Annotated in this window: 103 protein-coding genes and 2 pseudogenes (1 of these 105 running past the window's edge); 30 read left to right on the forward strand and 75 right to left on the reverse strand. The window is 68.0% G+C overall.

The window, feature by feature from the left end:
- Positions 1-48 precede the first annotated feature (48 nt).
- From B7K20_RS09070 to B7K20_RS09110, 9 genes are all read right to left on the reverse strand, one after another.
- Entirely contained in the window at positions 49-936 is an 888-nt protein-coding gene (locus tag B7K20_RS09070; protein ID WP_084102216.1) for a glycosyltransferase family 2 protein, read from the reverse strand.
- 51 nt (positions 937-987) lie between these two features.
- The gene (locus tag B7K20_RS09075; RefSeq protein ID WP_084102217.1) at positions 988-1,863 is read right to left on the reverse strand and encodes an N-acetylglucosamine-6-phosphate deacetylase; all 876 of its coding nucleotides are present in this window, start codon (positions 1,861-1,863) and stop codon (positions 988-990) included.
- A gap of 9 nt (positions 1,864-1,872) precedes the next feature.
- Positions 1,873-2,655 carry a glucosamine-6-phosphate deaminase gene (gene nagB / locus B7K20_RS09080; RefSeq protein WP_084102218.1) on the reverse strand — a complete coding sequence of 261 codons (783 nt, stop codon included), beginning with the start codon at positions 2,653-2,655 and terminating at the stop codon, positions 1,873-1,875.
- Positions 2,648-3,553 (reverse strand): ROK family protein, encoded by a 906-nt coding sequence (locus B7K20_RS09085; protein ID WP_159449375.1) that lies wholly within the window; start codon positions 3,551-3,553, stop codon positions 2,648-2,650. The genes nagB and B7K20_RS09085 overlap by 8 nt, the downstream gene beginning before the upstream one ends.
- Positions 3,550-4,986, reverse strand: a complete 1,437-nt coding sequence (gene nagZ / locus B7K20_RS09090) for a beta-N-acetylhexosaminidase (protein ID WP_084102220.1) — start codon at positions 4,984-4,986, stop codon at positions 3,550-3,552. Before nagZ ends, B7K20_RS09085 begins: the two co-directional genes overlap by 4 nt.
- Positions 4,983-5,828, reverse strand: a complete 846-nt coding sequence (locus B7K20_RS09095; protein WP_084102221.1) for a carbohydrate ABC transporter permease — start codon at positions 5,826-5,828, stop codon at positions 4,983-4,985. Before B7K20_RS09095 ends, nagZ begins: the two co-directional genes overlap by 4 nt.
- A gap of 1 nt (position 5,829) precedes the next feature.
- Positions 5,830-6,792 carry a carbohydrate ABC transporter permease gene (locus tag B7K20_RS09100; RefSeq protein WP_084102222.1) on the reverse strand — a complete coding sequence of 321 codons (963 nt, stop codon included), beginning with the start codon at positions 6,790-6,792 and terminating at the stop codon, positions 5,830-5,832.
- A 122-nt stretch (positions 6,793-6,914) separates the two neighbouring features.
- Positions 6,915-8,252 (reverse strand): extracellular solute-binding protein, encoded by a 1,338-nt coding sequence (locus B7K20_RS09105; protein WP_084102223.1) that lies wholly within the window; start codon positions 8,250-8,252, stop codon positions 6,915-6,917.
- A gap of 71 nt (positions 8,253-8,323) precedes the next feature.
- Positions 8,324-9,499, reverse strand: coding sequence for an ROK family protein (locus B7K20_RS09110; protein WP_084102224.1), 1,176 nt, complete (start codon positions 9,497-9,499; stop codon positions 8,324-8,326).
- 200 nt (positions 9,500-9,699) lie between these two features.
- Between B7K20_RS09110 and B7K20_RS09115 the strand changes: the two genes are divergently transcribed.
- Positions 9,700-11,190, forward strand: coding sequence for a polysaccharide pyruvyl transferase family protein (locus B7K20_RS09115; protein ID WP_084102225.1), 1,491 nt, complete (start codon positions 9,700-9,702; stop codon positions 11,188-11,190).
- Between the two features lie 61 nt (positions 11,191-11,251).
- Complete coding sequence (locus B7K20_RS09120; protein WP_084102226.1) at positions 11,252-11,896, forward strand: sulfotransferase family 2 domain-containing protein; 645 nt, start codon at positions 11,252-11,254, stop codon at positions 11,894-11,896.
- 9 nt (positions 11,897-11,905) lie between these two features.
- Here B7K20_RS09120 and B7K20_RS09125 read toward each other — a convergent pair whose 3' ends face one another.
- The gene (locus B7K20_RS09125; protein ID WP_084102227.1) at positions 11,906-12,304 is read right to left on the reverse strand and encodes an adenylyltransferase/cytidyltransferase family protein; all 399 of its coding nucleotides are present in this window, start codon (positions 12,302-12,304) and stop codon (positions 11,906-11,908) included.
- A gap of 124 nt (positions 12,305-12,428) precedes the next feature.
- Here B7K20_RS09125 and B7K20_RS09130 point away from each other — a divergent pair, with 124 nt between their 5' ends.
- Positions 12,429-13,898 (forward strand): polysaccharide pyruvyl transferase family protein, encoded by a 1,470-nt coding sequence (locus tag B7K20_RS09130; RefSeq protein ID WP_084102228.1) that lies wholly within the window; start codon positions 12,429-12,431, stop codon positions 13,896-13,898.
- Between the two features lie 24 nt (positions 13,899-13,922).
- Here the strand turns inward: B7K20_RS09130 and B7K20_RS09135 are convergent, their stop codons facing one another.
- The 5 genes from B7K20_RS09135 to rfbD form a co-directional block, all read right to left on the reverse strand.
- A complete protein-coding gene (locus tag B7K20_RS09135) occupies positions 13,923-16,136 on the reverse strand; it encodes a bifunctional glycosyltransferase family 2 protein/CDP-glycerol:glycerophosphate glycerophosphotransferase (protein ID WP_084102229.1) in 2,214 nt (737 codons plus the stop codon).
- A 101-nt stretch (positions 16,137-16,237) separates the two neighbouring features.
- The gene (locus B7K20_RS09140) at positions 16,238-18,514 is read right to left on the reverse strand and encodes a stealth conserved region 3 domain-containing protein (RefSeq protein ID WP_159449376.1); all 2,277 of its coding nucleotides are present in this window, start codon (positions 18,512-18,514) and stop codon (positions 16,238-16,240) included.
- A 56-nt stretch (positions 18,515-18,570) separates the two neighbouring features.
- Positions 18,571-19,257 carry a hypothetical protein gene (locus B7K20_RS09145; RefSeq protein ID WP_084102231.1) on the reverse strand — a complete coding sequence of 229 codons (687 nt, stop codon included), beginning with the start codon at positions 19,255-19,257 and terminating at the stop codon, positions 18,571-18,573.
- A 155-nt stretch (positions 19,258-19,412) separates the two neighbouring features.
- On the reverse strand, positions 19,413-22,610 hold the full coding sequence (locus tag B7K20_RS09150; RefSeq protein ID WP_084102232.1) for a CDP-glycerol glycerophosphotransferase family protein: 3,198 nt from the start codon (positions 22,608-22,610) through the stop codon (positions 19,413-19,415).
- A gap of 106 nt (positions 22,611-22,716) precedes the next feature.
- A complete protein-coding gene (gene rfbD, locus B7K20_RS09155) occupies positions 22,717-23,568 on the reverse strand; it encodes a dTDP-4-dehydrorhamnose reductase (RefSeq protein ID WP_371327883.1) in 852 nt (283 codons plus the stop codon).
- A gap of 68 nt (positions 23,569-23,636) precedes the next feature.
- On the opposite strand from rfbD, the gene B7K20_RS09160 reads away from it, so the two are divergent.
- From B7K20_RS09160 to B7K20_RS09175, 4 genes and pseudogenes are all read left to right on the forward strand, one after another.
- Positions 23,637-24,248 carry a dTDP-4-dehydrorhamnose 3,5-epimerase family protein gene (locus B7K20_RS09160; protein WP_084102234.1) on the forward strand — a complete coding sequence of 204 codons (612 nt, stop codon included), beginning with the start codon at positions 23,637-23,639 and terminating at the stop codon, positions 24,246-24,248.
- Positions 24,245-25,237 carry a dTDP-glucose 4,6-dehydratase gene (gene rfbB / locus B7K20_RS09165; protein WP_084102235.1) on the forward strand — a complete coding sequence of 331 codons (993 nt, stop codon included), beginning with the start codon at positions 24,245-24,247 and terminating at the stop codon, positions 25,235-25,237. The genes B7K20_RS09160 and rfbB overlap by 4 nt, the downstream gene beginning before the upstream one ends.
- Positions 25,238-25,246: 9 nt before the next feature.
- Positions 25,247-26,116: a glucose-1-phosphate thymidylyltransferase RfbA gene (rfbA, locus tag B7K20_RS09170; protein ID WP_084102236.1), complete on the forward strand. Its 870-nt coding sequence runs from the start codon at positions 25,247-25,249 to the stop codon at positions 26,114-26,116.
- 784 nt (positions 26,117-26,900) lie between these two features.
- Positions 26,901-28,075: pseudogene (locus B7K20_RS09175) on the forward strand (IS3 family transposase).
- A 499-nt stretch (positions 28,076-28,574) separates the two neighbouring features.
- Here B7K20_RS09175 and B7K20_RS09180 read toward each other — a convergent pair.
- The 5 genes from B7K20_RS09180 to B7K20_RS09200 all read right to left on the reverse strand — a co-directional run bounded on the left by B7K20_RS09180 (position 28,575) and on the right by B7K20_RS09200 (position 37,946).
- Complete coding sequence (locus B7K20_RS09180) at positions 28,575-31,469, reverse strand: rhamnan synthesis F family protein (protein WP_144018621.1); 2,895 nt, start codon at positions 31,467-31,469, stop codon at positions 28,575-28,577.
- A complete protein-coding gene (locus B7K20_RS09185) occupies positions 31,414-34,647 on the reverse strand; it encodes a CDP-glycerol glycerophosphotransferase family protein (RefSeq protein ID WP_159449377.1) in 3,234 nt (1,077 codons plus the stop codon). Before B7K20_RS09185 ends, B7K20_RS09180 begins: the two co-directional genes overlap by 56 nt.
- A 236-nt stretch (positions 34,648-34,883) precedes the next feature.
- Positions 34,884-35,873: a malate dehydrogenase gene (locus B7K20_RS09190; protein WP_084102239.1), complete on the reverse strand. Its 990-nt coding sequence runs from the start codon at positions 35,871-35,873 to the stop codon at positions 34,884-34,886.
- 86 nt (positions 35,874-35,959) lie between these two features.
- Positions 35,960-37,177, reverse strand: coding sequence for an NADP-dependent isocitrate dehydrogenase (locus B7K20_RS09195; protein WP_084102240.1), 1,218 nt, complete (start codon positions 37,175-37,177; stop codon positions 35,960-35,962).
- 112 nt (positions 37,178-37,289) lie between these two features.
- Positions 37,290-37,946 carry a sulfotransferase family 2 domain-containing protein gene (locus B7K20_RS09200; protein ID WP_084102241.1) on the reverse strand — a complete coding sequence of 219 codons (657 nt, stop codon included), beginning with the start codon at positions 37,944-37,946 and terminating at the stop codon, positions 37,290-37,292.
- Positions 37,947-38,040: 94 nt separating this feature from the next.
- Here B7K20_RS09200 and B7K20_RS09205 point away from each other — a divergent pair, with 94 nt between their 5' ends.
- Together B7K20_RS09205 and B7K20_RS09210 are read left to right on the forward strand one after the other, a co-directional pair.
- Entirely contained in the window at positions 38,041-39,138 is a 1,098-nt protein-coding gene (locus B7K20_RS09205; RefSeq protein ID WP_084102242.1) for an acyltransferase, read from the forward strand.
- Between the two features lie 117 nt (positions 39,139-39,255).
- Complete coding sequence (locus tag B7K20_RS09210; RefSeq protein WP_084102243.1) at positions 39,256-40,122, forward strand: aquaporin; 867 nt, start codon at positions 39,256-39,258, stop codon at positions 40,120-40,122.
- Between the two features lie 88 nt (positions 40,123-40,210).
- On the opposite strand, the gene B7K20_RS09215 is transcribed toward B7K20_RS09210, so the two are convergent.
- The 3 genes from B7K20_RS09215 to purN are packed head-to-tail and all read right to left on the reverse strand — an operon-like array spanning position 40,211 to position 42,744.
- On the reverse strand, positions 40,211-40,534 hold the full coding sequence (locus B7K20_RS09215; protein ID WP_084102244.1) for a DUF3017 domain-containing protein: 324 nt from the start codon (positions 40,532-40,534) through the stop codon (positions 40,211-40,213).
- 6 nt (positions 40,535-40,540) lie between these two features.
- Entirely contained in the window at positions 40,541-42,097 is a 1,557-nt protein-coding gene (gene purH / locus B7K20_RS09220; protein WP_084102245.1) for a bifunctional phosphoribosylaminoimidazolecarboxamide formyltransferase/IMP cyclohydrolase, read from the reverse strand.
- Between the two features lie 23 nt (positions 42,098-42,120).
- Positions 42,121-42,744 carry a phosphoribosylglycinamide formyltransferase gene (purN, locus tag B7K20_RS09225; protein ID WP_255372764.1) on the reverse strand — a complete coding sequence of 208 codons (624 nt, stop codon included), beginning with the start codon at positions 42,742-42,744 and terminating at the stop codon, positions 42,121-42,123.
- Between the two features lie 49 nt (positions 42,745-42,793).
- Here purN and B7K20_RS09230 point away from each other — a divergent pair, with 49 nt between their 5' ends.
- On the forward strand, positions 42,794-43,222 hold the full coding sequence (locus tag B7K20_RS09230) for a hypothetical protein (RefSeq protein ID WP_084102246.1): 429 nt from the start codon (positions 42,794-42,796) through the stop codon (positions 43,220-43,222).
- Here the strand turns inward: B7K20_RS09230 and B7K20_RS09235 are convergent.
- From B7K20_RS09235 to B7K20_RS09255, 5 genes are all read right to left on the reverse strand, one after another.
- Complete coding sequence (locus B7K20_RS09235) at positions 43,206-44,516, reverse strand: DUF6350 family protein (RefSeq protein WP_084102247.1); 1,311 nt, start codon at positions 44,514-44,516, stop codon at positions 43,206-43,208. The two genes, B7K20_RS09230 and B7K20_RS09235, sit on opposite strands and share 17 nt — an antisense overlap.
- 126 nt (positions 44,517-44,642) lie before the next feature.
- A complete protein-coding gene (gene sucD, locus B7K20_RS09240) occupies positions 44,643-45,521 on the reverse strand; it encodes a succinate--CoA ligase subunit alpha (protein ID WP_084102248.1) in 879 nt (292 codons plus the stop codon).
- 11 nt (positions 45,522-45,532) lie between these two features.
- On the reverse strand, positions 45,533-46,699 hold the full coding sequence (gene sucC / locus B7K20_RS09245) for an ADP-forming succinate--CoA ligase subunit beta (RefSeq protein ID WP_084102249.1): 1,167 nt from the start codon (positions 46,697-46,699) through the stop codon (positions 45,533-45,535).
- Between the two features lie 282 nt (positions 46,700-46,981).
- Entirely contained in the window at positions 46,982-47,629 is a 648-nt protein-coding gene (locus tag B7K20_RS09250; protein WP_084102250.1) for a response regulator transcription factor, read from the reverse strand.
- Positions 47,626-48,993: a sensor histidine kinase gene (locus B7K20_RS09255; protein WP_159449379.1), complete on the reverse strand. Its 1,368-nt coding sequence runs from the start codon at positions 48,991-48,993 to the stop codon at positions 47,626-47,628. The genes B7K20_RS09250 and B7K20_RS09255 overlap by 4 nt, the downstream gene beginning before the upstream one ends.
- A 210-nt stretch (positions 48,994-49,203) precedes the next feature.
- Between B7K20_RS09255 and B7K20_RS09260 the strand changes: the two genes are divergently transcribed.
- Positions 49,204-51,405: an MMPL family transporter gene (locus B7K20_RS09260; RefSeq protein WP_084102252.1), complete on the forward strand. Its 2,202-nt coding sequence runs from the start codon at positions 49,204-49,206 to the stop codon at positions 51,403-51,405.
- Positions 51,406-51,408: 3 nt separating this feature from the next.
- On the opposite strand, the gene B7K20_RS09265 is transcribed toward B7K20_RS09260, so the two are convergent.
- The 7 genes from B7K20_RS09265 to B7K20_RS09295 form a co-directional block, all read right to left on the reverse strand.
- On the reverse strand, positions 51,409-52,362 hold the full coding sequence (locus B7K20_RS09265; protein WP_084102253.1) for an L-lactate dehydrogenase: 954 nt from the start codon (positions 52,360-52,362) through the stop codon (positions 51,409-51,411).
- Positions 52,363-52,536: 174 nt separating this feature from the next.
- Positions 52,537-53,181: a hypothetical protein gene (locus tag B7K20_RS09270; protein ID WP_084102254.1), complete on the reverse strand. Its 645-nt coding sequence runs from the start codon at positions 53,179-53,181 to the stop codon at positions 52,537-52,539.
- Between the two features lie 116 nt (positions 53,182-53,297).
- Positions 53,298-54,341: an isopenicillin N synthase family oxygenase gene (locus B7K20_RS09275; RefSeq protein ID WP_084102255.1), complete on the reverse strand. Its 1,044-nt coding sequence runs from the start codon at positions 54,339-54,341 to the stop codon at positions 53,298-53,300.
- A 125-nt stretch (positions 54,342-54,466) separates the two neighbouring features.
- Positions 54,467-57,100, reverse strand: coding sequence for a DNA helicase PcrA (gene pcrA, locus B7K20_RS09280; RefSeq protein WP_084102256.1), 2,634 nt, complete (start codon positions 57,098-57,100; stop codon positions 54,467-54,469).
- 74 nt (positions 57,101-57,174) lie between these two features.
- Positions 57,175-58,281, reverse strand: a complete 1,107-nt coding sequence (locus B7K20_RS09285) for a GGDEF domain-containing protein (RefSeq protein ID WP_144018622.1) — start codon at positions 58,279-58,281, stop codon at positions 57,175-57,177.
- Positions 58,282-58,360: 79 nt separating this feature from the next.
- A complete protein-coding gene (locus B7K20_RS09290; protein WP_084102258.1) occupies positions 58,361-59,011 on the reverse strand; it encodes a response regulator transcription factor in 651 nt (216 codons plus the stop codon).
- The gene (locus B7K20_RS09295; protein ID WP_084102259.1) at positions 59,011-60,030 is read right to left on the reverse strand and encodes a sensor histidine kinase; all 1,020 of its coding nucleotides are present in this window, start codon (positions 60,028-60,030) and stop codon (positions 59,011-59,013) included. The genes B7K20_RS09290 and B7K20_RS09295 overlap by 1 nt, the downstream gene beginning before the upstream one ends.
- Before the next feature lie 190 nt (positions 60,031-60,220).
- Between B7K20_RS09295 and B7K20_RS09300 the strand changes: the two genes are divergently transcribed.
- A complete protein-coding gene (locus tag B7K20_RS09300) occupies positions 60,221-61,918 on the forward strand; it encodes a PspC domain-containing protein (RefSeq protein WP_084102260.1) in 1,698 nt (565 codons plus the stop codon).
- The gene (locus tag B7K20_RS09305; RefSeq protein WP_084102261.1) at positions 61,915-62,373 is read left to right on the forward strand and encodes a hypothetical protein; all 459 of its coding nucleotides are present in this window, start codon (positions 61,915-61,917) and stop codon (positions 62,371-62,373) included. Before B7K20_RS09300 ends, B7K20_RS09305 begins: the two co-directional genes overlap by 4 nt.
- 129 nt (positions 62,374-62,502) lie before the next feature.
- Here the strand turns inward: B7K20_RS09305 and guaA are convergent, their stop codons facing one another.
- From guaA to B7K20_RS09325, 4 genes are read right to left on the reverse strand one after another with little or no spacing between them, the layout of a single operon-like run.
- Positions 62,503-64,104 (reverse strand): glutamine-hydrolyzing GMP synthase, encoded by a 1,602-nt coding sequence (gene guaA / locus B7K20_RS09310; protein WP_084102262.1) that lies wholly within the window; start codon positions 64,102-64,104, stop codon positions 62,503-62,505.
- Positions 64,101-64,451, reverse strand: coding sequence for a DUF3817 domain-containing protein (locus B7K20_RS09315; RefSeq protein WP_084102263.1), 351 nt, complete (start codon positions 64,449-64,451; stop codon positions 64,101-64,103). The genes guaA and B7K20_RS09315 overlap by 4 nt, the downstream gene beginning before the upstream one ends.
- Positions 64,448-65,260, reverse strand: a complete 813-nt coding sequence (locus B7K20_RS09320; RefSeq protein ID WP_084102264.1) for an SURF1 family protein — start codon at positions 65,258-65,260, stop codon at positions 64,448-64,450. Before B7K20_RS09320 ends, B7K20_RS09315 begins: the two co-directional genes overlap by 4 nt.
- The gene (locus B7K20_RS09325) at positions 65,257-66,423 is read right to left on the reverse strand and encodes a diguanylate cyclase (protein WP_159449380.1); all 1,167 of its coding nucleotides are present in this window, start codon (positions 66,421-66,423) and stop codon (positions 65,257-65,259) included. Before B7K20_RS09325 ends, B7K20_RS09320 begins: the two co-directional genes overlap by 4 nt.
- A 185-nt stretch (positions 66,424-66,608) precedes the next feature.
- Here B7K20_RS09325 and pta point away from each other — a divergent pair, with 185 nt between their 5' ends.
- The 3 genes from pta to B7K20_RS09340 all read left to right on the forward strand — a co-directional run bounded on the left by pta (position 66,609) and on the right by B7K20_RS09340 (position 70,760).
- On the forward strand, positions 66,609-68,687 hold the full coding sequence (pta, locus tag B7K20_RS09330) for a phosphate acetyltransferase (protein ID WP_084102266.1): 2,079 nt from the start codon (positions 66,609-66,611) through the stop codon (positions 68,685-68,687).
- Positions 68,684-69,820: an acetate kinase gene (locus B7K20_RS09335; protein WP_084102267.1), complete on the forward strand. Its 1,137-nt coding sequence runs from the start codon at positions 68,684-68,686 to the stop codon at positions 69,818-69,820. Before pta ends, B7K20_RS09335 begins: the two co-directional genes overlap by 4 nt.
- Before the next feature lie 142 nt (positions 69,821-69,962).
- Positions 69,963-70,760, forward strand: coding sequence for a hypothetical protein (locus B7K20_RS09340; protein ID WP_084102268.1), 798 nt, complete (start codon positions 69,963-69,965; stop codon positions 70,758-70,760).
- A 19-nt stretch (positions 70,761-70,779) separates the two neighbouring features.
- Here the strand turns inward: B7K20_RS09340 and B7K20_RS09345 are convergent, their stop codons facing one another.
- Together B7K20_RS09345 and B7K20_RS09350 are read right to left on the reverse strand one after the other, a co-directional pair.
- Entirely contained in the window at positions 70,780-71,460 is a 681-nt protein-coding gene (locus B7K20_RS09345) for a glutamine amidotransferase (protein ID WP_084102269.1), read from the reverse strand.
- Complete coding sequence (locus B7K20_RS09350; protein WP_084102270.1) at positions 71,457-71,843, reverse strand: DUF3054 domain-containing protein; 387 nt, start codon at positions 71,841-71,843, stop codon at positions 71,457-71,459. The genes B7K20_RS09345 and B7K20_RS09350 overlap by 4 nt, the downstream gene beginning before the upstream one ends.
- Before the next feature lie 39 nt (positions 71,844-71,882).
- Here B7K20_RS09350 and B7K20_RS09355 point away from each other — a divergent pair, with 39 nt between their 5' ends.
- Positions 71,883-73,778, forward strand: coding sequence for an ABC-F family ATP-binding cassette domain-containing protein (locus B7K20_RS09355; RefSeq protein WP_084102271.1), 1,896 nt, complete (start codon positions 71,883-71,885; stop codon positions 73,776-73,778).
- Here the strand turns inward: B7K20_RS09355 and B7K20_RS09360 are convergent.
- The gene (locus B7K20_RS09360; protein ID WP_084102272.1) at positions 73,775-74,716 is read right to left on the reverse strand and encodes a LysR family transcriptional regulator; all 942 of its coding nucleotides are present in this window, start codon (positions 74,714-74,716) and stop codon (positions 73,775-73,777) included. The two genes, B7K20_RS09355 and B7K20_RS09360, sit on opposite strands and share 4 nt — an antisense overlap.
- 122 nt (positions 74,717-74,838) lie before the next feature.
- Here B7K20_RS09360 and B7K20_RS09365 point away from each other — a divergent pair, with 122 nt between their 5' ends.
- From B7K20_RS09365 to B7K20_RS09375, 3 genes are read left to right on the forward strand one after another with little or no spacing between them, the layout of a single operon-like run.
- Positions 74,839-75,843, forward strand: a complete 1,005-nt coding sequence (locus tag B7K20_RS09365; protein ID WP_084102273.1) for a putative oxygenase MesX — start codon at positions 74,839-74,841, stop codon at positions 75,841-75,843.
- 15 nt (positions 75,844-75,858) lie between these two features.
- On the forward strand, positions 75,859-76,932 hold the full coding sequence (locus B7K20_RS09370) for a methionine synthase (protein WP_084102274.1): 1,074 nt from the start codon (positions 75,859-75,861) through the stop codon (positions 76,930-76,932).
- A gap of 10 nt (positions 76,933-76,942) precedes the next feature.
- Complete coding sequence (locus B7K20_RS09375) at positions 76,943-77,506, forward strand: flavin reductase family protein (protein ID WP_084102275.1); 564 nt, start codon at positions 76,943-76,945, stop codon at positions 77,504-77,506.
- Between the two features lie 99 nt (positions 77,507-77,605).
- Here B7K20_RS09375 and B7K20_RS09380 read toward each other — a convergent pair whose 3' ends face one another.
- Positions 77,606-78,025 carry a DoxX family membrane protein gene (locus tag B7K20_RS09380; protein ID WP_084102276.1) on the reverse strand — a complete coding sequence of 140 codons (420 nt, stop codon included), beginning with the start codon at positions 78,023-78,025 and terminating at the stop codon, positions 77,606-77,608.
- Between the two features lie 198 nt (positions 78,026-78,223).
- On the opposite strand from B7K20_RS09380, the gene B7K20_RS09385 reads away from it, so the two are divergent.
- A complete protein-coding gene (locus B7K20_RS09385; RefSeq protein ID WP_084102277.1) occupies positions 78,224-80,680 on the forward strand; it encodes a phosphoketolase in 2,457 nt (818 codons plus the stop codon).
- Positions 80,681-80,819: 139 nt separating this feature from the next.
- Here the strand turns inward: B7K20_RS09385 and B7K20_RS09390 are convergent, their stop codons facing one another.
- The 4 genes from B7K20_RS09390 to B7K20_RS09405 all read right to left on the reverse strand — a co-directional run bounded on the left by B7K20_RS09390 (position 80,820) and on the right by B7K20_RS09405 (position 85,468).
- Entirely contained in the window at positions 80,820-81,869 is a 1,050-nt protein-coding gene (locus tag B7K20_RS09390; RefSeq protein ID WP_084102278.1) for an NAD(P)-dependent alcohol dehydrogenase, read from the reverse strand.
- A gap of 165 nt (positions 81,870-82,034) precedes the next feature.
- Entirely contained in the window at positions 82,035-83,210 is a 1,176-nt protein-coding gene (locus B7K20_RS09395) for an ABC transporter permease (RefSeq protein WP_084102279.1), read from the reverse strand.
- Positions 83,207-84,106 carry an ABC transporter ATP-binding protein gene (locus B7K20_RS09400; protein ID WP_084102280.1) on the reverse strand — a complete coding sequence of 300 codons (900 nt, stop codon included), beginning with the start codon at positions 84,104-84,106 and terminating at the stop codon, positions 83,207-83,209. Before B7K20_RS09400 ends, B7K20_RS09395 begins: the two co-directional genes overlap by 4 nt.
- Before the next feature lie 237 nt (positions 84,107-84,343).
- Positions 84,344-85,468, reverse strand: a complete 1,125-nt coding sequence (locus B7K20_RS09405; protein WP_084102281.1) for a GuaB3 family IMP dehydrogenase-related protein — start codon at positions 85,466-85,468, stop codon at positions 84,344-84,346.
- Between the two features lie 98 nt (positions 85,469-85,566).
- Between B7K20_RS09405 and B7K20_RS09410 the strand changes: the two genes are divergently transcribed.
- Both B7K20_RS09410 and B7K20_RS09415 read left to right on the forward strand, forming a co-directional pair.
- Positions 85,567-86,319, forward strand: a complete 753-nt coding sequence (locus B7K20_RS09410) for an exonuclease domain-containing protein (RefSeq protein ID WP_084102282.1) — start codon at positions 85,567-85,569, stop codon at positions 86,317-86,319.
- A 73-nt stretch (positions 86,320-86,392) separates the two neighbouring features.
- A complete protein-coding gene (locus tag B7K20_RS09415) occupies positions 86,393-87,667 on the forward strand; it encodes a Glu/Leu/Phe/Val dehydrogenase (RefSeq protein WP_084102283.1) in 1,275 nt (424 codons plus the stop codon).
- Between the two features lie 135 nt (positions 87,668-87,802).
- On the opposite strand, the gene B7K20_RS09420 is transcribed toward B7K20_RS09415, so the two are convergent.
- Both B7K20_RS09420 and guaB read right to left on the reverse strand, forming a co-directional pair.
- Complete coding sequence (locus tag B7K20_RS09420) at positions 87,803-88,552, reverse strand: TSUP family transporter (RefSeq protein WP_200809065.1); 750 nt, start codon at positions 88,550-88,552, stop codon at positions 87,803-87,805.
- Between the two features lie 6 nt (positions 88,553-88,558).
- Positions 88,559-90,067, reverse strand: coding sequence for an IMP dehydrogenase (gene guaB, locus B7K20_RS09425; protein WP_084102284.1), 1,509 nt, complete (start codon positions 90,065-90,067; stop codon positions 88,559-88,561).
- Positions 90,068-90,393: 326 nt separating this feature from the next.
- On the opposite strand from guaB, the gene B7K20_RS09430 reads away from it, so the two are divergent.
- Positions 90,394-90,684 carry a WhiB family transcriptional regulator gene (locus B7K20_RS09430; protein WP_084102285.1) on the forward strand — a complete coding sequence of 97 codons (291 nt, stop codon included), beginning with the start codon at positions 90,394-90,396 and terminating at the stop codon, positions 90,682-90,684.
- Between the two features lie 99 nt (positions 90,685-90,783).
- Here B7K20_RS09430 and groES read toward each other — a convergent pair whose 3' ends face one another.
- Positions 90,784-91,077, reverse strand: a complete 294-nt coding sequence (gene groES, locus B7K20_RS09435; RefSeq protein ID WP_084102286.1) for a co-chaperone GroES — start codon at positions 91,075-91,077, stop codon at positions 90,784-90,786.
- A 202-nt stretch (positions 91,078-91,279) separates the two neighbouring features.
- On the opposite strand from groES, the gene B7K20_RS09440 reads away from it, so the two are divergent.
- Positions 91,280-92,455 (forward strand): class I SAM-dependent methyltransferase, encoded by a 1,176-nt coding sequence (locus B7K20_RS09440; RefSeq protein ID WP_084102287.1) that lies wholly within the window; start codon positions 91,280-91,282, stop codon positions 92,453-92,455.
- An 8-nt stretch (positions 92,456-92,463) separates the two neighbouring features.
- Here the strand turns inward: B7K20_RS09440 and B7K20_RS09445 are convergent, their stop codons facing one another.
- Together B7K20_RS09445 and B7K20_RS09450 are read right to left on the reverse strand one after the other, a co-directional pair.
- Positions 92,464-92,967: a hypothetical protein gene (locus B7K20_RS09445; protein ID WP_084102288.1), complete on the reverse strand. Its 504-nt coding sequence runs from the start codon at positions 92,965-92,967 to the stop codon at positions 92,464-92,466.
- A gap of 9 nt (positions 92,968-92,976) precedes the next feature.
- Positions 92,977-93,585, reverse strand: a complete 609-nt coding sequence (locus tag B7K20_RS09450; protein ID WP_084102289.1) for a LysE/ArgO family amino acid transporter — start codon at positions 93,583-93,585, stop codon at positions 92,977-92,979.
- Positions 93,586-93,654: 69 nt separating this feature from the next.
- On the opposite strand from B7K20_RS09450, the gene B7K20_RS09455 reads away from it, so the two are divergent.
- On the forward strand, positions 93,655-94,584 hold the full coding sequence (locus tag B7K20_RS09455) for an ArgP/LysG family DNA-binding transcriptional regulator (protein WP_084102290.1): 930 nt from the start codon (positions 93,655-93,657) through the stop codon (positions 94,582-94,584).
- Here the strand turns inward: B7K20_RS09455 and tsaD are convergent.
- Positions 94,565-95,605, reverse strand: a complete 1,041-nt coding sequence (tsaD, locus tag B7K20_RS09460; protein ID WP_084102291.1) for a tRNA (adenosine(37)-N6)-threonylcarbamoyltransferase complex transferase subunit TsaD — start codon at positions 95,603-95,605, stop codon at positions 94,565-94,567. The genes B7K20_RS09455 and tsaD overlap by 20 nt on opposite strands.
- Positions 95,606-95,698: 93 nt before the next feature.
- Between tsaD and B7K20_RS09465 the strand changes: the two genes are divergently transcribed.
- Positions 95,699-96,298, forward strand: coding sequence for a malonic semialdehyde reductase (locus B7K20_RS09465; protein WP_159449381.1), 600 nt, complete (start codon positions 95,699-95,701; stop codon positions 96,296-96,298).
- 10 nt (positions 96,299-96,308) lie between these two features.
- Here the strand turns inward: B7K20_RS09465 and B7K20_RS09470 are convergent, their stop codons facing one another.
- On the reverse strand, positions 96,309-97,850 hold the full coding sequence (locus B7K20_RS09470; RefSeq protein ID WP_371327882.1) for a SulP family inorganic anion transporter: 1,542 nt from the start codon (positions 97,848-97,850) through the stop codon (positions 96,309-96,311).
- 150 nt (positions 97,851-98,000) lie between these two features.
- On the opposite strand from B7K20_RS09470, the gene B7K20_RS09475 reads away from it, so the two are divergent.
- The gene (locus tag B7K20_RS09475; protein ID WP_084102293.1) at positions 98,001-98,396 is read left to right on the forward strand and encodes a MerR family transcriptional regulator; all 396 of its coding nucleotides are present in this window, start codon (positions 98,001-98,003) and stop codon (positions 98,394-98,396) included.
- Here B7K20_RS09475 and rimI read toward each other — a convergent pair whose 3' ends face one another.
- Genes rimI through glmS form a run of 6 tightly spaced genes read right to left on the reverse strand, consistent with a single transcriptional unit; the run spans position 98,397 to position 103,321 of the window.
- Positions 98,397-98,891: a ribosomal protein S18-alanine N-acetyltransferase gene (gene rimI, locus B7K20_RS09480; RefSeq protein WP_084102294.1), complete on the reverse strand. Its 495-nt coding sequence runs from the start codon at positions 98,889-98,891 to the stop codon at positions 98,397-98,399.
- Complete coding sequence (gene tsaB, locus B7K20_RS09485; RefSeq protein WP_084102295.1) at positions 98,875-99,486, reverse strand: tRNA (adenosine(37)-N6)-threonylcarbamoyltransferase complex dimerization subunit type 1 TsaB; 612 nt, start codon at positions 99,484-99,486, stop codon at positions 98,875-98,877. Before tsaB ends, rimI begins: the two co-directional genes overlap by 17 nt.
- Positions 99,487-99,496: 10 nt before the next feature.
- Positions 99,497-99,994: a tRNA (adenosine(37)-N6)-threonylcarbamoyltransferase complex ATPase subunit type 1 TsaE gene (tsaE, locus tag B7K20_RS09490; RefSeq protein ID WP_084102296.1), complete on the reverse strand. Its 498-nt coding sequence runs from the start codon at positions 99,992-99,994 to the stop codon at positions 99,497-99,499.
- On the reverse strand, positions 99,991-101,100 hold the full coding sequence (alr, locus tag B7K20_RS09495; protein WP_084102297.1) for an alanine racemase: 1,110 nt from the start codon (positions 101,098-101,100) through the stop codon (positions 99,991-99,993). The genes tsaE and alr overlap by 4 nt, the downstream gene beginning before the upstream one ends.
- Positions 101,100-101,456: a holo-ACP synthase gene (locus tag B7K20_RS09500; RefSeq protein ID WP_084102298.1), complete on the reverse strand. Its 357-nt coding sequence runs from the start codon at positions 101,454-101,456 to the stop codon at positions 101,100-101,102. The genes alr and B7K20_RS09500 overlap by 1 nt, the downstream gene beginning before the upstream one ends.
- Complete coding sequence (glmS, locus tag B7K20_RS09505) at positions 101,456-103,321, reverse strand: glutamine--fructose-6-phosphate transaminase (isomerizing) (protein ID WP_084102299.1); 1,866 nt, start codon at positions 103,319-103,321, stop codon at positions 101,456-101,458. The genes B7K20_RS09500 and glmS overlap by 1 nt, the downstream gene beginning before the upstream one ends.
- 58 nt (positions 103,322-103,379) lie before the next feature.
- On the opposite strand from glmS, the gene coaA reads away from it, so the two are divergent.
- A complete protein-coding gene (gene coaA / locus B7K20_RS09510) occupies positions 103,380-104,345 on the forward strand; it encodes a type I pantothenate kinase (protein ID WP_084102300.1) in 966 nt (321 codons plus the stop codon).
- 13 nt (positions 104,346-104,358) lie between these two features.
- On the opposite strand, the pseudogene B7K20_RS09515 reads toward coaA, so the two are convergent.
- The 6 genes and pseudogenes from B7K20_RS09515 to rplM form a co-directional block, all read right to left on the reverse strand.
- Positions 104,359-105,333 (reverse strand): annotated as a pseudogene (locus B7K20_RS09515) (IS481 family transposase).
- Positions 105,334-105,461: 128 nt separating this feature from the next.
- A complete protein-coding gene (locus tag B7K20_RS09520; protein WP_084102301.1) occupies positions 105,462-106,322 on the reverse strand; it encodes a bifunctional 2-polyprenyl-6-hydroxyphenol methylase/3-demethylubiquinol 3-O-methyltransferase UbiG in 861 nt (286 codons plus the stop codon).
- A 9-nt stretch (positions 106,323-106,331) separates the two neighbouring features.
- Positions 106,332-107,198: a DedA family protein gene (locus B7K20_RS09525; RefSeq protein WP_084102302.1), complete on the reverse strand. Its 867-nt coding sequence runs from the start codon at positions 107,196-107,198 to the stop codon at positions 106,332-106,334.
- A 94-nt stretch (positions 107,199-107,292) separates the two neighbouring features.
- Positions 107,293-108,657, reverse strand: coding sequence for a phosphoglucosamine mutase (glmM, locus tag B7K20_RS09530; RefSeq protein WP_084102303.1), 1,365 nt, complete (start codon positions 108,655-108,657; stop codon positions 107,293-107,295).
- A gap of 13 nt (positions 108,658-108,670) precedes the next feature.
- Positions 108,671-109,150 (reverse strand): 30S ribosomal protein S9, encoded by a 480-nt coding sequence (rpsI, locus tag B7K20_RS09535; protein WP_304441531.1) that lies wholly within the window; start codon positions 109,148-109,150, stop codon positions 108,671-108,673.
- A gap of 29 nt (positions 109,151-109,179) precedes the next feature.
- Positions 109,180-109,623 carry a 50S ribosomal protein L13 gene (gene rplM / locus B7K20_RS09540; protein ID WP_084102305.1) on the reverse strand — a complete coding sequence of 148 codons (444 nt, stop codon included), beginning with the start codon at positions 109,621-109,623 and terminating at the stop codon, positions 109,180-109,182.
- 211 nt (positions 109,624-109,834) lie between these two features.
- Between rplM and B7K20_RS09545 the strand changes: the two genes are divergently transcribed.
- Entirely contained in the window at positions 109,835-110,527 is a 693-nt protein-coding gene (locus tag B7K20_RS09545) for a gamma-glutamyl-gamma-aminobutyrate hydrolase family protein (protein ID WP_084102306.1), read from the forward strand.
- On the opposite strand, the gene truA is transcribed toward B7K20_RS09545, so the two are convergent.
- From truA to B7K20_RS13085, 9 genes are all read right to left on the reverse strand, one after another.
- Positions 110,524-111,411, reverse strand: a complete 888-nt coding sequence (gene truA, locus B7K20_RS09550; RefSeq protein WP_084102307.1) for a tRNA pseudouridine(38-40) synthase TruA — start codon at positions 111,409-111,411, stop codon at positions 110,524-110,526. The genes B7K20_RS09545 and truA overlap by 4 nt on opposite strands.
- Positions 111,412-111,470: 59 nt before the next feature.
- On the reverse strand, positions 111,471-112,004 hold the full coding sequence (rplQ, locus tag B7K20_RS09555; RefSeq protein ID WP_084102308.1) for a 50S ribosomal protein L17: 534 nt from the start codon (positions 112,002-112,004) through the stop codon (positions 111,471-111,473).
- Between the two features lie 18 nt (positions 112,005-112,022).
- Positions 112,023-113,012, reverse strand: a complete 990-nt coding sequence (locus B7K20_RS09560) for a DNA-directed RNA polymerase subunit alpha (RefSeq protein WP_084102309.1) — start codon at positions 113,010-113,012, stop codon at positions 112,023-112,025.
- Positions 113,013-113,195: 183 nt separating this feature from the next.
- Positions 113,196-113,585 carry a 30S ribosomal protein S11 gene (rpsK, locus tag B7K20_RS09565; RefSeq protein WP_061963598.1) on the reverse strand — a complete coding sequence of 130 codons (390 nt, stop codon included), beginning with the start codon at positions 113,583-113,585 and terminating at the stop codon, positions 113,196-113,198.
- Positions 113,586-113,588: 3 nt separating this feature from the next.
- A complete protein-coding gene (gene rpsM / locus B7K20_RS09570; RefSeq protein WP_084102310.1) occupies positions 113,589-113,957 on the reverse strand; it encodes a 30S ribosomal protein S13 in 369 nt (122 codons plus the stop codon).
- A gap of 135 nt (positions 113,958-114,092) precedes the next feature.
- Entirely contained in the window at positions 114,093-114,206 is a 114-nt protein-coding gene (gene rpmJ / locus B7K20_RS09575) for a 50S ribosomal protein L36 (protein WP_061960951.1), read from the reverse strand.
- 51 nt (positions 114,207-114,257) lie between these two features.
- A complete protein-coding gene (infA, locus tag B7K20_RS09580) occupies positions 114,258-114,479 on the reverse strand; it encodes a translation initiation factor IF-1 (protein WP_061960952.1) in 222 nt (73 codons plus the stop codon).
- A gap of 101 nt (positions 114,480-114,580) precedes the next feature.
- Positions 114,581-114,874 carry a hypothetical protein gene (locus tag B7K20_RS13080; protein WP_159449382.1) on the reverse strand — a complete coding sequence of 98 codons (294 nt, stop codon included), beginning with the start codon at positions 114,872-114,874 and terminating at the stop codon, positions 114,581-114,583.
- A 139-nt stretch (positions 114,875-115,013) separates the two neighbouring features.
- Positions 115,014-115,343: the 3' portion of a hypothetical protein gene (locus B7K20_RS13085; RefSeq protein WP_159449383.1), read on the reverse strand. It continues 225 nt past the right edge of the window; 330 of the gene's 555 nt are visible here — the last part of the coding sequence; the start codon falls outside the window, past its right edge; it ends in the stop codon at positions 115,014-115,016.

The raw sequence follows: 115,343 nt of genomic DNA on the forward strand, positions 1-115,343 counted from the left end.
ACAGGGCTCGGCGAGACGGGCACAGCGAAAGTCCTGCTAAGAGCAGTACTACACCACCAACAACCGACCCTTGCGAGCGATGTAGAAAACAGTCCGCCACGACATCTTGCGCTGGTCCCGCGGGCACGAGCGCCAGCCTTCGCGGAAGCCTCCGAACCACGGCCCTAGGCCGTGGAACCGCGGCGCCGAGCGCGCCACCTGCGCCAGTGCCCACACCGACGCATACACAACCGACAAGGGAGCCGGCAGGTTGCGCCGCGCCACCCACACCCGGTTGCGCGCGGACAAGCGGTAGTAGTCCGCGTGCCGCGTGGGCTTCTTCACCGGGTGGTAGATGCGCAGCTCGGGATCGTAGATGACCTTCTTGCGCTGCTCCCAGACGCGCCACGCGAGCTCGATGCCCTCGTGCGCATAGAAGAAATCACCTGGCCACAGACCCGCCGCGACCAGCACGTCGCGCCTGATCGCCACCGCCCCCTCCCACAGCGAGAAGGCAGCAAACGGAGCGTCGGCGGGGCGCGATCCCAGGCGCGGCACCCACCGCGACGGCGAGCCCTTGCCCTTGGGGTCGAACACCCGCCCCTGCAGGGCGCCCAGCCCGCGATCGTCCTCGAAACGGGAGAGCACCTCGGACAGGAAGTCGTCGTCGACCACCTCGGCATCGTCGTCGAGGAAGAAGATCAGCTCCCCGTCCACGTGCGACACGCCAGCGTTACGACCAGCAGGGATCCCGACGTTCTCCGGCAGGGCCAGCGTGCGCACCACCGGGGGCAGTTTCTCGAACGACGCGGGGTCCCAGCCGTTCCCGACCACCAGGATGTCCGTCGTCACGTCGCGCTGCTTGAGCACGGATTCGATGGCCCGCACCAGCCTCTTGCGACGCTTGCCCATCGTGAGAATCACGACGCCAAAGTCGGGCGCGACGGGTTGAGGCATAAGGAGAAGTGTACGTGCGGCCGATGCCGTGGCCGGCTTCGTACCCGGCCGTCAGTTCAGGCCGAGCAGGGCGCGGGGGACGGCCGATGCCGCGGCCTCGGCTTCCGTACGCGCCACGCCCGCCGCGACGCACACCTCCACTGCGCGCGCGAGGGTGAGCGTCGACCCCGCGATCGTGTCCGTCCCGGCGAGCACCGCCTTTCCTTCGCGGACCTCGACGTCGAGTGACCCCAGCACATATGAGCCGTCGGCCGCGCAGGCGGCAGCCATCGCATCGGTCACCAACACCACGCGGCCGGGTGCGGCCCGGAATACCGCCGCGATCAGGGCGGGATCGACATGGATGCCGTCCGCGATGAGCTCGATGAACACGCGCTCATCGTCCAGCGCGGCCCCCACCGGACCGATCTCGCGGCCCACGATCCCCCGCATCGCGTTGAACCCATGCGTCAGGAGCGTCGCGCCCTGGTCGAAGGCCGCCCGGGTGAGTGCTGCATCGGCCTCCGTGTGCCCCACCGCGACGATGACCCCGGCCTCGACAAAGCGGCCGATGGCGTCGAGCGCGCCGGGGAGCTCGGGCGCCATGGTGATCTGGCGGATGATCCCGTCGCCGTCCTCGAGGAGCCGCGAGACGGCGTCGGGCGACGGATCGATGAGGTTCTTTGGAGCATGCGCGCCCTTGCGCGCGGGTGACAGGAACGGCCCCTCGAGGTGGACGCCAAGGATGGAGGAATCAGCCTCCATGGCCGCACGCACCACGCCCATCGCGTGCGCCGCGACGTCGAGCGGCAGCGACACGAGGGATGCCACCATCGCCGAGGTCCCCGCCGCGCGGTGAGCGGCGGCGGCCGCAAGGGTGCCCTCGACCGTCTCGCCGAACGCGTGCCCCCCACCGCCGTGGCCGTGCAGATCCGTCAGCATCACCATGAGACGACCCTAGAGGTGCTGCCAGGCCGGCTTGTGGGCCTGCGCGTACCGGTAGTAGTCGGCGTGGGCCAGCGCGGACGCCGCGGCCTCGTCGACCACCACCGTCACGTGCGGGTGGAGCTGGATCGCGGAGCCCGGCATCCCCGCACTCACGGGGCCCTCCACCGACGCCGCGAGCGCCTCGGCCTTCCCCGAACCAAACGCGAGCAGCACCAGGTGTCGCGCGCGCAGAATGGTCCCCAGCCCCTGGGTCACGCAGTGGATGGGCACCTCGTCGAGCGAGTCGAAGAAGCGCGCGTTGTCGAGCCGCGTCTGCTCCGTCAGCGTCTTCACGCGCGTGAGCGACCCAAAGGAAGAGCCGGGCTCGTTGAACGCGATGTGCCCGTCCGTGCCGATGCCCAACAGCTGCAGATCCACGCCGCCGTGCGACGTCAGCGCCTCTTCGTAGCGCGCGCCAGCCGTCGCGACATCGGACCCGGTGCCGTCCGGCACGTGCACCAGGGCGGGGTCGAGCCCCAAGGGCTCCGTCACCTCGCGCGCGATCACCGAGTGGTAGCTCTCGGGGTGCGCCACGTCGATGCCGACGTACTCGTCGAGCGCGAAGGCGCTCACCCGGGAGAAGTCGACCCCGTCGGCCGCGTGGCCGGCGAGCGCCCGGTAGACGGGCAGCGGGGTCGATCCCGTCGCGACGCCCAGCGTGAACGCGGGCTCGTCCGCCACGCGCGAAGCGATGTGGTCCGCGACCAGCGCCCCCGCCGCCTGCGGCGATTCGACGATCAGCACCTCAGCCATGTGTCACTCCCAGCAGCGCCGCGCCAATGGCCGCGACGGGTCGATGTCCTTCAAGAATGCGCGTGCGCTGCGCGAGCTCGAGCGACGCGAGGAAGCGCGACCCCTCGGCCCAGTCGCGCAACACCCCGGCGGTACCGTCGAGCAGGGCGTCGCCCATGCCTGTGAGGCCGCCGCCCACAATGACCTCTTCGACGTCATACGCGAGCACCAGGATGCGGATCGCGTGCGCCACGCCCAGGAACAGGCCGTCCCTGATCTCGACGGCACGCGGGTCACCCTTCGCCGCGAGCGCCATCACCTCCCGCGCCTCTACCGTCGGGTCGCCCCACTGGCGCACGATGCCCGATCCGGACGCGTACGTCTCGAGCCCACCGGGGTTACCCTCGCCGTCCAGCGGACCGGCGGGGTCGATAGAGATATGTCCCACCTCTCCCGAGGTTCCGCGAGCGCCGCGCCACAGCTGGCCGTCCAGGATGATCCCGGCCGCGAGCCCCGTACCGAGGTTGAGGTACGCGACCGAGCGCGCATCGGTGCCCACCAGGCGCCACGCGCCCACGGCGGCGGCGTTGACGTCGTTCTCGACCTGTACGGTCCGGCCCCAGACGTCGCCCAGGGCGGCGGCCAGGTCGATCTCGTCGAGGTCGAGGTTTAGCGCGTGACGCACCACTCCCCCGCTCACCGCGCCGGGGATGCCCACGCCCACACTCAGGGTGTCGGCGACGTCCACGGCGCACTTGCGGGCGACCACCTCGACGGCGGCCTGCGCCGAGCGCACCACGCCCTCGGGTCCCTTCTCGACCGGCACGCGGTGGCGATGGAGCACCTGCAGGCGCTCGTCCACGGCGATCGCGTCGACCTTGGTGCCGCCGATGTCCACTCCGATCCGCACGCCGCTCATGCGAACACCTCGATGAGGGCCTGGCCCACGAAGCGCGAGGCGCCAAAGGTCGCGACGTCGGCGTAGGGGGCCGTGAGGTCCGGCCACCCCATGTCGACCACCACCGGGTCGTGTTGCCTCAGCGCGTCGATGGCCTCGCGAGCCCACGCGTGGCGGTGGTTGTCCTTGCCGACCACGATCACGGTCTGCCCTGGCGCCGGACTCCACGAGCCGAGCCCAGATTCGGGGGTGACCACGGCATCGGCCGTCACGCCGCTCGCAAACGGCCCCCATGGCGAGGGGCCCACCGCGATGTTGGCGGCCGGCTCCAGCCGGACCCACGCCACGTCGCCCGGTGTCACCTGAGAGAGCCGGGCAGCCACGGCATCGGCCATCTGGAAGCCGGCCCGAAGGGCCGTGGTGTCGAGCCCGGGGATCACGCCGTGCGAAACCATCGCGGGGACCTCGGGTGCCTCGAGGGTCGTATCCACCAGACGGCCGATGCGACGGCTGGCATCCGCAAGGCGCTCGCCCGACAGCGTGCCCGCCTCGAGCGCGGCCTCGATGGCCGCGACGATCTCGCCCATCTGGGCGTCGGTATTCCTGGTGCCGATGCACAGCAGGTCGCAGCCGGCCGCGAGTGCGCGGGCGGCCGCGGCGGGGATGCCAATCTCGCCCGAGGCGCCCACCATGTCGAGGGCGTCCGAGACGATCGCGCCGTCGAAGCCCATCTCGCCGCGGAGCAACTCCGTCAGGATCGCGTGGGAGAAGGTCGCGGGGTTCTCGGCGTCGATGGCGGGCACCATGATGTGCGAGCTCATGAGGCTCGCCACCCCGGCGTCGATCGCCGCCTGGAAGGGCGCGAACTCGCGCTCGCGCAGGGTCGCGAGGTCCGCGTCTACGGTGGGCAGCGACACGTGCGAGTCCTGGGCAGTGTCGCCGTGGCCGGGGAAGTGCTTGGCGTTCGCGGCCACACCCGTGGACTGCACGCCCTCGGTCCATGCCACGCCGTGGGCTGCGACCAGCTCGGGCGTCGCGCCGAACGAGCGCACTCCAATGACGGGGTTGGCGACGTTGGTGTTGATGTCGACGTCGGGCGCGAGGGTGAGGTTCACACCCACCTCGCGCAGCTCCCAGCCCACCTGAGCACCCACGGCGCGCGTGATGGCCGGGTCGTTGAGCCGGCCCAGCAGGGCGTTGCCGGGGAACGGCGAGCCCTGTGCCTGGTAGAGGCGGGAGACGTCGCCGCCTTCCTCGTCGATCGAGATGACGGCGCGCGGGTTGGCCTCGCGGATCGCGGCGGTGAGTTCCTTGAGCTGCTCAGGCGACTCGACGTTGGTCGCGAACAGGCACACGCCTCCCATGCCCTCGCGAAGGCGCCTCGCGACCCACTCGGGAAGCTCGGGCCCCTCGAAGCCTGGCATGAGGACGGCCAGCGGGTTGACGGCGGTCATCCCTTCACCGCCCCACCCACGAGCCCGGAGGTCATGCGGTTTTGCACGATGAGGAAGAAGATGATCACCGGCACCGCGACCAGCACCGAGCCTGCCATGACCTGGCCCCACTCGATCATGCCGAGCGTCGAGGGCTCGGCAAACGTGCGCAGCCACAGCGGGAGCGTCTGCGACGCGTCGGAGGTCAGCAGGACGGACGCGAGCGCGAACTCGTTCCACACCTGAATGAAGGCGTAGACGCCCGAGGCGACCAGGCCGGGTGCCAAGAGCGGGAACGTGACTCGCATGAAGGCGCCGAACCTGGTACAGCCGTCCACCATCGCGGCCTCCTCGAGGTCGGCCGGGACGCCCGCGACGAATCCGCGCAGCATCCACACCGTGAACGGGATGACGCTCGCGATGTAGATCACCGAGATGCCGATGACCGTGTTGAGCAGGTTGAGCCCCGCGATCATCTTGTACTGCGCGATGAACATGGCCTCGGCCGGGAGCATCTGCACGATGATGATGGCGAGCACAAACGACTTGCGGCCGCGGAACTTGAAGCGCGAGATCGCGAGGGCGCCCAGGAAGGCGAAGATGATGCACACCACGAGCGACAGCGCCGTGATCATGAGCGACATCCGCATGGCCTGGCCAAAGCCCGAGGAGCCGTCGAGCACTGCGGAGTAGTTGCGCCACGTGCCGCCAAAGGGCAGCCACGTGGGCTCGAGGGCGGAGATGGTGGGGGCCGACTGGAATGACGAGTTGATCATCCAGTAGACCGGGAACGCCCACAGCAGGGCGACGGCGAAGATGGCGACGGAGCCGATGCGACGGCCGAGGGAGTGACGGCGGGTCATCTCAGTTGTCCTCCTTGAGCAGCTCGCGCACGTAGAACCAGGACAGCCCGATGGTGAAGACCATCACGATCATGGCGGCGGCCGCAGCCACGCCGAAGTGTCCCTGGCCGATGCCGAGGCCGTAGATATAGGTGCCCAGCAGGTCGTACTTGTCGCCCGCGGCGCCGAAGCCCTGCAACAGCTCGATCTGGGCGTACACGCGCAGGTCCCAGATCATCTGCAGGAGCAGCAGGATCACGAGGATGGGGCGAATGATGGGAAGGGTGATGCGTCTGAGCATCTGGAAGCCGCTCGCGCCGTCGAGTTGCGCCGCCTCGGTGACCTCGCCGGACACCTGGGTGAGGCCCGCGTACACCGACAGGGCGACGAAGGGCACGGCAGCCCACGTGATGATGACCGATGCGACGGCGAAGAAGCTCCACGGGTTGACCAGCCAGTTGTGGCCGATCATGTCGACGCCGGGGATGAGACTGAGGACGTAGTTCAGCACGCCGTTGCGTGAGTCGATGAGCCAGTTCCATACCGTCATCTGAGCGACGATCGGCATGGCCCATGCGAGCAGCATCGCGACCTGAAGACTCAGTCGCGCCCAGCGGTTGACGGCCTTCATCGCGAGCGCGAGGCCAATGCCGAGCGCCATGGTGACGAGCGCGGTGACCGCCATGAAGGCGACGGACTTGAGCAAGACCGCCCAGAACTGGGAGCCCGTGAGCAGCTCGACGTAGTTGGCGAGACCCACCCACTCGGGGGCCTGGCCAAACTGCTGGGCGAGTCCGTACTCCTTAAAGGAGTTCGTGACCTGCCAGTACAGCGGATAGCCAAGGCCCACCAGGAGAGCCAGGACCGCGGGGGTCACGAGCAGGTACGGGAGCGCGCGCACGCTGCGCGGCTTGGTGGCGCGGGGTGCGTCGCTGCGCGGTGTGGGCGCGTCGACGACGGCGGGCGCGGTCGCGGGAGAAGTCATGAGGGTGCCTCTGAGGTTGAGCTGAGGGGGATGTCCGGGGCACGGAGCGCGCGTGGGCCCGGACGCCAGGGATCGGCGCCCGGGCCCACGCGGATGACGGCAAGCCGCCAGTTGGGGATGTGTCAGCCGTTGATGAGCTCGTTGAGCTTGGCGTCGTACTCGGTGGCCAGCGCGGTCACGTCGCCACCCTCGGCGACGGCGGCGAAGTACTGCTCCATGATCTTCGCCTCCTCGATCGCAGCCCAACCCGGCGCGGCCGGGGTGAGCTTGGCCGACTCGGCGGCCTGGAGGGCGATGTCACCCATCGCGGCGACCTCGGTGTAGGTGTCGGCGTAATCGAGGTTGGCCGGGCCAAGACCGTTCTCGGCGAGCATGGTCTGGTACTCGTCGCCGAAGATGATGCGCATCAGGTCCTTGGAACCCTCGGGGTTCTGCGTCGCGGCAGAGATACCGATGTTGGAGCCACCGGCGAACACGGGGGCCACGCCACCGTCGGCTCCAGGAAGGACGAAGGCGCCGAACTTCTCGTCGTTCCACGTGGCGACCTGCTCGCCCTCGTCGTTCTCGGCGATGTCGCCCAGCGACCAGTAGGCCCAGTTGGGAGCCATGGTCGTGGCGGCGGGGGTACCCGACAGGAAGCCGTCGTTGATGGCCTCATACGCCGTCGAGTCGTCGTCGGTGACCTGCGCCACCGAGGCGGTTTCGAACAGTTCCTGCCACTGCTCCATGCCCTCGATCGACTCGGGCGTGGCGAGCGCGCCGGCCCATTCGGAGCCGTCGTACGTCGCGATCTCGCCACCGTTGGCGAAGATCCAGGAGATGCCGTCGCGCCAGTCCTGCCCGGGCACGTAGAAGCCACCCACGCCCTGCTCCTTGAGCGACGCGTTGACCTCGGTCACCTCGGCGAGGGTGGTGGGCACGGACACGCCGCCGGCCTCGTAGAGGTCCTTGCGGTACCAGGCCATGCGCGAACCAAAGTAGTACGGCAGCGCGTAGTTCTTGTCGCCCACGGCGCCGGCCTCGACGAAGCCCTGCAGCAGCGAGTCGCCACCCAGCTCCTCGTACATGTCGGTGATGTCCATGAACGCGCCGACCGTGGTGAACGTCGCAGACTGGGTATTGCCGACCTCGGTGACGTCGGGGGTGTTCTCCGAGTCGGGCAGCGCGGTGGTCAGCGACGCGATCGCGTCACCCCAGCCGATCTGCTCGACGGTGAGGGCGCCGCCGTTGACCTCGGTGTATTCGGTCTTGAGGAACTCGATCAGCGGGTCGGGGGTGTCGGTGCCCATGAGCCACAGGGTGATGTCCTGCGCGGTGGCGCCGGTGGTCTCGGTACCCGTCGTGGCCGAGCTCGTAGGCTCCGCGCTCTCTTCGCCCTCGGAACCGGACGAGGAGCATCCGGCGAGAACGATGGCAGAGGCAGCGGCGAATGCCGTGACCCCAAGCGTCATCTTCTTCATTGTGCTTCTTCCTTCTGTTGTGTGTGCCGTCCGTGACTCAAGGGAAGTCACGTCGTGGGTGGTGCCTGGGTTCATGAGATCCCCAGTTGTCCGGTGAGGACGGTGACGACCGCACCGAGCACGACGATGTCGCGCCCCAGGGCGGTCATCCGCAGCGTGAGCGAGCCATGGATCTCGCCCATGGTGCGGCTGCGGAGCGTCTCGGCCGTGGCCTCGAGGAGGTCCCCGGCGAGAAGATCGTGTGGCCCGGCGAGCACGACCTCGCCGAGGTTGAGGGCGCCGACGACGGGACCCAGCGCAATGCCGAGCCGCTCGCCAGCCTCGGCGAGAACGGCCGCCTTGGCCGTCGCATCGGCCGACTGCGAGACGTTCGCCTCGAGACGCGGCGATGCGAGCCACGTCTCGAGGCAACCCGCCTTCCCGCACGCGCAGTCGGCACCACCATCCGTGCCGACGACGACGTGGCCGATCTCGCCTGCGGCGAAGCCCGAGCCGTGCACCAGGTGGCCGCCGACCACGAGCCCGGCACCCAGACCACGGCCGATGCGGATCAGCATCATGTCCGCGCTCGCGCCTCCGAAGGCCCGCTCGCCCTGGGCGGCCATGTTGGCGTCGTTTGCGACCTGGGTGGGCAGGTCGTAGCGCTCGGCGATGAGCTGCTGGAGGGGCACGTCGTACCAGTCGAGGTTGGGCGCCTGGACGACGGTGCCGTCGAGGTCCACCAGACCGGGGCTGCCGACGCCGATGCCGATGACAGGCGCCGCCGCGCGGGCGAGGAGGTCGTCAAGCAGTGCGTACGTGGCGGCGACGGCCTCATCGCCCGTGACGCCGCGCACAGGAACCTCTGCGCGCTCCACGACGGTGCCGTCCAGATCGGTGAGGACGCCGCGGAAGGCCGAGTTGTTCGACAGGTCCAGACCCACGATGGTGAAGCCCGTCCGGTTGATGTCGAGCAGCGTGGCCGGCTTGCCGGGGCGCGAGTCGGGGCGCAAACCCAACTCGACGACGAGGTCCTCGGCAATGAGGTCGGCGACGAGGTCGGAGATGGTCACGCGGGTGAGTCCCACCTCGCGGGCGAGGTCGGCGCGGGAGAGCCCCTGGGCACGGTAGAGCGACTGCAGGACCAGCGCGCGGTTGTGACGGCGGGCGTGCTCGGGGCGCAGCCGCGAGGTGGGCCTCGCGGTGGCCGCACGAACGGGGCGCGATGCCGCCGTCCCGGCCTTCTGCTGCGTCTCCCGCGTCGTCATAGTTAGTTAGTAAAGATTACTAACCAACTCGGCGCAAGGGGTCAAAACGTTTCGATTTTCGCTGTTACCGAGTCGTGACTTTCGGTTGCATGGCGAAGCGGTGACGTTTCGGTGAACGTGCCAGGCCCCTGGGTGCCGCCGTCATACGGTGACGGGATGCTGCCTGTCACCGCGCCTACGCCTGCGCAGCGAGGCACGTCGTGAGGGTCGTCGTGGTCGGCGACATCGGCTGGCGATACCTCTATCACCTGGGTGACGAGGCCATGACGGAGGCGGCCATCGCCATGCTGCGCGAGCGCGGCGTTGAGGACATCACGCTGGTCGCGGGCGACCCGGCCGTCGCATCGGCCTTCTACGGGCTGCCCGCCGTCGCCCGCGTGGGATTCAACGGACGGTGGTCGCGCGACGGCAACGACGGCCACCTGCGCGGCGTGGACGAGACGTTGGCGGCGGGCGAGTTCGAAGCCGGTTCCGTGTACGCCGCCATTCGCGACGCCGATGCCGTGGTCATCGCCGGCGGGGGCAACATGAGCTCCACGCATTATCACCACCTTTACGAGCGCCTCGCGATCACACGCATCGCGGCGCACGTCGGCACGCCGCTGTACGTGACGAGCCAGACCGTGGGACCCGCGCTGCTCGACGGCGACCGCGACAAGGTCGCCGAGATCGCCGCCTACGCGACCTGTTTTGGTGCGCGCGAGGCGACCACACACGCGCTCGTGTCAGGGCTGGTCGAGGACGCCTCACGGGTGGTCCACACTCTCGACGACGCGGCGATGCTGGACGCTGATGGCCCCGCTGTTGCTCGGGTGGCGTCCTTCGATCTGCCATCTCGCTACGTGGCCGCCTCCTTCTCCAACGGTCACGGGACCACGTGGCCCGATGCCGATACGTACTACCGCGCGATGGCGCGCTTGAGCGACTCGCTTGCTGAACGCTGCGATGTCCATGTGGTGCTCGCGCCCCACGCCGGCTCGTTTGATGAGGCGCGGACCACGCGTGACCAGGACAGTAACGCGGCCATCGAGCGCCACTCGACGAGCGGACGGGTGCGCGCGCTGCCCATGATCACGGCGCGCGAGGATGTCGCGTTGATCGAGGGCGCGGCGCTGTCGCTGTCGACGCGCTATCACCCTGCGGTCTTTGCGCCGGCAGTCGGGACCCCGGCGGGCGCCATCGCCCCGTCGTTCTACTCTTCCGTCCGGATGCGCGGCGCGCTGGGCAACGTGGGCCTCGAGAAGTGGGTGCTCACCACCGAGTCGATGCCGGTGGCCGCCGATGCGTTTGCCGAGCTTCTCGACGCGCCCGAGGCCGCGCGCGCGCATCTGACTTCCGCGCGCCCCGCGACGGTGTCCTTCCAGCACCGCTGGTGGGACGCGATCGTGGAGTCGATCGAGACGGGCATCTGGACGTCGCCTGGAGACCTGCCGTCCGTGCCCTCGCTTGAGCCGACCGGCGCGTGGTCCGGTGTGAACGAGGCTTCCTACCCGCTGTGGGACAAGTACACCGAGCAGATCGAGCTGGCCGGCATGTGGCGCAGCGAGGCGCGGCGGCTCACCGTCGAGCACGAGGGGCTCCCCGAACTGCGTTCTCAGGCGCGCGACGGTCGCCGCCTGCGACGGCGCCGTGTGGTCCGTTTGGCCGATGCCGTGGGCCGCGCCCGCCGCGACCTCACCGGGACAGCGTGACCGGCACGACCTCGCCAGCCCGCGGGTAAAATCGTCTCAGCCCTGACGACAAGGAGACCGCATGCCGGTCCTACGCAAGGACGGCGCGGCCCTGCTGTTCGTCCACATCCCCAAGACCGGCGGCGGTTCCGTCGAGACGGCCTTTCGCAAGAGTGGCTGGGCGGTCGACCACTTCGACGGCACCAGCGGCCCGGACTCGCTGAACTACCTGCGCCTCAACTCACCTCAGCATGCCGACGCCGCGCAGATCGAGGCGACCTTCCGGCTTGAGCGCTTCGCCGCGGTCTTCGCGTTTGTGCGCGATCCCCTGGCCCGCATCAAGTCGGAGTACGTGTGGCGTCACCGAGCCGATGAGAGCGTTGATCCCTCGGGGCGGGCATTCGAGAAGTGGCTGAAGGCGAACCTCCGCCAGACGCTCGCCAACCCGTGGCGCTACGACAACCACTTCCGCCCGCAGGTGGACTTCATGGTGCGCGGCACGCGCGCGTTGCGCATGGAGGACGGCATCGACGCCGGGCTGTCTCACCTCGCCGACGTCACCGGCCTGGACGTGCCCCGCTCGGCGCCGCGCCGGCACGCAGGGTCGAACGTGTCCGCCGTAAGCCCAGCCGAGATCGAGGTCACCGCGAAGGCCGCGAAGCTCGTGTCGGATTTCTACGCCGAGGACTACCGGCGGTTCGGGTACGAGCGGGCGGACGCCGCCTGACGGGAGGCGCTACCCGAGGTCTTCGCGGATGCTCTGGATGATGTCCGTGGTCGACACCTCGGCCGTGCGCGGCAGGTAGACCACCTCGCACAGGTCACCCCAGTAGTCGAACTTGCCGGCCCAGTCGTCGCCCATCACAAGCACGTCGGCCTCGTACTGCTTGATGTATTCACCTTTGAGCTCGAGTGATTCCTCGACAAACACGTTGTCGACACAGGCGAGGGACTGCACGATGCCCATGCGGTGCTCCTGGCGGTACACGGGGTAGCGCTGCTTCTTCGAGAAGTTCAGCTCGTCCGAGGAGACGCCGACGGTGAGGTGATCACCCAACTCCGCCGCTCGCAACAGCATGTTGACGTGGCCGATGTGGAACACATCGAAGGTGCCAAAGGTGATCACGCGCTTCATGCGGGTAAGGATACGGGAGAGCGCATGCACGCTTCAGTCGCATGCGCGAGGCGAGATGTCCGCGCAACGTGGGCATCTGCGCGGGTAGCCTAATGGCGGCATTTCCCACAAGAACGAGGTTGACATGAAGGTAGTTGTACTCGGCGACATCTCTTGGCCAGACCTCTACCACCTTGGCGATGAGGCCATGACCGAGGCCGCGATCGACATGCTGCGTGCTCGCGGCATCGATGACATCACCCTCGTTGCAGGCAACCCTGAAGTCGCCCGGGACTTTTATGGCCTGCCCGCCGTGCGTCGCGTGCGCTTTCGTGGCGACTGGAGCCGCGGACGCAACGAGTGGCGCCTGGCCGACGTGTCGCGGGTGCTCGCCGAGCAGGACTGGGACGATCACCCGATCTACCCGGCCATTCGTGACGCCGATGCCGTGATCATCGCCGGCGGCGGCAACATGAACTCGCGCGATTACCACCTGCTCTTCGAGCGCGTCGCCGCGAAGCGCATCGCCGAGCACTTTGGAGTCCCTCTCTACATCACCTCCCAGACGGTGGGGCCGATGCTCGACGAACCCGATCGCGAATTGATCGTCGAGCTCCTGACGTACGCGCGCGCGTTTGGCGCGCGTGAGGGCGCGACCTACGAGATGTTAAAGGCGCTCACTCCCGACCCAGCGAAAGTGTTCCGCACCCTCGACGACGCCATCCTGCTCGACGCCGACGACGAGGCACGCGCCGCTGCCCGCGAGATCGCTGGTGACCGCCCCTATGTGCCCGCGTCCTTCACCTGGCACGCGGGCGCAGCGTGGCCCACGATTGAGGACTATCACGCCGCCGTCGCCGAGGTCTGCCGCGACATCGTGAACGAACTTGACCTCGACGTTCTGCTCGTGCCTCACGCAGGATCCTTCGACGAGGCGACGGCAAACCGTGACCAGGACAGCAACGACGCCATCGCGGCACTCGTCGGGTCGGACCGCGTCCGCGTCACAAGGATGGTGACGGCACGCGAGGATGTCGCACTCATTGAGAACGCTGCGGCGTCGCTCTCGACGCGCTATCACCCGACCGTGTTCGCGCCCGCCACGCAAACCCCCGCCGTAGCGATCGCTCCCTCGTACTACTCATCGATCCGCATGGGCGGTTCCTTGGGAAACGTGGGTCAAGGGCGATTCGTCGTGCCTGCCGCGTCGCTCGATCTGGTGATTCCCGCACTTCGCGAGGCTGCACAGCGCGGTCCTCGCCTCACCGCGGCGCTGGCGGAAGCCGGGCCAGCGGCGACGTCGTTCCAGGCTTCCTGGTGGGACTCGCTGGTGCGGTCGATCACGTCTCGAGAAGCGGTCAAGTTCGATGCGAGGCTCGATGTCGCAGAGTTCGTACCGGACGGCGAATGGTCGGCGTTCAACGAGGATCGCAGGCCGCTGACCGACCGCTTCGTTCAGATGCAGGAGGACTACACGCAACTGACAGAGGACCGCGACTCGCTACGCGAGGCCCTCGCCACTTCCAAAGAGCGCGAGCGAAAGGCCTCGGAGGCCCTCAAGCGCTACAAGAACCGTAAGGTCATCCAGCTTCTGGACCGCGTCGGGAAGCGCTAACCTCCGCGCGCGGCTGGCTGCCCGCTAGGACGACCTATCCATGCTCCACGACCGGAGCACGGGCACTGGACCATGCTCGCGGGCGGGAAGCTCGGCACCGTCGACGACGCGAGCGACGATGTCACGCGCGGCGTGGCCGGTCTCGAAGTCGGTGAAGATGTCCGCAAACTTCTCGAGCCGCGCACGGTTCTCATCCGACTCGTAACGACGGGTCGCGAGGGCATCGGCCAACTCGGCTGTGGTCCAGACCACCTCGCCCGGAGCATCGACCGTAATGTCGAAGTACGTGCCGCGCACCTGGGAGTACAACTCCCAGTCGTACGGGAACACGATGATGGGCCTGCGCAGGTTTGCAAAGTCGAACATGACCGACGAATAGTCAGTAATGAGGACGTCCGCGGCGGCGTAGAGGTCCTCCACTGCCGGATGCGCCGACATGTCGAGAATCTGTCCCTGGCCAGGAATCGACGCTTGACGACCGTGGAAGTAGTGCCCCCTGACCAGAAAGACGTCGTCGGCCTCCAGATTTTGTTGGAGTGCCCGCAGGTCAAGACCGGCCGCTGCGCCCATGCCGCCGTCGCGGAACGTCGGCGCGTAGAGGAAAACACGGGCGTCGGGATCGATGCCGAGCGCCGTTCGCGCAGCGCTCTTTGCCTCGTCGTCCGCATTCACCAACACGTCGTTGCGGGGGTACCCGACTTCGAGCATCTCGCAGCGCACGGGGTAGCTGTGCTTCCACACCTCCGAGGAATAGGAGTTCGAGGCGACCGCGTAATCCCACTGCGCGCAGCGCCGCAAGAGCGCGTCGCGCCACGCAGGGGTCTTGCCGCGTTCCTCCACGCCCATGTACTTGAGTGGCGTGCCGTGGAAGAGCTGAGTGAGTACTTGCCCATCGCGCTTGCGCCACCACGTGGGCGGGTTCGCGTCGACAAAGACGTGCTTCGCCGTGGCGAGGGCGCGGTAATACTTGTGGGTGTCGCGGACCGCGTAGTCGACACCTTCCGGCACGCCCGGCACCTCGGTGGGCTTCACGAGCCACATGATGCGCTTGTCGGGATGGGTGCGCTGAATCTCGCGCGCAATCGCCAGGCAGTTGAGGCGCGGCGACATTCCCCACAGCGCCTCGAATACCACCAGGTTGTCGTCAATCGCGGCGGTGCGGCGGAGCACGTCGTACGCCCGGCGGTGGTGGTAGCCCACACGGCCAAGGCGCTTGGCGAGGCCCAGGGCGCGTTGGGGCTGCTTGCGAGCGACGTGATAAGCCTCTCGGGCCTCAACTTGGGCACGGAACACCGGATAGCGACTGGTCCAGATCCAGTGCAAGGCCTGCGCCTTGTCCCCCTCGGTGGGCGGCGTCCATCCGGAAGGAGCATGCTTCTTGACAGCCGCCTTGGCACGGTCGTAGAACCGGGAGCGCTCCTCGGCGGGGATACGCTGCTGCTGGGTCGTCAGCAAGGTCGCAATGTTGCGGAACGCACACGTAAAGATATGGGCCCGCTCGTCACCCTCCACCCCCAGCCGGTCCAACTCGGACATGAGCCGCTCGAACTGGTCCAGGATCTCCAGGTGACGACGATCGGTGGAGCGCAGAATGGAACCCGCGCCACGCTGGCGGTACATGTACAACGCGCGGTCGACACCGACAATCGATGACGCCTGCGAGAGCACCGGGTAGGTCCACGGGATGTCCTCGTAGTAGCCCACGGGGAACTGAAGCCCGGTCTCCGCCAAGAACTCGCGGCGGTAGGCCTTGTTCCACGCGACGTTGAGGACTTCGTAGATCTCGGGTTGGTCTTTGGCGACGAAAGTGCCCTCAATCTGGAGTGGTGCGCGCTTGACACCTTCCTCCGCGTTGCCGTTGGGGTAGAGGCGCGCGTAACCGAACTGAATGATGTCGGGGTGGTGCTCGGCTATCACTTCCTGAATAGCCTCCAGCGCCCCAGGCACGAAATAGTCGTCGCCGTCGAGGAACAGCACGTAGTCACCTGTCGCGTGCGCGAGTCCCAAGTTGCGTGCCTTGCCGAGGCCCCCATTGTGCTCGGGGCGAATCACCGTGACAGTGGCGTGGGTCTCGGCAAGTTCGTCCGCGATGCGACCTGTCGCGTCGGTCGACCGATCATCGACAACGATGACCTCCGTTTGCGGCGCATCCGCAACGGATCCGACTGCCTGACGAAGGTAGGCGGGGACGTTGTAGGCGGGGATGACCACCGACAGCAACGGCAACAGAGTCTCCATTCGTGGCCTCTCAGGCCCACATTCGGACGGACGACGGCTTGAACTGGGAGATGCTCATGGTACCGACCACCCACCACGCGTCCGCACCCGGCTGCACCGGACTACGCCAGGCGGTGGACGACGTCGGTGAGAAACTGCCGCACAATCGCCGGATCGTGGGCGTGAGCGTGCTGATGCGCCAATGGCTCACCCAGGCACATGACTTCCACCCGAGCATCGTCCAGGATCTCTTTCATCCGGTGCTCGAGTCGCACATGGTGGAGCCGCAAGAATCTGAACTCTACTGAGCTTCTCACGTAGGAGTGCGTGGCCCAGCCGTAGTACTGCGCTAGAGAAGACAGCACGGAGAGGTCGCCGCCCGAGCGGAACCGGCTTGACCGCGTCCTCTCAAACTCCTCGGCATACGCGTCTTCAAGCTGCCCCAGTACCGACCTCAGGTGCGGGTGCGGCGTGTGGAGCATCGTGTTGGTGATTTCCACGCCAAAGCGCTCGGCGAGCAGGCGCCGGTTGTGAGCACCGGCGAGCAAATGTGCCTCGCCAGTGTGACTGTCGTGAAAGCCAAGTTGGAATTTCGACGGAAAGAACCTCGCCTGTCCATTGGGCTCAAAGAACCGCTCTGGGCCGAGCGGCTTCATCACGAACACGTCATCGTTGAACATGATGAAGTGCTCGCTGAGGTCTGCAATGCGGTGGAGGCAGGCTTCGATCGCGTGGGAGTTGAACACCGGAAGCACGCTGGGGTCGGGGAAGATCTCCTGATGGTCGACCCAGCGGACCTCGGGGAACTCGTCACGCACCCGCGGATGAATCTGGCCATCGGTCACCACAAAGATTTGCCGAACCCACGGCATCGCGCGCCGTACGGTGGCGATGGAGTAATAGAGCTCGTCCCGGCTGAGGTATCTGCCGGGCTCGGCGCCCTCGGCGGCATCCTGTGCGGTCGACGAGTCAAATGCGTTCTTCCTCTTGAGCCAGGCCTCATCAGAGCCATCAACCCAGGTATAGACAGCATCGATTGGGAACGTAATGTCGGACCAGAGCGGCAGTCCGGTCACGCTTGAGGATTCGCGGGTCAGCCATGCGCGCCACTGGTCCTCGGCGACGACGTCGGTCTCGAGATTGCGCCGCGGCGCACGACGCAGGCGATCCTCTACCTCCCACAGTTCGATGTCGATCGTGGCGCCCGACTGTGCCCGCAAGGTCCATACGTTCGCGTGAAGACTGAACGGCACGAGTTGGTCCGTGCTGAGGGCAGGCGTCGATTGCAGCGGCGCCGATCCGACTCGGGGTGACGCGGAGCACCTGCCCTGCTCGAGCAAGCCTGTGACGAGGGAGAACACGTCGATGGCGTCTTCTATCCCCACCACAATGGCGAGGTCGCCTGCTTCGCCACGCACCTGCGCCGAATGGACACCGCGATCCCGAAGACCCTGAACGACAAGGCTACGGAAGTCGGCGGACCCCGCAGCGTCGGGCGCAGCCTCGCGGAGCCTGGGTCTAGCTCCGTTGCCCGCGCTCGTGACAACGGTCTCCCACAGCGCAGCTGGTTGATCCACCACGACTGACTCAAGCACCTCTTCAGCCCGCTTCACTAGGCCGAACCGCACGCTCTTCGAATCCATCGCGTAACGCAGAGCGGCACCGCGGGCCTTGGCGTTGGGGGCAGTCGCGAGCGCGCCACCAGCACGCGCAACACTCAGCAAGTCAGGAACGCCTTCGTCGCCCACGACGGAAACGCCCGTGTGGATCGCCTGAACGAGGTGCTCCCTGGACGCACCCACGCTGCCCACAAGCAGAACCACAGATGCCTTGGACAGCTCCCGGGACGGGCTCGGAGGCGGGGCGACGGCGTCGACACGACCCCCGAGACCCACACGGCGCGCCCGGGTGAGGACTTCACGGCATGCCTGCGCAGAGCCGTACACTCGCAGGCGCCAGTCAGGCGCACTTCGGGATGCGAGGAGAAACGCATCCACGACCGACGCAGCCTCGGCCTCCGAGGTTTCCGGTATCAGCGCAGCGACCAAGGGCACCGCCAGCGGCGATCTGGGCGTATAGGGAGCAGGCGCTGGCCACGGCTCGGAGAGCAGAACCGGCGTAGTACCTGCTACTGCCGCTACAACCGGTCCGAGTGGCACGGGCTGCGCCACCACGACTCCGGCGACGTCGCGTGCCCGCTCGCCCAGGAGCACGGCGTCAGTTCTGCTCAGCGGAGCCGCCAGGTAGAGAACGTGGGGAGCCAACCCGTCGGCCCTCCCGCTCGCCGGCGCTATCTGCCGGGCGTCGGTCAGCACCACAAGATCCTCGTCGGTCGAACCCACGGGACTGGCGGGTGCTTCCATCGCCTCGAGGCGAACCGTGTGGCGCGCCGACAGCATGGCGCGAAGGTCGTCTGCAACGCGCCGGTCAGCGTCGAAATGTCGTATGCGAACCCTCATGTCGCCTCACGCTCGGCCACGGGCTTTGCGGCAACAGCGACCGTGCCGTGCACCGTGACGTACGGAGTCAAAGACACGAAATCTCCATCCACGTTGTCCAGAATCTGGGGAAACGACGTCGTGCCCCGAGGTTTCGTGAGATCGCCCGCCGGCGAGCCGAGCGTGGCCACTACGCCCGCCCCATCGCTCAGGCCAAGGTCCCAGATGCGCTCGCTCTGGTCTTCGAGTCGGCCGAGCTGACTCACATCGACTTGCCCCGCGAACCGTCCCGAGTCGACAAGCTGCACCGTCTCACCAGAGGCGCGACACGTGGCGACAAGTTGCCATGCCTCAAGATCGTGGCACAGCCCAATCGTGATAACTGTTCCCCGCACCGGGATGATCGATGTCACCCGCGGGCGTGGGCGAGAGATACGTATCGCGACGGTTCCATCGTGGCTCACCAGTTCAGCCACGGCATCTATCGAAGGCACGGGCGGGCCGTCACCCAGCCCTGGCTCCACCCGGTTGAGGGCCTTAGCGTCGATGCCGCGGGCTGCGCCATTGACCGCAAGGCTCAGCGCGTACGGTTCTTCGCGCGACGGCATCGTGCCGTGCAGATCGATCGTCCACGTTGCCGTTCCCGCCCGCCGAACCACAGGGGGGAGACCGATGAGGCTCGTGTCGTTGATGGTGAGGGTCATCGCTTCGCCGCCTTCGACCGCGACATTGAGTGTTCGGCCATCGTGCACAGCACACCATGCCTGATCGAAGGCTCCGCTCGACCGGCGAACACGGCGCTGCCTGAGCACGGGGGACAGCCATGCGGATCCTCGAATCCTCAATGACTTTGCGGGCCTCACTCCCCGGCCTCTCTTTCTGATGCGAGCAACACGTCCACCGCACGCGTCGCAGCGTTGCCATCGTCATACGGACTGTAGGTTGCCACGAATCGGGCAACGTCGACCAGGTCCGCGGAGCCCTCAACGAGCGCGGCCCTGACGGCGAGGCGAGCCTCAGCCGCATCTTCAAAAAGCGGCCCGGGAATGTCCTCCGGGTAGTCGAGGTAGAAGCCGCGGACGTCGTCTCGATAATCAGGCAAGTCCGGCGAGAAGAAGATCGTGGCCTTCAGTCTGTTGAGAAAGTCGAACGCGAGCGACGAATAGTCGGTCACCAGCACGTCGGCGAGAGCAAGAAGCTCTTGGACATCCGGGTAGTCACCGACGTCGAGGATCCGTGTGCCCGCATCGGCCGGAATTGCCAGCGCACCCTTGTCGAGCGCATGGCGCCTCACCAGCAAGCAGACGTCGGCATCCCGCGTTTCGTCGATCCACTCGCCAAGTCCCCAGGCATTCGCGATCGACATCGTCCTTGAGTTGCCGAAACTACGGTCTCGGAATGTCGGAGCGTAGAGGACGACCTTCGTGCCGGGCCCCACACCCAGTCGCTGCCGCGCACGTTGCGCCGCCCGCGATGCGCGCTCGCCAAAGAACACATCGTTGCGCGGATAACCGATCTCCGCCACTGGACCATCGAAGTCGTACGCCGACCGCAGACACGCCGTCGCGTATGAGCTCGGCGACACGAGCACTGACCACTGAGCCGCGGCCTTCAACGCCCGTCCGAGGTAGCCCGGATCGCGACCGAGGCTCGCGACCATGTCGCGCCCCATCTTTTTCATAGGGGTACCGTGCCAGGTTTGCATGAATCTCTGGCCCTGACGCATCTCGATATAGCTCGGGAAGCTCTGGTTATTGACGACGTAGCCCGCACGAGCCAAGACGTAGTGGTACCTCAGCGAAAGTCGCTGGACGACAGTAGTCGCTGGGTTATTGCCGACAGACCGCTGCTTTGTGATCCAGAACGCATGTTTGCCCGAATCACGTTCGCGGAGCGCGTTGTAGATCGCGCGTGGCGAGTCGCCCACGCTCGCTCCCAGGTTGCTCTCGAAAACCACCCAGTCGGCACGGATGGGCAGCAAACGGAACGCGCGGTACGCAAGTTTTGCGGATGGCATATAGCGGCTCGACTTACGCCACTTGCGATACATGGCTTGGCCGAGCGAATGCACCCGGCGGCGGGTGAGGCGTAGTCGCTCGCGCCGCGCCCCACGCACTGCGGCGTAGACCCGCGCGGACGAGCCGCGGTCGGCCATCGGAAATGCTCGGTGCGATGCCTGTGCGTCGAACGGCGCAGACGTATCCCCATCTCCCACCAAGCTCCGCAACGCCTGCGCAACTCCATCCGGGGTCGACACAATCCGCCCGGGGAGATCCTCGTCGAGCTCAAGATTCGTACCCCTGCGCCCCAGAAAACCGCTTCGATTGGCGTGGAAGTACACCACCGGCTTGCCCGCGAGGCTGGCATCGAATCCGCGGGCCGAGTAGTCGGTGAGAAGAATGGACGCAGCGTTGAGTCGTTCGTCGAGCGACTGCCCCTCATCCTCGACCACCGTGAGGCCCGCCTCTTCGAATTGCCGTGCGAACGGGCGGAGAGATGCGGGCATGATCATCTCCGCTCGCCAGCCATGCTCGTCGCAAAGTTGACGGAGTCCCGCTTTTTCGAACGCTTTGCGCCAGAGCGCGACGTTCTCGTTCAATCGGCTCTCGTTGTCGCCGTCGAACTCCCACGTCGGGATGACCACCAGCGTTCGACGATCAGCCGCGCTCGATGTGTTCTCGATGGAGTCGAACCGCGGCGACCCCGTCACCGATACGCGCCGTGCTGGATACCCAAGCTCCCGCACGACGATCCTCTTCTCCCGAGGCGAGCTCACCAGGTACTGGTCAACATCGAAGGTGCCACTGTGCCACGCCTGAGCCCCACTGAGCGCGCGAGTTCCGAGTACGTCCGTGGGAAGCAACGTACGCGGCGCCTTCACTTTGCGCTTGAGTGCCCGACTCGGGACGGGCATGACATCGTCGGGATGGCCCGTCACGACGAGGCGCTGCGCTAAGAGAACTGACGCAACGTGCTCTCTCGAGCCTCGCAGCACAAAGGACCCGATCCGCTCCACACGCTCAAGATCCGGACTTGTGGCGTCGATGACAAACCGCGCGTCGATCTCGGGGTGGTGCTCTCGGAGATACCGGAAAAACAGATAGCCCGCGTCACGCGCGTGGACTCCGTCCTCCGCAACGACCCAGATCGGACGCCGCGCCAGCCTTCGCGACACCTTCCACACGTTCGTGAAAAACGACGGCAAGGCCATCAAGGCAGCACCCCGGGCACTCACACATGTCGACGTGAACTGCAACGTGCGGCTCCGCCCCACGAATGCCGGATTGAGGAAGACGAACTCGTCGTGCCCCCGGGAGATCTTGACCGTCCTTGGCGGGTTCACGAGGCCTCGAGGGAGCTTCGGCCGTCCCAGTACTAGCCGCTGGTCAGCGACGCCGTCGCGGCTCACAGCGAGGTGTACGTCGATGACATCCCGGGCGGCCAGCGTGCGCAACCGTTCAAGCGGAAACTGGCCATCGAACGCGACACGGGTGGTCAGACCAGTGGGACGGTCCTCCAATGAGTGTGTGGCGATCGGTTCGCGATGAAGCGCGCCACTACCCCGTTCCGTGACGAGCAGGCTGAGCTCGGGAGTGCCGATGTTCGGCAGCGTCACTTCGCCCCGCACGGATAGGGTCTCGCGAACACGAAGCCGGTGAATCTCGGCGGAAAAATCGTGGAGCGTTGCCCTGGGGCCATTCTTCAGCACGAAAGAGCTGGGCCCCGTCGGACACAGAAACGCGACGGCGCCCTCGCCGAAGGCTGCGCCCAGCTGACTCACATGCGGCCGTGCACCCGCTGTCACTCGCGCCCAGGACCCATCGCCAAGTTCCCACCACAAAGCCCAGGACGCCGCAGGCCGCCTCCACCACTGTGCAAGGTCAGCGTCGAACACCACAGTGTGGCCCTGCACGCGATAGGCGACGTCGATGGCGGGCTGCGCATTTTCGCCTTGCGCACGCCACTGCAGAGACTTCGGGTGGCCCTCGGGGCTGACGCCCACCTTGAAAGTCAGGACCGCGCCGGCCTGTTCGACCGCGAACGACTCTGGAACCACACGCGAAGGGGAAGGCGACACGACTAAGACCCCGCGCTGGCGAGTCGCGGCGCGGCGCAGCCTGATTGCGCGGTGGTGGGCGCGTCAGCGCGGAACGCCCCCTGGCTCAACCGACAACCTCTTGTGCGGCAAGGAGCCAGCGGTCGCGCCAGTGTCCAATCGATTCCACTCCCGCACGGACCGTTGCGTCGTGGCCCAGAACAGACCAGGCGGGCCGCGGGGCGGGGCGAGGGAATGCATCGGTGGTCGTTGGCGTGAGCTCGGCCACCACGTCGGCACTCAAGAGCACGTCGCGAGCGAACTCGAACCACGTGCACGAGCCGCTCGACGTACCGTGGTACGTGCCTGCAGGCGCACCTGCGGCGATCAACCGCACAATCAGGTCCGCCAGATCCCGTGTCCATGTGGGCTGGCCCCGCTGATCGTCGACCACCGCAATGGCACCGCGGTCGGCCGCCACCTTGGCAATAGTCTTGGGGAAGCAGGCACCGTGCTCGCCGTAGAGCCACGCCGTACGCACGATCAACGCGTCGGCTCCGGATTCTCGGACCTGCCGCTCGCCACTCGCCTTCGTCATTCCGTACACGCTCACTGGCGCGATGGGGGCATCCTCACTGTAGGGCTCGGCAGCATCGCCAGCGAATACGTAATCCGTCGAGACATGCACCATGCGCGCACCGGCAGCAGCGCAAGCCCGGGCGACGACGCCCGCGGCATCCCCATTCAGTCGCTCGGCCGCCTCTTGGTCGGACTCGGCGGCATCGACCGCCGTGTAGGCCGCGCAGTTGACGACCACGTCCGCGTCGGCCACACCGCGCTCCACGGCCGCGCCATCCAAGATGTCCACGTCACCACGGCCCGCAGCAACGACGTCAGCACCTTGAGCACGCAATACCTCGACAAGATCCCGGCCCAACATCCCGTGGGCGCCGAGTACCAGCCATCGTGTGGGTCGCATTGCATTCATGGTGCAAGGGTAGCCAGCCACTCGGTAGGCTTGTCGCGCAATCTGAGACGGGAAAACGAGTGGAATTCACTGAACTGAGCATCCCCGGCGCCTGGAGCGTCACCACCAAGCACTTTGGCGATGATCGCGGGATATTCCTCGAATGGTTCAAGGACGCGCCCTTCGCTGCAGCCACCGGCCATGGACTTTCGCTGGCTCAGGCGAATTGTTCGGTCTCCGCTGCGGGCGTGCTCCGTGGCATCCACTACGCAGATGTACCCCCAGGTCAGGCGAAATTCGTGACCTGTGCGCGTGGCGCCGTGCTTGACGTCGTCGTGGATCTACGGGTCGGGTCCCCTACCTTCGGACAGTGGGACTCGGTCCTGCTCGACGACGTCGACCGCCGGGCCATCTACCTCTCCGAGGGACTCGGCCACGGATTCCTCTCACTCGAGGACAACTCAACCGTCATGTACTTGTGTTCGACGCCGTACGCGCCTGAGCGTGAGCATGAAGTGCACCCGCTCGATCCCGAAGTGGGCATCGCCTGGCCGACAGTGGGCCGCGACGGCACGCCGCTGGAGTTCGAACTGTCACCCAAGGACACCGCGGCGCCGACGTTGGCAACGGCCCTCGAAAATGACCTGCTGCCGACGTATGAAGCAGCACAGAACTGGAGGAACTCGCTGTGAAGGTTCTCGTCACCGGCGGTGCCGGTTTCATTGGCGCAAACTTCGTGCGACGGACCATCGCGACGCGACCTGACACAGACGTCACGGTGCTCGATGCCCTGACCTACGCAGGCAATGCGGCGTCGCTGCCGTCAGACGAGCGCGTCACTCTGGTGAAGGGCGACATCGCTGACGCTGACACCGTCGATGAGCTCGTCCGTACGACCGATGTCGTCGTTCACTTCGCTGCAGAGAGCCACAACGACAATTCTCTGCACGACCCATGGCCCTTCGTACAGACGAATGTCATCGGGACGTACACCATCCTCGAGGCGTGCCGGCGCCACGGCGTTCGGCTCCACCACATTTCGACCGACGAGGTCTACGGCGACCTTGAGCTCGACGACCCCGCGAAGTTCACGCCCGCGACGCCGTACAACCCTTCGTCCCCGTACTCGTCGACCAAGGCGTCGTCCGACCTGCTTGTACGCGCGTGGGTCCGGTCATTCGGCCTTGAGGCGACAATCTCGAACTGCTCGAACAACTACGGACCGTTCCAGCATGTCGAGAAGTTCATCCCGCGCCAGATCACCAACATCATCGACGGCGTGCGTCCCAAGCTCTACGGCGCTGGCCTTAACGTTCGCGACTGGATTCACGTCGATGACCACAACGACGCTGTGTGGTCCATCATCGACGGAGGTCGGATCGGCGAGACCTACCTCATCGGCGCCGATGGCGAAGTCGACAACAAGACAGTCGTCGAGACGATCCTTGCAGAGATGGGGTTTGAGCCCGATGCCTACGATCACGTGAGTGACCGGCCGGGCCACGACCTCCGGTACGCCATCGACGCCTCGCGAACCCGCGACGAACTTGGCTGGGAACCGACGTACATCGACTTCGCATCCGGACTGCGCGCGACAATCGCGTGGTACCGCGACAACGAGCCGTGGTGGCGAGCCCAGAAGCACGCCACCGAGCTCAAGTACGAGCAGTTGGGACGGTAGGGACAACCCATGAAAGGCATCATTCTCGCTGGCGGGTCCGGCACGCGGCTCCACCCCATCACGATGGGCGTCTCAAAGCAGCTCGTATCGGTATACGACAAGCCGATGATCTACTACCCGCTGTCGACACTCATGCTCGCCGGGATTCGCGACGTGCTCGTGATCACGACGCCGCACGATGCACCACAGTTCGAGCGCCTCCTCGGCGACGGATCACAGTTTGGGATCGACATTTCCTACGCTGTGCAGGCGGAGCCCAACGGACTGGCCCAAGCTTTCGTGATCGGCGCCGATTTCATCGGCGAAGAGCCCGTTGCGCTCGTCCTGGGCGACAACATCTTCTACGGGCCAGGCCTTGGTACGCAGTTGGCGCGGTTCGACCACATCGAAGGCGCCGCGGTGTTTGCCTACCGCGTGGCGGACCCGACAGCGTACGGCGTCGTGGAGTTTGACGCGGACGGTCGCGCGCTGAGCCTCGAGGAGAAGCCATCAGCGCCGCGGTCGAACTATGCAATCCCTGGTCTCTACTTCTACGACAACGACGTGGTCGACATCGCGCGGAACCTCGAGCCCTCCGCTCGTGGAGAGTACGAGATCACCGACGTCAACCGGGCGTACCTCGAGCGAGGCGACCTCCAAGTCGAGGTGCTGCCTCGCGGTACCGCGTGGCTCGACACCGGTACGTTTGACTCGCTCCTTGAAGCAGGCAACTTCGTTCAGTCAGTCCAACATCGTCAGGGACTCTCTATCGGATCACCCGAAGAGATCGCCTGGCGCAAGGGCTGGCTCTCAGACGAGGCCCTACGTGCCAGAGCTGCTGCCCTTGCCAAGTCAGGGTACGGGTTGTATCTCGCCTCGTTGCTAGAACACCGTTCGTAGCGCAAACGACGCTCCGCGGTCCCGGCGTCGCAGAGTCCCGGCGGGTTCTTGCGCGTATCGGCCTTGCAGCACCTGACCGATCAGCCCGCTCGCGCCCGCACGTCGATTCGCCCATCCCAAGGCCGATTGCACCTGACTTGGCTTCTGGCCGCGGAGCCATGAATGTGTTTACGTAGTGGCCTTGGCCCCGAAGCCTGTACCAGCGGTGTAGAAGTGCGGGGACCGCTGTTGATGATGATCACCGCTGAGCCCGGCAAGAACGGTCGTGGTGAGGAGATTCCGGATCTCCTCACCAGGGCACGCCCGGGCGCTACGGACGTCACGGGGGCGAGCGGGTCGGCAGGCGCGCCTCGGCCTGACGACAGCCATCAAACTCGAGACCGCAATCGTGAACCAAGAGGATGCCATCGACGCCAATCCAGCCCGGTGACCACGCTCGAGGCACAGCGGACATCGCCACCCACATGCGCAATAACCTGTCGCAACACCTATCGAGATCCGGCTCCACGAACGCGCAGCGGCATGACGGCACTTTCGCGACGAACAATCGCACGCGTGCGGCCAGAGTGTACGGAACTTGTTAGCCTCATTGAAGCGCCCTGGGTTTGATCGAGATTCTGGCGTGTCCCGGTATTGACGTAGTCGGGCGGGTTGGAGTTCTCATGCCACGGCAATGATGCGGTTGCGGGGTCTGCCGCACTGACTGGTGACATCTTGACCTGACCCACGGTTTCGTTACCAGTGGCAGTGTGTCGTTCAGGCTCTATCGCTAGGAGTCCGAACCATGCCGAAGCCCTACCCTGCAGAGTTCCGTCAGCGAGCTGTCGCGCTCGTGCGTGCCGGCAAGCCCGTCACCGTCGTCGCCCCAAGCCTGGGCATCAGCGAAGGGTGCTTGCGCAACTGGGTGCGCCAGGATCGAATCGATCATGGCGAGATCGCCGGGACGACGACGATCGAGAATGCCGAGCTGAAGGCCGCCCGCAAACGCATCCGCGAACTCGAACGCGAAGTGGAGATCCTGCGAGTCGCGGGCAAGCTCCTGGGAGAGGACAAGCCCCACTTAAAAGAGTCCCCCCGGTGATCGACGTCCTCGTCGCCGCCGGACACCCGGTCCTGACCTGCTGCCGCATCCTGGGCGTCTCCAAGCCCGGCTACTACCGTTACAAGCATCGCCCGACCTCCCCGACAACGATGCGCCGAGAATGGCTCACCGGGCTCATCCGCGAGGTTCACATCGCTTCCCGCGGCACGTACGGCTACCGCAGGGTTCACGCCGAACTGACGATAGGGATGGACGTCTCAGTCAGCTCCAGACTCGTGTTCACGTTGATGCACGACGCAGGCCTCTACGGGCTACCAGGACCGACACGGATCAAGCGGCTGCGAGGCGTCGTGACCGCCGACGACCTCGTGAACCGGAAGTTCCACCGGATGAAGCCCAACGAGCTGTGGGTCACCGACATCACGCAACACAGGACGCGGGAGGGCTGGCTGTACTGCTGCTGCGTCCTGGACGCCTTCAGCCGCAAGATCGTGGGCTGGTCCATCGACTCCAGTGCCGACACCCGCCTCGTGCTCAACGCCCTCGACATGGCTATCAAGACCCGCAATCCCGCGCCCGGAGGCGTCGTCCACGCCGACCACGGAACTCAATTCACGTCCTGGGCCTTCGGCAACCGCATACGCCAGGCCGGCCTCATGCCCTCGTTCGGCACCGTCGGCGACGGCCTCGACAACGCGATGATGGAATCGTTCTGGTCCTCGATGCAGATCGAACTGCTCGACCGTCAACGATGGAACACCAGAGTCGAGCTCGCCAACGCGATCTTCGAGTACATCGAGGTCTGGCACAACCGTGCTCGACGTCACTCATCGATCGGATATCTCACGCCCGTCGACTTCGAACTACAGTCAGAAACGCACACCATCCCCGCCCGTGCGGCACACCTGATCCGGTAACCAAACCGTGGGTCAGGTCACGACTGTCACCTATTGGTGCGGCAGACCCCCCCTGCGCGAGCAAGTCGAGCACTAGAAGTCAAAGCTCGCTTAGATAGCCTGGTCGTCCCATCGGAGCCTCCCTCTATCAAGCACCAGACTCCAACAATTTCTACCCCGTCAAACCCGGGACAAACCAGAGCCTCCAAGAAACCCAGGGCGCTTCACATCGTCAGCACACCGGGGTTGCGACACGAGTCGGGAGCCCGCCCCGCGGGAGGCTCGGGTTCACACCTACACGGGAGTGTTCTTTCTGAGCCTGGTGCCAAGCCAACTGGGTATGCTCGAAGATTCGGCTAGCCCAGTGCAGGGAACAGGCCCGCGGCATGAGCGCCAACCCGGTCTCCATAGCGCTCGACAATCCGAGTCTTCACACGAGGCAACCGCTGTGATTCGCTAGACGGACATTAACCCCGCGGTGATATCGGGGTGAGCAACTCTTCATTGCCGTACCGACAAATCATGCGCTCCGCTCGCTGAAGGGCATGCCAACACCATGAACTTCCGTGAGGTCTCTAATCCTCTCGCGGACTCGTTCAGCACTGCGTCCGTCGACGTGCTCGTGATGGAGGCTGCGCATGAGTTCGTATTTCGGTCCCACGCCGTGGGACAGGGCGGATTCCAACGCCTCCGGTATTGCCGAGATGGAGTGCACCAGATCTCCGAAAAACGCGAACGAAGACTCTGGGCTAGATCCGCTGAGCGCTGCGTTGGACGCATGGTGAGAGAGGTGTACGACGACCGGCCTGCCCGTGAGCAGGAAGTCGGTGAGGACGCCATAATGATCGCTCACCAGAACCGCGGCGGAGCGAAGCAGGACTTCCAGGTGGGCGTAGTGCGAACTAGATAGATCGAGCACGTGCTCATCAGACAGAAGTCCAAGTATCGGATGGCGCTTCGAAGAGTCCGCAAGCCTCAAGCCAAGGACGAACTCGTTCTCGCCTAGCCATCGGGCAACCTCTGCGAGTTCCTCCGCAGATGACGTCAGGAAGGCGGCGGGCGGCACGGCCCCAACCATCAGTACTAGTTGCCTACCTCCAAGAGACCGCCTAAGGTTCTCCGCTTCTGCAGTCAGGTCGTCGGGGAGCTGGTCGTCTGCCGCGACAAGAAAATCGTTCTTCGGAAGGCCCGTATTCCAGACTTGGTGGAACGTGAGGGGATAGTGAGTCGTCGGCGTCGCGACAGCATCCAACCTCGAGGAACTCACCACTGCGCGGATTTCTTGCCGCTCACGCGGACTCGGCGAACGCATTGCTTGAGACAAGGCCTCCGCAGCGGGAAGCGAAGTTCCTAAATCCACGATGTTATGCAGGGCTCCTGAAACCGGGAATCCGAGCTCCGCGTGCAGGTCACCATTGCTGAGAATGGTGCCTGCTTGTAGGGCACTGGCCTGCGCTTCGACACTGGATACCTCCGACGTCCGTACGTTAACCCCGCCAAGCTCAAGTACTTCTCCGCGCGTAACTACGTGTTTGAGGATAGTGCTGTCGTCTTTCACGGCCTCGAAGATCGCCCTAGCGCTCCCCGTGAACGCACCCGACACCGGGTCTGCGGTAAATACCCATAGTTCGGCAACCTTGGCAACGCGCCAATCCAAGCGACGAAACTCTTCGGTCGATACTAGGCTCTCCGGTGGATCGACCTCGCTAGCAGAACGCTCTCCTGCGAGGTCACTGTGTAGGGCCTGCCGCAACTCATCCGCCGGCACCACCCTCTGCAGATTTCGTTCGAACTGATCAACGTTCGCGTTTGGCACCTTCGCAAGAACGCGACTCTTCCAGTTAGCCAAATTCTCGAGCAAGAAGGGGTTCGCCGACAATAGGTTGCGCTTGAGCAGCGGAAAACCCTGATCAAGAAGGCGAAAATACCATCCGGAGTACAGCGGATGGAACGGATACACGTCCTCCACGAAAGCGCCGAACGGGTGCCCATGGGCAACGAGCCAACGACTAAGTCCAATTTCGTACTTGAGGATCACCCTAAGTTTGGTCGCCTGACGGGTGATTCCGCCGAGGAATGCCTGGAACTCTCGGTCAGCTATAACCGGACGCCGATATGCAACGAAATACGAAGACACATGTAGGTAGTCCAACTGTCTCGGATGCACCTGGTCAAGCAGGACGCCAATAGATTCATGGCTAATCGGTTCGCGGTGCGGGTCGCGCGCGGTGTGCTTCCGTGTCGAAGCCTGGAGGCCCCACCAGTCGCACGCACGGGAATCCATCTGTGAGAAGACTTCATCAAGCGGGCGCAACAAGTAACACGAGTCGTTGACCAGCAGCATCTCATCGTAAGTCTCTAGACGCTCCCAGCCGACGCGTTCGGCAAGACGCTTGTACGATCCAAAGTCGTACTCACCGTGACGGTCGGCCCATGCCTCCACAGTAATATCGGCCAGCTTCTCCAACTCAGATTCCGGCATGTCCGAGTCTGCCAAGTAGTAGACGTCGGCGAAGCGCGACAACTCCTTCACGTAGTCGATCACATAGTCGTCGACCACGCCATCGGCGTCATAAGCAGCAAACAAGCACACCCTGCGCACCGGCTGACCTTCAGCGAAACGATGGCCCGTGCCCCACTGTCGTGACGGGAATCGTGGCGGGCGTGTGGACAGCCCTCGCCCCTTACCTTCCGCCACGTAATGCGCCAAAGGCATCACAGTGTCTTGCGCGAGATCCAAGTGCTTTGCCCAATACCACCATGTGTCGAACCGCGGAGATGGATTGCGCAAATCCTTCCACCCATACTGCACGTAATGCGCCAAAGGATTCATCGCGCGAGTATCGGGATGGTGGCGCCGATAATACTTCGTGTCGAACATCGGCGAAGGATCGAGACCCAACGCAGCACCCGTCGAAACGTAATGGGACACCGCATCGACACCATCAGGCAGCGCCTCAACCTGCCGGAGATAAAACTCTTCATCAAACACTCGTGAAGCGGCGATTATTTCAGCGGCGCTCAACCGTCGCAAACTGAGATTGCCATGAATAGTTGAATACCACTCGCGATCGTCAATGGCAGGTACATCAGCCACGACAAACTTCACCGAAACGCGGCGATACTGGGACTCACTCGAATCAGATGCAACAAAAAGGTCTACCAGTTCTCCGCGAAAAATCGAGAGGCGAGACGCCTCTACTATCGCGATCGCATGGTCGCTTTTTGCGCTGAGTTCAAAAGCCAGTTCAACTCTTGACTGACGCCCGCGAGCGACCAGTTTGGTGTCGTCCCGTTCTAACCATCGAAGCTTGACTTGCCACGACTGAACATCGCGCCCTATCGCAACAGCCTCTGGGTTACGCAACGCGCTCTCCCCTCCACTTGCCCAGTCCTCGAACTCGGGCCAATTCACCTATCCGTGCTACCACTCGCGACGCAGCATTAGCGTCCCCGTATTCGTGAAACAACGCGCGCTTGTACTCGTACGCCAGATCAATCTGGCCAGCTATTGCGCCTTCAAGAGCAAGTGTCAGTTGACCAAAATCTTCCGCAATCATTCCGGGGAAAACGGTGCGGAGGTCGTAGAAGCCGCCCCGCTCAAGTTCATAGGAATCGAGGTCGAATGCGAAACTAATAGCCGGCTTATTGGTGAGCATGAAATCAATAAACGTGCTTGAGTAGTCGGTCACCAGGACGTCTGCAACTCGGTACAGCATCTCGGGATGCACAATGTTATCGTCCGAAAGGTCGATCACCGGCAAATCACGGAGTTGAGTCCAATATGTGCGCGCCGAATCGGCCATGTGCTCGCGCACTCCCAGCACCAAGTCGTTGGAGCGTAGCCAGCGATCCAACCAGGCTAGTTCCGTGGCGCTGAACCGGTAATACGCGTCATCCTGAGCATTGCGAAAAGTCGGCATGAAAAGCACGACCCTACGTCCTGCTGCCAGTCGTCGAATTTCGGCAAGCTCGTCAATCATATCTGCGGGGAGGCGCGATTCATCCTGAAGAATGAAGTCGTTACGAGGAAGTCCCGTAGTCCAGATCTGACCGATAGTCAATGGATGAAACGATGCGGCCATCGCCAATGAATCCGTTTGAGACGAAGCGATTACCGCTCGATACTGTGAATGCTCGTTGGCGGCCCATGCAAGTTGGTGCTTAAAGTCCTCAGAAGCATAGGCGATCCTTTTGAAAGGTATACCGTGCCATACCTGGATAATGTTGTGCAGCTCTGGGGACACGGGGTAGATGACATTGGCACTTATAGAGTGCTTGATCAGGATGACACCTGCTCGCATGAGCAAGTGCTGACCTTCAGGGCTCTCAAGCCGTGCCACTGTGACATTAGCCCCATCGGCCACGACCTCTTTCGACCGCGTTAGAACGATTTTGCGTATCGACGGGTCGTCTTTCACCTGTTCAAAAATAGCGCGCTCGTTGCCGGAGAAGTTCTCCGTAAAAGCGCACACCGGAAAAACCCACCAGTTCGCATGCTTCGGCGCACGAATCTCAGCAAGCCTGAACTCCGCCGGCGACAAAATGCGCTGGGGTACCGGGGCATCATCTATCCCTTGTTCGGTACCAATCATCAGCGTCTCATTTAGTTGCTCCTCCGTAGTGGTCCGAGAAAGGTGCCGTTGGATCTGGTCAACATTAGCGCTCGGAGCAAACTCGAGGATCCGCTTCTTCCATTCGACGAGTCGTGGTACTTGGTAGTGGTTGACGGCAAGGAGGTACCGCTTGAGGAGAGGGAATCCTTCTCTAAGAAGCTCAAAGTACCACTGGCTGAAGACCGGATGAAATGGGTAGAGACTCTGCACGAATGTATCAAAGGGATGGCCTTGCTGGATCAACCAGCGCGTAAGTCCGAACTCGTACTTTCTAATCACTCGCGCTTTGCTGCCTTCACGCGAAACAGCATTCAGATATTTTTGAAACTCCGGATTCCTAATAACAGGATTTCGGTAGGCGAGGAAATATGAAGCGACATGAAAGTCATATCTAGGTTCCGCCTCGAACTGGTCCACCAAAGAATCACGGACCGTGTCCATTGGGACCGGATCGCGGAATAGCGCCTCGGCCGCAGCTCTATTCGCTGCTATGCCCTTGGTCGCCTGGAGGCCCCACCAGTCGCACGCACGGGAATCCATCTGTGAGAAGACTTCATCAAGCGGGCGCAACAAGTAACACGAGTCGTTGACCAGCAGCATCTCATCGTAAGTCTCTAGACGCTCCCAGCCGACGCGTTCGGCAAGACGCTTGTACGATCCAAAGTCGTACTCACCGTGACGGTCGGCCCATGCCTCCACAGTAATATCGGCCAGCTTCTCCAACTCAGATTCCGGCATGTCCGAGTCTGCCAAGTAGTAGACGTCGGCGAAGCGCGACAACTCCCTCACGTAGTCGATCACATAGTCGTCGACCACGCCATCGGCGTCATAAGCAGCAAACAAGCACACCCTGCGCACCGGCTGACCTTCAGCGAAACGATGGCCCGTGCCCCACTGTCGTGACGGGAATCGTGGCGGGCGTGTGGACAGCCCTCGCCCCTTACCTTCCGCCACGTAATGCGCCAAAGGCATCACAGTGTCTTGCGCGAGATCCAAGTGCTTTGCCCAATACCACCATGTGTCGAACCGCGGAGATGGATTGCGCAAATCCTTCCACCCATACTGCACGTAATGCGCCAAAGGATTCATCGCGCGAGTATCGGGATGGTGGCGCCGATAATACTTCGTGTCGAACATCGGCGAAGGATCGAGACCCAACGCAGCACCCGTCGAAACGTAATGGGACACCGCATCGACACCATCAGGCAGCGCCTCAACCTGCCGGAGATAAAACTCTTCATCAAACAGACCCGAAGCTGTAATCGACTCGACGGCAGTCGCGCGCCTCAGGGACACGACTTTCCGACTGTCACGCACTAGCCAGCGCCAGTCTCCATTGTCGACCGCTTCGAAAAGCCGGAGATCGTCGCATCCGATGCCAACACGGACGGTAGTTCGTGGATCAAGGCTGGTTTCCGCCATTAGGTCGACGGTGCGTTCCGCTATTGAAGCAAGGTCATCATCCTCGAGGAGTACAATTGCGTCACCCTGCACTTCACTTTCGAACACGACGCCCGTATTCCAACCGCGCGCAATTATTCGCTTAGGTGCTGGACCACTCGGCCGCGCCTTGAATGCGACTTCTGTCCTTCCTTGCGTACGGTGAAGGTGTGCGATGACCTGATGGGCTTCAGCAGGTCGCAAATCTCCCGAAATGCGCACGCTCAGGTCGTGCTGCGAAGTCCGATACCACTCCAACTGACGGCCCGAAACTGCACGGAACAGAGCCCCGTGGGTGGCAGAACGTGCGCTGACGCGAGCTCGGTACGAAGTCTTCTCGGGCCCAGCGCCTTCCAGTGAGAAGTCGATGACGCGTGCACCAAGCGAATGCAGCAGTTCCAAAGGGAGGTCAACACGTAGTGTCGATCCAATGATCTCGCCATCGACGGCGATTTCATTGCCTGTGCCACGCCCAACCAAGATTAGGCGAGCGGTTGATATCCCGCCGTCAGGAGGCATGTGAACCGTGAGGGTCACGAAGTCACGCCCGCGGTCGATTCTCGCGATCTCATACGGGGTTGCGGTATCGTTCTTCCGCTTCAGGCCCCACGTAGCGCGAGCAACAACGCCTCTATTGAGTCGGCGACCCACTCGCCGAACGGCCTTCTTCATCACAAGTGCGCTCCAGTTCAAAGATCGGAAGAGGGGCGCCCCAAGAATACGGGACCAGAACTACCGGCAGCGCCCCTCCGCTGGCCGGTAGCCCGTGCGTGCTACAACAGCCCCAAATCCTTCACAGCGTCGCGCTCTTCGACGAGCTCGGCGACCGAGGCATCGATCTTCTCGCGAGCGCTGGCGTCGGTCGACAGACCCTGAACGATCTCCCACTTCCCGCTACGGGAAATGGCAGGGAACGACGACACGAGACCCTCGGGAACTTCGTAGGAGCCGTCAGAGGGCATCGCCACCGACGTCCAGTCGCCCTCGGGAGTGCCGTGGACCCAGTCGCGCACGTGGTCGATCGCGGCGTTGGCGGCAGAAGCCGCCGAGGACGCGCCACGCGCCTCGATGATGGCGGCGCCGCGCTTGGCGACGGTCGGCACAAACGTGTCGGCCACCCATGCATCGTCCGCGATGACCTCGGTCGCCGCGCGGCCACCGATGGTCGCGTGCGCCACGTCGGGGTACTGTAGCGCGGAGTGGTTGCCCCAGATCGCCACCTTCTTCACGTCCGCGACGGTGGTGCCAGTCTTCGCGGCAAGCTGAGCGAGGGCGCGGTTGTGGTCCAGGCGCATCATGGCGTTGAAGCGCTCAGCGGGCACGTCCGGCGCGTGCGCGGAGGCGATGAGCGCGTTCGTGTTCGCGGGGTTGCCCACCACGAGGATGCGCACGTCGTCCGCGGCACCGGCGTTAATCGCCGCGCCCTGGGGGCCAAAGATGCCACCGTTAGCGGCCAGGAGGTCCCCGCGCTCCATGCCGGCGCCGCGGGGGCGGGCACCGACGAGCAGGCCGACGTTGACGCCGTCGAAGGCCTTCTCAGCGTCGTCGTAGATGTCGACGCCCGCGAGCAGCGGGAAGGCGCAGTCGTCGAGCTCCATGGCGGTGCCCTCGGCAGCCTTCACACCCTGGGGGATCTCAAGCAGGTTGAGTTTGACGGGCGTGTCCGGCCCGAGCATCTGCCCAGAGGCGATGCGGAACAGCAGCGCGTAGCCAATCTGGCCTGCCGCGCCGGTGACGGTAACGGTAACGGGGGTGGTGCTCACGTCGGTGTGGCTCCTTGTCTGGGGTGGGGACGAAAGGTGGGAACTGCAAAGAGGGCCCGCAGGCGGTCGGCCTGCGGGCCCTGCGATTAGGCCAGGCGCGCGGAGAGGTTCTCGTCGAGCGTGGCGAGGAAGGCTTCGGTGGTCTGCCACTCCTGGTCGGGGCCGACGAGGAGGGCGAGGTCCTTGGTCATCTTGCCGGACTCGACGGACTTGATGACCACGTCCTCGAGGGTCTCGGCGAAGCCGGTGACCTCGGGGGTGCCGTCCAGCTTGCCGCGGTGCTTGAGGCCGCCGGTCCACGCGAAGATCGAGGCGATCGGGTTGGTGGAGGTGGGCTTGCCCTGCTGGTGCTGGCGGTAGTGGCGGGTCACGGTGCCGTGAGCGGCCTCGGCCTCGACAGTCTTGCCGTCGGGCGTCATGAGCACGGAGGTCATGAGGCCCAGCGAGCCGAAGCCCTGCGCGACGGTGTCGGACTGGACGTCGCCGTCGTAGTTCTTGCAGGCCCAGACGTAGCCGCCCTCCCACTTCATCGCGGAGGCGACCATGTCGTCAATCAGGCGGTGCTCGTAGGTCAGGCCCTTGGCCTCGAAGAGCGCCTTGAACTCGGTGTCGAAGATGTGCTGGAAGATGTCCTTGAACGCGCCATCGTAGGCCTTCAGGATCGTGTTCTTCGTCGACATGTACACGGGGTAGTCGCGCAGCAGACCGTATGAGAAGGACGCGCGCGCGAAGTCCTCGATGGACTTGTTGAAGTTGTACATACCCATCGCGACGCCACCGTCGGGGCCGTAGTTCGCGACCACGTGCTCGATGGGAGCGGAGCCGTCCTCCGGCGTGAAGGTCACGGTGAGCTGGCCAGCGCCGGGCACCTTGAAGTTGGTGGCCTTGTACTGGTCGCCGTGGGCGTGACGGCCGATGATGATCGGCTTAGTCCAGCCGGGCACCAGGCGCGGGATGTTCGAGATGATGATGGGCTCGCGGAACACCACGCCGCCAAGAATGTTGCGGATGGTGCCGTTGGGCGACACCCACATCTTCTTAAGACCAAATTCCTCCACGCGCGCCTCGTCCGGCGTGATGGTGGCGCACTTCACGCCCACGTTGTGCTTCTTGATAGCGTTGGCCGCGTCGATGGTGATCTGGTCATCGGTGGTGTCACGCGACTCGATGCCGAGGTCGTAGTACTCGAGGTCCACGTCCAGGTAGGGGTGGATCAGGCGGTCCTTGATGAACTGCCAGATGATTCGCGTCATTTCGTCGCCGTCGAGCTCGACGACCTTGCCTTCGACCTTGATTTTCGCCATTGATGTGCCTCTCTGAACGGCTAGAGTTCGGTACGCGCTAGAGCCTAGACCACCGAGTAGTCGCAGTGGACAAGGACATTGAGGGGCCCGGGGATATAGCCAACTTGGTGCTTCAAGTCTCGGCAGCGGAACTGTCAGGCGGGACATAGGCGAAGCGCTCGTAATCGTCGCGATAGAACTCGGCGACAGCCTTGCGGACGACACTAGAGATTGCGACGTCGCGACCCGAGACACCCGTTGAAGCTGTCGAGTTCTGTTCCCAGGGAAGAACTACTGGCACATCGATGCCGGTGACGTCTCGGATCCGACACATTCCAACGTTGAGTCCATCCTCAAATCGCAAGGTATGCATACCGGGAAGCAGGAAGTCCACCTGTGGGCGAATGTGGTTGTCGTACGCGAACGGGCTTTCACGTGCCGCCGCCAACACTGATGTGATCCACAAAGCGAAAGCCTCTGGGGACGTGTCGACCTCTGACTTTCCCCAGTGGCGCCATACGTACTCCGAAGTAAGACGCGCCAACGGCTCCCGCACGAAACCAAAAACCGCGTCGATGCGATCGAGCCGAAACGTATTGGAGAGTCGGGACGCTTCCATGTGCTGGGGGCTGGAGTGCAGGTAGTAGTTGAGCAAACCAGGCGCCGCATGCCGGTCGAGAAAGTCGACATGCCAGCCATGCTCGGCAAACGCGTCCTCGATGGACGTGCCGCCAGTCTTGGGGATGTGCACGAAGAGCACTGCGACATTGTCCCGGCGAAACAGCGGCATAACGTGCCTCACACAGGTAGGTATCGGGGAGCAGATTCCGCACCCAGGCTAGTCCATACAGAAACCTTGCCCAGTCCGCACGTAGCATTCGCGCATGCCCTCCGCACGCAATGCCAGGATCGAGGCGCTGCGCATCGTGGCGATGCTCGGCATCGTCGCCCACCACTATGTGGTGCACGGTGGAGTCCAAGACCACACGCAGTCGGGATCCTCCGCGCTCTTCCTCGCGGCGTTCGGCAGCTACGGCAAGTGGGGCGTCGACCTCTTCGTGCTCGTCAGCGCCTACTTCTTTGACCGGCGCCCCGCCCGCGGCAAGTCGTTGTCCTCCGTGTACTCCCAGGTCCTGCCCGCCTCGTGGCTGATCGTGATCGCCGCAGCAGCGGCGGGGATGACCGTCAGTGGCGCCGACATCCGCGAGGCCATCTTCCCCGTCCTCTTCGACGAGTACTGGTTCGTCACGACGTTCATCATTCTGGTCCTCATCGCGCCATACCTGTCACTGCTGCTCGACCACCTCACCGTCCGTCAGCAACAGCGCCTCCTGCTCGCCGGGTTCGTCCTGTGGAGCGTCCTCACGCTCCTTGACCGCGTCAACAATGACCTGTCGGACCTCGCGTGGTTCGCGTACCTGTTCCTCCTCGGCGCGTATATCCGCCGTCACCCCATCCACGGTGACGCGCGCGCGTGGGCGACCACGGCATCGGCCGCCATGGTCTTGCTCGCCGCCGTGCCGACCCTGCTGGTGGGCGTGGGTGTCGCGCGCGGGGCCACCCCCGGCGACCTCGGCTGGCTGATGGATACCTACGCCGCACAGCAGTCTCCCTTTGCCCTCGCCGCGGCGGCCGCGATCCTCATCTGGGCCATCAAGGCCCGTCCGTGGCACTCGCGAGCGGTCAACTACTGGGCCTCGGCCGCCTTTGGCGTCTACCTCATCCACGACAACCCGCTGGTCCGGCGCGTGCTGTGGCGCGACCTTGTCGACACCACCTCTGCGGCGGGCCAATGGTGGCTCCCGCTCCACGCGGCGGCGGCCACGCTCGCCGTGTACGTCGCCTGCTCGCTCATCATCTTCGCGCTCCAGCCCACCGCGTTCAGGGCCGTGCACGTCGTCACCGAGGCTGTCCGTACCCGCGTCCAGGCACGCCTGAGCCGCGGCACCGAGCCCAATAACGCAGACCAAGCCACCTCATAATTCCCTGAGAATGTCGCCGCGCCAGCACTCGCCGCGCGCGCGGACGTGCCACGATGCCTGTGTGCGCGTACAGCGCGATGCGCGCCCCGCGCAGTCCCTTAACGAAAGGTGCAGGTGATGACGGAGAGCCGTCCGGAGGACGTGACCCCCGAGCTCGACACGACCGATGAGGTCGTCGAGGAGCAGTTCGAGGCCGACGAGTGGGTCGAGGACACCTCGGGCCCCAGCCTCGTGGCCCGCATGTGTGCCGAGGCAGGCGGCACGTTCATCCTGGTCCTCATGGGCGTGGGCGCCGCGCTGTTCTCGTCCGTCATGGGCTGGGGCCTGCTGGCCGTCGCCTTCGGCTTCGCGCTCGGCGTCATGATCGCCGCGCTGATCTTTGGCCGCATCTCGGGCGCCCACCTGAACCCCGCCGTGACCGTCGGCGTGTGGCTGGGAGGCCGCTTCCCCGGCCGTGACGTCGCGCCGTACATCATCTCGCAGGTCATCGGCGCGATCGCCGGCGCGGGCCTGTTCGCCTTCCTGGTCTCGACCAACGAGCTCTACGACCAGCTGGGCACCACGCGTGAGTTCATCGGCACCGCCTCCAACGGCTACGGCGAGCACTCCCCCACGCAGTTCGACTGGCTGCCCGCCGGCATCGTCGAGATCATCATCGCCGCGCTGCTCGTCGCCGTGGTGCTGTCCGTGACCTCGGTCCTCAACAAGGCCGGCGCCGCCGCCGCGCCGTTCGGCATCGGCCTCACCGTCGGCTTCCTGGTCCTCATCGCCATCCCGTTCACCAACGGCGCCCTGAACCCCGCCCGTGCCACCGGAACCGCGGTGTTCTCCGACGGCTGGGCGCTCGAGCAGCTGTGGCTGTTCTGGGTCGCACCGCTCATCGGCGCCGCGATCGCCGGCCTCCTGTTCCGCGCCTTCGGGCCCGAAGAGGACCTCATCATCGTCGAGCGCGTCGAGGAGACCGTCGTCGTCATCGAGGACTAAGCCCTCAGCTCGCGCGAAAGCCCCCGACCGTGAGGTCGGGGGCTTTCGTCGTTGACGAGCGGCCGATGCCGCGGCTGGGTTGGCGCCGTCAGTCCAGCGGCGTGGTGAGGCCAAGGTACGCGAGCGCGACGCCGAAGGCGATCATCAGCGCCACGTCGATCGCGCGCCGGCGCACCGAGAACGCCGTGCCGGGCGGCAACGACATGCGCACGGCCGCCGCACCAAGCGAGGCTCCCGCGAGCAGCAGCGTTCCCGCCTGAGCGTCGACGAGGGCACCGAAGGCGACACACGCCGCGACGAGGACCACCGCGATGATCGCGGTGCGCCGTCCCGTCTGCGGGGTGTTGTCCCGCGCGACGGGATGCTCACCCGTCACCGTCGGCGCCTCGGCCCCCTCGTCGTGATGAGACATGTCCGCTTAGTGGAAGAAGTGCCTGGTACCGGTGTGGTACAGGGTGATCCCGGCCTTCTGGGCGGCGGCGATCACCTCGCTGTCACGCACCGAGCCGCCGGGCGAGACCACAGCCTTCACACCCGCGTCGATCAGCACCTGGAGGCCGTCGGCGAAGGGGAAGAACGCATCCGAAGCCGCCACCGAGCCCTGCGCCCGCTCTTCGCCCGCGCGCGACACGGCGAGCCCGCACGAGTCCACGCGGTTGACCTGACCCATGCCGATGCCCACGGCGGCGCCGTCCTTGGCCAGCAGGATCGCGTTGGACTTCACGGCGCGGCACGCACGCCAGGCGAAGTCGAGGTCGGCCAGAGTCGCCTCGTCGGCGGCCTCGCCCGCGACCAGCTCCCACGTGTCGGCGGGGTCGCCGGGGGCGTCGATCGCGTCGGCGCGCTGCACCAGCAGGCCACCGGTGATGCGGCGCCACTCGGCGACCTGCGCACGCGGCTCGACCTCGAGCAGGCGGATGTTCTTCTTGGCCTGCAGCACCTCGGCGGCGCCGTCCTCGAAGCCGGGGGCCACGACGACTTCGGTGAAGATGTCCTTGATCTGCTCGGCGGCCTCGACCGAGATGGGCCGGTTGGCGGCGATCACGCCGCCGAACGCGGAGACGGGGTCAGTGGCGTGGGCCTTCGCGTGCGCCTGGGCGATGGTCTCGCCCACCGCGATGCCGCACGGGTTGGCGTGCTTGATGACGGCCACCGCGGCGCCCTCGAAGTCGTAGGCGGCGCGCAGCGCGGCGTCGGCGTCCACGTAGTTGTTGAAGCTCATCTCCTTGCCGTGGAGCTGGCGCGCCTGCGCGAGCCCTCCGCTGACCGACGGGTCCGTGTAAACCGCCGCGGCCTGGTGCGGGTTCTCGCCATAGCGCAGCGACGCGGAGCGGTCGAAGGACGCGGCGACCCACTGGGGCAGCTCGGCGCCTTCCTCAGGCGCGATGACTGAGGTCATCCAGGACGCCACGGCGATGTCGTAGTCCGCGGTGTGGCGGAACGCCGCGGCCGCGAGCGCCTGACGCTCGGCGAGGGTGAACCCGCCGCCCGCGACGGACTCGAGCACCGACTCATAGCGCGCGGGGTCCACGACGACGGCCACGGACGGGTGGTTCTTCGCCGCGGCGCGCACCATGGAGGGCCCGCCGATGTCGATCTGCTCGATGACGTCATCCTGCGCGGCGCCCGAGGCGACCGTCTGCGTGAACGGGTAGAGGTTCACGACCACCAGGTCGAAGGGCTCCACGCCCAGCTCCTCGAGCTGAGAGCGGTGCGACTCCAGGCGGCGGTCGGCGAGGATGCCGGCGTGCACGCGCGGGTGCAGGGTCTTGACGCGTCCGTCGAGGCACTCGGGGAAGCCCGTGAGCTCCTCCACGCGGGTCACGCCGACGCCGGCGTCGGCGATCCGCGACGCGGTCGAGCCGGTGGAGACGATCTCGACACCCGCGGCGGCGAGGCCCCGTGCCAGGTCCTCGATCCCCGTCTTGTCGTATACCGAGATCAGTGCCCGTGCCACTGCCTGCCGCTCGCCCATGCCGTGCCTTTCGTAAAGTGTGATCACGCGCCGATGCGCGCGCGACGTCCGTTAACCGTCCACCCGTCGCGCGCCATCCGCCCGACCGTCTCGGCCACCAAGGCGCGTTCCGCGATCTTGATGCGCTCGTGGAGGGTCTCCTCCGTGTCATCATCCCAGACCTCGACGGTGTGCTGCGCGAGAATCGGCCCCGTATCGACGCCAGCGTCGACCAGCATGACCGTGCACCCCGTGACCTTGACGCCGTGCGCGAGGGCGTCCCTCACCCCGTGCGCGCCAGGGAACGATGGCAGCAGCGCGGGATGGGTGTTGACGATCCGGCCCTCGAAACGCTCGAGCGTGGGGGCGCCGATGATGCGCATGAACCCCAAACACAGGACGAGGTCGGGAGAAAAGCCGGCCACGGCATCGGCCAGCCCCTCGTCCCACGCCGCCCGGTCTGCGAAATCCTTGGGGGAGACGACTACGGAGGCCACGCCGGCATCGGCCGCAATCTCGAGGGCCCCGACACCGGGCTTGTCGGTAATCACGCCGACCACTTCCGCACCATAGGCCTCGTCGCTCGCGGCCTTGAGGACCGCGCGCATGGTCGAGCCTGCGCCCGAGGCGAGCACGACGAGACGGGTGGTGGCGCGCCGGTTTGTCACGGGGCGAGCCTATCGGCATGCTGGGGTCACCATCGATCCCAGGAGCACCGTGCCCGACACCGACACCCCCACGCCGACGATGCCCGCCGCGGCACGCCGCTACTCCATGATCTTCATGGTGCTGCTGGGGATCACGCTGCTGCTGTATCTATTCTCGATCCCGCTCGCGTACGGCATGCTGCTGACCGGCCCCGCCGCCGCGATCGTGGGCCTCAGGGCGCTGTGGGTCACGCGCAAGGACAAGGCGATCGGCTACTTCCGCCTCTCGATGACCTTCGGGATCATCGTGGCCGGCTTCATGACCGTCACCGCGCTGAGCCTGGTGGTCTTCCACGACATCGTCACCGAGCTGTCCGACTGCATGGACCGCGCCCTCACCCGCAGCGCCGTCGAGCAGTGCGAGGCGGACTACCAGGATTCGCTGAACGGCCTGGTCGAGGACCTGTACGACCGTTTCGGGGTTACGACGGGGTCGTAACAGCGGCCGATGCGTCGGCTGCCTTCTCGTCTGCGTGTGGCTGGGCGGCGCTCGCCTTAGGGTCGCTCGCCTTGGAACCGGTCGGCGCCACGTCGGCTCGGCCCGCGCGCCAGCGGCTGACGCCGTCTCTGGCGGCGATCACGCCCGTCACGAGCAGGTAGCCGGCGAGGACCAGGCCGCACCATGCGGTCGCGGCGGGGACGAGGGCCGGCCCCACGGACTCGGAGAGGCGACCGGGGCCGATCGCGCCGGTGGCGAACGCAAGGAGCGCGACGGCGCTGACGGCGACCACGGCGAGGGCGATGGCGTCGGCCTTCGCCTCGTCCCAGGTGAGGGCGCCGCGCCGGCGGCTCAGCACCCGCACCACCGCGGCGATGGCGAGCAGCGCGACGGGCGCCCACACCAGGAAGCCGCCGGCGTCGACGGGCAGGGCGCCCAGGAGCGGCACCTGCGGGAGGGCGCCGGTGGCGACGGCCTCGGGGGCATAGGAGCTTCCGGTGCCCACAGAGAACCCGAAGCCCGTGAACCAACTGAGCATCCACACCACGAGCGTCGGGGCATAGGCGAGCTCGCCGATCGCGAGGACCAGGCCGCCCACCCCGTCCACTCCCAGGGCGGTCGCGCTGGCCGCGATGGCGTCGCGGCCCAGGACGGCGAAGGTCGCGGCGGCGACAGCGGCGGCGGCGAGGCTCCACGCGACGGTGGCCGCGCCTCGCCTGGCGCCCGACCAGACCCAGGCGGGAAGCTGCTCCGCCCAGCTAAAAGTCGCGCCGTGAGCGCGCCAGATCCCGAGCGCTGCAGCGGGCCCGGCGACGAGGGCCGCGACGGTGCACGCGCGCACAATAAGGCTGCCGCCGTCGGGACGGCCCGACAGCGCTACGGACGCGATGACGCCGACCACCGCGACGTAGCTCGCGACAGCGAGGCCCCAGCTCATCCACGATCGGGTGGCGAAGCGGCGCGCGAGGGCCGCGGTGGTGATGCCGGACAGAAGCGTGAGTCCCAGCGGCAACAGCGTGATGGTGCCGATGCTCGTGATGGCCGGAACCCCGTGAGCCATGAGGAACACCGTGGTCGCGACGGTGAAGGCCGATCCCCACGGAATGCCGTCGATGGTGGTGGGGCCGGGGTCCGCGGCGATGACCGCGAGCGCGAGGATGGTCACCGCGATGTACGGGCCGAGCGCGCCTTGGAGCCCCGTGAGTACTCCCCCGACCCAACCCGGGTAGCCCGCGAACCAGCCCTTGACCGCCTTCGCGGCCGTGCGCACGGGATGGGAGGGCAGGCGCGACATGCCTCTATGGTCGCCGCTGCCGGGCCGATTCGGTGGACCGGCACGCATGACAGCGCCCCAGGAGTCGTCCAGTGCCCGGTTTCGCGCGAAAGCGGGCACCCCGTGGCTCCTGGGGCGCTGCGGTGACTACTTGGTGAGGATGGCCCGCATCAGCTCGGCGGTCTCGGTGGGGGTCTTGCCCACCTTGACGCCGGCGGCCTCGAGGGCCTCCTTCTTGGCCTGCGCGGTGCCCGCGGAGCCCGAGACGATGGCGCCGGCGTGGCCCATCGTCTTGCCCTCGGGAGCCTCAAAGCCCGCGACGTAGCCGACGACCGGCTTGGTGACGTGCTCCTTGATGTAGGCCGCGGCACGCTCCTCGGCGTCGCCGCCGATTTCGCCGATCATCACGATCGCGTCGGTGTCGGGGTCGTTCTCGAACGCCTCAAGGCAGTCGATGTGAGTGGTGCCGATGATGGGGTCACCGCCGATGCCCACAGCCGTCGAGAAGCCCAGGTCGCGCAGCTCGAACATCATCTGGTAGGTCAGCGTGCCCGACTTCGACACCAAGCCGATGCGGCCGGGGCCGGTGATGTTCGCGGGCGTGATGCCCACATTCGACTCGCCCGGCGTGATGAGGCCGGGGCAGTTGGGGCCAATCAGCCTCACGCCCTTGGACTGCGCGTAGGCGAAGAACTCGGCGGTGTCCGCGACGGGCACGCCCTCGGTGATGATGACGGCCAGGCCGATGCCCGCGTCGACCGCCTCGATGACGGCCGCCTTGGTAAAGGCGGGCGGCACGAACAGCACGGTGACGTCGGCGCCGGTCTCAGCCATCGCATCGGCCACCGATCCAAACACGGGGATCTCGGTGCCGTCGAAGTCGACGGACGTGCCGGCCTTGCGGGGGTTCACGCCGCCCACGATGGTCGTGCCGGAGGCGAGCATGCGCGCGGTGTGCTTGGAGCCCTCCGCGCCGGTCATGCCCTGGACGATGACCTTGGAGTCCTTGTTGATGAAGATCGACATGTGAGGCTCCCTTACGCGTTGGCCAGCTCGGCGGCCTTGGCCGCGGCGCCGTCCATGGTGTCGACGATGGTCACGAGCGGGTGGTTCGCGGCCGCGAGGATCTCGCGGCCCTCGTCCACCGAGTTGCCGTCCAGGCGCACCACGAGCGGCTTGGTGGCCGCGTCGCCGAGCGTCTCGAGCGCGCCCACAATGCCGTTGGCAACCTCGATGCAGCTGGTGATGCCGCCGAAGACGTTGACGAACACCGACTTCACCTGCGGGTCGTTGAGGATGACGTCCAGGCCGTTGGCCATGACCGCGGCGGACGCGCCGCCGCCGATGTCGAGGAAGTTGGCGGGCTTGACGCCGCCGTGGGACTCGCCCGCGTAGGCGACCACGTCGAGGGTCGACATGACCAGGCCGGCGCCGTTGCCGATGATGCCCACGGAGCCGTCGAGCTTCACGTAGTTGAGGTTCAGCGCCTTCGCCTTGGCCTCGAGCGGGTCGGCCGCGGCCTTGTCCTCGAGGGCCTCGTGGTCCTCGTGACGGAAGCCGGCGTTCTCGTCGAGCGTGACCTTGCCGTCAAGGGCGATGATCGCGCCGTCCTCGGTGCGCACCAGGGGGTTCACCTCGACGAGCGTGGCGTCCTCGTTCTTGTAGACGTCCCACAGCTTGACGATGACCTCGGCGACGGGAGCCTTGAGGTCCTCGGGGAAGTTCGCGGTGTCGACAATCTCGGCGGCCTTGGCGGCGTCGATGCCGACCAGGGGGTCCACGGCCACGCGGGCGAGAGCCTCGGGACGCTCGACGGCGAGCTGCTCGATCTCCATGCCACCCTCGACCGAGCACATCGCGAGGTAGCGACGCTGCGCGCGGTCCAGCAGGACGGAGAAGTAGAACTCCTCCGCGATGGCCGCGCCGGCCGCGATCATCACGCGGTGCACGGTGTGGCCCTTGATGTCCATGCCGAGGATCTGCTGGGCGGCCTCTTCGGCCTCCTGCGGCGAGCGGGCGAGCTTCACACCGCCGGCCTTGCCACGTCCTCCGGTCTTCACCTGGGCCTTGACGACAACGACGCCGCCACCCAGCTTCTCGGCGGCGGCCTTGGCCTCCGCGGGGGTCTCGGCGACGATGCCGGGCAACACGGGGACTCCGTGCTTCTCGAACATGTCGCGAGCCTGGTACTCGTACAGGTCCATGTGCGTCCTTGCTGTCGTGAAAGGCCGCGCGGGTCTCGCGCGCCAGTACGTGGGGGTCACGATACCGGCTCGCTGTTACCGAGAAGTGACGGATATCCGGGGTTGTGCCGGTGAAGATTCGTGATTCTTGACGCCGCGCGCGGCACGCGTCCCCCGCCCGTCCCTCCCCTCCCTGCGCGAAATGGCTCCATCTCGCTGTTCTAGGCGCTTAGAGAAGCGAAATCTCACCGCGGGGGCGGGCCGCGGGGGCGGGCATGAACAGGCAGCGGCCGATGCCGTGGTTTAGAGGTCGGCCGCGTCACCCGGGCGCACAAAGCCCGCTTCGTAGGCGACGATCACGGCCTGGGTGCGGTCGCGCACCCCGAGCTTGGTGAGGATGGAGGCGACGTGCGACTTCACGGTCTCGAGTGAGACGAACAGCGCGCTCGCGATCTCTTGGTTCGACAGTCCCCGCGCCAGCAGCCGCAGCACGTCCTGCTCGCGGTCCGTAAGTTCGGGCATCGCGCGCTCCGCGGGCGCCGCAAAGCGTTCGATCACCGTGCGGGTGGACGCGGGGAAGAGCAACGACTCCCCGGTCGCGACCACCCGGACCGCCTCGATCAGTTCCGTGGGCGGCACTCGCTTCAGCACGAACCCGGAGGCCCCGGCGCGCATCGCCTCGAACACGTACTCGTCGACCTCGAACGTCGTCAGCACCAGGACCCGCGTATCGCAGCCCTCCTCGAGGATGCGACGCGTCGCGGCCAACCCATCCAGGCCCGGCATGCGAACGTCCATCAGCACCACGTCGGGCCGGTGTTCGAAGGCTCGGGCGATGGCGTCTTCGCCGTCGCCTGCCTCGGCCACCACCTCCCACCCGTCGACGGAGGTGAGGATCGCGCGCAGCCCCATACGCACCAGCGGATCGTCGTCGACGATGAGGATTCTCACGCGCTCACCTTCTCGCGCATCGCACCCCAAGGAGCGCAATACTCCGTTGCCGTGAGGGACACCTCGAGCGGGAGGAGCGCAAGCACCTCGAACCCGCCGTCGTGGGTGCGGCCGGTATGACTCACCCCGCCCAGAAGTGCCGCCCGGTCGCGAATACCCGCGAGCCCGCGTCCCATTCCCCCGCGTCCCGGCACCGCGGTTCCGGGACCGTTCGACACCTGCAGGCCCACGGCATCGGCCACCCGCTCGACTCTGACCGCGATGACGGCCCCCGGGGCGTGCTTGGCGGCATTGGTGATGGCCTCACGGATCACGGCATAGACGGTGCGAGAGACGGGCTTGGGCGCGTCGTCCATCCTCAGGTCCGCCTCAACGGTGAGGCCGGCCGCGCGAGCTGCGGCGACAAGTGCGGGCAGTTGCGGCATTCCCGGCAGCGGCGCGCGCGGCTCCGAGTCGTCACCCCTCAGAGCCGCAATGATGCGGTCCAGCTCGCCCATCGCCGCACGGCCGCGCTCCTCGATGTTGCGCAGCGCCTGGCGCGCGAACTCGGGATCGGAGTCGAAGACGTGCGCGCCAGCGCCCGCCTGAACGATGTTCATCGTGATCATGTGGCCGATCGAGTCGTGAAGTTCCTGGTCGATCCTCACCTGGGTCTCGGCGAGCTCGGCCCGAGCCGTGGCGCGTGCCACCGTCTCCGCGGCGCACGGCCCCAGGGCCCACCGCGCTAGGGGTTGGTGCAGGCACGAGTAGTGGTGAGAGATCCAGGAGAACATCGGCACCGCGAACGCCACCACCGGTGTGCCCACGAGTGTCCAGAACACCACCGTGTCGACGATGGCGACCGCGGTCGGCTCGTCCGCCCCGGGCCCCGGCACGATTCCCACCGCATAGCCCACGGCGATGAGCCATGCGGCGACAAGACTCACCGGCACCACGATCGCCGCCACCGCGAGCGCGAAGCCCACCGGCCCCAGCACACTGCGCATCATGATCCACGCGAGGATCCGCCAGCCGTTGGTGTCGTGCAGGAGTGCGTGCCCCCAGCGGCCCGCGCCCGCCATCGTCATCGGTTCCCCCGGCTCGTGGAGGCGATAGCCACGCGGTCCCGGCTCACCGACCTCGGCATCGAGGGCGGCGTTCGCGAGGCGGCGCTCTAATGCTCCCAGCGGGCGCAACGTCCACTGCATGAAGGCCAGCACCACGACACCGACCCAGACGATCACGAGCGCGAGGCCCACGGCGTACAGCGTCACCGCGTACGTGAACCACAGTATTCCGAGCGGCAGGCCAATGAGCAGGTATGACACCTCACGCCAGGTCCGGACAGACCAGGTGTTCGCGAAGTAGTGGCCGAGAGCGCGCATAGGGACCATCGTGCCCGGTGCGGCCCCGTCTCGCCCACGCTCGCGCGGACGTTTTGTGACTCCCTCCCATGGGGGACGCGGCCCGGATGCGTGCCCCTCTCGCGGCAACCTCGAATCCCCCGGAGCCCCGGCACGAATGGCTCGCAGGCGTGCTGACCATCCCTGGGCCGCCTTTCTAGCGTCGAGGTGTCCCTATCGACAGGAGCAGACATGAGTCCCCAGGGCATCACCGGGCGCCTCGCCCACACCGCGGCCACCCGGCCGTGGCTCACCGTATCCGTCTGGGTCGTGGCGATCGCCGCTGCGGCCTACGCCGCGTCAGGCCTCGGCGACGCGCTCACCCAGGACGATCGCATCCAGGTCGCCACACAGTCCGACGCAGCGGCCGCGCTTGTCGCCGCACACGAAGAGACGACGGCCGATGCCGTGGGCGCCTCAGAGGCGACCGTCGAGACCGTCGTGGTCGCCTCCGACGGCGAGCGCTTTGGTTCGCCCGCATTCTCGGACGCGCTCGCGGTGCTCGCGCGCGCCCTCGATGCAGTCGACGGCGTCGAGGGCGTCGCAGAGCCGTCGCCCGAGGCTGGCTCCGTCGCACCCGATGGCTCCTCTGCCCTCATCACCGCCGCGGTCACCGCTGACGAGGACGGCGAGGTGGTCGACGCCATGCTCACGGCGCTCGAGGAGGCGACACCCGCGGGATTCGACGTCTCCGTCGCGGGAGAGGCGACGGGCGAGGTCATGTTCGACTCGCTCGCGGAGGAGGGCCTGGTACGCGGCGAGGCCATCGGTGTCGCCGTCGCACTCGTCATCCTGGTGGGCGTCTTCGGCGCGCTCCTCGCTGCAGGCATCCCCCTCGTCGTCGCGATCGCCGCGATCGTCATGGCCGTCGGCGCCACGGCCATCGTGGGTCAAAGCTTCGAGTTGTCGTTCTTTGTCGTGAACATGATCACGATGATGGGCCTCGCCCTCGGCATCGACTACTCGCTGGTGATGGTGCAACGCTTCCGCGAAGAGCTGGCGGCGGGCCGCGACGTAGTGGATGCCGTGACGGTGGCGGCAGGCACCGCCAACCGCGCGGTCCTGTTCTCCGGCATCACCGTCGTCATCTCCCTGATGGGTCTCCTACTCGTGCCGTCGACCATCATGCGCTCGCTCGGTGCGGGCGCGATCCTGGTCGCCGTGATGGCTGTGGCCGCGTCGCTCACTCTGCTGCCAGCCATCCTGCGGCTGCTGGGCCACCGCGTCAACGCCGGCCGCCTGCCGGGCCGCCACCCGGACGCCGAGCCGCGCGCGTGGCGCGCCGTTGCGCGGACCGTGAGCGCCCGCCCCGGCGCATGGGCCGTCGGCGGCCTGGTGATTCTGGGGCTCCTTGCCGCACCCGCGACGCAGATGCGCATGGCGTTCCCCGGCCTCGACTCGCTACCCGAGGACAACTCGCTGCGCGTCGCGGCCCAGACCCTTGCGGACGAGTACGGGCTGGGCCAGGGCGCGACCGTGATCGCCGTGGACGGCGGCGCCGACACTCGGGCGGCCGTCGAGGAGATCGCTTCACGCGTCAGCGCGGATCCCGCCTTCGCCGATGCCACGGTGACCTACGTGGGCGACGACGCCATCGTCGCCTCGACGGAACTGCTCGATGCGGCCGATCCGGAGGCGGACGCGGCCGTTGCGCGCCTGCGCGACACGGTCGTGCCAGCGGCACTCGAGGGCACGGACGCCACCGCGTACGTGGGCGGCGACCAGGCCGAGGCGGTGGACTTCACCGACGTCATCCGCGACGCCACGCCCTGGGTGCTGCTCACCGTCCTGGGCGCGAGCTGTGTGCTCCTACTGGTTGCATTCCGCTCGGTGGTGGTGCCCGCGATGGCGATCGCGCTCAACCTGCTGTCGACCGCGGCGGCATTCGGCATGCTCGTCGCGGTCTTCCAGTGGGGCTGGGGCGGCGCGCTCCTGGGCTTCCCCCAGGTCGACGGCATCGCGCCGTGGATCCCTCTGTTCCTCTTCGCGGTCCTCTTCGGCCTCTCGATGGACTATCACGTGTTCCTCCTGAGCCGCATCAAGGAGCGTCACGACGCCGGAGCACCCACGCGGGAGGCCGTCGCATACGGCCTGTCCCGCACCGGCTCCCTCATCACGGGTGCGGCGCTCATCATGGTCGCGGTGTTCGCGGGCTTCGCGTTGGGCGACCTCGCGGAGTTCTCCCAGATGGGCTTCGGGCTCGCCGCGGCCGTCATCCTCGACGCGACCGTGGTCCGCTCGATCCTCGTGCCCGCGCTCATGACCCTGCTGGGCCAGCGCAACTGGTCCCTGCCCCGCTGGCTTGAGTGGCTACCGCAGGTGAGGATCGAGGCCCAGCCGGCCGCGGCATCGGCCGCCCGCGCCGACGACGAACGCGAGCCCGCGCTCGTCTAGCGGCTACGCGACCCCGAACTGGTTAGCCACGTCCTTGATGGACTGGGCGGAGGCGAGCAGGGCTGCCGTCTCCGCCTCGTCCATCGGGACGGTCGCGTGGTGCTCGATGCCGTGGCGGCCCACCACCGACGGCAGCGACATGCACACCTCGCCCACCCCTGGGTAGTCGATGAGGGTCGACACGGGCATGATGCGGCGCTGGTCACCCAGCACCGCCTCGACGATGCGGGCACCGGCGGCGCCGACCGCGTAGTTGGTCGCGCCCTTGCCCTCGATGATGGTGTACGCGGAGCGCATCACGTCGTGGTGGATCTGCTCACGCTTCTCCGGGGTCATCACGATCTGGCCCTCGCGATCGCGCCACTCGGTCAGCAACTGTCCACCGATCGAGGCGGAGGACCACAGCGCGACCTCGGAGTCGCCGTGCTCACCGGCGATATAGGCGTGGACGTTGCCGACGGCGACGTCGCAGACCGCGGCAATCTGGTGGCGCAGGCGCGAGGTGTCGAGCGCCGTGCCCGAGCCGAACATCTGCGCGGGATCCATCCCGGACTTCTTGATCGCCGCGTACGTGACCACATCGACGGGGTTGGTGACGAGGATGTAGATCGCGTCCGGCGCGACCTTCAGCAGCGGTGGCAACACCTTGTCCATGAGCGAAATGGTCGCGCCGGCCAGGTCCATGCGGGACTGACCGGGCTGCTGCTTGGCGCCAGCCGTGATGACCACCACGTCGGACCCGCGGACGACCTCGACGTCGTCCGAGCCCAGCACCGTCGCCTCGGGCATGAACTGGATGCCCTGGGCGAGGTCAAGCGCCTCCGCCTCGACCTTCGCCTTGTTGATGTCATACAGCGCCACCGTGCGGGCAAAACCGCGCATCAGGCCTGCATACGCGAGGGTCGCACCCACGGCGCCCGCGCCAATGATCGACACCTTCGAGGTCTTGGATTCCATGGCTTCCTCCCGAGTCGCGGTTCCGCGGTCAGCCTATAGGGCCGATGCCGTGGCGGGGCGGTCGTGCCCACCCGCCTTCCGCGCGGCCCGCGTCACGAAGTGACGGTCGTTGAGCCGACACGCCGCGCGCGACGAACGTCAGCCCGGCGTGTCGTCCGGATCACCGTCACTTCGTCACGAGGTGCCAGACGTGGCCGGGCGGGTCTCGATGCACAGGTCACCCGCGGCGATCTCCTCTGCGGGCACGTTGAGGTTTCCGCCCCAGCGCTGCTCGATGAAGTACTGCGCGCCCGCGCACCACCGGTCGCCGAGCACGAACGCCGAGCCCAGGGACAGACGTTCGCCGGTGTATGTGAAGGACTGCCCGCCGGGCGCGAGGTCGTCGAGGGCGAGAGCGTCCGCCCAAGGCACGAGCGACCACCCGTCCCCGCCGCAGCGCCGCTCGGGCTCTCCCGACCCGAGGTCAACCAGTGCCTCTTCGTCGGTCTCGATGGGCAGGTCGCAGTTGGGGTCAAAGACGAGCGCACCACCCGTCAGCACGATGTCGTCGTCGCACGTGTCGGTCGCGGCGGTGGTGATCGTGGGGTCGGTCAAGGTCACCTCGACGCGGGTCAGCCCCCACAGATCGAGAAGGGGGGCACGTCCCGACGACTCCAGGTCGGCCTCTAGGGTGATGGCACCGCAGCCATCCTGGGCCGCCACCGCGGTCTGCGACACCGGCGTGACGGCATCCCCGACCGCGCGGGCCGGCACGACCGTCAGCGCCCCGAGCACGGCGACGGCTGCCAGGCCAATGACCGTCTTGACCCACCACGCCATGTGCTCCCCCTCGGTGGCGCGCTTTGCGCCTGGGGGAAAACTACTGCCCACGAGGGTCCGTGCGCCACAGCGCGACCCGAGGTGAGCGGGCGGTGTGCCGTGTCAGCCGCGACGCGTCAGCGCTCGCTCGCGAGCACGCGCGCCGATTCTCGCTCAGCGCTGAGGTTACGCACGCCCGCACGCGAGCCCGCGAGCTTGGCCGCGATGTGCTCGCCCACGGTGATGGGCTCGTAGAGATCCGGGTGTTCAGCATCCACGCAGGACGGCAAAGTACTGATGACCGTGTCGACGTTGCCGTCGTGGAAGAACGCGGCGCTGCGGCGGCGCTCGATGGTCCCGTCGACCACGGGCGGCTTCACACGGTGCAGCGTGGACATCCATCGCTCGTTCGTCAGGCGCGCGGTGACGTCGCCGAGGTTGATGAGCATCGCACCTTCGTCGGGTTGGACATCGTTCCAGCGGCCCTCGGTGTCGAGCACCTGCAGACCCTTGATGCGGTCGGCCCACAGCACCGTCACGATGCCAAAATCGGTGTGCTCACCCATGCCTGTCAGGTCGCCGTCCAGTTCGACGTTGGTGCCCGGCGGCAGGGCGTAGTTATTCATCCGCAGCACGTCGAGCGAGTGGTCGCAGCGCTCCTCGAAGAACTCCGGCGCGAGGCCCAGCGCGTCCGCGAAGATCCGCGTCATGGTGCGGGCCACCCGGGCGGCCTCGCCAAAGTACGTCCAGACCTGGGACTCGAAGCCGGGCACGTCGGGCCAGACGTTGTCCGCGTAATCCACGGGCGACAGGTCCACCGCATCCGGGTAGTCCGCAGCCGTGGCGCCCACATTGAAGGCCTCGAAGAAGTCGTTCATGCGCGTCGCCGACTCGACCCCCAGCGACAGGCTCAGCGACTCCGACTTGGGAGGCGAGTACCCGCGATTGATCTCCGGCGGCGTGCGGTAGCCCTTCTTGTCGTCGAGGTCGAGCCCAAAGAAGCCGTCCATCGCCGCGGCCAGGCCATCCGTCACCGGACCCGGAATGCCGTGGCCATGAATCTGCATGAACCCCACGGTGCGGCACGCGTGGTCGACCGCGGCGGCGACCGCGGCCCGCTCCTCGGCGGTTCCTCCCTGGACGTAGGGAGTGATGTCGATGGCGGGAACCTCGAAGGCCATGGGCAGTCCTCTCGCGACGGCGCAGCACTCGACGGCACCACACGCACCGTCTCACTCGGATGCTAGCCAGGCGCCTGTTTCATGCGCATGACCGCCGTCGCACGCCACCGGCGACGAGGGACCGACTACAGCTTCTCCAGCGAGTTGAACCGGAGCACTAGGCGCTTCACGCCCTCGGAACCGAAGTCGACTTTGGCCACGGCGTTGCGGCCCGAGCCCTCGGTCCCGACCACCTTGCCCATGCCGAACTTGTCGCTCATCACGCGATCGCCCACCTCGAACTCGCTGTCGCCACCGGCGCCGCCGGGCGGGCTGGGCGGCACGTAGCGCGAGGTGACGGCCCCGGCGCGCGCGTAGGTGTTGCCGTCCGCGCGGTCCTGGTTGCCGCCGTAGCCACCCGAGCCGCCGCCGAAGCCGCCCCACGAGCCGCCGCGGCTGGTGCCGCGATCCGACTTCGCCCTGAGCGACGCCATCGACTGCTGGGCGATCTTCCACTCGATGAGTTCGGCGGGGATCTCCTCGGTGAAACGCGACGCACCAAAGTACTGCGGCGCGCCCCAGCTGGAGCGCATCTGAGCGCGAGTGAGGTACAGCTTCTGGCGCGCGCGGGTCAGGCCCACGTACGCGAGGCGCCGCTCCTCCTCCATGTCTTTGGTCTCGCCGGACTCGATGGAGCGCATGTGCGGGAAGGTGCCGTCCTCCATACCGGTGAGGAAGACGACGGGGAACTCGAGGCCCTTCGCGGTGTGCAGCGTCATCATGGTGACCACGCCGCCCGTGCCGTCCTCGTCGGGCAGCTGGTCGGCATCGGCCACGAGCGCGACCTTCTCGAGGAAGTCCTCGAGCGTGCCCTCGGGGTTTTCCTCGGAGAACTCGCGGCCCACCGCGACGAGCTCCATGATGTTCTCCACGCGGCTCGCGTCCTGCGGATCCTCGGAGTTGCGGTACGCGGTGAGCATCCCGGAACGGTCGGCGATCGCGTCCAGCACACCCGCGGGGCCGTTGTCCGCCGCGATCGCACGCAGGTCGTCCATGAGCGACACGAAGTCGCCGATCGCGCGCACCGCGCGCGTCTGCAAGCCGGCCTCGCCCGCCCGGCGAAGCGCGTCGCCAAAGCTGACCGACGCATCGGCCGTCGTCAACTCACGCCGCAAGGCGTCGATGCCCTCGACGGCCGTGTCGCCAATGGCGCGGCGCGGGGTGTTGATGATGCGCCGCATCGCGATGTCGTCGTCCTCGTTCACCACCGCGGAGAGGTAGGCCAACATGTCCTTGATCTCCTTGCGGTCGTAGAAGCGCGTGCCTCCGATGACCTTGTAGGGGATCTCGGCACGCATGAAGCGCTCCTCGAGCGCGCGGGACTGCGCGTTGGCGCGGTACATGATCGCGATGTCGCCCTCGGAGTAGTCGCCCGCGTCGATGAGACGGCGGATCTCGCCCGCGATGTACTGCGCCTCGTCCTGCTCGGATTCGCCCGCGTAGCCCTCGATCTTGGCGCCGGCGCCCGAGTCGGTCCACAGATTCTTGGGCCTGCGCCCCTCGTTGTTTTTGATCACCGCGTTGGCGGCGCTGAGGATGTTCTGCGTGGAGCGGTAGTTCTGCTCCAGGCGCACGATGTGCGCGGCCGGGTAGTCGGCCTCGAACTCCAGGATGTTGCGGATGGTCGCGCCGCGGAAGGCGTAGATCGACTGGTCGGCGTCACCCACGACGGTGAGTTCGCCGGGCGGCAGTTCGGGGTCGCCGGGCTTGCCGATGAGCTCGCGCACCAGGATGTATTGCGCGTGGTTGGTGTCCTGGTACTCGTCGACCAGCACGTGGCGGAAGCGCTCGCGGTACGCGCGCGCCACCTGCGGGTTCTCTTGCAACAGGCGCACGGTGCGCACGATGATGTCGTCGAAGTCGACGGCGTTGGCAGCCTCGAGCCGGCGCTGATACTCCGCATAGGCGCGTCCCGCGGCGTGGTCGATCGAGAATTTCGACGCGTTCTCCGTGGCCGCAAGCGCCTCCAGGGGGCTGACCAGCTCGTCCTTGAACTTGCCGATGCGGTTCAGCAGCGCCTTGGGCGTGAACTTCTTGACATCGATGTTCAGCTCCTTGGCCACGAGCTTCATGAGGTTCGCGGAGTCGGTCTGGTCGTAGATCGAGAAGCTGGACTTCAGCCCGGCGGCCTTGTGGTCGGCACGCAGAATCCGCACGCACGCCGAGTGGAAGGTCGACACCCACATGCGCCGCGCATCCGGCCCCACAAGGTTCTCAACGCGCTCGCGCATCTCCCCCGCGGCCTTGTTGGTGAACGTAATCGCGAGGATCTGGTGCGGCCGCGCGCGGCCGGTGGCGAGCAGGTAGGCGATGCGATGGGTCAGCACGCGCGTCTTGCCCGAGCCGGCGCCGGCCATGATCAGCAGCGCCTCGCCAGCGTGCTCGACGGCCTCTGCCTGGGAGGGGTTGAGGCCCTCCACCAGGGCCGATGCGTCCATCGCCGGGGCGGGGGCACCCCAGTCGTCATAGGCCGGGCGATTGTTGGCGGCCGATGCCATGGCCGGGTTCGGCTGCGCCGGCACCTGGTCCGTGGTCGGCTCGGTGGGGGGCGTCCAAGCCTCCTCCGGCATGGGCTCATCCTCCGGCTCCGGCTCGGGGCCGGGCTCCCAGGCGGGCTCGAGGTCCTCAGCCCACGCGTCGCGGGCAGGCGCCGGTTCGCTCACGCGCGCCTGGGCGGGCTTGATGGGGTCCGGGCCGTCGAGTTCGAAGAGCGCATCCATGACCCGAAAAGTCTAGGCGCTGCGAGTGACATCGGCGCCCGCCTGTGGACACCGCGGCACGTCACGCGCCAAGGCTACGCGCTGCGCATTGGCGCGGCGCTGACCCGGTCGCGTCCACCTCGCTTGGCCCGATACAGAGCGTCGTCGGCATCGGCCAGCGCGTCGCTGATCGCCGTGCCGGGATAGCGATGCGCGATCCCCACCGACAATGTCACATCGATGGTGGTGTCGCCGACGTCGATCGGCTCCTGGCGGACCGAACGCACCAGCTGCTGCGCTAACGGCTCGAGTTCGATGTCGCCGTGGCGAGTGATCGCGAGGAACTCATCGCCGCCCCACCGCGAAACGACGCACTGGCGCCCCAGCGACTCCTCGATCCTTGCTGCGACGGCACTGATCACCGCGTCGCCGATCTCGTGCCCCCAGGTGTCGTTCGTGGCTTTGAAAAGGTCGATATCGATGAGCGCCACCGCGGCATGGCGGGCCGGGTCGCTCGCGACCGCCTCGAGCTCACGCAGTGCGGGTCGACGGTTTCCGATGCCCGTGAGCTCGTCAGTGTTGGCCCGCCGCTCGCCTTGCGCGACGAGCTGCACGAGTTGCTGCTCGAGCTTGGCCGTACGCAACAAGATCATGCTGATCGCGGCCAGCACGAGGGCGGTTCCGCCCAGCCGCATGCCGACGGCCATGGCGGAAAATGCCTGGTCGTCCTCTGCTACGACCCCACTGCCTGGCGGCGCGACGATCTCGCTCGCGATGATCGCGACGATGACGGCACCACAGAAGACGAGCCGAACGACGACAAGGCGATCGGGCAGAGCCGCCAAGGTCAGGAAGCCCACTGCCAAGAACAAGAATTGCACGCCCGAACTCACCGAAAAGGCCACAGCAAAGGGGACGAGGCACACGAGTGTGGTCGCCAGGAAGGTCACCGCAGCGCCAACGATATGGCCGCGCACGGCTGCCACCAGGGCGCCGATGAACACCGGTATCGACAGCGCTCCCAGCACGGCGAAGAATTCCCAATGCTCTGGGCGCCATGCCAGGAAGAACCCCGCATAGAAGACCGACGACACCACGCAGAACGCCGCGAGTCCCACGACCACGACAGGACTCGGCGTTCCACGCCTGTCACGTCCCGCGGGGAAGCGGCTCGGGTGCCGCAAGCGCTCATTGAAGGTCATCTTGCCCACATGTTAAGCGAGCACGAGCCGCGGCCAGAGGGCGCAATTCAGGACATTTGCGTCATTTCAGGCAGGACCTTTAGACGATCCTGCGCTGCGCCGCCCAGTGGGCGAGCTCGTGACGGTTGGACAGCTGTAGCTTGTGCAGCACCTTGCCCACGTGAGTTTCGACCGTCTTGATCGAGATGAAGAGCTTCTCGCCCACCTCGCGATAGGTATAGCCGCGGGCGATTAAACGCATGACCTCCTGCTCGCGGGCGGTGAGCTGGTCGAGCTCGTCATCTGCCACGGCCACCTCTCCCCCCGCGGCCCCGAAGGCGTCCAAGACGAACCCAGCGAGCCGCGGCGAGAACACGGCGTCACCGCCGGCGACCCTTCGCACCGCATCGGACAGGTCGGGGCCGGAGATCGACTTGGTGACGTAGCCGCGAGCGCCGGCGCGGATGACGGACACCACGTCCTCGGCGGAATCGGACACGCTCAGCGCCAACACGCGCGTGCCGTCCACACGCCCCTTGATCTCGGCGAGCACATCGAGCGCGCCAGCGCCCGTCCCACCCGGCAGGTGCACATCCAGGATGACGACGTCGGGTCGGTGCGCCAGGATCGCCGCCACCGCCGACTCGACATCGCGCGCCTCACCCACGACCTCGATGGACTCGTCGAGAGACTCGCGCACTCCCACACGAATCACGTCGTGGTCGTCGACAATCACCACGGAGACGGACATCAGGACTCCCTTCGGGGGACGGAGATGGTGACCTCGGTGCGGCCGCCGGGCGACGAATGGATCTCGGCGTGGCCGCCGTGACGCTCCACGCGCCCAATGATGGACTGACGGATCCCCAGCCTGTCGTCGGGGATCGCGGCCGGGTCGAATCCCGGGCCGCCGTCACGCACGAACACCTCGAAGGCGTTCGCCGTGAGCTCGGCGTAGACCGAGATGGGTCCGGTGCCGTGGCGGGCGGCGTTCTTGGCCGCCTCGCGGGTGGCGGCGACGGCCGCCCGGAGGTCGGGCGTGAGCGGCGCGTCTCCCACGCTCACGGTGTCGACCACCACGGAGTGCGCGTCCTCGATCTCGCCGATCGCCTCCGCCACCGCCGTCGCCACCGAGGCATCGGGGTCCCGCCGTTCGCCGTAGAGATAGGCGCGCAGGTCGCGTTCCTGGGCGCGGGCCAGGCGCGCGACCGCATCGGGATCCGCGGCTCGCGCACGGATGAGCGTGAGGGTCTGCAGCACCGAATCGTGCAGGTGCGCGGCGATCTCCGCGCGCTCGTGCTCGCGGATGCGTGCCTGACGCTCGATAGACACCTGGCGGATGGCGCGCAGCCACCACGGCGCGAGCATCAGGCCCAGGCCCACGATCACCACCACGGTGGTCACGATCGAGCGCACCCACATGCGGTCGCTGTAATCCCACAGCGCGAACCACCACAGCGCGGTGATGCCGAGCGTCACCCCCACCACCAGGCGCCACAGGTCATCGCGCCTGAACAGCCCGGACACGTCCAGCCGCCACGCGTCCTGCCCGAAGGCGCCGTCGAGCGGGCTCCACGTGAGGCCCAGCGAGAGCAGGAACAGCACCAGCGGGATGAGCCATCCGGGCAGGTCCTCGCCGCCCCAGCGGTCGAACGCGAGCACGCCCGCGATCACCAGCAGCGCCACGCCGCCGAGGGCACGCCACCACACGGGCGCATTGCGGCGCCGCTGGAGGGGGCGGGCGACCCGGGGGGCCGGTGCTGTGGTCACGGCACCATCGTCACACAGCCGAGCGCACGCAAGCAGGGGTTTTCCCTGATCTCAGGGTGGCTCCGGCGCGAAGTTCAGGGTGCGGATCAGGGCGTTCCCTCATAGCGGTAGGCCGCGTGGCCTTGCGACAGTGGAGACATGATCGGGCGCCGCCTGGGCGCCCACAACGAGACTCGGTACAAGGAGTGACATGAGCGAGACACCGCCGCCCCCCAGGGAGGCCGGGTTCTTCACCGCGATCCGCGGCTGGAACATCCAGCGCGGCGACCGCATCCTGGGCGGCGTCGCCTCGGGACTCGGCGCCCGCATCGGCATGGCGCCGGTCCCCGCCCGCCTCCTCATGGTGGTCGCGGGCATCCTGCTTAACGGCCTGGTACTGCTCGCCTATGCCGCGGCGTGGGGCCTGCTTCCCGACCGTCGCGGCGCGATCGTCATCCAGGACTTCGGCCGCGGCGTCACCAACGTGGGCGCACTCATCGGCATCGCCGTCATGGGCATCCTCGGGTTCGTGACGCTCGATAACGGCGGGCTGTTCGGCGGCGTCTTTGGCGGCGACCCGTTCCCGTGGGACAACGTCCAGAGCTTCGGGCCGTTCGAGATCGTCGCGGCCTTCTTCGCGGTGACGATCCCGCTCGCACTCCTGGGCGGCCTGGTCTTCCTCATCGTGTACCTGGTGCGTCGCAATAACCGCGGCTCGGTACCTCCCGGCACGCCAGGTTCGACCACGTGGTCGAGCGCCACTCCCGTGGCGCCGTCGGCGGCATCGGCGGCCGATGCCGCGGCTGAGCCCCGTACCGACCAGGCACCAGGCGAGCAGGCCGGCTCTGGCGAGCCCGCCGAACCCAGCGACCAAGCGGAATCCACCGCCCCGCCGGCCCCTTCGGGGCCGCCCGCGCCGACCGGAACCCCCACCGCTGGCGAGGCGCCCGCAAGCCCGGCCACGGCATCGGCCGCACCCTCTGTCGCCTCGACGCCCCAGCCGTGGGAGCCTGCGCTCTTGCCTGGCGATCCCCGCGCGACCGGGGCGCCGCGCGCGACCCACCAGGGCCCCGCGAATCCTCACGGCACGCCGGCATCGGCGTACGCCTGGAACGCCTCGACCGGTCAGCCGACCGCTGCGTACCAGCCGCCGCGTCCCCCCAAGCCGCCGCGTGTGCCGGGACCGGGCAAGGCCGCATGGCTCGCGTTCGCCGGTGTCGCGGTCCTCGCCGTCGCGGCGGTCTTCGCGATCGAGCGTGCCGACCGCCTCGCCATCGACCCCGTGCTCGCCTGGGGCGTGGGCCTCACGATCGGACTCGGCGCGATCCTGGTGGTCGTGGCCCTCAGCGGTAGACGCCTGGGCTTCCTCGGGTTTCTGTCCGTGTGTGCCGTGCTGATCTCGCTGCCGCTTGTCGCCGAGGCGGACGAGCTTCACGACTACTACGCGACCAACCACGACTGGTGGGACGAGCCCTTCGTCGTCGAGGAGTCGAGCGCAGTGGCGTCAGCCGAAGCCGAGGCCGCCCCCGAGCTCGCCGACATTCGCGAGGAGTTCGGCGATGACTACTCCGCCGTCTACCTTTCCGGGACCTGCTACCCGCTGACGGAGGACGACGGCTTCTTTGGTGAGTCCGACTCGCTCGTGCAGTACGCCACCATCGCTGAGGACACCACCGTGACGCTGCGCGGCTACGCGACAGACCTGTATGTGCCGGCGGGCACGTCGCTGTCCGTGGAGAGCGCGGGCGGCCAGACCATCGTGTTCGCCGATCGTGGGATCTACTGCGACACCTGGTCCGACGGGGTCGACTCGACACTCGCGTCGCTGACCAACGCCGACGCTCCCGTCCTCACGCTCGAGGCGAACGACGGAGCCACGCTCTACATCCACGAGGAGGCCTCGCTGTGATCACCACCGCCACCCCCCGCCGCCGCGCGGGCCAACGCATCGCCTCCGCCCTGTGGGGCCTGCTCGTCATCGGCGCCGGCGTCACGATGGCCGTGGCCTTCTCCGGCTACGAGATCGACCTTGAGCTCGCCGCGATCATCGCCCTCACCGCGGTGGGCGGCTGGCTGATCCTCTCGGCGGCGCTCAGCAGCATCGGCCGCTCGCGCGAGGTGCGCGCGGCAACCGCACCCGTCGCGGAGGACACGTACTCCGCCCCCTCCGAGCCGACCCCCACCGAGGTGATCTTTGCGGAGGCATCGACCCCGAAAGCCCCCGCCACCGACAGTGCGAACCAGGACGAGCCCCGACACGCCGAGCCGACCGACGCATCGGCCACCGAGGACGGCGTGTCGGACGCGGATCCGGTTCAAAGTGTCGGCGAGGACCGCAAGGACCCGGACGCCAAGCGCGACTGACCACCGCTATCGGTTTGGCCCACGCCTGAGACGCGTGAGGCGCGTGTGACAGTTCTCCACTGTCACACGCGCCTCACGCGTCCTACCCGTCACATCCGTGGGCCAAACCGGCGGCGGGACGGGGCGGAATCACTCCCACTCGATGGTGCCCGGCGGCTTCGACGTGACGTCGATGACCACGCGGTTGACCTCCCGCACCTCGTTCGTGATGCGGTTCGAGATGTGCGCGATGACGTCGTAGGGCAGGCGCGACCAGTCGGCCGTCATGGCGTCCTCGGAGGACACGGGGCGCAGCACGATGGGGTGGCCGTAGGTGCGGCCGTCGCCCTGGACACCCACGGAGCGCACGTCGGCGAGCAGCACCACGGGGCACTGCCAGATCTCCTGGTCCAGGCCGGCGGCGGTCAGCTCCTCGCGAGCAATCGCATCCGCGGCGCGCAGGATGTCCAGGCGCTCCTCGGTGACCTCGCCAATAATCCGAATGCCCAGGCCGGGGCCGGGGAAAGGCTGGCGCCCCACGATCTCCTCGGGGATGCCCAACTCGCGGCCCACCGCGCGGACCTCGTCCTTGAACAGCGCACGCAGCGGCTCCACCAGCGAGAACTGCAGGTCGTCGGGCAGGCCGCCCACGTTGTGGTGGCTCTTGATGTTGGCCGCGCCCTCGCCGCCGCCGGACTCGACCACGTCGGGGTACAGGGTGCCCTGCACCAGGAAGTCGACGGACTCGCCGGAAGCCCCCGCCTCCTCGACCACCTGACGCGCGGCGTCCTCGAACACGCGGATGAACTCACGGCCGATGATCTTGCGCTTGGTCTCGGGGTCGGACACCCCCGCCAGCGCGGTGAGGAACCGCTCCTTCTCATCGCGGATGATGAGGCGCACGCCGGTGGAGTCGACGAAGTCCTTCTCGATCTGCTCCACCTCGCCGGCGCGCATGAGCCCGTGGTCCACGTGGATGCAGGTGAGCTGGTCGCCCACGGCCTTTTGCACGAGCGCCGCGGCGACCGCGGAGTCCACGCCGCCGGACAGCGCGCAGATCACGCGCTTGGAGCCCACCTGCGCGCGAATCAGCTCGACCTGTTCGTCGATGATGTTGGCGTTGGTCCAGTCGGGGGCGATGCCCGCGACGTTGTAGAGGAAGTTCTCGATGGAGGCCTGGCCCTCGGGCGAGTGCTTGACCTCGGGGTGCCACTGCACGCCGCACATCTTGACGTCGAGGTTCTCGAAGGCCGCGACGGGCGCACCCTCGGTCGTCGCCAGCACGGTGAAGCCCTCGGGAGCGGCCTGCACGGAGTCTCCGTGGCTCATCCACACCGTCTGCTCGGCGCCGGAGCCCGCGAGCGCCACGCCGGCATCGGCTACCGACGCGACCGTGCGGCCGTACTCGCGTCGACCGGTCTGGGCGACGGTGCCGCCCATGGCCTGCGCCATGGCCTGGAAGCCGTAGCAGATGCCCATCATCGGCACGCCCGCGGTGAAGATGGCGGGGTCGATGGTGGGCGCGCCCTCCTCGTACACCGACGAGGGGCCGCCGGACAGGATGATGCCCGCGGGGTTCTTGGCGAGCATCCGCTCGGCGCTCATGGTGTGGGGGACGACCTCGGAGTACACGTGGGCCTCGCGCACGCGGCGCGCGATGAGCTGCGCGTACTGGGCGCCGAAGTCGACGACCAGGACGGGACGGTGCTGGGTCTCGGCGGCGACCTCGGCGACGGGCTGGGCGGTGGTCATGCGGCCTCCTTGGCGGGGTCGAGCTCGTCGGCGATGCGGCGCTCGATAACGAAGGACAGGAACGGGATGATGCCGCCCAAGAACATGGTGAAGAGCCGTCCGTAGCCCCACTTGGCCTGGAGCCACAGCTGCAGCACCGTGACCAGGTAGACCATGTAGACGAAACCGTGGATCTGGGCGAGCAGGAACATGGTGGGGTCGAGCGACGCCTCGAGGCTGTCGAGCCCGGGCAGGTAGCGCAGCATCCCGAGAAAAACGAGGATCAGCAGCGAGCCGGTCACGATCGCCATCACCTTGTAGCGCGTGAGGGCGCCGGGGGTGACGGCGGGGCGGGGGTCGGGGGTCACGGGCTTCCTTCCTTGACGGCGGCCGATGCCGTGGCGGCGTCCGTAGGCACGTCCGGTGACGGCTCGTCACGGTCCGCGGTCTCCGGGGCAACGCGCCCATTGTCCCGTATCCACCGCACGGCGACGAACAGGAAGAAGGCGCCGAAGAGCCACCACTCGAACGCGTAGACGATGGAGCGGAAGTTCAGCTCAGTCTCCGGCTCGGGCGCGGGGATCGGGTTGAGGCCGTCCTCGGGGGTGTCGGCGACGAGCAGCGCCGAGTACATCGGGCTGTCCCAGTGCTGGGCGAAGACGGCGGGCGAGAGGGTGTCGGCCAGGAACGTGCCGGCGGGAGCACCCTCGGTGGTCGACACGGACGCGCCCTCGGAGCCGCGCAGGTAGCCGGTGAGCTCGGTGGCGCCGGAAGGGCTGCCCACCCGCGAGAGGTCATCCGCGGGAACCCAGCCCACCACCACGGGGAGCGTCGCCGTCTCCTCGGTGCCCGTGGCATCGGCCGCGACCGTGAAGGGCCGGACCACGAGGACCGCCTCCGTACCGTCGATCACGCGACCGCCGCCCACGAGCGCGGCATCGGCCAGGGCGAACGCGCCGGACACGGTGACGGACTTGCCCACGCCGCCCTCGGCGGGGCTTGCGGGCGCGAGGACGTCGGCCAGCGGCACGGCGTCGGCGGCCTCGACGGGCTCGCCGCCGTGGGTGCCCACGCTCCATTGCCACGCTCCGAGTGAGCCACAGACGCCGAGCACCACGAGCAGCGCCGCGACCACGCCGGCGATGGGACCCCAGCGCAGCGACCCGGGAGCGCTCATGCCTCGTCCCGCATGCGCGCCTCTGCGGCGCTCGAGGGCTCGCGTACCACCACCTGGTTACGTCCCTTCTTCTTCGCCTCATAGAGGGCGTCGTCGGCGCGCCGCAACGCGGCATGCGCGGCACCCGAGTGGTCGCCCTGCGTGAGCCCGATCGATGCCTTCACCGAGTGCGTGTGGCCGTCACACGCGATGGGCGCCTCAGCGATGGACTCGCGAATGCGGTCCATGGTGGCGGCGGCATCGGCAGACGACGACCCCGGCAACACAAAGATGAACTCCTCGCCTCCCCATCGTCCCACGGAATCGGTAAGCCTCAGTTGAGCGCGCAGCAGGTCACCCACCTCCGCGAGCACCCTGTCGCCGCACCCGTGGCCGTACTCGTCGTTGAGCGCCTTGAAGTGGTCCAGGTCGGCGATCGCGAGGCAGTAGTCGTCGCCGTCCGGGCTCGACAGCTCCACGAGCCGGTCGAGCACGGGCCGGCGAGTCGCCAGGCCGGTGAGCAGGTCGGTGTTGGCGATGCGTTCGGCACGCTCGGCGGCCTCGGCGGCGACCGCGCGCGCCTGCTCCACGCGGTAGTGCGACAGCGCGGCACCCATGAAGAGGATGAAGGCCGTGAGCACCGCGTTGATCGAGAACAGGGTTTGCAACAGAACGGGCGGCATCGAATAGAGCGCCCCGTCCGAGGGCAAGATGAACTGACAGACCAGGAACGCCGCGAGGGTGACGGTGACCCAGATCCAGCGCCACACCTTCTGGCGCTCGGTCAGCGTGATGTAGACCAACTGGCCGCCGGTCAGAAGATAGAGATGGGTGCCCGCCTCCCACCCGAGGTAGGCCGTCGCGGTCACGAGCTGCGCCGTGGGGACGGCGAAGGCGATGAGCGCAGCAGCCAGGTGACGCCCCAGCCGCGCGAGCAGCAGGCCCCCCACGTAGGCGGCGATCCATACGATGTGCATGATGATCAGCCCGCCCAGGCCGATGATGTCGTACGTCATGTAGAACGCCGTGTACGCCATCGACACGATGAGGGCAAAGCCCAGGAACGAATGCGTGGTGGCGACGGCCCGGCCCGCATCCCCCGTGAGCGCGCCCACCCGACGGTCGAGCACGCGCACCACCATGCCGGTGAAGGTGGCGCGCGCACGCGCAGGAGTCTCGCTCACGGTTCTGCCCATTCCTCGCGGCGTCCCATGCGCGCCGCGCGCATCTCAGACAGGGGCCCCGCGGCCTCAGCGCGTTCCAGCCTAGTCAGCGCCGCCGCGGCCCGCCACGGTTACCGGGTCATCGCAGGGACCAACCAGGCCCATCGTCATGCGCGCATCCCTCTCGCGCGTGACAGGATGGACGGGTGGCACGCTCCATTTACATCGCATCGGCCGAGGGAGACACGGGTAAGTCCACCGTGGCCCTGGGCATCACCAATCTGCTGACCCGCACCGTTGGCCGCGTGGGCATCTTCCGGCCCGTCGCGAGAGTCGCGGACGGCTCGGACTATGTCCTCGACCTGCTGACCGGTCAAGACGGCGTCGACACCGCGTATGACGACGCGATCGGCGTCACCTACGCCGACGTGCACGCCGACCCGGACGCGGCGCTTGCGACCATCGTGGCGCGCTATCACGAGGTCGCGCGTGACTGCGATGTCGTCGTGATCGTCGGCACCGACTACACCGACGTGTCGGGCGCCGCGGAATTCGCGTTCAATGCCCGCATCGCCGCGAACCTGGGCTCGCCCGTCGCGCTCGTGGTGCACGGACGCGACCGCTCCCCCGAGGACGTCGCACGTGTGGTCGAGCAGACTCGTCTTGAGCTCGAGGAGGACCACGCCCGCGTGGCCGCCGTCTTCGCCAACCGCTGTGAGCCGTCGCAGCTCGCCGCCGTGCGCGCGAGCCTGCCCGCCGACATCGGCATGGGCGCCCTGCCCGAGGACCCCATCCTCACCGCACCGCTACTGAGCGCGCTCGTCGAGGCCGTCGACGGCACCGTCATTTCGGGCGACGAGGCGCTGTTGTCACGCGAGGTGCGCTCGGTCAACATCGGCGCCATGACCGCTGCCCACCTCCTCGAGCGCATCGACGAGGGAACCGTCGTCATCACCCCCGGCGACCGCTCCGACACCCTGCTCGCGCTGCTGTCCGCTCACGCCGCGGAAGGCTTCCCGGCGCTCACGGGCATCATCCTCAACGGCGGATTCGCGCCCGAGCCGTCGATCGCCCGCCTCATCGAGGGCCTGGGCTCGTCGTTGCCCGTCATCACCACCGAGATCGGTACCTACGGCACGGCCCGGCGCTGCTGGAACACCCGCGGCCGCGTGTCGCGCGAATCGACGGTCAAGGTCGACACCGCGCTTGCGATGTTCGAGCGCTACGTCGACTCCGACGCCCTGCTCGCGCTACTCGACGTGGCGCGCACGGACGTCGTCACGCCGCTCATGTTCGAGTACGACCTGCTGGACCGCGCCCGCACGTCGCGCCAGCACATCGTGCTGCCCGAGGGCGGCGACGACCGTATCCTGCGCGCCGCCTCCACGCTGCTCACCCGCGACGTGGTCGACATCACCATCCTGGGTCCCGACAGCGCCATCCGCTCCCGCGCGAGCGAGCTGGGGCTCGACCTCGAGGCCGCCCGCATCGTGTCGCCCTCCGACCCCGAGCTCGTCGAGCGTTTCGCTAGCGAGTATGCGGAGCTGCGCAAGGCCAAGGGCGTCACGCTCGACCAGGCCAGGGACGTGGTCCAGGACCTGTCGATGTTCGGCACCATGATGGTGCGTCAGGGCCTGGCCGACGGCATGGTCTCGGGCGCGGCCCACACCACCGCGCACACCATCACGCCCGCGTTCCAGGTCATCAAGACCCCGCCGGGTGTCTCGATCGTGTCCTCGGTATTCTTCATGTGTCTGCCCGACAAGGTGCTGGTGTACGGCGACTGCGCCGTCAACCCCGACCCGACCGCGGAGCAGCTCGCCGACATCGCGATCTCCTCTGCCGAGACCGCCGCACAGTTCCACATCGAGCCGCGCGTCGCAATGCTGTCGTACTCGACGGGCGAATCCGGATCGGGCCAGGACGTCGACAAGGTGCGCGAGGCCACGCGCCTAGTCCGCGAGCGCCGTCCCGACCTGTTGGTCGATGGGCCCATGCAGTATGACGCTGCCGTAGAGCCGTCCGTGGCCGCCTCGAAGGCGCCCGACTCCCCCGTGGCGGGCCAGGCCACGGTGCTGGTCTTCCCCGACCTCAACACGGGTAACAATACGTACAAGGCTGTTCAGCGCTCCGCTGGGGCCGTCGCCGTGGGCCCCGTCCTGCAGGGCCTGCGCAAGCCGGTCAACGACCTGTCGCGCGGAGCGCTGGTCCAGGACATCGTCAACACGGTCGCGATCACCGCGATTCAGGCACAGGGCCTCAAGGCCAAGGAGGGAGACGCGTGAGCGTCAACTACGTCGGGCTCGCGCTCGTCCTCAACTGCGGTTCCAGCTCGGTGAAGTACCAGGTGGTGGACACCACCCAGGACGAGCCGCTCGCGGTGGGCCTCGTCGAGCGCGTCGCCAACCACACGGAGGCGATCCAGGAGATCATCGCAACCCTGTCGGCCCCCGAGTCCGGCGTGGACCTCTCGAACCTCACCGTCGTGGGCCACCGCGTGGTCCAGGGCGGCGCGGAGTTCTCGGCGCCCACCATCGTGGACGACTCGGTCGAGCGCTCCATCGCGCAGTTGTCCGTGCTCGCGCCGCTTCACAACCCAGGCCACGTCCAGGGCATCGCGGCGGCCCGCGCAGCCTTCCCGCACATTCCGCACGTCGCGGTCTTCGACACCGCGTTCCACACCACGCTTCCCGAGGCCGCATACACGTACGCGCTCGAGAAGAACGTGGCCCAGGAACACGGCATCCGCAAGTACGGCTTCCACGGCACCTCGCACGCCTACGTCTCGCGCGAGTGCGCGCGCCTCATGGACCGCGACCCCCGCGACGTGAACATCATCACGCTGCACCTGGGCAACGGCGCCTCCGCCGACGCCGTCCAGGGCGGCCACGCGATCGACACCTCGATGGGGCTTACTCCGCTCGATGGGCTCGTCATGGGCTCGCGCACCGGCACCATCGACCCCGCGGTCGTCTTCCACCTGCACCGCGCCGCCGGCATGACGATCGACGAGATCGACACGCTGCTCAACAAGCAGTCCGGTGTGCTGGGCCTGTGCGGCTACTCGGACATGCGCGACGTGCACACCGCTATCGCCGAGGGATCGGCCGATGCGACCCTCGCCCTGGACGTCTATACCCGCCGGATCAAGGGTTACGTGGGTCAGTACATGGCGCTGCTGGGCACCACGGACGCGATCGTCTTCACCGCGGGCGTGGGCGAGAACGACCACATTGTGCGCGAGCAGTCGCTGGCGGGCCTCGAGGGCTTCGGCATCGAGATCGACCCCGAGCGCAACGAGGGACGCAAGAAGGAGGCGACCCTCATCAGCACCGACGCCTCGCGCGTGCAGGTGTGGGTGGTGCCCACCAACGAGGAGCGCGAGATCGCGCTGCAGTCGATCGCGGCCGTCTCCTAAGCTTGGCTCCCCGCAGTGTGATGTATCCCACTGCGGGGCACGGCCCCTGATGCACCGTGGCGCCCACGCGCGCCCGTAGGGTGGCAGGACCGTCGCGGCATGTGCCGTCGGGGCGCGACGGCACACTCGAGGAGCACACACGATGATCGACGTCTCGGCGTGGGTGACCCACGCCACGCGGGAGCCTAGCGAGGACTTCCTGCGGGCCTTTGACCGGCGCTGGCGCGACGGTATCGCCGTCGCCGCCAACGAGGCGTGCGCGCCTCTGGCCGACCCGCTGCGGTCGTTCGTCATTGCCCACGTCGACCGGGCCGCTCACAAGCGTCGCTGGCGCTGCGTGTTCATCCTGCCTGGCGCCGCCCACGATCACACCCACGGCTTCACCCCCATGTCGGATCTAGTCACGGGCGACTTGTTCGGGCCCCAGGTGCTCGAGGTGCTGCACTGCGGCGACGCCTCCGCCCTCGCGACCGCGCTCGAGCTGGCCAAGTCCGATCCTCACGTGCTCGCGGTGCCGGTGCTGACTGAGCGCCAGTTCGCGGACGTCGACGTCTTCGACTCGCACTCGGCGTCGCTGCTCAGGCCCGAATACCACGGCGTGGTACTGCCCTTCATGTATGCACCGCTCGACGAGCCCTTCGAGGAGACCGTCGAGCGCGAGGACCTGCTGCGAGCCTCGGGCTTCGGCACCTACACGATCGACGTCGACTTCACCGCGGAGGAGCCGGCGCTCATCCACCGCAATGTGGCCATCCTCCTCGAGGACCTGTGCGACGAGATCTCGTCGAATAAGGCCGATGCCGCGGCGAGGGTCCTGCTCAGCGCTCCCCTGTGGCCGCTGGTCACCCTGCGCGCCCCCGAGACCTGGGACCCGGACCGTCATTTCAGCGCGGACGACGCCGCGCTGTCCGACGCTCCCGCGCGTCGCGAGCTCCCCTAGTCCGGGCCCGCAGCGCCTCCTACCAGCGGGCGCGCAGGAACTCGCGGATCATCAGCACGCCCGCGACGGCGGCCTCATCGGCGTGCGCCGCCGACTGGCCGCGCAGCTCGACCACGTCGATGCCCCGCGCCGCGAGCTCCACGCTGTGGCCGATCAGCCAGCGCTCGATGGCCTCGCCGTCGACCTCGGGGTGGAACTGCAAGGCAAGCCCCGAGCCGGCCTCGAAGGCCTGATGGGGTGTCGCTTCCGTCGACGCGAGCAGCGTCGCCCCCTCGGGCAGGGCGAAGGTGTCCCCGTGCCAATGGAGAACCGGGGCCTCGGCGAGATGGCGCAGCGGCCCCGCCACGGCATCGGCCGTCAGAGCGACCGGAGCCCAGCCGATCTCGGCCACCCCGGGGCGCACCTCGGCGCCGAGCGCGGCCGCCATGAGCTGCGCTCCCAGGCACACGCCGATGGTCGCACGGCCAGCCTCGAGGCGGCCGCGAATGAGCGCGATCTCCTCGCTCAGCACGGGGTACGTGGCCACGTCTCCCACGCCCACCGGGCCGCCGAGCACGACGGTGAGCTCGGCATCGGCCGCGCCGGCAAGATCGTCGACGCCCGCGTCAAGGTAGGTCACCTCGAATCCGTGCGCGAGGATCTCCGCCTCCCACACCCCCAGGTCCTCGAACGCGACATGGCGGACCGCGACGCACCTCATGGCTTGAGCCCCCGCCGCTTGGCGACCGCGCCGGAGATCAGGCGCCAGCCCACCAGGCCCGCGCCCAGGAACGCGCCGGCGACGATGACGAACGAGGTCTGCACCCCCTGACCGGTCGCGGCGCGCAGCAGCATGCCGCCCACCAGGGTCGAGGCCCACACGATCGCGCCGGTGCGCTTGGCGTCGCACGGGCCCGTCCAGCCGCGCGCGATGACCCATCCCACCGCTGCCCCGGCCAGGAACGGCCACGCGGTGGTCGCGAGTCCCAGGCCGTTGTCGCCCAGCCCCCCCTCGTCGTGGCTGCGCCTGCCGATGGCAGAAAACAGCACAATCACACCGGCGTCGAGGGCGGCGGCACCCACGGCCGCCTCGCGAATCTTCATGCCGTCAGTGTGCCGCACTCACGCCCGTACCCTTGTCGGGTGGCACATCTCCTCGGCGCGCAGTCCATCGGCCTCGACTTCGGTACCGGCACCGTCCTCAAGGACGTGACCGTCGGGCTGGAGGACGGCGACCGCATCGGCATCGTCGGCTCCAACGGCGCAGGCAAGTCCTCGCTTATGGCCATCCTCGCGGGCCGCCTCGCGCCTCACGACGGCCAGGTCACCGCGACGCGCGGCACCCGCGTGGGCGTGCTCGACCAGTCCGACCACGTCGACGAGGACCTCACCGTCCTCGAGGCCATCGTCGGCGACGCCGACACCCACGAGTGGGCAGGCGACGCGCGCGTGCGCGACATCATGTCCGGCCTGGTGCCCGACCTTCCGGCCGATGCCGTGGTGGGCTCGCTCTCGGGCGGCCAGCAGCGACGCGTCGCCCTGGCCGCCGTCCTCACCGGCGAACACGACGTGGTCTTCCTCGACGAGCCCACCAACCACCTCGACGTCGAGGGCGTGGCGTGGCTCGCCGAGCACCTGAACCGCCGCTGGGCACGCGGGCGCGGCGCGCTCGCCGTCGTCACCCACGACCGCTGGTTCCTCGACGCCGTCACCGACCGCACCTGGGAGGTGCACGACGGCACGGTCGACATGTACGAGGGCGGGTATGCCGCCTACGTGCTGCAGCGTGTGGAGCGCGACCGCATCGCCGCGGCCACCGAGGCCAAGCGACAGAACCTCATGCGCAAGGAGCTCGCGTGGCTCCAGCGCGGCGCCCCCGCACGCACCTCGAAGCCCAAGTTCCGCATCGACGCCGCGAACGCCCTCATCGCCGACGTCCCGCCGGTGCGAGACCAGGTGCAGTTGACGCGCATGGCAACGGCCCGGCTGGGCAAGGACGTGGTCGAGCTGATCCGCTGCTCCGTGGCGTACACCGCCGCGGACGGCTCCACGCGCGAGGTGCTGCACGAGGTCGACTGGAACATTGGCCCCGGCGAGCGCACGGGCATCCTGGGCGAGAACGGCGCGGGTAAGTCCACGCTGCTGCGCCTCATCACGGGCGACCAGGAGCCCACCGGCGGGCGGGTGAAGACCGGCATGACCGTGCGCGTCGCGCAGCTGAGCCAGCAGCTCGCGGAACTGGACCAGCACGCCGAGGAGCGCGTCTCCGGGGTCGTCAAGCAGTTCAGCTCGATCGAGCTCGCGGACGGCTCCGAGATGACGCCCACGCAGCTGCTGGAGCGACTGGGCTTCACCTCGGCTCAGCTGAAGACCCAGGTCAAGCGCCTGTCGGGCGGCCAGCGCCGCCGCCTGCAGCTGCTCCTGGTGTTGCTGAGCGAGCCCAACGTGCTGGTGCTCGACGAGCCCACCAATGACCTCGACACCGACGTCCTCGCCGCGATGGAGGACCTGCTGGACTCGTGGCCCGGCACGCTCATCGTGGTTAGCCACGACCGCTACCTGCTGGAGCGCGTGACCGACCAGCAGTACGCGGTGCTCGATGGGGGGCTTCGCCACCTCCCCGGCGGCGTCGACGAGTACGTCGAACTCACCCGCACCCGCCGCGCCGCGGCCGACGGCGTGGGCACCTTCGGCTCAAGCGCCCCCTCCGCAGACAATGTGAACCGACACGGGAGCCGACACGCCGAGCCGGCCACGGCATCGGCCTCCCCCACCGGCGTGTCGGGCGCGAATCCGGTTCAGACTGTCCGGCTGAGTGGGGCCGAGCGGCGCACCCTCGAGAAGGAACTGCAGTCGGTCGAGCGCCGCATGGCGAAGGTCGGCGAGCTCATCGAGGGCGTGCATCACGAGATGGTGATGCACGATCAGGCGGACTTTGCCGGCCTCGCGGCGCTCACCAAGCAGATTGGCGACCTCGAGGAGGAGAACGCCGGTCTTGAGGAGCGGTGGCTCGAGCTGTCGGAGGAGCTGGGCGCCTAGCCGAGCACCTCGACACCGAACCCGGCGACCACGGCCCTTACCTCCTCGAGGTAACGCCCCGCCTGCTCGGTGAGCGGGATGGCGGCGTGGCCGATCCAGCCGATCTCGATGCGCTCGTCCACATCGAGGGGGATCGCGGCGATCTCGGGGTCCAGCTCGCCGCTCACGATTCCCGTCGAGATCGTGTAGCCCCCCAGGCCGATCATCAGGTTGAAGATCGTGGCACGGTCGGACACCCGGATCTCCTGGGAGGCCGACAGTGTGGAGAGAATCTCCTCGGCAAAGTAGAACGAGTTGTTCGCCCCCTGGTCGAACGTCAGGCGAGGCAGGCCCTCGAGGTCGGCGAGGCTCGCGCGCTCCCGCGCGGCGAGCGGGTTGCTGCGCGCCACGAAGATGTGGGGCTCGGCCAAGAACAGGGTGTGGAAGGCGAGGCCGGCGTCGCGCAGCAGCTTGTCGATGACCTTGCGGTTGAAGTCGTTGCGGTACAGGATGCCGACCTCGCTACGCAGCGTGCGCACGTCCTCGATGATGTCCCACGTGCGGGTCTCGCGCAGGGCAAACTCGTACTGGGCGGCGGCGCTCGCCTTCACCATCCTCACGAAGGCGTCGACCGCGAAGGAATAGTGCTGCGTGGAGACGCCGAGCAGCCGACGCGACGGGGGCCGGCCAAGGTAACGCTGTTCCAAGAGCGTGACCTGCTCGACGACCTGGCGCGCGTAGCCCAGGAACTCGGCTCCGTCGTCGGTGAGGCTCACGCCGCGCGCCGAGCGCACCAGGAGCGCACGGCCCACCCGCGACTCGAGGTCCTTCATCGCGGCCGACATCGTCGGCTGCGCGACGTAGAGGACGTCCGCCGCCGCCGAGATGGATCCCTCCGCGGCGACCTCGATGAAGTAGCGCAGTTGCTGCAGGGTAAGGCCGCTGGTTCCGTGTGCCATAGGTAGATCCTATACAAAAGCATAGATCGATCCAGTTACCCGATATCCGCGTTCTGCCTGCACCATGGAGCCATTCCATTTTCCAGGGCCGACCCCGGCCACCCCTGACCGGATGGGCGATCATGTCGCACGACTTCACCTTCACCACGAGCACGACCCGCTTCGACGAGAACTACACCCCCTCGGCGAGCACGCGCGCGACCACCAACTTCGCGAACCTCGCGCGCGGCGAGCTGCGCGAGCAGAACCTGCGGAACACCCTGACGATGATCAACCGCCGCTTCAACGACCTGGCCGACTGGGACAACCCCACCGGCGATCGTTATGAGCTCGAGCTCGACATCGTGTCGGCCTCGGTCCAGGTGGACGCTGAGGCCAATGCCTTCCCACTGCTCGAGGTGCTCGACGTCACCATCGTCGATCGACGCACGGGCGAGCGCCGCCACGGCATCGTCGGCAACAACTTCTCGTCGTACGTGCGCGACTACGACTTCAGCGTCCGCTTGCCCGCCTCGGTCGACGAATCGGGCAAGCCCGCCCTGCCCGCGGACTTCGGCGACCTGCACGGGAAGCTCTTCCAGGGTTTCGTCGGATCCGACGCCTACCGCGAGCGCTTCTCGCAGGCGCCGGTGATCTGCATCAGCGTGTCCACCAGCAAGACCTACGTGAGGACCGCGAACCACCACCCCGTGCTGGGCGTCGAGTACACGCTGGAGCAGGAGGGCCTGTCGCTCACCGACGCGTACTTCGCGAAGATGGGCCTCCAGGTGCGCTACTTCATGCCGCGCGGCAGCGTCGCCCCGCTCGCCCTGTACTTCCGCGGCGACCTCGTGAACGACTACACGGACCTGCAACTCGCCGGCACGATCGCCACGATGGAGACCTTCCAGAAGATCTACCGTCCGGAGATCTACAACGCGAACTCGGCGGCTCCGGCCGTGTTCCGTCCCAGCCTCGAGTCGCAGGACTTCTCGCGCACCCAGATCGACTACGACCGCGTGGAGCGCAGCCAGCTGGGAGCCTCGCAGGGCAAGTACACCGAGGAGCACTTCATCGAGCCCCACCGCGAGCTGCTCGAGCGGTGGGCCGCGGGCTACCTCGCCCCCGCCTCGTCACCGGCCGCCTGACCGACGGAGTCCCCCATGACACACACCCTTCTTCCGACCTCGATCGTCGGCAGCCTGCCCAAGCCCTCCTGGCTCGCGGCGCCCGAAACCCTCTGGGCCCCGTGGTCACTCCAGGGCGACGCCTTGGTCGAGGGCAAGCAGGACGCCCTGCGCATCGCCGTGCACGAGCAGACGCGGCGCGGCATCGACATCGTCAGCGACGGCGAGCAGACCCGCCAGCACTTCGTCACCACCTTCATCGAGAACCTCAGCGGGGTGGACTTCGAGCGTCGCGAGACCGTCCGCATCCGCGACCGCTACGACGCCTCCGTGCCCACCGTCGTGGGCGCCGTGGGCCGCGAGCGCCCCGTGTTCGTGGAGGACGCCGCGTTCCTGCGCTCCACCACCGACGCACCCATCAAGTGGGCCCTGCCCGGGCCCATGACGATGGTCGACACGCTCTTTGACGCCCACTACCGCAGCCGCGAGCAGCTGGCGTGGGAGTTCGCCGGGCTCCTCAATCAGGAGGCGCGCGAACTCGAGGCCGCCGGCGTCGACATCATCCAGTTCGACGAGCCCGCGTTCAACGTGTTCTTCGACGAGGTCAAGGACTGGGGCGTGGCCGCGCTCGAGCGCGCGGTCGAGGGCCTCAGCGCTCAGACCGCCGTGCACATCTGCTACGGCTACGGGATCAAGGCGAACACCGACTGGAAGGCGACCCTGGGCTCGCAGTGGCGCCAGTACGAGGAGTCCTTCCCGCTGCTGCAGCGCTCCGCGATCGACATCGTCTCGCTCGAGTCGCAGAACTCGCACGTGCCCATGGACCTCATCGAGATCCTGCGCGGCAAGAAGGTGATGCTCGGCGCCATCGACGTGGCGAACCACGCGATCGAGACCCCCGATGAGGTGGCGGACACCCTGCGCAAGGCCCTGCAGTTCGTGGACGCCGAGAACCTCATCCCCAGCACCAACTGCGGGCTGGCACCGTTCCCCCGCGACGTCGCGCTGGCCAAGCTCACCGCGCTCGGCGAGGGCGCCGCCATCCTCCGTGACGAGCTCACCGGCGCCGCGGACACCAGCGCGCCGGCGACGACCGCCGTCCCCGCCTAGGAGCCAAGCCATGACCTGCCTGTCCCCCGCCGTCACGCCCCTTGGCGCGGCACACGACCTTGCCCCGTCGCTGCCCGCCGACGACTTCAAGGCGCTGTTTCGCGGCCACCCCAATGGCGTCGCCGTCATCACGGCCGATGCCGGCGACGGCCCGGTCGCGCTGACCGCCTCGTCCGTCTCCTCGGTGAGCGCCGACCCGCCCCTGCTCGTGTTCTCGATCTCCGCGCAGTCGTCGGCAGCGGACGTCCTGTCCCGGGCCCAGACGGTCGTGGTGCACCTGCTGGACGCGAGCGACCTCGAGCTAGCGAAGCTAGGCGCCGCACGCGGCATCGACCGCTTCGCCTCGACGCACCAGTGGACGCGGCTGACCAGCGGGGAGCCGGTCTACAGCGACGTCCGCGCCTGGGTACGTTGCGCCGTCATCGACCGCCTCAATGCGGGCTCGTCGACCGTCTTCGCCGCGCAGGCGCTCGAGTCTCACATCGCGCGCGACACGGACACCGACGGCCACGAAGGGGCGTTGGTCTACCACGACCGCGCCTGGCACCGCCTGGGCGAGCACTCGAAAATCTAGGGACGCCCCGCCGGCCGGCCACCGCATCGGCCGCAGACACGCCCCAACGCCGCGAGGGCGGGCCGGGAACCCCGGCCCGCCCTCGCGGTCGTGTGCGTCTTAGCCGAGCGCGATCAGCGGCTCGGTGATGGTGAGGCCCATGTCCGCGCCGGTCACGGCGAACAGCAGGAACAGCGCGAGCGCGCCTCCGATGAGGCCCAGGTTCTTGTTGAAGCTGATCTGCTCCGCCTGCTTGGCCTGAGCGTCCGACTCCTTCCAGAACGCGTGCATGAAGAAGGTGACGGGGATGAGCGCGGCGGCGATGAGCAGCGCACCCAGGCCTCCCCACACACCCAACAGCACCATCAGGCCGCCCAGGCCCATCAGGACGCCGGAGGCGATGACGCCGAACTCACCGCCGGGAGCGCCCTTGGCGGTGGCGTACTGCGCCATGCCCTTGGCCTGCGTGATGTGGCCGATGGCGGAGAAGATGAAGATGAGCGCGAACAGGATGCGCGCGATGAGGAAGACGATGTCCATGATGATCCTTCGTGAAAGTGAGAAGGTGGCGGGGGCAACCGATCGTCACCCACGTTGAAGCCACAACTATTGACGGCGCAACTATATTCCATCGCCGCCATGCCCGCGACCACGCCCCATCGTTGGGACCTTTGCCCTCGCATCACGTGCCAGACGGTGACAGGCTGTAACCGGTCCCTACCAGCGACGGAGGTTTTGATGAGCAGCACCCCTTGGTCCCCACGTAGTACTGATGCGGCCACGCCCGAGGAGATCGACGGCATTGACCGCTGGTGGCGCGCCACCAACTACCTCTCGGTGGGACAGATCTACCTGCTGGACAACCCCCTGCTCAGGGGCGGCCTCAAGCGCGACGACGTCAAGCCGCGCCTGGTGGGCCACTGGGGCACGACCCCCGGACTGAACTTCCTCTACGCGCACCTCAACCGCATGATCAAGGCGCGTCAGCAGCCGACGATGTACATCATCGGCCCCGGTCACGGCGGACCTGGCCTCGTGGCATCGAGCTTCCTCGACGGCACCTACACCGAGACCTACCCGGACATCTCGGAGGACGAGGCGGGCCTGAAGCGCCTGTTCAAGCAGTTCTCCTTCCCCGGCGGCATCCCCTCGCACGTCGCGCCCGAGACCCCCGGGTCAATCCACGAGGGCGGCGAGCTGGGCTACGCACTGAGCCACGCCTACGGCGCCGCGTTCGACAACCCCGACCTCCTGGTCGCCGCGATCGTGGGAGACGGCGAGGCCGAGACCGGGCCGCTGGCCACCAGCTGGCACTCCAACAAGTTCGTCAACCCCGCCACCGACGGCGTGGTCCTGCCGATCCTGCACCTCAACGGCTACAAGATCGCCAACCCCACGGTTCTCGCGCGCATCAGCGACGAGGAACTCGAGTCGCTCATGGTCGGTTACGGCCACAAGCCGCACGTCTTCGTCGCCGGCTTCGACGACGAGTCTCACGAGTCGATCCACGCTCGCTTCGCCGCGATCCTCGACGACGTCATGGACGAGATCGCCGCGATCAAGGCGCAGGCTGCCGAGAACCCCGACATGGACCGCCCCATGTGGCCCATGATCGTGTTCCGCACCCCCAAGGGCTGGACCTGCCCCGACCAGATCGACGGCAACGTCACCGAGGGCTCGTGGCGCTCGCACCAGGTGCCGCTGTCCAGCGCGCGCGACACCGAGGATCACCTCAAGACCCTCGAGTCCTGGATGCAGTCCTACGGCCCCGAGGACCTCTTCGACGAGGCCGGCGCGCCCAAGCCTGCGACCCGTGCCCTCGCGCCCGAGGGTCAGCTGCGCATGTCCGCCCGGCCCGAGGCCAACGGCGGCATCATCCTGCGCGACCTGAAGATGCCCGACTTCCGCGACTTCGCCGTCGACGTGCCCAACCCGGGTGCGGGACCAGCAGAGGCCACGCGCGCGCTCGGCGACTTCCTCAAGGCCGTCATGGCGAACAACGACGACAACTTCCGCATCTTCGCTCCCGACGAGCTCGCCTCGAACCGCATCCAGGCCGTGCTCGACGTCACCGACAAGGTGTGGCAGGGCACTCGCGAGGACGACGGTGCCCACACGGGACCGTCCGGCCGCGTGGTCGAGATGCTCTCCGAGCACCAGTGCCAGGGCTGGCTCGAGGGCTACCTCCTGACTGGCCGCCACGGCCTGTTTACCAGCTACGAGGCGTTCATCCACATCGTCGACTCGATGTTCAACCAGCACGCCAAGTGGCTCAAGGTGTCGCGCGAGCTGCCGTGGCGCCAGCCCATCGCGTCGCTGAACTACCTGCTGTCCAGCCACGTGTGGCGCCAGGACCACAACGGCTTCTCGCACCAGGACCCGGGCTTCATCGACCACGTGGTCAACAAGAAGGCCGAGGTGGTGCGGGTGTACCTGCCCGCCGACGCCAACACGCTGCTGAGCACCTACGACCACTGCCTGCGCTCGCGCGACTACGTCAACGTCGTGGTCGCAGGCAAGCAGCCCGCTCCGCAGTGGCTCACCATGGACCAGGCCATCGACCACTGCACCCGCGGCCTGGGAATCTGGGAGTTCGCGTCCAACGTGCCGCTGGGCGAGGAGCCCGATGTCGTCATGGCGGCCGCGGGCGACGTGCCCACGCTCGAGATCCTCGCGGCGATCGACATCCTGCGTCGCGAGCTGCCCGACCTCAAGATCCGCATGGTCAACGTGGTCGACCTGATGCGCCTGCAGCCCGAGAAGGAGCACCCGCACGGCATTTCGGATCGCGACTTCGACCAGCTGTTCACCACGGACAAGCCGATCATCTTCAACTACCACGGCTACCCGTGGCTGATCCACCGCCTCACCTACCGCCGCAACGGCCACGCCAACCTCCACGTGCGCGGCTTCAAGGAGGAGGGCACCACCACCACGCCGTTCGACATGGCGATGCTCAACGACATCGACCGCTACCACCTGGCGATGGACGTCATCGACCGTGTGCCGCACCTGGGCACCCGCGCCGCGCAGCTGCGCCAGGACCTCCACGACAAGCGTCTGGAGGCCCGCCGCTACGCCCGCGAGCACGGCGCCGACCTGCCCGAGGTGGCCGACTGGGTGTGGCCCGACGCCGGCGCCGAAACCCGCGAGGCCATGGCGGGAGTGTCCGACACGGGCGGCGACAACGACTAACCCCCACCCTCCCCTCGTGGCGCACATGAGGGCATTTGCGCCACGACACGGGGGTTCGTGGCGGACCTAGGGACACCAGGAGACAAGGTCAGGGCCGATGCCGTGGTCGCCACGGCATCGGCCCTCACCCATTCTGGGGTTACGCGTGCGGCACCACGACCGCGCGGCCCAGCACCGAGCCCTCGATGAGCTTGTCGTAGGCCTCGAGTGCCTCATCCATCGTGAAACGGGTCACGTCCATCTCGATCTTGCCCGCGCGGTATAGCGCGGCGACCTCGTAGAGGTCCTCGATGGTGCCCCAATAGGTGTTGGTGAGGGTCGACTCGTACGGGGTCGACATGAAGTTCCACTCGACCGTGCCGTTGGCGATGCCGGCGATCGTGATCGCACCCTGGACGGCGACCACGGCGCGCGAGAGCTCGATCGTGGGCTTCACGCCCACGAAGTCGAACACGGCGTCGACGCCCTTGCCGCCCGTGATCTCGCGGATCCGCTCGGCCTGACCCTCGCCGCCCTCCACGGTGACCGCGCCGCGCTTGGCCGCCATCTCCATGGCGTCCGCCTTGTTGTCGGTGGCGATGACGGTGGCGCCCGTGATGGCCTGCAGGATCTGCACGGCCACCTGACCCAGGCCTCCCAGGCCGATGACCAGCGCGTACTTGCCGCCGCCCACCAGCACATGGGCGGAGTTCTTGATCGCGTGATACGGCGTGAGGCCGGCGTCGGCAAGCGGAGCGGCGGCGACAGGGTCGGCGTCACCCAGCGGCACAAGATTGCGCACGGGCACCGTCATGTACTCGGCCATGCCGCCGTCGCGGCCCAGGCCGATCGCGGCATAGGGGTTGGTGGCCTGGTTCTCGCAGTACGTGTCCTGTCCGCGCGAGCATGCGCGGCAGTGGCCGCAACCAATGGGCCCATACGCCAGGTACGCGTCGCCCACGTTGATGCCGTCGACCCCCTCGCCGAGCTCCTCGACCCAGCCCGACGACTCGTGGCCCAGCGTGAACGGCGGCTGCAGCATGCGGCTGATCGGCAGCGACTCGTCGTAGTCCTGAAACACGGACACATCCGAGTGGCAGGCGCCGGCGCCTGCCACCTTCAACAGCACCTCGCCGGGGCCCGGGACGGGCTTGTCGATGTCTCGCAGCGCGGGTGGGGTGTGCCACGCCTCGAAACGGACAGCCTTCATGGTGCATCTCCATTCCCACGATGGCTGCCGCCAGTGGCCCAGCGCCCCCGGGCGGGCATCGTGGACCTTTCACGTTACCCCTGTCGCGAGCGTCCAGGTTGTGACCGCCGGTCGGGAACGGCCGATGCCGTGGTGACCACGGCATCGGCCCTCGCCCCGGGGGGCTTACGAGCGCGCGAGCGCGTCCCTGAGCTTCATGCGGCCGCCCGTGTTGAGCACCGCGCCGGCGTAGACGCGGCCGGCAATCCAGGTCAGTAGCGGGATGGTCGCGAGGCAGATGCCGATCGCGAGGGCGATCTCCCATCCGGCGATGGTGCCGAAGGCAGCACGCATGGGCACCATGAACGGCGCGAAGAACGGCACCTGGGTGAGGACCGCGGTCGCCGCACCGTCGGGGTTGTTGGGCACCAGATAGATCGACAGGTACAGCGGCACCATCATGAGCAGCATCATGGGAGTCGAGACGGCGCCGATGTCCTCTTGACGCGACACGAGCGCCGCGAGCCCGCCAAAGAACACGGTGAAGATCGCGAAGCCCAGCACGAACCACACGGCGAGGTTGGTCAGCAGCGGCCCCAGCGGAATCTCGAACTGCTCCAAGAGGCCCAGGTACCAGGCGGCGAATACCGCAGGCACGACCATCGCGGCCGCCTGGACGAGGGCGTAGAGTCCCACGCCCAGCACCTTGCCGCCCAGCAGCGTGGCGGGCCTGACCGTGGCGAGCAGGATCTCGACCACCCTCGAGGCCTTCTCCTCGACCACGCCCATCATGATCACCGACGAGCTCTGGATGAGCACAAAGAACAGAATGAAGATGACGGCGAAGCCCGCGAAGAAGGCGCCGGAATCGAAGTCGCCCGCGTCGTCCCCGAGCATCTGAACCGTCGGCACGGCGCCCGCGAGCGCCGTCGCCACCTCGGTCGGATCGCCGCCCAGGTCCTCGACCGCCGCGCTGAGGGCCGCCTGCTGAGTGGCGACCTGGACGATGCCGGTGAGGGTCTCGTCGCCGCCGTCCAGATAGAGCGTGGGGGCGTCGGCGGGGCCGACCACCAGCCCCGCGGTGTCCTCGGCGACGGCGGGCTCGGCGGGCGCGTCGATCTCGGCGAACACGTACGCCGCGTCCTGAGCCTCAGCGGCGGCATCGAGGTACGGCACCAGGTCGCCCGCCGTGGCGGTATCGACCTGCACCGTCGCCGGCTCGTCGTCGCCGGTGAGGAACGGCTTCGCGATGAGCGAGCCGATCACGATGATCGCGATCATGATGCCCGAGGAGATGAGGCTCGCCTTGGACAGGGTGCGCACGCGGAACTCGCGGCGCGCGATCAGCCACACGGTGCTCACGCGGACACCTCCTCGGACACGACGCCCTGGAACAGCTCGCTCAGTGTGGGGCGCACCTCGGCGAACGACGTCACCGTGCCGGCCTTCACGGCCGATGCGAGGGCCGCCTGGGCGGCCGCTGCGTCGGCGGCCTCCACTCGCCACACTCCTGGGCTGGCCTCGGTGACCGAGCCGGCCACGGCATCGGCCCATCCAGCCGGAAGGCTGCCCGTCAGCTCCCACACGGGACGCTCGGTGGCGCGCAGCTCGTCGATAGTGCCCTGCGCGACCATCCGGCCGGCGCGGACGATGCCCACGCGGTCGCACAGCCGCTCGACCAGCTCGAGCTGGTGCGACGAGAAGATCACCGGCACGCCGCGCGCTGCCTGCTCGCGCAGCACGCCGCTCATCACCTCGACGGCGACGGGGTCGAGGCCGGAGAACGGCTCGTCGAGGACGAGCACCTCGGGGCCGTGGACCAGCGCGGAGGCGAGCTGCACGCGTTGCTGGTTTCCCAGCGACAGCTTCTCGACCTCGGTGTCGCGGCGCTCGGCCACCCCTAAGACCTCGGTCCAGTGCTCCATGGCTGCGGCAGCGTCGGCGGCGCTGAGTCCGTGCAGTCGTGCCAGGTAGATCAGCTGCTCGCCCACCTTCATGCGCGGGTAGAGGCCGCGCTCCTCTGGCATGTAGCCGATGCGGCGGCGCGCCTCGAGGTCGAGCGGCGCCTCGTTCCAGGTGACGGTGCCGGCGTCGGCTCGCAGCACGCCCAGGATGATCCGCATCGTGGTGGTCTTGCCCGCGCCGTTGGAGCCGACGAAGCCGAAGAGCTCACCGCCGCGCACCGTGAACGACACGTCGTCGAGCGCCCTGAGCTCGCCGTAGGACTTGGTCAGGTGGTCGATACGTAGGTCCGGCACGCACGTCTCCTGGTCGATGAGGGGGACCAGCCGAGCCTAACCAGGAGCGACGCCGCGCGTCGTCATCCGCGCGAACGACCTGCTCCCCCTCCCCCCTGGCGCAAATGTGGACATGCGCGCCACAAAACGCCGTCTCGTGGCGCGCATCGGGCCACCAGGAGCAAGCGGAGCGCCCATCCAAAGGAAAGGGCCGATGCCGTGGTCACCCACGGCATCGGCCCCTGTCTGTCGAACGGGTCAGCTGGGGTGGTACGGCGAGACCACCACGTCGATGCGCTGGAACTCCTTGAGGTCCGAGTAGCCCGTGGTGGCCATCGAGCGGCGCAGGGCCCCCATGATGTTGGTGGTGCCGTCGGCGAGGTGGCCGGGGCCGTGGAGGATCTCCTCGAGCGGGGCGACGGTGCCGACCTCGACGCGCTCGCCGCGCGGCAGCTCGGCGTGGTACGCCTCCTGGCCCCAGTGGTAGCCGCGGCCCGGGGCCTCCTCCGAGCGGGCCAGCGCGGAGCCGAGCATGACGGCGTCGGCACCACACGCGAAGGCCTTCACGAGGTCGCCCGACCGGCCCAGGCCGCCGTCGGCGATGACGTGCACGTAGCGGCCGCCGGACTCGTCGAGGTAGTCGCGGCGGGCGGCGGCGACGTCGGACACGGCGGTCGCCATGGGGGCGTGAATACCCAGCGTGGCGCGCGTGCGCTGCGCCGAGCCACCGCCGAAGCCCACGAGCACGCCCGCGGCACCGGTGCGCATGAGGTGAAGTCCGGCCTGGTAGGTCGAGGCGCCGCCGACGATGACGGGCACGTCCAGGTCGTAGATGAACTTCTTGAGGTTGAGCGGCTCCACCTCGGGCGAGACGTGTTCGGCGGACACGGTGGTGCCGCGGATAACGAACAGGTCGACGCCGGCCTTCAGGACCGTCTCGTAGTGCTCCTGCGTGCGCTGAGGGCTGAGCGCGCCGGCCACGGTGACGTCGGCCGCACGGATCTCACGCAGGCGCTCGGCGATCAGCTCGCCCTTGACCGGCTCGCGGTAGATCTCCTGCATGCGCGCGGTCGCGGCGACGCCATCGAGCGCGGCGATCTCCTCGAGCAGCGAGGTGGGGTCCTCGTAACGCGTCCACAGGCCCTCGAGGTCCAGCACCCCGAGCCCGCCCAGGCGACCCAACGCGATCGCGGTCGCGGGGCTCATCACGGAGTCCATGGGCGCGGCGATCACGGGGATGTCGAACTGGAAGGCATCGATCTGCCAACTCAGCGACACCTGCTGCGGGTCGCGCGTGCGGCGCGAGGGCACCACGGCGATGTCGTCGAAGGAGTAGGCACGGCGTCCGCGCTTGCCGCGGCCGATCTCGGTCTCGTAACTCACCGGTCCAGCCTATCGGGCGCACGCGGCTTGCGGGCCAGGCGGGCGGCCGATGCCGTGGCTGGGGCGGCGATGTCGGTCCCCCGTGGGAGAGTGTCACCATGAGCTGGCTAGACGAGACCATGGTGGGCTTCGACACCGAGACGACGGGTGTGTCGACGGATCACGACCGCATCGTGACCGCCGCAGTGATCACGCGCACGGGGTCCGACGTGAGCACGCGGACGTGGCTCATCGACCCCGGCGTCGAAATCCCCGCCCGCGCCACCGAGGTGCACGGAATCACCACCGCGCATGCACGCGAGCACGGGGTGGCGCCCGCTGAGGCGCTCGAGGAGATCGCCGAGATCCTCGCCTCCGCGCTGTCGGCCGGCTTCCCCGTCGTCGCCTTCAACGCCCAGTTCGACCTGTCGCTACTGGAATCGGAACTCGCGCGCCACGGGTTGGTCTCGCTCGCCGCGCGCATTCCCGGCGGGCAGGTGTCGCCGGTCGTGGACCCGCTCGTGCTCGACCGCCACCTGGACCGCTACCGCCGCGGCAAGCGCAAGCTCATCGACCTGTGCACGCTGTACGCGGTGCCCGTCGTCGCCGACGACCTGCACGCGGCGGATGCGGACGTGCTCGCCACCTTGGAGCTGGTGCACGCGCTCGCGGCGGCCTTCCCCGCGATGGGAACGTCGGAGCTTGCCGACCTGCACAGCCAGCAGATCGAGGCACACCGCGCCTGGGCCACGCACTTCGCAGCCTTCCTCAAGTCCAAGGGCACGGTCGACGACCTCCCGCGCCCCGAGTGGCCCGTCGCCGCACCCGCGCGTGCCGAGGCGAGCGCGGAAGGCGCCGACGCGCTGTTCTAGCGGCCGCGCGCCGCGTGCGCCGCGCGGGAGAAACCGGGCATTAGAGTCGAGGTAACTCGATGAGGAGGCCCGGATGAACCCATCCACCGGCGTCCAGAGCACCCTGACCCGGGGCCCGCTCGACGACGCGAAGGCACAGTTAGCGCAGGCGGCCGATCTCCTGGGGGTGAGCGACGGCGTCCACGCCATGCTTGCCACTCCCCGGCGCGAGATGGCGGTCGCGGTGCCGCTCAGGCGCGACGACGGCTCAATCGCCGTCTACGAGGGCTTCCGCGTCCAGCACAACTTCTCACGTGGACCCGCCAAGGGCGGGCTGCGATTCTCCACCGCCGTCGACCTCGACGAGGTCCGCGCGCTCGCCATGTGGATGACGTGGAAGTGTGCGCTCGTCGACGTGCCCTACGGCGGCGCGAAGGGCGGCGTGGCCCTCGAGCCCCGCGAGCATTCCACCGCGGAGTTGGAGCGCGTCACGCGCCGGTACACGGCGGAGATCCTGCCGATCATCGGCCCCGAGGTGGACATCCCCGCGCCCGACATGGGCACCGACGAGCAGACCATGGCGTGGATCATGGACACCTACTCCGTCAGCCAGGGCCACACCGTGCCCGGTGTCGTCACCGGCAAGCCCATCTCTCTGGGAGGATCGCTTGGCCGCGCGAGCGCCACATCCCGCGGCGTCGCGCATGTGGCGCTCATGGCGATGAAGGCCCGCGGCATCGACCCGACGACGGCGACGGCCGCCGTGCAGGGCTTCGGCAAGGTGGGCCGGGGCGCCGCTCGCTTCCTCGCCGAGGCGGGAGTGCGCGTCCAGGCCGTCAGCGACGTCGACGGCGCCATCTGGCTCGAGGAGGGGCTCGACATCGCCCGGCTCGGCGAGCACTCCGACGCGACGGGCTCCGTCGCCGGCTTCGACTCGAGCGAGCAGATCGACCCGGGCTCGCTGCTCACGTTGCCCGTAGACGTGCTCGTCCCGGCTGCAGTCGAGGGAGTCCTCACCGAGCACAACGCACCCCACGTCGAGGCCCGCATTGTGGTCGAGGGCGCCAACGGCCCCACCACGCAGGCGGCCGACGCCATCCTCGCCGACCGCGACGTGCTGGTGGTGCCGGACATCCTCGCCAACGCGGGCGGCGTCATCGTGTCCTACTTCGAGTGGGTGCAGTCCAACCAGGCGTACACGTGGCGCGAGTCCGAGGTGAACGACCGCCTGGCCGAGCGCATGACCAATGCGTGGCACGCCGTCGTCGAGCAGGCCGGCGCACGTGGCATCACCTACCGCGAGGCTGCGACGGCGCTCGCCGTCAGGCGCGTGATCGAGGCCCACGAGCTGCGCGGCCTCTACCCCTGACCCGCCCGGCCCGCCCCCGCCAGACGGTTTGAACCGGATTCGAGGCCGCCACGCCGACCACGGCCCTCTCACGGGACCGTGACGCGGGGTGTCGCGCCCCGGTCCGGTTCACAGTGTCTGGGTAGGGCGGGCGAGTTAGGCGACGAGGACCCGCACCAGCATGCCCAGCGACACCACGACGATGAGCACGCGCAGCACCAGCGGGTTGACGCGCAGCAGGATGTGCGAGCCCAGGTAGGCACCGATGAGCTGGCCCACGATCATCACTCCACCGATGGCCCACACCATCTTGCCCGCCACCGCGAACACCAGCAGGGACGCGATATTGGTGGCGAAATTCAGCGTCTTCGCGACGGCCGTGGAGCGCCTCAGCGGCAGCGCCCTGAGCGCCACCCCCGACAGCGCGAAGAGCGACCCGGTGCCGGGCCCAAACGCCCCGTCGTAGGCGCCGATGACGGGCACCACCGCGCCCTCGAACCCGCGTTCGGAGATCCGCGGCGCGGGCGGCGGCTCGTGGGACTTGGGCACGAACAAGAAGTAGGCCGCGATGAGTGCGAGGACGATCGGGATGACGACCTCGAGCGCGTCCGGCGCGACAAACAGGACGCCGACGGAACCGGCTGCCGATCCCAGAAAGGCCCACAGCATCGGCCGTCTGACGTCGACCCAGCGCACCCCGTGACGGCGAATCACCTGGGTCGTGGCCATGAAGGTGCCCGCCGTGCCCTGGAGCTTGTTGGTGCCCAGGGCCTGCAGCGGAGGCACACCGGCGAGCAAGAGCGCGGGCACGGTGATGAGCCCGCCGCCGCCGGCCAAGGTGTCGAGGCACCCCGCGAGGAGCGCGACGAGACCGAGGACGAGCAGCAGCTGCCAGGTGATCTCCACCTGGGGTTAGCGACCGGTGTAGTTGGGCGCCTCGACGGTCATCTGGATGTCGTGCGGGTGGCTCTCCTTGAGGCCTGCCGCGGTGATGCGCACGAACTTGCCGCGCGAGCGCAGCTCGTCGATGGTGCGTGCTCCCACGTAGAACATGGACTGGCCCAGGCCGCCCACCAGCTGACGGGCGACGTCGTGCAGCGAGCCCTTGAACGGGACGCGGCCCTCGATGCCCTCGGGGATGATGTCGTCGTCGCTCGGGGCGTCCGACTGGAAATAGCGGTCCTTCGAGTAGGAGACGCGGCCGCGGGACGCCATCGCGCCCATGGAACCCATGCCCCGGTAGAGCTTGTACTGCTTGCCGCCCACGAGCACCAGGTCGCCGGGTGCCTCCGCGCAGCCGGCGAACAGCGAGCCGATCATGACGGACTCGGCGCCCGCGACCATGGCCTTGGCGATGTCGCCCGAGTACTGCAAGCCGCCGTCGGCGATGACCGGCACACCGGCGGGTCCGGCCGCCTGGTAGGCCTCCCACACCGCCGTCACCTGCGGCACGCCCACGCCGGCGACCACGCGGGTGGTGCAGATGGAGCCGGGGCCCACACCCACCTTGACTGCGTCCACGCCCGCGTCGACGAGCGCCTGAGCACCCTCACGCGTCGCGACGTTGCCGCCGATGACCTGCACGTGAGCCGTCGCGGGGTCCGCCTTGAGGCGCTTGATCATGTCGATCATCGCCTGAGCGTGGCCGTGCGCGGTGTCGACGACGAGCGCATCGACGCCGGCCTCGACCAGCGCGGTGGCACGCTCCCAGGCGTCGCCGAAGAAGCCGACGGCGGCCGCGACGCGAAGGCGGCCGTGCTCGTCCTTGGTGGCCTTCGGGTAGCGCTCGGTCTTGACGAAGTCCTTGACGGTGATGAGGCCGGTGAGTCGGCCGTCCGCGTCCACCAGGGGTAGCTTCTCGACCTTGTGCTTGCCGAGCAGCTCGGCGGCCTCGGCGTTGGAGATGCCCTCGCTCGCGGTGATCAGCGGCATGGGGGTCATCGCCTCGCGCACCTTGAGCGCGTCGTACTCGCTGGGGTCGACGAATCGCAGGTCGCGGTTAGTGATGATGCCCAGCAGGCGGCGGTCCTCGTCCACCACGGGCAGGCCGGAGACGCGATACTTGCCGCACAGCGCGTCGAGTTCGGTCAGAGTCGCCTCGGGCCCCACGGTGACGGGGTCCGTGATCATGCCCGACTCCGAGCGCTTCACGATCTGGACCTGGTGCGCCTGGTCCTCGATCGAGAGGTTCCTGTGCAGCACGCCGATGCCGCCCTGGCGCGCCATCGCGATCGCCATGCGGGCCTCGGTGACGGTGTCCATCGCCGCGCTGAGCAGCGGGGTCGCGATGCAGATGTCGCGGGTGAGCCGAGTCGACGTGTCCACCTCGGAGGGGATGACGTCGCTCTGGCCGGGCAGGAGCAGGACGTCGTCGTAGGTCAGGCCGGTGAATCCGAAGGGGTCGTTGAGTTCAGGCGCCATGGCCAGATTCTACGTGGGGCCCGAGCACGCGGGCGACCCGCACATCGACCATGCGCGCGCCCGCGCGAGGCGTTGCAACGATGCAGACCGTCCCGCCGCACCGCGCGGCCTCTCGGCACCCCCACCGCCCCGCGCACGAACGTTGCATGAACTGGACAAAAGGGGCTTCCCAAACCCTGATCTTCCAGGTATGAATGTCAGTAGATGGCGTCACCGAAGCAGAGATCTCGCCCCCACGAGAGCTCTGAGTCGGAGTGTGTGCAGCACCGAAAGATCGTGCCTCAACGACGAGGCACGGTGAGTCTCAAACGAGATGAGGAGTGGCCATGGAAAGCATTGCCAGGCTTCCCGCACCGACGCAGGACCAGTGGGAGTGGCAGTACGAGGGGGCATGCCGTGACGCCGACCCCGATCTGTTCTTTCATCCCGAGGGCGAGCGTGGCGCCGCACGCCGCCGCCGGGCCGAGGCAGCGAAGCAATACTGCGCCAGGTGCCCCGTGCTCGACATGTGCCGCGAGCGCTCGCTCGACGCCCGCGAACCGTTCGGCGTGTGGGGCGGCATGAGCGAGGACGAGCGTCACGCGATGCTCGCCGGCCGTCTGCGCCAGGCGAGCTAGGAACGCCGCCCGCCACGGCATCGGCCGCCCCAAGCCCGCAGAAACGACAGAACCCCGGAAGGCCTGAGGCCTTCCGGGGTTCTTGCGCGTGCAGCAGCGTTACTGCAGAACGCCAAGCAGGTCGCGCGCCGAGAGGATGAGCAGCTCCTGGCCGCCGTACTTCACCTCGGTGCCGCCGTACTTCGAGTAGATGACCTTGTCACCCACCGCGACGTCGAGCGGGACGCGGTTGCCGTTGTCGTCGACGCGACCGGGGCCCACCGCCAGGACCTCGCCCTCCTGGGGCTTCTCCTTGGCGGTGTCGGGGATGACGAGGCCGGACGCGGTGGTCTGCTCGGCGGCAGAGGGCTTCACCACGACCTTGTCCTCAAGAGGCTTGATAGAGACCGACACAGCGGACCTCACCTTCCGTGATCCAGACAGATGTGTGTATCGCGGCTCATCGTCCGGCCTGCCGTCGCGGGGGTCAGGGCGGCCGATGCGGCCACGTGTCCCGTCGCCGGGACGATCCTCAATTTAGCACTCACCCACTGAGAGTGCTAACCGAATGCCGGATGTTCACCGCGCGCGAAGCGGGCCGTGCGAGGATCCTCGTATGGACGCCGTGACCGCCCGCCTGCTGCTCACGCCCGACGGCCTCGCGCTCGTGGACGCCCTGCCACCGTACGACGAGAAGCGCTCCCTCGCGATGGGCGAATCCATGCGCGCCCAGGGCGTGGACCCGAGGCTCGTGGCGGCGGCGCTCACCCAGTCGCGGCTGAGGGCCGATGCCGTGGGCAAGCTGGGGGACTTCGCCGGCGGCATGCTACTCACCCAGGACGGGTTGGAGCAGGCGACCCGGCTCACCGTGGCGGCGCGCCATGCGGCGCGCTATCGCGACGCCGGGGTGACGTCCGTGGCGGACCTCACCGCCGGGATCGGGGCCGATGCCATGGCGCTCGCCGCGCTCGGCCTCGACGTGACGGCGATCGAGCGTGATGAGGCGACCGCGCTGCTGGCCGATCACAACCTGCGCCACTGGGCGTCGGCGCGGGTGGTGCACGGGGACTCGATGTCGCTCGCTGCATCGCTCGACGTGGACGGACTCTTCGCGGACCCCGCCCGCCGCACCGCACGCGGGCGCCGGCACGACCCCCAGGACTACTCCCCCGCGCTCGACGACGTGCTGGCGCTGCGCTCATCACACCCGGCGCTGGGCGTGAAGGTGGGGCCGGCGATTCCTCACGAGGCGATCCCGGCCGATGCCGAGGCCGAGTGGGTCTCCGTCGACGGCTCGGTGGTGGAGGCGGCCCTGTGGCACGGGCCGCTCGCGACCGCGCCTGGGCACGCCGCGCTCGTGGTACGAGGGGACACGGCGCATCGCCTGACGGGCTCGACGGACCGCGCCGATGCGGGTGAGTTGACTGACTATCTCTACGAACCCGATGGCGCGGTCATCCGTGCGGGACTGGTGGGCGAGGTCGCCGCGCGCTTGGACGGCCACCTGGTGGACCCGATGATCGCGTACATCGCCGCGCCCACGCCGGTCGAGACCCCCTTCGCACGCGGGTACCAGGTGCTCGAGACCGTCCCGCTCAAGCCCAAGGCTCTCGCCGCTGCACTGCGTGCGCGCGGCGTCGGCACGGTCGATATCAAGAAGCGGGGCGTCGACATCACGCCCGAGCAGCTGCGTCCTCACCTGAAGCTCAAGGGCGACGAGCGTCTCACAGTCATCCTCACACGCATGGGCAACCGCCGGCTCGCGATCCTCGCCGAGCCGCTACCCGCCTGACGGCGGGCTCAGGTGCCAGCGCGCAGCACCTTGCTCACCATCTGCTGACTGGTCCCCTCGGCACGGGCGATCGCGCTCTGCGACTGCCCTGCGGCGTGGGCGGCACGGATGCGCGCGCGAGCCGCGTCGTCGAGCGCGCCCGCACGGGTTGAGGTGGCGCCGCCCCGGCGACCCGACATGATGGAGTCGACGCTCGCCTTGGAGATCCCGAGCGCCGCCGCCACCTCGGCGCGGCCCTCGCCTGCACCCACACGCTCGCGCACCTCGGCCACGACGGCGTCGGTAAGGCGGTTGCGGGCACTGGCGCTCCGGGTCGATGTCGCCTGCGGGCGCTGAGCGCGAGGCGAGCGCGCGGCGATCGGTCCGCCAGCATCGGCCCGCGTGCGTCCCGAGACGATCGCGGACACGCTGGTCTGGGCGACGCCAAACACGGCGGCGAGGTCCGTCTGGCGCTCGCCGGCGGCGTAGCGCTCGCGCAGCCTCACCACGTCCGCGTCGGTCAGCCTTGCCATGGCCCCACCCTAGGCTCCCAGCACGAGCGTGAAGGCAAGCCCCGCCATCACGCATGCCACGAAGCCGTCGAGCACGCGCCACGCTCCCGGACGGGCGAGGACGCCGGACAGCAGCCGCGCCCCATATCCCAGGGCCGTGAACCATGCGAGCGATCCGACCATCGCCCCGGCGGCGAAGGCCCACCGCGCGTCGCCATAGGTCCCGGCGACCGAGCCGAGGAGCACCACGGTGTCGAGGTACACGTGCGGGTTGAGCCAGGTGATCGCCAGGGTGGTGCCGACCACGGCCCACATTCTCGGTCCGGCGACAGGAGCATCGGCCGCCTGGAGCCCCGCCTCGCTGCCCCGCCACGCGCGCCTGGCCGAGAAGACCGCGTAGGTGGCAAGAAAGAGTGCGCCACCCACGCGCGCCGCGGTCTCGATCCACGGATGCGCGGAGATCAGCGCCCCCAGGCCCGCGGTGCCGACGCTGATGAGGATCGCGTCCGAGCCCGCACACACCAGAACCACCGCAAGCACGTGCTCGCGGCGCATGCCCTGGCGCAGCACGAACACGTTCTGGGCGCCGATGGCGGCAATAAGGGACAGGCCCAGGCCGAGTCCCGCAAGGAAGATCATGCGCCGACGCTAGCCGCGCCCGATCATCAGCGCCACCAAGGATTTCTCAAGTTGTATTAACTTTGCTTCATGAAGGTACCGGCCGACCTCGCCCTCACACTTGCCGCCGCGGTCGACGCGGGCTCACTCGACGCGGCTGCCCGGCGTCTGCACCTCACCCAATCCGCGGTGAGCCAGCGCCTCGCCACGCTCGAGCGCCTCACCGGCCAGGTGCTGCTGGTGCGCTCGCGCCCCGTACGGGCGACCGCCGCGGGCGAGAGCGTCATCCGCTATGCCCGCCAGGTGGCGCACCTCGACGACGCGCTGGCGTCCGAGCTGGGCGTCGCCGACGGCGCTACCGCCCTCGCGCTCGCGGTCAACGCGGACTCGCTCGCCACCTGGATCCTCGCCCCGCTCGCGGCGGCCGCGAACGAGCATGGAGTCCTGCTCCACCTGCATCGCGAGGACGAGGGCCACACCGCGGCCCTGCTCGCCAATGGCACCGTGGCTGCGGCGGTCACGACGGTTGCCACCCCGGTGCCGGGCTGCACCGTCACGCCGCTCGGGGTGCTCACCTATCGAGCCGTGGCCGCGCCTGCTTTCGCGACGCGGTGGTTCCCCGACGGGGCCACCCCGGCCGCGCTGACGACTGCCCCCGTCCTCGACTTCGACGACCGCGACACCATCCAGAGCCGCTACCTCGAGTCGCGTGGGATCGAGGCATCGGCACCGCCGCGCCACTACGTGCCGTCATCGACGGAGTTCGCGCGTGCGATTGGGCTCGGGCTCGGCTGGGCGCTGCTGCCCGGCGTTCAGCGCGACGGCCTCGACCTTGTCGAGCTAGGGGGGCCGGAGGTGCGCGTCGCCCTGTACTGGCAGCAGTGGCGCACTCACGCGCCGTCGCTCGTGGCGATGGCCGATGCCGTGAAGGCCGCCGCTCGTGACTCGCTTGAACCCGTGGCACCCGGCCCGACACTGGGCTCCGCGCCTCGCTCGACGCCTACGCGACGACGCGCGTGAGAGGCATCGACGAGTCGACGCCGTAGCCCAGGTCCGAGGGCGCCAGGCCGCGTCGCACCACGGCCGCGCCGAGCGCCGCGATCATCGCGCCGTTGTCGGTGCAGTAGCGGATGGGCGGGATCCGCACGTCGATCCCGGCCTCCTCACCGCGGCGCGTCGCCATCTCGCGCAGCTGCGAGTTCGCCGAGAACCCACCGCCGATGACCAGGGTGTCGATGCCGTGCTCGCGGCACGCGTTCAGAGTCTTCATCACGAGGACGTCGGCGACGGCATCTGCGAAGGACGCTGCGACATCGTTGATGGGAATCTCGCGCCCGGCATCGCGCTCGCGCTCCACCCAGCGGGCCACGGCGGTCTTGAGGCCGGAGAAGGAGAAGTCGTACGCGTGCTTCTCCTGGAACTTGGCCGCGGTGAGCGCGCGCGGGAAGGGGATGGCTGTGGGGTCTCCCTCGCGGGCGAGGCGGTCGATGTGCGGGCCGCCCGGGTACGGGAGCTCGAGCAGACGCCCCACCTTGTCGAAGGCCTCTCCGGCGGCGTCGTCCAACGTGTGGCCCAGCTCGGTGACCTCGGTGGCGACATCGTCAATCTTCAGCAGCGAGGTGTGGCCACCCGAGACCACCAGCGCCATGACCTTCTCGGGAAACTCGCCGTGCACCAGCTCGTCCACGGCGGCGTGGCCGATGACGTGGTTCACCCCATGCAGCGGCTTGCCAAGAGCGACGGCGAGGGACTTCGCGGCGGCGTTGCCGACGGTCAGCGATCCGACGAGGCCGGGACCGGCGGCGACGGCGATCGCGTCGACGTCCGCCAAGGTCTTGCCCGCGCGGCTCAGCGCCTCCTCGAGGGTCGGCACGAAGGCCTCGAGGTGGGCGCGGCTCGCCACCTCGGGGACGATTCCACCAAATCGCGCGTGCTCGTCCATCGACGACGCCGTGACGTCGACGAGGAGCTCGCCGCCTTGCACGAGCGCCACGCCCGTCTCGTCGCAGGTGCTCTCGATGCCCAGTACCAACGGATCCACGGGCTTGAGTCTAGTTCGCTTCGCGCGGGCGGCCGATGCCGTGGTCGGCTCTCGTGGTCCGCACGCCACCCGTATCGCGCGACAATGGTTGACATGTCTACAAACTTCGCGATCGATGCCGCTGCCCGCGCCACCCTCTTCACCGATGCCCGCTCGGCTCTGCAGTGGGATGAGCGCCCCGTCTCCATGGAGGTGGTGCGCGAGGTGTGGGATCTCATCAAGTGGGGCCCGACCGCGAACAACACCGTCCCCCTGCGCGTGCTCGCCGCCGCCTCCGAGGACGCCCGCGCGGCCGTGCTCGGCGCCGCCGCCGCAGGCAACCGAGACAAGGTCACGGCGGCACCGCTGGTGCTGGTGGCCGCCCGCGACGAGCGCTTCCACGACGCCTTCGGTGTCACCGGGGGTTCGGAGAGCGCGGCGGCGCGCTTCGAGGCCGACCCCGAGGCCCGCACCACGTTCTCGCACACCAACACCATGCTGCAGACGGGCTACCTCATCCTGGGCCTGCGGGCAGCGGGTCTCGCGGTGCGCCCCGTGGGCGGGTTCGACCGCGCCGCACTGGACTCCGCCCTGCTCGGGGACTCGTCCTGGCGCTCGGAGCTCCTGCTGCTGGTCGGCTACCCCGCCGAAAGCCACGGCGCGGGCGAGCGCAAGGGCCGTATGAGCGCGGACCAGGCCATCCGGGAGCTGTAGCCCGGCCGGCCTAGTGCCCGGCGCCCAGGTTCCCCGACAGGCGCCCGTGCCGCGCCGCCGAGTCCTCATTGAGCCCCACGATCTCCACGGACTTGCCGCGCGCCTCGTACTTGGTGCGCACCGCGTCGAGCGTCGCGACGGTGGACGCGTCCCACACGTGCGCGCCGGACATGTCGATGACGATCCGCGAGGGGTCGCCCGAGTAGTCAAACTGGTACACGAGGTCGTTTGACGAGGCGAAGAACAGCTCGCCGCTCACGGCGTAGACCCGCTCATCGTCGTCGTCGGAGGCGTCGAGCCGCGTCACCGTCGTGAGGTGCGCCACGCGCCGGGCGAAGAGGACCATCGCCGTCACGACGCCCACCAGCACGCCGTACGCGAGGTTGTGCGTCCACACCGTCACGGCGACCGTGGCGATCATGACGAGCGTCTCGGAGCGCGGCATGCGACGCAGGGTGGACGGGCGGATCGAGTGCCAGTCGAACGTCCCCACGGACACCATGATCATCACGGCGACGAGCGCGCCCATCGGCATGAGCGCCACCACGTCGCCCAGGCCCACCACGAGGATCAGCAGGAACACGCCCGCGAGGAACGTCGAGATCCGGGTGCGCGCGCCCGAGGCCTTCACGTTGATCATGGTCTGGCCAATCATCGCGCAGCCACCCATGCCGCCAAAGAAGCCGGTGATGATGTTCGCCGCGCCCTGGCCCCACGCCTCGCGGGTCTTGTTGGAGTGGGTGTCGGTGACGTCGTCGACCAGCTTCGCGGTCATGAGCGACTCGAGCAGTCCCACGAGCGCCATGGCGAGCGCATACGGCGCGATGATCTGCAGCGTCTCGAACGTCAGCGGCACGTCCGGGAACAGCAGGGACGGCAGCGACTCGGGCAGCGCGCCCTCGTCACCGACGGTCGGCACGGAGATGCCCCCGATCACCGCGGCGGCGGTGAGCAGCACGATCGCGACGAGCGGCGCAGGCACCACAGAGGTCCACCGCGGCAGGAACACCATGATCGCGATGCCGATCGCCACCATCGGGTACACGGTCCACGGCACGTCGATGAGGTGCGGCAGCTGCGAGGTGAAGATCAGGATCGCGAGCGCGTTGACGAAGCCCACCATGACGGAACGAGGGATGAAGCGCATGAGCTTCGCCACACCGAGCAGGCCCAGCCCGACCTGAATGACACCGGCCAGAATCACCGTCGCAACCAGGTAATCCAGCCCGTGCGACTCCACCAGCGGCGCGATCACGAGCGCCACGGCACCGGTGGCGGCCGAGATCATCGCGGGGCGCCCGCCGAGGAACGCGATCGAGACGGCCATCGTGAAGGACGCGAAGAGCCCCACGCGCGGGTCCACACCCGCGATGATCGAGAATGCGATCGCCTCGGGGATCAGCGCGAGCGCGACCACCAGTCCTGCGAGTACCTCCGTCTTGAGGCGCCGTGGCGAGCGCAGCGCCGCGCGCACGGAGTACGAGGCATCCGCCTCGGGCGCGCCGGTGACGGGCGCGGGCTCGGGCAGGCGGTCGGAGGGCAGGGCAGGCACAGGGGTGTCCTCACGTCGGGGATGGCGGGTGGCCGATGCTGTGGCCGGCTTTCGGCACCGCCCCGCTTTCGGCGGGGCCGAGCCGCGCAGAACTCTACCGCAACGTGAGGTTTTCGCCTCGGCTCCATGGGCACCCGGGATAATGGGGCCATGCCCGTCGACCCCGCTACCACCCACCACATCGGCGCCGTCGCCGAGCGCACCGGACTGTCACTGAGGTCCCTGCGCCACTGGGAAGAGGTGGGCCTCATCACCCCGTCCGCTCGCACCGACGGGGGCTTCCGGCTCTACACCGAGGACGACATCGACCGCATCCTGCTGGTGCGCCGCATGAAGCCGCTGGGCTACGCGCTCGAGGAGATGGGGGCGCTGCTCGAGCTGTCGGAGACCATCGCCGAGGGCGCCGACGCGGACGCGATCGCCCAACTCGACGCGCTGCTCGAGGACGCCCAGGCGCGTCGCGACAAGCTCGCCGAGCGGCTCGCGATGGCCGACGAGTTCATCGCGATCCTCGAGCGCCGTCGCACCACGGCAACGAGGGCCTGACTAGGACGTGAGGCGCAGCCGCATCACGAGCGCGTCGAGCCCCTCGGGCTGGTAGTACCGGGGACGGACGCGCACATCCTCGAAGCCATAAGCGCGATAGAGCGCCAGCGCGGCGGCGTTCGTCGTGGCGACCTCGAGCCACGCGTCGGGCGCGCCCAGCCGGCGCGCCTCCGCCAGGAAGTCGTCCATCACCGCGCGCGCGATCCCTCGCCGGCGTGCCTCAGGCGCCACGGCGAGGTTCATGAGGTGGAAGGCGTCGCCCTCGAAGCCGTAGACCGCATAGCCCGCGAGCGCGCCGTCGAATTCGACCCCGCGCCAGCGCGAGAAGCCGTGCAGGAAGTCGTCGCGAATCAGCGACGGCGACCAGGCGGAGCGCCCGAAGATCTCGCGCTCACGCTCGGCCACCCAGTCGAGATCGGCCTCGGTCAGGTCGCGCAGCACGATCCCCGACGCCGCCGGCGGAATCGGCGAGCCGGATTCAGGCAGGGACGCCATGCACGTCGGGGCGACGCAGATACATCGGCTCCACGGGGAAGTCCGTCTCGCCGGCGGCCTCACGCCTCACCGCCACGCGCGCGAGCCATGCCGGGTCCACGTCGCCGCCCTCGGCCGCGGAGAACACTTCGGGGTAGAGCAGCGCGCCGCGCCCCACGACCGTGCCGACCGTCGCGACCGCGTCTGGCGCGGCCACGGCAGGACCCTCGACCCTCACTCCGTCGCGATAGGTGGCCCAATAGACCTCCTTGCGTCGCGCATCGGCCACCACGGTGACCTCGCCGCCGTGGGCGGCCGCGAGCGCGTCGAGCGAGCACACGCCCATGACCGGCACGCCCCAGGCGAATCCCAGGGTCCGCGCCGAGACGAGGCCCACACGCAGGCCCGTGAAGGGCGCCGGGCCCGTGCCCACCACGATGCGGGAGACGTCGGCGCCGGTGACGCCGGCATCGGCCAGCACGTGCTCGACAAAGCCCGAGAGCAACTCGGCGTGCCCGCGAGGGGCGAACTCGGCGCGCTCGGACAGCACCGTCTCGGCGGCGTCGTCGAGCAGCGCCACGGAGACGGACGCGGAGGTGTCGATGGCCAGAATCATGAGGTCAAGCCTAGTTCGCGGGCAGTTCGACGTCCGACCAGCGATAGCCGTGGGCGACGATGCGCACCTCGCGCACGCCCACGTCCGGGTTCGCGAGGTCCACGTCGCCGCCGCGCTCGCGCGTGAGCGTGAGGTGCAGACGGTCGTCGGCGAGCTGCTCGGCCTTGTCTTCTCCCCACTCGACGACAGTGATGGAGTCCTCGAGGGTCGAGTCGAGGTCGAGGTCGTCGAGCTCGGCGAGCGAGCCCAGGCGGTAGGCGTCGACGTGAATCAGTCCCGGCCCGCCCACCTCGGACGGATGGGTACGCGCGATGATGAACGTGGGGCTCGCGACGGGCCCGCGCACGCCGATGGCCTCACCCAGGCCTTGCGTGAAGGTGGTCTTGCCCGCGCCAAGGTCTCCGCTGAGGATGAGCAGATCACCGGGGCGCAGCAAGGGTGCGACCACGTCTGCCGCGAAGGCGCGCATCGCGTCGGCATCGGGGATGGTGACGGTCGCGTCGATCATGCGTCCTCCTTGGGCCTGAGTCCACCGAAGCGGCAGACGACCTCATAGTCGATGGTGCCGATGGCATCGGCCCAGTCCGTGGCGCTGGGACCGCCGGGGCCGATGAGGGTCACGACGTCCCCCTCGCTCACCTCGGTGGCCGGCCCCAGGTCGACGACGAACTGGTCCATGCACACGCGTCCGGCGATCGTGTAGCGGCGCCCGCGGATCTCCACCTCGGCGCGGCCTCCCGCGGCGCGGAACACGCCGTCGGCGTAGCCGGCGCTGATGAGGCCGAGGGTGGTCGCGTAGGGCGTGACGTACTCGTGGCCGTAACTCACGCCCTGGCCCGCGGGCACGTCCTTGACGAGCACCACCCGCGAGCGCACCGACATGGCAGGGCGCAGGCCGAAGCCAACGCCCGCGGGATCGGAGATGGGCGGCAACCCGTACATCGCGATGCCGGGGCGCACCAGGTCGAAGTGGAGATCGGGTCGGGTCAACGTGCAGGCCGAATTGGCGAGGTGACGCACCTCGAGCTCGATGTCACGCTCCGCCACAGCGACCAGTGCCGCGCGGAAGTTCTCCGCCTGCAGGTCGATGGTCTCATGCCCAGGCTGGTCGGCCCACGCGAGGTGCGACCACATGCCGACCACGCGGACGTGCCCGGCCTCCTGGGCGGCGACGGCGGCATCGAGCAGCGCGGGGAGGTCGTGGAGCGTGACGCCCTCGCGCCCCAGCCCGGTGTCCACGCACACGTGGATGCGCGCAGGCTGGGTGAGGTCGCGCGCGGCGTCCACGATCGTCTCGAGCACCGCGAGGGAGGAGACGGACATGTCGACGTCGGCGGCGATGAGCGCACGGGCGGGCACCTCGGTGCCATACAGCCACGTGAACACCCGCTCGGTGTCGCCTGCGGCGCGCAGGGCGAGCGCCTCGCCCGGCTGCGCCACGCCCAGCCACGCGGCTCCCCCGGCGCGCGCGGCGACCGCCGCACCCACCAGGCCGTGACCATAGGCATCTGCCTTCACGACGGCCATGACCGCGGCGTCGCCGGCCATCGCGCGCAGCACGCCAACGTTGTGGGTGATCGCGGCGTGGTCGATGGTGATCTCGAGCGCGCTCATCAGGCTCCTTCGGCGACGACGACGGCGGAGGCGATCCCGGCGTCGTGGGACAGCGACACGTGCAGGTGGGTGATGCCCAGCTCGGCGGCGCGGGCAGCGACGGTACCGCGCATGGTCATCACGGGCCGGCCCGAGACCTCTCGCAGTACCTCGGCGTCATGCCAGTGCAGCCCGGCGGGGGCGCCCAGCGCCTTCGCCAGCGCCTCCTTCGCGGCCCACCTGGCGGCGAGCGAGTGGGTGCCGAGCTCCCGCTCGCCCGAGGTGAAGATGCGCTCCGCGAACGACGGCGACTTCTCGAGCGTCGCCTCGAAGCGAGCGATCTCGACCACGTCGATGCCCACGCCCAGCACCGCCATTACTCAACCGTGACGGACTTCGCGAGGTTGCGCGGCTGGTCCACGTCGTAGCCCTTCGCGGACGCGAGTTCGTGAGCGAAGATCTGCAGCGGGATGACCGACAGCAGCGGCGTCATGAGCACGGGGGCGCTGGGCACGTAGAACGTGTGTGCGGCGTGCGAGGCGGCGACGGTGTCACCCTCCTCCGCGATGACCAGCGTGCGGGCGCCGCGAGCACGGACCTCCTGCACATTGGACAGCACCTTGGCGTGCAGCGACTCGCGCCCGCGGGGGCTGGGCACCACGACGAACACGGGCTGGTCCTGCTCGACGAGCGCGATGGGGCCGTGCTTGAGCTCGCCGGCGGCGAAGCCCTCGGCGTGGATATACGCGAGCTCCTTGAGCTTGAGCGCGCCCTCGAGCGCCACGGGGAAACCCACGTGACGGCCGAGGAATAGCACCGTGCGCTCGTTCGCCATGGACCGGGCCACCTCGCGGATGGGCTCGGACGTGTCCAGCACGCGCTGGATCTTCGCGGGCATCGCGTCGAGGTCCGCCAGCAGCGCGTCGATCTCGTCGGGAAACTTGTTGCCGCGCAGCTCCGCGAGGTAGATCCCCAGCAGGTAGCCCGCGGTGATCTGCGCGAGGAACGCCTTGGTGGAGGCCACCGCGATCTCGGGTCCGGCGCGGGTGTACAGCACCGCATCGGCCTCGCGCGCGATGGTGGAGCCTTGCGCGTTGACGATGCCGATGACGGTCGCGCCCTGCTGCTGCGCGTGACGCACGGCCATGATGGTGTCCATGGTCTCGCCCGACTGGCTCACGGCCACCACGAGGGTCTTCACCGACACGATGGGGTCGCGGTAGCGGAACTCGTGCGACAGCTCCACCTCGACGGGGATGCGGGTCCAGTGCTCGATCGCGTAGCGCGCCACCTGGCCCGCGTAGGACGCGGTGCCGCACGCGATCACGATGATCTTGTCGATGGACTTGAGGATGTACTCGTCGACCATGCCCTCGTCGAGCTTGAGGCGGCCCTTCTCGTCGAGCCGGCCGCGCAGGGTGTCGGCGACGGCGGCAGGCTGGTCGTAGATCTCCTTCTCCATGAAGGTCGCGAAGCCGCCCTTTTCGGCCGCCGAGGCGTCCCAGTCCACGTGGTACGGCTCGCGCTCCACGACGGCGCCGCTCGCGTCGGTGACCACCACGGCATCGGGCGTGATCTCGACGACCTCGTCCTGGCCCAGCTCGAGCGCCGTACGGGTGTGTTCGATGAACGCGACCACGTCGGAGCCCAGGAAGTTCTCGCCCTCGCCCAGGCCCACCACGAGCGGGGAGTTACGCCGGGCGCCCACCACGACGTGAGGCTCGTGGGAGTCGACCGCGAGCAGCGTGAAGGCCCCCTCGAGCCGGCGTGCGGCCGCACGCATCGCATCGGCCAGACTCAGGCCGGACTCGACCAGCGAGCCCAGCAGGTGCCCCGCGACCTCGGTGTCCGTGTCGGACAGGAAGTCAATGCCCTGAGCCGCGAGCTCGGCGCGCAGCTCGCCATGGTTTTCGATGATGCCGTTGTGGATGATCGCGATGCGACCACCCAGCGCGAGGTGGGGGTGGGCGTTGGCATCGGTGGGCGCGCCGTGGGTCGCCCAGCGGGTGTGCCCGATCGCGGCCGATCCCGTCGGTAGCGGGTTCTCCGCGAGCGCCTTGGCGAGCCGCTCGAGCTTGCCGGCCTTCTTCGCGGTGGCGACACGCTCGGCCTCGTCGGCGACCAGCGCGATGCCCGCCGAGTCGTAGCCGCGGTACTCGAGCCTCGCGAGGCCGCCCATCACCACGCCCTGCGGGCGGTCAGACGGCGCCCCCGCTCCTACGTATCCGACGATTCCGCACATGCGCACGAGTCTACGGCGGCAACCCGTGCGCTCCGCGCGGCGCGCACGATGCGGAACAATGGCTCCCGTGAGTCCCCGTACCGCCACGGTCCCCGACGGCCCGTTCACCACGTTCTCGCGCGACCAGTGGGCCGCGCTAGCCGACACCACCCCGCTACCGCTGACGCAGGACGACATCGGGCGCGTGCGAGGCCTGGGCGACCCGATCGACCTGGCAGAGGTCGACAAGATCTACCGGCCGCTGTCCAGGCTGCTCGACCTGTACTCGGGCGCCATTGGCGGCCTGCACTCCGCGACGAGCGCGTTCCTGGGCGAGTCCACGGGGCGCACGCCGTACGTGATCGGCATCGCGGGGTCCGTCGCCGTCGGCAAGTCCACGACCGCGCGCGTGCTGCGCGAGCTCATGGCACGGTGGCCCCACTCGCCGCGCGTGGAACTCATCACCACCGACGGCTTCCTGCACCCCAACGCGGTGCTCGCCGAGCGCGGCCTGCTGCAGCGTAAGGGCTTCCCCGAGTCGTACGACCGCCGCGCCCTGCGCCAGTTCATCGCGGACGTGAAGTCAGGCGTGGACGAGGTCAGCGCGCCGGTCTACTCGCACATCACCTATGACATCGTGCCCGGCGAGCGCGCCGTGGTGCGCCGCCCGGACATCCTCATCGTCGAGGGCCTCAACGTGCTCCAGCCAGCGAGCCCGCGCGACCTCGACGAGACCGCGCTCGCGGTGTCCGACTACTTCGACGTGTCGATCTACGTCGACGCCGAGCCCACCGACGTGCGCCGCTGGTACATCGACCGCTTCCTGTCGCTGCGCTCCACGGCGTTCTCGCGGCCGGACTCCTACTTCCTCAACTACGCGAGCCTCACCGACGAGGAGGCCGTCGAGAGGGCCGGCCACATCTGGGACTCGATCAACGCTCCCAACCTTGCGCGCAACATCGCGCCCACGCGCTCGCGCGCGACCATCATCCTGTCCAAGGGGGCTGACCACCAGGTTCAGTCCGTCCACATGCGCAAGCTCTAGGTGTACTCGGCCGTCACGTTGGTGACAGGCGGCTGGTGGGAGGTAGTCCTCCGAGTGCGGTGTGGCGTCGGTCAGTGTTGTAAAACTCGAGCCAGGGTGCAAGGGCTGCGGCGCGGTCGTCGTTGGTGAGGAAGACCTCGCGGTATGCCCATTCGGTGGCCAGGGTGCGGTTGTAGCGTTCGACTTTGCCGTTTTGCCAGGGGCAGTGGGGCTTGATGAACAGGTGCTTGGCGCCGAGACCTTCAATCACCTCACGAACATCGGCGGACTTGGCGTAGCTGAAGTGGTTGTCAGTGATGACCTCACGGATGTGGGTGATGCCGTGAGCGCAGAAGTAGGTCGCTGCGCGGGCCAAGAAGCCTGCACACGTGTCGCCTTTTTCGTCAGGCAGGATTTCGGAGTAGGCCAGCCTGGAGTGGTCGTCCACCAGTGAATGGACGTAGTCGTATCCGATGCGGGCGCGCTTCTTCGCGCCGGTCGATCCCATCTGGCGGCCGTGGGCCTTCCAGCCACCGCCATCAGGGATCTTGCCGATCTTCTTGACGTCCATGTGGACCAGACCGCCAGGATCATCACGTTCGTAGCGCACCGCGGTGATCTTGGAGGAGCGAATCACCTCGCCGGTAAGCGGGTCGCACTCACGCAGATAGGGGACGTGGTGGCGGCGCAGGATCCGTGACACGGTGCGTGGCGCGATGCCCAGTTCAGGCCCGATCCAGTCTTGGCCGCGGCGGCTGTCACGGCGGGCAGTCAGGACACGTTGCTCGACGTCTTCAGGGGTGCGGTGGCGGCACGAGCGCGGGCGTGAGGAACGATCCGCCAGTGCGGCAATGCCGTGTTCGTCGAAGCGTGCCAGCCAGCGATGAGCGCATTGACGAGACACTCATTGAGCTTTCGCGGCATGAGCGACAGCCCACCCCTCGATGCGGACACGCTGCACGAGGAGCTGACGGCCACGCTCGTTCAAGCGCGCGTTACGGTGGGACACGAGGACCTCCGGTCGGTAGGCGACTTAGACATCACCCACCGCATCCGGAGGTCCTCCTTTGCGTCAACTACCCAGCCGGAGTGTCACCAACCTCCCGGCCGAGTACATCTAGGCGGCCGATGCCGTGGTCACGCGGGTTTGCGAGCCACCAGCGTGAAGGTGGTGGGGATGCGCGACCGTAGCGGTTCCGGGTACGCGTAGTCCCCGCCGGGCAGCCCCTCCATCAGGTCCGAGAACTTCCACGGCAGCGTCGTTCCCTCGTCGAAGGCCTCCAAGGCGAGGCCGGAACTCAGCAGCGCCGTCACGGTCTCGGACAGCGCATGCGGATATTCGAGCGTGCGCGGGCTCGTCACGGTGCCGTCGCCGGCGTAGGTCGACTCGTCGTTCCACTCGATCGCGTCGCCGTTGGCGAAGTACCGGTAGCGGGTCACCAGGCCGTCCGCGGTCTCGTCGAGCGAGTAGAGCGCGGGATGGCCATCGCGGAGGTAGAAGACGCCTCCGGGACGCAGGAGCGCCGCCACCTGCGCGGCCCATCGATCGAGGTCACGCAGCCACGTGATGGCACCGATGGAGGTGTACACGAGGTCGAAGTCGCCCACCACGGCGGCCCTCGCGTCGAGGACGTCCGTCTCCACCCAGGTGGCGGCAAGCCCGAGCTCGGCGGCCAGTGCCCGAGCGGCCGCGAGCGCCGACGGTGAAAAGTCCACCCCCGTCACACGCGCTCCCGCACGCGCGAGCGAGAGGGTGTCGGTGCCGATGTGGCACTGCAGGTGGCAGACGTCGAGCCCCGCGATGCCGGCGGGCAGAGAGCGACCGAGCGCCTCGAGGTCGTGGGCCACGACGGCGCTCATGGCGGCCGGGTCGGCGCGCAGCGCGGCCACCTCGGGATACGCGTCGACATGCAGCGGCACGCGCGCCTCCCAGTTGGCGAGGTTGACGGACCTCGCCTCCTCCCAACTCACGGTGGCGTCGGCGCCCAGTTCACTCATGGACCGAACCTAGTCCTGTGAGTCCTCCCCCGGTGCGGTGGGCTCATTGCCCTCGGGATCGGCCGTGCGGCGCCGGCGCGCCAGCGGGATCTGACCGGTGAAACTTTCGCGCCGCTCCGCGCGGTGTTCCGCGCGGTGCTCGCGCCGCTCGAGGCGCTGCCGCTCGGCCTCGGCCGCCCGTTCGCGCTCCTCGGGCGTGAGGCTCGCCTCGATGTCGCTGACGAGGTCGGGAAGGTCGGGCGACGTCAGGCCGAACCAGCCCAAGATCCGGTCGACGAAGAAGCCGAACACCACGCCGGCGATCACCCCAATGACGATCGACAGCACCAGGTTGTCCTCGGGGAAGATCGCGCCCGCGATGGTGCCCAGCGCGACGCTCCAGATCGCCCACATGCCGGCACCGATCGCGTCGACGCCCATGAAGCGGCTGTGGGGGAACCGCAGCGCGCCAGCGGCCAGGTTGACCACGACCCTGCCGCCCGGCACGAACCTCGCGGCGATGATGAACGTCGTGCCCCGACGCTCGAGCTGCGTCTCTGCCCAGTCGAGCGAGCGGCGCCAACGGTCGCGCTTGAATAGGCGCCACTGGGCGATGTTTGCCTTCGCGCCGATGAGGTACGCGATCTGGTCGCCGAGCCATGCGCCCAGTGCCGCGCACACGAGGATCAGCAGCAGGATGGGCGAGCCGGTCTGGTACGAGGTGGTCGAGGTCGCGATCACCACGGACTCGCTCGGCACCACGGGGAAAAAGCCGTCCACCATGGACACGCCGACGATGCCGGGGTAGATCCACAGGGACTCTGACAGCTCCAGCACCCATTCCTCGACGGTCGAGGAGAAGTGAAGAATCCAGTCGGTGAAACTACGGTCGGTCACGGCATCAGTGTTTCAGTCCCTGGGGTTGCCCGCGATGGGGAACCCCCCTGATCCGCGGCCGCTGAGGGATGACTCTCCCCCGCCCACTGGTGGCTCAGGAAAGCGCCAGCCGCTCGGTCACCACAGCGGCCAGCGCCTGCGCGTGACGCTGCGCGTCGGCCGGCGTCGAGGCCTCGACCATGACGCGCACCAGGGGCTCCGTGCCCGAGGGACGCAGGAGTACGCGCCCGGACTTGCCCAGCTCGCGGCGCGCCGCGCTCACGGCGCTCTGCACACCCGCGTCGGTGTGGACGCGGCTGCGATCCACGCCCGAGACGTTGACGAGAATCTGCGGCAGCGTCTCGATCGTGGCGCACTGGTCACGCAGCGGGCCCGACTCGCGCACGCGCGCGCCAATTAGCAGGCTCGTGAGCACGCCGTCGCCCGTCGTGGCGTAGTCGGACACGATCACGTGGCCCGACTGCTCGCCGCCCAGGCTGTAGCCACCCTCGCGCATGGCCTCAAGCACGTAGCGGTCACCCACCGCGGACTCGATGATGGTGATGCCCGCGGCATCCATGGCGCGGTGGAGGCCCAGGTTGCTCATCACGGTCGCGACGAGCGTGTCGTGGTACAGGCTGCCGGCGTCCTTCATCGCGATCGCGAGCAGGCCCATGATCTGGTCGCCGTTGACGAGCGCGCCGGTGTGGTCCGCGGCGAGGCAGCGGTCAGCGTCGCCGTCATACGCGATGCCAAAGTCCGCACCCTCGGCGACCACGCGGTCCTGCAGGGCGCCCATGTGGGTCGAGCCGGCGCCGTCGTTGATGTTGAGGCCGTCGGGCTGGTCGTGGATCGCGATCACGGTGGCGCCGGCGGCGGCGAGCGCCTGCGGGCCCACGGTGGACGCGGCGCCGTGTGCGGTGTCGACCACGATCGTGAGGCCCGTGAGGGGCTCCTCTGCACCGGCGAACGAGCGCACGGCCGCGACGGAGTGGTCGACAAAGTCGCTCGCGAGGTGGGACGCGTCCTGGATGGAACCCACGGCGGCGCCGGTGGGACGTTGCCACGGCTCGCGCAGGCGCTCCTCGATGAGGTCCTCGACGGCGTCGTCGAGCTTGTGCCCGCCGCGGGAGAAGAACTTGATGCCGTTGTCGGGCATGGGGTTGTGGGATGCGGAGATCACGACACCGAGGTCGGCCTCGACGGCATCCGTCAGGTAGGCGACGCCTGGCGTGGGGAGGACACCCACGTCGAGGACGTCCACGCCGGCGGACGCGAGGCCCGCCGCCACGGCGTGAGAGAGGAATTGGCCGGACACGCGAGTGTCGCGGCCCAGCACGGCCTTGGGGCGGTGCCCGGAGAACTCTCCGCGCTCCGCCAGGACCCTGGCCGCAGACACGGCGAGGTCCACGGCCAGCTCTGCCGTGACATCACGGTTAGCCAGGCCGCGGACCCCGTCCGTGCCGAAAAGTCGCGCCATGCGCGGTTTCTGCTTAGCGCTTCGAGTACTGCGGAGCGCGGCGGGCCTTCTTGAGACCGGCCTTCTTGCGCTCGACCACGCGAGCGTCGCGGGTGAGGAAGCCGGCCTTCTTCAGGGCCGGACGGTTGGTCTCCTCGTCGATCTCGTTCAGCGCACGCGAGACGCCCAGGCGCAGCGCGCCGGCCTGACCCGAGGGGCCACCGCCGGTGATGCGGGCGTGCACGTCGAACTTGCCCTCGATGTCGAGGAGCGAGAACGGGTCGTTCACGAGCTGCTGGTGCACCTTGTTGGGGAAGTAATCCTCAAGGGTGCGGCCGTTGATCTTCCACTGACCCGAGCCGGGGACCAGGCGCACGCGCGCGATGGCCTCCTTGCGACGGCCGAGGCCGGCGCCGGGAGCAATGGCCGAGGTGCCCTTGCCGCGCTCGGGCGCGGACTCGGAGGTGTACTCGGTGGGGGTGTCGTTCTCGACGGTGTCAGTCACGTCTGCCACTTCAATCAGTCCTTGTGTCCGTCGGCGCGTTACTGCGCGACCTGGGTAATCTCGAACGCCTGCGGCTGCTGCGCGGCGTGGGGGTGCTCAGAGCCGGCGTAGACCTTGAGCTTGGTCAGCTGGGCACGGCCAAGCTTGGTGCGGGGAAGCATGCCCTTGACAGCGTTCTCGATGACGCGCTGGGGGTTCTTCTCGAGCAGCTCGCCGATCGGCACGGCCTTGAGCCCGCCCGGGTGACCCGAGTGACGGTAGACCATCTTGTCGGTGGACTTGTTGCCGGACAGCGAAATCTTGTCGGCGTTGATGACGATGACGAAGTCACCGCCGTCGACGTGGGGGGCGAAGGTCGCCTTGTGCTTGCCGCGGAGCAGCGAAGCGGCCTGGGAGGCCAGACGACCGAGAACCACGTCAGTAGCGTCGATGACGTACCAGTTCTTGGTGACGTCACCCGGCTTGGGAGAATACGTACGCACTGTGAAGCCTTCTTACTTGTTAACGATGGGCGCTGCGGGTGCAACGCGAGGTTCGGTCGGCGGGTCCTGCGGAGGCGAGTGGGAGGCACTTCCAGCCGGAACGCACAACGACAGACGATTGTACCGGCGTGGTGGCTTGACGGTCAATTCGTAGCGAGTCCGGGCTCCGGCGGTTGTACTGTCGCCCCATCATCATCTCCCGGAGGCCCCTGTGACGTCCACGCGATCCCTGCTTGTCCTCCATGTCAGTGACGAGCGTCCCCACGCGCCGGGCTATCAGCGGCTCCTCGACGAGCTCAACCGAGCGACCCTGGCCGGCGTGAGGGCGGCCGGCTGGGAGCCGACGCTGGTAGCGACGGATACGGCCGATGTCGACGAGGTCCTCACCCTCGCCCGGACGGCCGATGCCGTGGTCATCATGGGCGGCGAGGACGTCACCCCGGCGCTGTACGGCGGGGCCGAAGAGTATCCCGATGGCGGGCATCATGTGCCGCACTCCGACGACGTGCTGCTGGCGGTCATCCGCGACGCGATCGCACGCCGCTCTCCCCTGCTGGGCATCTGTCGGGGCCAGCAGCTGCTCAACGTCGCGTGCGGGGGCACCCTGGTGCAGCACATGGAGGGCCACCGTCTCACCGGCGACCAGGTGTGGGTGCGCACGCGCCTGAGCGAGGACGCGGCGCTCTCCCCCGGCGCACACGTCTGGTGCACTCACCATCAGGCGGTCGCAGAGGTCGGCAAGAACCTCACCGTGGTAGCCCGTGCCGCCGATGGTGTGATCGAGGCCCTCGCCCACGATCACGCTCCGGTCCTCGGCGTGCAGTGGCACCCCGAGCATCCAGCCGTCGCGGCGGTCGAGGTCCCCGCGCTGCTCGCGCGGGTGACGGAGAAGGTTCCCGCCTAGTCGAGCGGCTCTCGGCGCGCCCGTGTGAGCTCCGCGCGGGCGGCAAGGTCGGCATCGGCCGGATACGACACCTGCTCGAGCGTAAGACCGTGCGCCGGCGCCACGGCGACCGCCTGGGACCGCGCGGCGGAGCCCGCCACCGCGGCGAGCCACTGTCCATCGCGCCTACCCTGGCCGAGCGGAAGCACCGCGCCCACCAGGGAGCGCACCATGGAGTGGCAGAACGCGTCCGCGCGGACGGTGGCGACTACCAGGCCCGTGTCGGGGCCGGCCGTGACGCGCTCCCACGAGAACTCGGTGAGATCGCGAATGGTGGTCGCGCCGGGACGCGCCTTACAGAAGGCGGCGAAATCCCTCAGCCCCGTGAGGGTCGCGGCGGCGTCGTTGAGCGCGTCCACATGGAGTTCACCGTCGACGTGCAGCACGTGGCGGCGCGTGAGCGGATCGCGCAGGTCGAGCCGGTCGCAGATGCGATACGCGTAGCGCCTCTCGGTGGCCGAGAAACGGGCGTCAAACCCCTCGGGAGCCTCTCGCACGTCGAGGATCACGATGTCGTCGGGGGTCGTCCCGTCGAGACGTGCTCGTAGCCCCTCGGCCGGTGTGCGGCCGGAGCGACCGGGCATGGCCTGCCACGCATGGAGCGGCACGTCCACGTGGGCGACCTGGTGGCGCGCGTGCACCCCCGCGTCGGTGCGTCCGGCCACGGTGAGACGAGCGCCCAGGCCCTCGCCGGTCACGGGATCACGGATGATACGCGCGAGCGCACCCTCCATCTCTCCCTGCACGGTCCTGAGGCCCGGTTGAACGGCCCAGCCCGCGAAGTCGGTGCCGTCGTAGGAAAACGCGAGACGGGCCCGCACGACCTGGCTGGATAGCTCGGTCATGCGGGCCCGTCTCGTGAGTGGCGCGCTACGCGGGGTGACCCGCGCATCGGCCGTCTGTCTTACTTGTCGTCGCCCTCGGCGGGAGCCTCGGCGGCAGCCTCAGCCTCGACGGCCTCGGTCTCGGTGGCCTCGGCCTCGACGGCGGGCTCCTCAACCTTCTCGGCCTTCGCCTTCTTGGGGGCGGCCTTCTTGGTGGCCTTCTCGGCCTCCTTGGCGACAGCCTTCTTGGCGGGGGCACCGAACTCGACGAGCTCGATCACGGCCATGGGGGCGTTGTCGCCCTTGCGGTTGCCGATCTTGGTGATGCGGGTGTAGCCGCCATCACGCTCAGCGAAGCCGGGGCCGATCTCGGTGAACAGGGTGTGCACGACGCCCTTGTCCGAGAGGATGCCGAGCACGCGACGGCGCGACGCGAGGTCGCCACGCTTGGCGAACGTCACCAGACGCTCGGCGTAGGGACGCAGGCGCTTGGCCTTGGTGACGGTGGTGGTGATGCGGCCGTGCTCGAACAGGCTCTGCGCGAGGTTGGCGAGCATCTGACGCTCGTGCGCAGGACCGCCGCCGAGACGGGCTCCCTTGGTGGGGGTAGGCATGGTTCTTCGTTCTCCTAGTTACTCTTCGCTGCCCGAGAAGTACACGCCCTGGGCGTTGGCGCCGTACTCGACGCCACCGTCCTTGAGCGAGAAGCCCAGCTCCGCGAGCTTCTCCTTGACCTCGGTGATCGACTTCTGCCCGAAGTTGCGGATATCCATCAGGTCCGCCTCCGAGCGGGCGGTCAGCTCGCCCACGGTGTGAATGCCCTCGCGCTTGAGGCAGTTGTACGAGCGCTGGGTGAGGTTCAGCTCCTCGATGGGCTGGTTGTAGTCCTCTTCGAGCGACTCGTCGGTGTCCGACGGGCCGATCTCGATGCCCTCGGCGGCCTCGTTGAGGCCACGGGCGAGCGAGAACAACTCAACCAGCGTCGAACCGGCCGAGGCCAGCGCGTCGCGAGCGGAGATCGAGTTCTTGGTCTCGACGTCGATGATCAGCTCGTCAAAGTCGGTGCGCTGCGCGACACGGGTCGCCTGCACCTTGTAGGTGACCTTGAGCACCGGCGAGTAGATCGAGTCGACGGGGATCTGGCCGATCTCGGCGTCGTAGCTCTTGTTCATCGAGGCGGGCACGTAGCCGCGGCCGCGCTCGACGGTCAGCTCGACCTCGAAGCGGGCCTTCGAGTTGAGGGTCGCGACGTGCAGGTCGGGGTTGTGGATCTCCACACCGGCCGGCGGCGCGATGTCGGCGGCCGTGACGGCGCCGGCACCCGACTTGCGCAGGTACATCACGACGGGCTCGTCGTGCTCCGAGGAGACGACCAGGTTCTTGAGGTTCAGCAGGATCTCGGTGACATCCTCCTTCACGCCCTCGATCGTCGAGAACTCGTGGAGGACGCCCTCGAAACGCACCGACGTCACGGCCGCGCCCGGGATGGACGACAGCAGCGTGCGGCGCAGCGAGTTGCCGAGCGTGTAGCCGAAGCCAGGCTCGAGCGGCTTGAGGGAGAACTGCGAACGGTTGTCCGAAATGACCTTCTCGGTCAGCGTGGGACGCTGTGCGATGAGCACTGTTCATTTCCTTTCCGAGCACCCGCTATTTGATGCTCGCAAGTCCTGCCGGATCGGTCCGACAGGGTGGAGGTTCTTCAGTTGAAAGGATCTTGGGTGCGGCCGATGCCGTGGGCACCGGCCGCCTCCAAGGAGGCGGGGTCGCGAGGCGGGCTTCGTAGCCCGCGCCGCGGCCCCCGTTCGCTAGTTGCGGCGACGCTTGGGCGGACGGCAGCCGTTGTGCGCCTGCGGGGTGACGTCCTTGATGGAGGTCACCTCGAGGCCGGCGGCGGTGAGCGAACGGATCGCGGTGTCGCGACCGGAGCCCGGGCCCTTGACGAAGACGTCGACCTTGCTCATGCCGGCGTCCTGCGCACGGCGAGCGGCAGCCTCCGCGGCCATCTGGGCGGCGTAGGGGGTCGACTTACGCGAACCCTTAAAGCCCACCTGGCCGGAGGACGACCACGACACCACGGCGCCCGAGGGGTCCGTGATGGAGATGATCGTGTTGTTGAACGTCGACTTGATGTGCGCCTGACCGTGCGCGACGGTCTTCTTGATCTTCTTGCGCGGCTTACGAGTGGGAGCGGCCATGGGTTACTTCTTCTTTCCGGCGACGGTCTTCTTGCGGCCCTTGCGGGTACGCGCATTGGTCTTGGTGCGCTGTCCGCGGACAGGCATGCCGCGGCGGTGACGAAGACCCTGGTAGTTGCCGATCTCGACCTTGCGGCGGATGTCGGCCTGCACCTCGCGGCGGAGGTCGCCCTCGACGGTGAAGTTGGCCTCGATGTAGTCACGGAGCGCGACGAGCTGCTCGTCGTTCGCCTCCTTGACACGCAGGTCCTCGCTGATGCCGGTGGCGGCGAGGATCTGCTGGGCGCGGGTACGGCCGATGCCGTAGATGTACGTGAGTGCGATCACCATGCGCTTTTCGCGCGGGATGTCGACACCAACAATGCGTGCCATTGTCTTGTTTCTACTCCTGAGTAGTCGGAGGTCTGACGCTCACACGTCCCGCGGGGGGTTTCTTGGTGCGGGCCCCGGCCTCCGAGCCGAGGGATTGCCGTGCTGGCTGTGTGAGCGCGGTCTGTCTTGAGTTGTCTAGCCCTGACGCTGCTTGTGGCGCAGGTTGTCGCAAATGACCATGACACGGCCGTTACGACGGATGACCTTGCACTTATCGCAGATGGGCTTGACGCTGGGCTTAACCTTCATGATTCCTTCTTCGCCTCGAGGCGTCCGGACGCGGACGCACCGGGACGACGATCACTTGTAGCGGTAGACGATGCGGCCGCGGGACAGGTCATACGGGCTCAACTCGACGACCACACGGTCCTCAGGGAGGATCCTGATGTAGTGCTGACGCATTTTGCCCGAGATGTGCGCGAGGACGAGGTGCCCGTTGGTCAGTTCCACTCGGAACGACGCATTGGGCAGCGCCTCGACCACGGTGCCTTCGACCTCGATGACTCCGTCTTTCTTGGCCATGGACTCCACTCACGTTGGTTGACTGGTGTGAGGGCGCGCTAAAACGCCCGAGGATCTACTATACGCGAGTGTCGCGCTTGACTCAAGCGCGAACGGCTAACTCAGCGGTAACCGTTACGCAGCCGCTGAACGGCGGCATCGGCCAACGCGGCGTTGCGGTGGTCCGAAAGCTTTCGCACTACCGAGGACGGGGTGCGCGGATTGCCCAGCAGGGCGTGGAGGACGTCCAGGGAAGGATCGTACCCGAGCGACATGAGCACGGCCATCGGCGCGTCGGATCGCGCGGCCACCGTCGCACGCACACGCGGATCGCGATGCGTAGCGAGGGTGAGCAGCGCAGAAGGCTCGAGCGCGGGGTCCTGGGCAAGCGACACATCGTCTGCGGTCTCTCGCATGGGCGACATACTCACGCGACTTCCTCCCTCACCTCGGCGTGCCCCACATTCTATGGCGCTGCGACCGCCGTCGCCCAGGCACCTGTGAAGAACTCCACGCGCACCGCGCGGTGTGTCCGCCCCTGCGCCGACCGCTCGGCTAGGCCGGGCGGGGCATCCCCGTGCCGTCCCGGCCGACTCGCGGTCGGGGCGCGAGCGTCTGGGGCTGCACCTTCCGCGATGGATGGGTGGGTGCCTGCGCCACCTGCTCGACGGCGCCATGCAAGCTCAGCGACGGGCGGCCACCTCGGGCGAAGAGGAGCGCCTCGTCCTCCTGGGTGCCGGCGGTGATCATGGCGGCCCGCTCTTCAAGCATGCGTCCGGCGAGGTGGCGCACCTCCTCGCGCCGGTGGTGCGCGAGCTTCTCGACGATGTCGAGCGGAGCCTCGATGTTGCGCGTCACCGCCTTGACGACGTGGGGATCGCGATC

Origin of the sequence: Demequina sp. NBRC 110051, from assembly GCF_002090055.1 — a bacterium.
Taxonomy (GTDB): Bacteria; Actinomycetota; Actinomycetes; order Actinomycetales; family Demequinaceae; genus Demequina.

Bases quoted from the DNA above. Each gene is read 5' to 3' on its own strand.
- B7K20_RS09070 (WP_084102216.1), bottom strand. From the start codon at position 936: ATGCCTCAACCCGTCGCGCCCGACTTTGGCGTCGTGATTCTCACGATG.
- B7K20_RS09075 (WP_084102217.1), bottom strand. From the start codon at position 1,863: ATGGTGATGCTGACGGATCTGCACGGCCACGGCGGTGGGGGGCACGCG.
- nagB (WP_084102218.1), bottom strand. From the start codon at position 2,655: ATGGCTGAGGTGCTGATCGTCGAATCGCCGCAGGCGGCGGGGGCGCTG.
- B7K20_RS09085 (WP_159449375.1), bottom strand. From the start codon at position 3,553: ATGAGCGGCGTGCGGATCGGAGTGGACATCGGCGGCACCAAGGTCGAC.
- nagZ (WP_084102220.1), bottom strand. From the start codon at position 4,986: ATGACCGCCGTCAACCCGCTGGCCGTCCTCATGCCAGGCTTCGAGGGG.
- B7K20_RS09095 (WP_084102221.1), bottom strand. From the start codon at position 5,828: ATGACCCGCCGTCACTCCCTCGGCCGTCGCATCGGCTCCGTCGCCATC.
- B7K20_RS09100 (WP_084102222.1), bottom strand. From the start codon at position 6,792: ATGACTTCTCCCGCGACCGCGCCCGCCGTCGTCGACGCGCCCACACCG.
- B7K20_RS09105 (WP_084102223.1), bottom strand. From the start codon at position 8,252: ATGAAGAAGATGACGCTTGGGGTCACGGCATTCGCCGCTGCCTCTGCC.
- B7K20_RS09110 (WP_084102224.1), bottom strand. From the start codon at position 9,499: ATGACGACGCGGGAGACGCAGCAGAAGGCCGGGACGGCGGCATCGCGC.
- B7K20_RS09120 (WP_084102226.1), top strand. From the start codon at position 11,252: ATGCCGGTCCTACGCAAGGACGGCGCGGCCCTGCTGTTCGTCCACATC.
- B7K20_RS09125 (WP_084102227.1), bottom strand. From the start codon at position 12,304: ATGAAGCGCGTGATCACCTTTGGCACCTTCGATGTGTTCCACATCGGC.
- B7K20_RS09130 (WP_084102228.1), top strand. From the start codon at position 12,429: ATGAAGGTAGTTGTACTCGGCGACATCTCTTGGCCAGACCTCTACCAC.
- B7K20_RS09135 (WP_084102229.1), bottom strand. From the start codon at position 16,136: ATGGAGACTCTGTTGCCGTTGCTGTCGGTGGTCATCCCCGCCTACAAC.
- B7K20_RS09140 (WP_159449376.1), bottom strand. From the start codon at position 18,514: ATGCTGTCGGCGCGCCACACGGTTCGCCTCGAGGCGATGGAAGCACCC.
- B7K20_RS09145 (WP_084102231.1), bottom strand. From the start codon at position 19,257: ATGACCCTCACCATCAACGACACGAGCCTCATCGGTCTCCCCCCTGTG.
- rfbD (WP_371327883.1), bottom strand. From the start codon at position 23,568: ATGCGACCCACACGATGGCTGGTACTCGGCGCCCACGGGATGTTGGGC.
- rfbA (WP_084102236.1), top strand. From the start codon at position 25,247: ATGAAAGGCATCATTCTCGCTGGCGGGTCCGGCACGCGGCTCCACCCC.
- B7K20_RS09195 (WP_084102240.1), bottom strand. From the start codon at position 37,177: ATGGCGAAAATCAAGGTCGAAGGCAAGGTCGTCGAGCTCGACGGCGAC.
- B7K20_RS09200 (WP_084102241.1), bottom strand. From the start codon at position 37,946: ATGCCGCTGTTTCGCCGGGACAATGTCGCAGTGCTCTTCGTGCACATC.
- B7K20_RS09205 (WP_084102242.1), top strand. From the start codon at position 38,041: ATGCCCTCCGCACGCAATGCCAGGATCGAGGCGCTGCGCATCGTGGCG.
- B7K20_RS09210 (WP_084102243.1), top strand. From the start codon at position 39,256: ATGACGGAGAGCCGTCCGGAGGACGTGACCCCCGAGCTCGACACGACC.
- B7K20_RS09215 (WP_084102244.1), bottom strand. From the start codon at position 40,534: ATGTCTCATCACGACGAGGGGGCCGAGGCGCCGACGGTGACGGGTGAG.
- purH (WP_084102245.1), bottom strand. From the start codon at position 42,097: ATGGGCGAGCGGCAGGCAGTGGCACGGGCACTGATCTCGGTATACGAC.
- B7K20_RS09235 (WP_084102247.1), bottom strand. From the start codon at position 44,516: ATGTCGCGCCTGCCCTCCCATCCCGTGCGCACGGCCGCGAAGGCGGTC.
- sucD (WP_084102248.1), bottom strand. From the start codon at position 45,521: ATGTCGATCTTCATCAACAAGGACTCCAAGGTCATCGTCCAGGGCATG.
- sucC (WP_084102249.1), bottom strand. From the start codon at position 46,699: ATGGACCTGTACGAGTACCAGGCTCGCGACATGTTCGAGAAGCACGGA.
- B7K20_RS09255 (WP_159449379.1), bottom strand. From the start codon at position 48,993: ATGCGCGCTCTCGGCCACTACTTCGCGAACACCTGGTCTGTCCGGACC.
- B7K20_RS09260 (WP_084102252.1), top strand. From the start codon at position 49,204: ATGAGTCCCCAGGGCATCACCGGGCGCCTCGCCCACACCGCGGCCACC.
- B7K20_RS09265 (WP_084102253.1), bottom strand. From the start codon at position 52,362: ATGGAATCCAAGACCTCGAAGGTGTCGATCATTGGCGCGGGCGCCGTG.
- B7K20_RS09270 (WP_084102254.1), bottom strand. From the start codon at position 53,181: ATGGCGTGGTGGGTCAAGACGGTCATTGGCCTGGCAGCCGTCGCCGTG.
- B7K20_RS09275 (WP_084102255.1), bottom strand. From the start codon at position 54,341: ATGGCCTTCGAGGTTCCCGCCATCGACATCACTCCCTACGTCCAGGGA.
- pcrA (WP_084102256.1), bottom strand. From the start codon at position 57,100: ATGGATGCGCTCTTCGAACTCGACGGCCCGGACCCCATCAAGCCCGCC.
- B7K20_RS09285 (WP_144018622.1), bottom strand. From the start codon at position 58,281: ATGACCTTCAATGAGCGCTTGCGGCACCCGAGCCGCTTCCCCGCGGGA.
- B7K20_RS09290 (WP_084102258.1), bottom strand. From the start codon at position 59,011: ATGTCCGTCTCCGTGGTGATTGTCGACGACCACGACGTGATTCGTGTG.
- B7K20_RS09300 (WP_084102260.1), top strand. From the start codon at position 60,221: ATGAGCGAGACACCGCCGCCCCCCAGGGAGGCCGGGTTCTTCACCGCG.
- guaA (WP_084102262.1), bottom strand. From the start codon at position 64,104: ATGACCACCGCCCAGCCCGTCGCCGAGGTCGCCGCCGAGACCCAGCAC.
- B7K20_RS09320 (WP_084102264.1), bottom strand. From the start codon at position 65,260: ATGAGCGCTCCCGGGTCGCTGCGCTGGGGTCCCATCGCCGGCGTGGTC.
- B7K20_RS09340 (WP_084102268.1), top strand. From the start codon at position 69,963: ATGATCGACGTCTCGGCGTGGGTGACCCACGCCACGCGGGAGCCTAGC.
- B7K20_RS09345 (WP_084102269.1), bottom strand. From the start codon at position 71,460: ATGAGGTGCGTCGCGGTCCGCCATGTCGCGTTCGAGGACCTGGGGGTG.
- B7K20_RS09350 (WP_084102270.1), bottom strand. From the start codon at position 71,843: ATGAAGATTCGCGAGGCGGCCGTGGGTGCCGCCGCCCTCGACGCCGGT.
- B7K20_RS09360 (WP_084102272.1), bottom strand. From the start codon at position 74,716: ATGGCACACGGAACCAGCGGCCTTACCCTGCAGCAACTGCGCTACTTC.
- B7K20_RS09365 (WP_084102273.1), top strand. From the start codon at position 74,839: ATGTCGCACGACTTCACCTTCACCACGAGCACGACCCGCTTCGACGAG.
- B7K20_RS09370 (WP_084102274.1), top strand. From the start codon at position 75,859: ATGACACACACCCTTCTTCCGACCTCGATCGTCGGCAGCCTGCCCAAG.
- B7K20_RS09375 (WP_084102275.1), top strand. From the start codon at position 76,943: ATGACCTGCCTGTCCCCCGCCGTCACGCCCCTTGGCGCGGCACACGAC.
- B7K20_RS09380 (WP_084102276.1), bottom strand. From the start codon at position 78,025: ATGGACATCGTCTTCCTCATCGCGCGCATCCTGTTCGCGCTCATCTTC.
- B7K20_RS09385 (WP_084102277.1), top strand. From the start codon at position 78,224: ATGAGCAGCACCCCTTGGTCCCCACGTAGTACTGATGCGGCCACGCCC.
- B7K20_RS09390 (WP_084102278.1), bottom strand. From the start codon at position 81,869: ATGAAGGCTGTCCGTTTCGAGGCGTGGCACACCCCACCCGCGCTGCGA.
- B7K20_RS09410 (WP_084102282.1), top strand. From the start codon at position 85,567: ATGAGCTGGCTAGACGAGACCATGGTGGGCTTCGACACCGAGACGACG.
- B7K20_RS09415 (WP_084102283.1), top strand. From the start codon at position 86,393: ATGAACCCATCCACCGGCGTCCAGAGCACCCTGACCCGGGGCCCGCTC.
- guaB (WP_084102284.1), bottom strand. From the start codon at position 90,067: ATGGCGCCTGAACTCAACGACCCCTTCGGATTCACCGGCCTGACCTAC.
- B7K20_RS09430 (WP_084102285.1), top strand. From the start codon at position 90,394: ATGGAAAGCATTGCCAGGCTTCCCGCACCGACGCAGGACCAGTGGGAG.
- B7K20_RS09440 (WP_084102287.1), top strand. From the start codon at position 91,280: ATGGACGCCGTGACCGCCCGCCTGCTGCTCACGCCCGACGGCCTCGCG.
- B7K20_RS09445 (WP_084102288.1), bottom strand. From the start codon at position 92,967: ATGGCAAGGCTGACCGACGCGGACGTGGTGAGGCTGCGCGAGCGCTAC.
- B7K20_RS09450 (WP_084102289.1), bottom strand. From the start codon at position 93,585: ATGATCTTCCTTGCGGGACTCGGCCTGGGCCTGTCCCTTATTGCCGCC.
- B7K20_RS09455 (WP_084102290.1), top strand. From the start codon at position 93,655: ATGAAGGTACCGGCCGACCTCGCCCTCACACTTGCCGCCGCGGTCGAC.
- B7K20_RS09465 (WP_159449381.1), top strand. From the start codon at position 95,699: ATGTCTACAAACTTCGCGATCGATGCCGCTGCCCGCGCCACCCTCTTC.
- B7K20_RS09475 (WP_084102293.1), top strand. From the start codon at position 98,001: ATGCCCGTCGACCCCGCTACCACCCACCACATCGGCGCCGTCGCCGAG.
- rimI (WP_084102294.1), bottom strand. From the start codon at position 98,891: ATGGCGTCCCTGCCTGAATCCGGCTCGCCGATTCCGCCGGCGGCGTCG.
- tsaB (WP_084102295.1), bottom strand. From the start codon at position 99,486: ATGATTCTGGCCATCGACACCTCCGCGTCCGTCTCCGTGGCGCTGCTC.
- tsaE (WP_084102296.1), bottom strand. From the start codon at position 99,994: ATGATCGACGCGACCGTCACCATCCCCGATGCCGACGCGATGCGCGCC.
- alr (WP_084102297.1), bottom strand. From the start codon at position 101,100: ATGAGCGCGCTCGAGATCACCATCGACCACGCCGCGATCACCCACAAC.
- B7K20_RS09500 (WP_084102298.1), bottom strand. From the start codon at position 101,456: ATGGCGGTGCTGGGCGTGGGCATCGACGTGGTCGAGATCGCTCGCTTC.
- glmS (WP_084102299.1), bottom strand. From the start codon at position 103,321: ATGTGCGGAATCGTCGGATACGTAGGAGCGGGGGCGCCGTCTGACCGC.
- coaA (WP_084102300.1), top strand. From the start codon at position 103,380: ATGGCTCCCGTGAGTCCCCGTACCGCCACGGTCCCCGACGGCCCGTTC.
- B7K20_RS09520 (WP_084102301.1), bottom strand. From the start codon at position 106,322: ATGAGTGAACTGGGCGCCGACGCCACCGTGAGTTGGGAGGAGGCGAGG.
- glmM (WP_084102303.1), bottom strand. From the start codon at position 108,657: ATGGCGCGACTTTTCGGCACGGACGGGGTCCGCGGCCTGGCTAACCGT.
- truA (WP_084102307.1), bottom strand. From the start codon at position 111,411: ATGACCGAGCTATCCAGCCAGGTCGTGCGGGCCCGTCTCGCGTTTTCC.
- rplQ (WP_084102308.1), bottom strand. From the start codon at position 112,004: ATGCCTACCCCCACCAAGGGAGCCCGTCTCGGCGGCGGTCCTGCGCAC.
- rpsK (WP_061963598.1), bottom strand. From the start codon at position 113,585: ATGGCCGCTCCCACTCGTAAGCCGCGCAAGAAGATCAAGAAGACCGTC.
- rpsM (WP_084102310.1), bottom strand. From the start codon at position 113,957: ATGGCACGCATTGTTGGTGTCGACATCCCGCGCGAAAAGCGCATGGTG.
- rpmJ (WP_061960951.1), bottom strand. From the start codon at position 114,206: ATGAAGGTTAAGCCCAGCGTCAAGCCCATCTGCGATAAGTGCAAGGTC.
- infA (WP_061960952.1), bottom strand. From the start codon at position 114,479: ATGGCCAAGAAAGACGGAGTCATCGAGGTCGAAGGCACCGTGGTCGAG.
- B7K20_RS13080 (WP_159449382.1), bottom strand. From the start codon at position 114,874: ATGCGAGAGACCGCAGACGATGTGTCGCTTGCCCAGGACCCCGCGCTC.